At 67.1% G+C, this 111564-nt stretch carries 120 protein-coding genes (2 of these 120 cut by a window edge); 51 read left to right on the forward strand and 69 right to left on the reverse strand.

Annotation, left to right across the window (positions count from 1 at the left end; translation table 11 throughout):
• The 3 genes from HWD99_RS13785 to HWD99_RS13795 all read left to right on the forward strand — a co-directional run.
• Window positions 1-590: the final stretch of an NACHT domain-containing NTPase gene (locus HWD99_RS13785; protein WP_241796826.1), read on the forward strand. Its footprint begins 2143 nt before the window's first position; only the last 590 of its 2733 coding nucleotides appear in the window; its start codon lies beyond the left edge, outside the window; its stop codon occupies window positions 588-590.
• A 76-nt stretch (window positions 591-666) separates the two neighbouring features.
• Window positions 667-984: a helix-turn-helix transcriptional regulator gene (locus tag HWD99_RS13790; RefSeq protein WP_061016796.1), complete on the forward strand. Its 318-nt coding sequence runs from the start codon at window positions 667-669 to the stop codon at window positions 982-984.
• Window positions 981-1940: a three-helix bundle dimerization domain-containing protein gene (locus HWD99_RS13795; protein WP_231728787.1), complete on the forward strand. Its 960-nt coding sequence runs from the start codon at window positions 981-983 to the stop codon at window positions 1938-1940. Before HWD99_RS13790 ends, HWD99_RS13795 begins: the two co-directional genes overlap by 4 nt.
• On the opposite strand, the gene HWD99_RS13800 is transcribed toward HWD99_RS13795, so the two are convergent.
• Genes HWD99_RS13800 through HWD99_RS13820 form a run of 5 tightly spaced genes read right to left on the reverse strand, consistent with a single transcriptional unit; the run spans window position 1922 to window position 6324 of the window.
• Complete coding sequence (locus HWD99_RS13800; protein ID WP_241796827.1) at window positions 1922-2611, reverse strand: winged helix-turn-helix domain-containing protein; 690 nt, start codon at window positions 2609-2611, stop codon at window positions 1922-1924. The two genes, HWD99_RS13795 and HWD99_RS13800, sit on opposite strands and share 19 nt — an antisense overlap.
• A complete protein-coding gene (gene pstB / locus HWD99_RS13805; RefSeq protein ID WP_200838810.1) occupies window positions 2608-3471 on the reverse strand; it encodes a phosphate ABC transporter ATP-binding protein PstB in 864 nt (287 codons plus the stop codon). The genes HWD99_RS13800 and pstB overlap by 4 nt, the downstream gene beginning before the upstream one ends.
• A 2-nt stretch (window positions 3472-3473) precedes the next feature.
• On the reverse strand, window positions 3474-4388 hold the full coding sequence (gene pstA / locus HWD99_RS13810; protein ID WP_061016800.1) for a phosphate ABC transporter permease PstA: 915 nt from the start codon (window positions 4386-4388) through the stop codon (window positions 3474-3476).
• On the reverse strand, window positions 4388-5344 hold the full coding sequence (gene pstC, locus HWD99_RS13815) for a phosphate ABC transporter permease subunit PstC (protein WP_017201968.1): 957 nt from the start codon (window positions 5342-5344) through the stop codon (window positions 4388-4390). The genes pstA and pstC overlap by 1 nt, the downstream gene beginning before the upstream one ends.
• 14 nt (window positions 5345-5358) lie before the next feature.
• Entirely contained in the window at window positions 5359-6324 is a 966-nt protein-coding gene (locus tag HWD99_RS13820) for a PstS family phosphate ABC transporter substrate-binding protein (RefSeq protein WP_241796828.1), read from the reverse strand.
• A 252-nt stretch (window positions 6325-6576) separates the two neighbouring features.
• On the opposite strand from HWD99_RS13820, the gene HWD99_RS13825 reads away from it, so the two are divergent.
• Entirely contained in the window at window positions 6577-8046 is a 1470-nt protein-coding gene (locus tag HWD99_RS13825; RefSeq protein ID WP_017201966.1) for an FAD-dependent oxidoreductase, read from the forward strand.
• Here HWD99_RS13825 and HWD99_RS13830 read toward each other — a convergent pair.
• Together HWD99_RS13830 and HWD99_RS13835 are read right to left on the reverse strand one after the other, a co-directional pair.
• Window positions 8020-9192 (reverse strand): MFS transporter, encoded by a 1173-nt coding sequence (locus HWD99_RS13830; RefSeq protein WP_017201965.1) that lies wholly within the window; start codon window positions 9190-9192, stop codon window positions 8020-8022. The genes HWD99_RS13825 and HWD99_RS13830 overlap by 27 nt on opposite strands.
• Entirely contained in the window at window positions 9189-9533 is a 345-nt protein-coding gene (locus HWD99_RS13835) for a helix-turn-helix transcriptional regulator (RefSeq protein ID WP_017201964.1), read from the reverse strand. The genes HWD99_RS13830 and HWD99_RS13835 overlap by 4 nt, the downstream gene beginning before the upstream one ends.
• Window positions 9534-9616: 83 nt before the next feature.
• Here HWD99_RS13835 and HWD99_RS13840 point away from each other — a divergent pair, with 83 nt between their 5' ends.
• Both HWD99_RS13840 and HWD99_RS13845 read left to right on the forward strand, forming a co-directional pair.
• Window positions 9617-10921 (forward strand): FAD-dependent oxidoreductase, encoded by a 1305-nt coding sequence (locus HWD99_RS13840; RefSeq protein ID WP_241796829.1) that lies wholly within the window; start codon window positions 9617-9619, stop codon window positions 10919-10921.
• 61 nt (window positions 10922-10982) lie between these two features.
• On the forward strand, window positions 10983-11141 hold the full coding sequence (locus tag HWD99_RS13845; RefSeq protein WP_017201962.1) for a hypothetical protein: 159 nt from the start codon (window positions 10983-10985) through the stop codon (window positions 11139-11141).
• 96 nt (window positions 11142-11237) lie between these two features.
• On the opposite strand, the gene HWD99_RS18700 is transcribed toward HWD99_RS13845, so the two are convergent.
• From HWD99_RS18700 to HWD99_RS13895, 10 genes are all read right to left on the reverse strand, one after another.
• Window positions 11238-12638: an FGGY-family carbohydrate kinase gene (locus HWD99_RS18700; protein ID WP_241796830.1), complete on the reverse strand. Its 1401-nt coding sequence runs from the start codon at window positions 12636-12638 to the stop codon at window positions 11238-11240.
• Complete coding sequence (locus HWD99_RS13855) at window positions 12635-14134, reverse strand: FAD-binding oxidoreductase (protein ID WP_017201960.1); 1500 nt, start codon at window positions 14132-14134, stop codon at window positions 12635-12637. Before HWD99_RS13855 ends, HWD99_RS18700 begins: the two co-directional genes overlap by 4 nt.
• Window positions 14135-14176: 42 nt before the next feature.
• On the reverse strand, window positions 14177-14953 hold the full coding sequence (locus tag HWD99_RS13860; protein ID WP_017201959.1) for an SDR family oxidoreductase: 777 nt from the start codon (window positions 14951-14953) through the stop codon (window positions 14177-14179).
• A 10-nt stretch (window positions 14954-14963) separates the two neighbouring features.
• Window positions 14964-16448 (reverse strand): NAD-dependent succinate-semialdehyde dehydrogenase, encoded by a 1485-nt coding sequence (locus tag HWD99_RS13865; RefSeq protein ID WP_017201958.1) that lies wholly within the window; start codon window positions 16446-16448, stop codon window positions 14964-14966.
• A complete protein-coding gene (locus HWD99_RS13870; RefSeq protein WP_017201957.1) occupies window positions 16445-17398 on the reverse strand; it encodes an NAD(P)-dependent oxidoreductase in 954 nt (317 codons plus the stop codon). Before HWD99_RS13870 ends, HWD99_RS13865 begins: the two co-directional genes overlap by 4 nt.
• A gap of 23 nt (window positions 17399-17421) precedes the next feature.
• Window positions 17422-17940, reverse strand: a complete 519-nt coding sequence (gene fae / locus HWD99_RS13875) for a formaldehyde-activating enzyme (protein ID WP_017201956.1) — start codon at window positions 17938-17940, stop codon at window positions 17422-17424.
• On the reverse strand, window positions 17940-18881 hold the full coding sequence (locus HWD99_RS13880) for a glycine betaine ABC transporter substrate-binding protein (protein ID WP_017201955.1): 942 nt from the start codon (window positions 18879-18881) through the stop codon (window positions 17940-17942). The genes fae and HWD99_RS13880 overlap by 1 nt, the downstream gene beginning before the upstream one ends.
• A gap of 62 nt (window positions 18882-18943) precedes the next feature.
• Window positions 18944-19741 carry an ABC transporter permease gene (locus HWD99_RS13885; RefSeq protein ID WP_017201954.1) on the reverse strand — a complete coding sequence of 266 codons (798 nt, stop codon included), beginning with the start codon at window positions 19739-19741 and terminating at the stop codon, window positions 18944-18946.
• On the reverse strand, window positions 19738-20775 hold the full coding sequence (locus HWD99_RS13890; RefSeq protein WP_017201953.1) for an ABC transporter ATP-binding protein: 1038 nt from the start codon (window positions 20773-20775) through the stop codon (window positions 19738-19740). Before HWD99_RS13890 ends, HWD99_RS13885 begins: the two co-directional genes overlap by 4 nt.
• The gene (locus tag HWD99_RS13895; protein WP_017201952.1) at window positions 20768-21481 is read right to left on the reverse strand and encodes an ABC transporter permease; all 714 of its coding nucleotides are present in this window, start codon (window positions 21479-21481) and stop codon (window positions 20768-20770) included. Before HWD99_RS13895 ends, HWD99_RS13890 begins: the two co-directional genes overlap by 8 nt.
• Window positions 21482-21550: 69 nt before the next feature.
• On the opposite strand from HWD99_RS13895, the gene HWD99_RS18705 reads away from it, so the two are divergent.
• A complete protein-coding gene (locus HWD99_RS18705; RefSeq protein WP_017201951.1) occupies window positions 21551-22399 on the forward strand; it encodes an IclR family transcriptional regulator in 849 nt (282 codons plus the stop codon).
• Window positions 22400-22542: 143 nt separating this feature from the next.
• Here the strand turns inward: HWD99_RS18705 and HWD99_RS13905 are convergent, their stop codons facing one another.
• Window positions 22543-22950 carry a low molecular weight phosphatase family protein gene (locus HWD99_RS13905; protein ID WP_061015352.1) on the reverse strand — a complete coding sequence of 136 codons (408 nt, stop codon included), beginning with the start codon at window positions 22948-22950 and terminating at the stop codon, window positions 22543-22545.
• 91 nt (window positions 22951-23041) lie between these two features.
• Here HWD99_RS13905 and trxB point away from each other — a divergent pair, with 91 nt between their 5' ends.
• Genes trxB through HWD99_RS13930 form a run of 5 tightly spaced genes read left to right on the forward strand, consistent with a single transcriptional unit; the run spans window position 23042 to window position 26861 of the window.
• Window positions 23042-24016, forward strand: a complete 975-nt coding sequence (trxB, locus tag HWD99_RS13910) for a thioredoxin-disulfide reductase (protein ID WP_061015351.1) — start codon at window positions 23042-23044, stop codon at window positions 24014-24016.
• Complete coding sequence (gene trxA / locus HWD99_RS13915; RefSeq protein WP_061015350.1) at window positions 24013-24339, forward strand: thioredoxin; 327 nt, start codon at window positions 24013-24015, stop codon at window positions 24337-24339. The genes trxB and trxA overlap by 4 nt, the downstream gene beginning before the upstream one ends.
• Window positions 24336-25427 carry an ACR3 family arsenite efflux transporter gene (gene arsB / locus HWD99_RS13920; RefSeq protein ID WP_026049682.1) on the forward strand — a complete coding sequence of 364 codons (1092 nt, stop codon included), beginning with the start codon at window positions 24336-24338 and terminating at the stop codon, window positions 25425-25427. The genes trxA and arsB overlap by 4 nt, the downstream gene beginning before the upstream one ends.
• A 2-nt stretch (window positions 25428-25429) precedes the next feature.
• Window positions 25430-26425, forward strand: coding sequence for a metalloregulator ArsR/SmtB family transcription factor (locus HWD99_RS13925; RefSeq protein WP_124894638.1), 996 nt, complete (start codon window positions 25430-25432; stop codon window positions 26423-26425).
• Window positions 26426-26453: 28 nt separating this feature from the next.
• Window positions 26454-26861, forward strand: a complete 408-nt coding sequence (locus tag HWD99_RS13930) for an arsenate reductase ArsC (RefSeq protein WP_017201945.1) — start codon at window positions 26454-26456, stop codon at window positions 26859-26861.
• A gap of 194 nt (window positions 26862-27055) precedes the next feature.
• Here the strand turns inward: HWD99_RS13930 and HWD99_RS13935 are convergent, their stop codons facing one another.
• The 11 genes from HWD99_RS13935 to HWD99_RS13985 all read right to left on the reverse strand — a co-directional run bounded on the left by HWD99_RS13935 (window position 27056) and on the right by HWD99_RS13985 (window position 40429).
• Complete coding sequence (locus tag HWD99_RS13935) at window positions 27056-29383, reverse strand: zinc-ribbon domain-containing protein (RefSeq protein ID WP_192576810.1); 2328 nt, start codon at window positions 29381-29383, stop codon at window positions 27056-27058.
• Complete coding sequence (locus HWD99_RS13940; protein ID WP_061016264.1) at window positions 29380-30423, reverse strand: TniB family NTP-binding protein; 1044 nt, start codon at window positions 30421-30423, stop codon at window positions 29380-29382. The genes HWD99_RS13935 and HWD99_RS13940 overlap by 4 nt, the downstream gene beginning before the upstream one ends.
• Window positions 30420-32456, reverse strand: coding sequence for a Mu transposase C-terminal domain-containing protein (locus HWD99_RS18710; RefSeq protein ID WP_061016263.1), 2037 nt, complete (start codon window positions 32454-32456; stop codon window positions 30420-30422). The genes HWD99_RS13940 and HWD99_RS18710 overlap by 4 nt, the downstream gene beginning before the upstream one ends.
• Window positions 32449-33273, reverse strand: coding sequence for a TnsA-like heteromeric transposase endonuclease subunit (locus HWD99_RS13950; RefSeq protein WP_061016260.1), 825 nt, complete (start codon window positions 33271-33273; stop codon window positions 32449-32451). Before HWD99_RS13950 ends, HWD99_RS18710 begins: the two co-directional genes overlap by 8 nt.
• 575 nt (window positions 33274-33848) lie before the next feature.
• Window positions 33849-34055, reverse strand: a complete 207-nt coding sequence (locus HWD99_RS13955; protein WP_241796831.1) for an ABC transporter ATP-binding protein — start codon at window positions 34053-34055, stop codon at window positions 33849-33851.
• 350 nt (window positions 34056-34405) lie between these two features.
• A complete protein-coding gene (locus HWD99_RS13960; RefSeq protein ID WP_061016258.1) occupies window positions 34406-35215 on the reverse strand; it encodes an RNA polymerase sigma factor in 810 nt (269 codons plus the stop codon).
• Window positions 35216-35539: 324 nt separating this feature from the next.
• Window positions 35540-35794: a hypothetical protein gene (locus tag HWD99_RS13965; protein WP_081859903.1), complete on the reverse strand. Its 255-nt coding sequence runs from the start codon at window positions 35792-35794 to the stop codon at window positions 35540-35542.
• Window positions 35795-36214: 420 nt separating this feature from the next.
• Window positions 36215-37060: a F510_1955 family glycosylhydrolase gene (locus HWD99_RS13970; protein ID WP_067120985.1), complete on the reverse strand. Its 846-nt coding sequence runs from the start codon at window positions 37058-37060 to the stop codon at window positions 36215-36217.
• A gap of 143 nt (window positions 37061-37203) precedes the next feature.
• Window positions 37204-37800: a DUF305 domain-containing protein gene (locus tag HWD99_RS13975; protein WP_067120987.1), complete on the reverse strand. Its 597-nt coding sequence runs from the start codon at window positions 37798-37800 to the stop codon at window positions 37204-37206.
• A gap of 85 nt (window positions 37801-37885) precedes the next feature.
• Window positions 37886-38320: a DUF6153 family protein gene (locus HWD99_RS13980; protein WP_067121011.1), complete on the reverse strand. Its 435-nt coding sequence runs from the start codon at window positions 38318-38320 to the stop codon at window positions 37886-37888.
• A 54-nt stretch (window positions 38321-38374) separates the two neighbouring features.
• Window positions 38375-40429 (reverse strand): heavy metal translocating P-type ATPase, encoded by a 2055-nt coding sequence (locus HWD99_RS13985; protein WP_231880358.1) that lies wholly within the window; start codon window positions 40427-40429, stop codon window positions 38375-38377.
• Here HWD99_RS13985 and HWD99_RS13990 point away from each other — a divergent pair.
• The gene (locus HWD99_RS13990) at window positions 40343-40546 is read left to right on the forward strand and encodes a hypothetical protein (RefSeq protein WP_241796998.1); all 204 of its coding nucleotides are present in this window, start codon (window positions 40343-40345) and stop codon (window positions 40544-40546) included. The two genes, HWD99_RS13985 and HWD99_RS13990, sit on opposite strands and share 87 nt — an antisense overlap.
• 22 nt (window positions 40547-40568) lie before the next feature.
• On the opposite strand, the gene HWD99_RS13995 is transcribed toward HWD99_RS13990, so the two are convergent.
• Complete coding sequence (locus HWD99_RS13995; RefSeq protein ID WP_060921756.1) at window positions 40569-40892, reverse strand: heavy-metal-associated domain-containing protein; 324 nt, start codon at window positions 40890-40892, stop codon at window positions 40569-40571.
• Between the two features lie 30 nt (window positions 40893-40922).
• Window positions 40923-41204 carry a metal-sensitive transcriptional regulator gene (locus tag HWD99_RS14000; RefSeq protein WP_053095982.1) on the reverse strand — a complete coding sequence of 94 codons (282 nt, stop codon included), beginning with the start codon at window positions 41202-41204 and terminating at the stop codon, window positions 40923-40925.
• 215 nt (window positions 41205-41419) lie between these two features.
• Between HWD99_RS14000 and HWD99_RS14005 the strand changes: the two genes are divergently transcribed.
• From HWD99_RS14005 to HWD99_RS14030, 6 genes are all read left to right on the forward strand, one after another.
• Complete coding sequence (locus HWD99_RS14005; RefSeq protein ID WP_058631433.1) at window positions 41420-41821, forward strand: hypothetical protein; 402 nt, start codon at window positions 41420-41422, stop codon at window positions 41819-41821.
• The gene (locus HWD99_RS14010) at window positions 41818-42336 is read left to right on the forward strand and encodes a DUF305 domain-containing protein (protein ID WP_200838872.1); all 519 of its coding nucleotides are present in this window, start codon (window positions 41818-41820) and stop codon (window positions 42334-42336) included. The genes HWD99_RS14005 and HWD99_RS14010 overlap by 4 nt, the downstream gene beginning before the upstream one ends.
• A 321-nt stretch (window positions 42337-42657) precedes the next feature.
• Window positions 42658-43017: a helix-turn-helix transcriptional regulator gene (locus tag HWD99_RS14015; protein WP_036275916.1), complete on the forward strand. Its 360-nt coding sequence runs from the start codon at window positions 42658-42660 to the stop codon at window positions 43015-43017.
• Window positions 43014-44939 (forward strand): cation-translocating P-type ATPase, encoded by a 1926-nt coding sequence (locus tag HWD99_RS14020; RefSeq protein WP_241796991.1) that lies wholly within the window; start codon window positions 43014-43016, stop codon window positions 44937-44939. The genes HWD99_RS14015 and HWD99_RS14020 overlap by 4 nt, the downstream gene beginning before the upstream one ends.
• Window positions 44939-45547: a cadmium resistance transporter gene (locus HWD99_RS14025; protein ID WP_036275918.1), complete on the forward strand. Its 609-nt coding sequence runs from the start codon at window positions 44939-44941 to the stop codon at window positions 45545-45547. Before HWD99_RS14020 ends, HWD99_RS14025 begins: the two co-directional genes overlap by 1 nt.
• Window positions 45544-46077 (forward strand): signal peptidase II, encoded by a 534-nt coding sequence (locus tag HWD99_RS14030; protein WP_029264099.1) that lies wholly within the window; start codon window positions 45544-45546, stop codon window positions 46075-46077. Before HWD99_RS14025 ends, HWD99_RS14030 begins: the two co-directional genes overlap by 4 nt.
• Window positions 46078-46305: 228 nt before the next feature.
• On the opposite strand, the gene HWD99_RS14035 is transcribed toward HWD99_RS14030, so the two are convergent.
• The 12 genes from HWD99_RS14035 to HWD99_RS14090 form a co-directional block, all read right to left on the reverse strand.
• Window positions 46306-46617, reverse strand: coding sequence for a hypothetical protein (locus HWD99_RS14035; RefSeq protein ID WP_029153956.1), 312 nt, complete (start codon window positions 46615-46617; stop codon window positions 46306-46308).
• Between the two features lie 136 nt (window positions 46618-46753).
• Window positions 46754-47671, reverse strand: a complete 918-nt coding sequence (locus HWD99_RS14040) for an AAA family ATPase (protein ID WP_153244273.1) — start codon at window positions 47669-47671, stop codon at window positions 46754-46756.
• Complete coding sequence (locus HWD99_RS14045) at window positions 47664-49100, reverse strand: Mu transposase C-terminal domain-containing protein (RefSeq protein WP_153244274.1); 1437 nt, start codon at window positions 49098-49100, stop codon at window positions 47664-47666. Before HWD99_RS14045 ends, HWD99_RS14040 begins: the two co-directional genes overlap by 8 nt.
• 9 nt (window positions 49101-49109) lie before the next feature.
• A complete protein-coding gene (locus HWD99_RS14050; protein WP_047253623.1) occupies window positions 49110-49676 on the reverse strand; it encodes a recombinase family protein in 567 nt (188 codons plus the stop codon).
• Between the two features lie 184 nt (window positions 49677-49860).
• Window positions 49861-50682, reverse strand: a complete 822-nt coding sequence (locus HWD99_RS14055) for a phosphatase PAP2 family protein (RefSeq protein WP_241796832.1) — start codon at window positions 50680-50682, stop codon at window positions 49861-49863.
• A gap of 83 nt (window positions 50683-50765) precedes the next feature.
• Complete coding sequence (locus HWD99_RS14060; protein ID WP_194239249.1) at window positions 50766-51476, reverse strand: ABC transporter permease; 711 nt, start codon at window positions 51474-51476, stop codon at window positions 50766-50768.
• Window positions 51477-51661: 185 nt separating this feature from the next.
• A complete protein-coding gene (gene crcB, locus HWD99_RS14065; protein WP_241796833.1) occupies window positions 51662-52039 on the reverse strand; it encodes a fluoride efflux transporter CrcB in 378 nt (125 codons plus the stop codon).
• On the reverse strand, window positions 52036-52533 hold the full coding sequence (locus tag HWD99_RS14070) for a CrcB family protein (RefSeq protein ID WP_153244277.1): 498 nt from the start codon (window positions 52531-52533) through the stop codon (window positions 52036-52038). The genes crcB and HWD99_RS14070 overlap by 4 nt, the downstream gene beginning before the upstream one ends.
• Window positions 52530-53864, reverse strand: coding sequence for a phosphopyruvate hydratase (gene eno / locus HWD99_RS14075; RefSeq protein ID WP_153244278.1), 1335 nt, complete (start codon window positions 53862-53864; stop codon window positions 52530-52532). The genes HWD99_RS14070 and eno overlap by 4 nt, the downstream gene beginning before the upstream one ends.
• 1 nt (window position 53865) lies before the next feature.
• On the reverse strand, window positions 53866-54612 hold the full coding sequence (locus tag HWD99_RS14080; protein WP_241796835.1) for a 2,3-bisphosphoglycerate-dependent phosphoglycerate mutase: 747 nt from the start codon (window positions 54610-54612) through the stop codon (window positions 53866-53868).
• Entirely contained in the window at window positions 54609-55121 is a 513-nt protein-coding gene (locus HWD99_RS14085) for a universal stress protein (RefSeq protein WP_153244280.1), read from the reverse strand. The genes HWD99_RS14080 and HWD99_RS14085 overlap by 4 nt, the downstream gene beginning before the upstream one ends.
• Window positions 55122-55292: 171 nt before the next feature.
• Window positions 55293-55862 carry a histidine phosphatase family protein gene (locus HWD99_RS14090; RefSeq protein WP_241796836.1) on the reverse strand — a complete coding sequence of 190 codons (570 nt, stop codon included), beginning with the start codon at window positions 55860-55862 and terminating at the stop codon, window positions 55293-55295.
• Between the two features lie 179 nt (window positions 55863-56041).
• On the opposite strand from HWD99_RS14090, the gene HWD99_RS14095 reads away from it, so the two are divergent.
• The 3 genes from HWD99_RS14095 to HWD99_RS18720 are packed head-to-tail and all read left to right on the forward strand — an operon-like array spanning window position 56042 to window position 57656.
• Window positions 56042-56413 carry a metalloregulator ArsR/SmtB family transcription factor gene (locus HWD99_RS14095; RefSeq protein ID WP_153244282.1) on the forward strand — a complete coding sequence of 124 codons (372 nt, stop codon included), beginning with the start codon at window positions 56042-56044 and terminating at the stop codon, window positions 56411-56413.
• A complete protein-coding gene (locus tag HWD99_RS18715; RefSeq protein ID WP_308220734.1) occupies window positions 56413-57069 on the forward strand; it encodes an MFS transporter in 657 nt (218 codons plus the stop codon). The genes HWD99_RS14095 and HWD99_RS18715 overlap by 1 nt, the downstream gene beginning before the upstream one ends.
• Window positions 57069-57656, forward strand: a complete 588-nt coding sequence (locus HWD99_RS18720) for an MFS transporter (RefSeq protein ID WP_308220735.1) — start codon at window positions 57069-57071, stop codon at window positions 57654-57656. The genes HWD99_RS18715 and HWD99_RS18720 overlap by 1 nt, the downstream gene beginning before the upstream one ends.
• A 93-nt stretch (window positions 57657-57749) precedes the next feature.
• On the opposite strand, the gene HWD99_RS14105 is transcribed toward HWD99_RS18720, so the two are convergent.
• Window positions 57750-58169: a YkvA family protein gene (locus HWD99_RS14105; protein ID WP_241796837.1), complete on the reverse strand. Its 420-nt coding sequence runs from the start codon at window positions 58167-58169 to the stop codon at window positions 57750-57752.
• 53 nt (window positions 58170-58222) lie between these two features.
• Window positions 58223-58606, reverse strand: a complete 384-nt coding sequence (locus HWD99_RS14110; RefSeq protein ID WP_194239250.1) for a MerR family transcriptional regulator — start codon at window positions 58604-58606, stop codon at window positions 58223-58225.
• A gap of 162 nt (window positions 58607-58768) precedes the next feature.
• Here HWD99_RS14110 and HWD99_RS14115 point away from each other — a divergent pair, with 162 nt between their 5' ends.
• On the forward strand, window positions 58769-60286 hold the full coding sequence (locus HWD99_RS14115; RefSeq protein WP_153244285.1) for a SulP family inorganic anion transporter: 1518 nt from the start codon (window positions 58769-58771) through the stop codon (window positions 60284-60286).
• 118 nt (window positions 60287-60404) lie between these two features.
• On the forward strand, window positions 60405-61292 hold the full coding sequence (lgt, locus tag HWD99_RS14120; protein ID WP_227991666.1) for a prolipoprotein diacylglyceryl transferase: 888 nt from the start codon (window positions 60405-60407) through the stop codon (window positions 61290-61292).
• Window positions 61293-61491: 199 nt separating this feature from the next.
• Here lgt and HWD99_RS14125 read toward each other — a convergent pair whose 3' ends face one another.
• Window positions 61492-62553: a YeiH family protein gene (locus tag HWD99_RS14125; protein ID WP_196383414.1), complete on the reverse strand. Its 1062-nt coding sequence runs from the start codon at window positions 62551-62553 to the stop codon at window positions 61492-61494.
• 87 nt (window positions 62554-62640) lie between these two features.
• On the opposite strand from HWD99_RS14125, the gene HWD99_RS14130 reads away from it, so the two are divergent.
• Entirely contained in the window at window positions 62641-63546 is a 906-nt protein-coding gene (locus HWD99_RS14130; protein WP_153244287.1) for a LysR family transcriptional regulator, read from the forward strand.
• 119 nt (window positions 63547-63665) lie between these two features.
• On the opposite strand, the gene HWD99_RS14135 is transcribed toward HWD99_RS14130, so the two are convergent.
• From HWD99_RS14135 to HWD99_RS14155, 5 genes are all read right to left on the reverse strand, one after another.
• Window positions 63666-64031, reverse strand: coding sequence for a rhodanese-like domain-containing protein (locus HWD99_RS14135; RefSeq protein WP_241796838.1), 366 nt, complete (start codon window positions 64029-64031; stop codon window positions 63666-63668).
• Window positions 64032-64062: 31 nt separating this feature from the next.
• Window positions 64063-64581, reverse strand: a complete 519-nt coding sequence (locus HWD99_RS14140; RefSeq protein ID WP_153244289.1) for a DUF4395 domain-containing protein — start codon at window positions 64579-64581, stop codon at window positions 64063-64065.
• A 19-nt stretch (window positions 64582-64600) separates the two neighbouring features.
• Window positions 64601-65371, reverse strand: a complete 771-nt coding sequence (locus HWD99_RS14145) for a sulfite exporter TauE/SafE family protein (RefSeq protein ID WP_153244290.1) — start codon at window positions 65369-65371, stop codon at window positions 64601-64603.
• 17 nt (window positions 65372-65388) lie between these two features.
• On the reverse strand, window positions 65389-66798 hold the full coding sequence (locus tag HWD99_RS14150) for an MBL fold metallo-hydrolase (protein WP_241796839.1): 1410 nt from the start codon (window positions 66796-66798) through the stop codon (window positions 65389-65391).
• Window positions 66799-66950: 152 nt separating this feature from the next.
• On the reverse strand, window positions 66951-67319 hold the full coding sequence (locus tag HWD99_RS14155) for a co-chaperone YbbN (RefSeq protein WP_241796840.1): 369 nt from the start codon (window positions 67317-67319) through the stop codon (window positions 66951-66953).
• 292 nt (window positions 67320-67611) lie between these two features.
• Between HWD99_RS14155 and HWD99_RS14165 the strand changes: the two genes are divergently transcribed.
• From HWD99_RS14165 to HWD99_RS14190, 6 genes are all read left to right on the forward strand, one after another.
• Window positions 67612-67905 (forward strand): metal-sensitive transcriptional regulator, encoded by a 294-nt coding sequence (locus tag HWD99_RS14165; protein ID WP_153244293.1) that lies wholly within the window; start codon window positions 67612-67614, stop codon window positions 67903-67905.
• A gap of 199 nt (window positions 67906-68104) precedes the next feature.
• Window positions 68105-68494, forward strand: a complete 390-nt coding sequence (locus HWD99_RS14170) for a hypothetical protein (RefSeq protein WP_194239251.1) — start codon at window positions 68105-68107, stop codon at window positions 68492-68494.
• Window positions 68495-68620: 126 nt separating this feature from the next.
• Window positions 68621-69310 (forward strand): nucleotidyltransferase domain-containing protein, encoded by a 690-nt coding sequence (locus HWD99_RS14175; RefSeq protein ID WP_153244294.1) that lies wholly within the window; start codon window positions 68621-68623, stop codon window positions 69308-69310.
• Window positions 69311-69496: 186 nt separating this feature from the next.
• Complete coding sequence (locus tag HWD99_RS14180; RefSeq protein ID WP_241796841.1) at window positions 69497-69640, forward strand: hypothetical protein; 144 nt, start codon at window positions 69497-69499, stop codon at window positions 69638-69640.
• Window positions 69641-70049: 409 nt separating this feature from the next.
• Entirely contained in the window at window positions 70050-70463 is a 414-nt protein-coding gene (locus HWD99_RS14185) for a helix-turn-helix transcriptional regulator (RefSeq protein ID WP_241796842.1), read from the forward strand.
• A 2-nt stretch (window positions 70464-70465) separates the two neighbouring features.
• Entirely contained in the window at window positions 70466-71443 is a 978-nt protein-coding gene (locus HWD99_RS14190; protein WP_241796843.1) for an SRPBCC family protein, read from the forward strand.
• Window positions 71444-71553: 110 nt separating this feature from the next.
• Here the strand turns inward: HWD99_RS14190 and HWD99_RS14195 are convergent, their stop codons facing one another.
• The 6 genes from HWD99_RS14195 to HWD99_RS14220 form a co-directional block, all read right to left on the reverse strand.
• On the reverse strand, window positions 71554-71973 hold the full coding sequence (locus HWD99_RS14195; protein WP_241796844.1) for a DoxX family membrane protein: 420 nt from the start codon (window positions 71971-71973) through the stop codon (window positions 71554-71556).
• 36 nt (window positions 71974-72009) lie between these two features.
• Window positions 72010-72771 (reverse strand): ribonuclease H, encoded by a 762-nt coding sequence (locus HWD99_RS18725; protein ID WP_308220736.1) that lies wholly within the window; start codon window positions 72769-72771, stop codon window positions 72010-72012.
• A gap of 113 nt (window positions 72772-72884) precedes the next feature.
• On the reverse strand, window positions 72885-73088 hold the full coding sequence (locus HWD99_RS14205) for a hypothetical protein (protein WP_241796845.1): 204 nt from the start codon (window positions 73086-73088) through the stop codon (window positions 72885-72887).
• Window positions 73089-73176: 88 nt separating this feature from the next.
• Window positions 73177-73506, reverse strand: coding sequence for a hypothetical protein (locus HWD99_RS14210; protein ID WP_241796846.1), 330 nt, complete (start codon window positions 73504-73506; stop codon window positions 73177-73179).
• A gap of 52 nt (window positions 73507-73558) precedes the next feature.
• Window positions 73559-73882 carry a protealysin inhibitor emfourin gene (locus HWD99_RS14215; protein WP_241796847.1) on the reverse strand — a complete coding sequence of 108 codons (324 nt, stop codon included), beginning with the start codon at window positions 73880-73882 and terminating at the stop codon, window positions 73559-73561.
• Window positions 73857-74921: a M4 family metallopeptidase gene (locus HWD99_RS14220; RefSeq protein WP_241796848.1), complete on the reverse strand. Its 1065-nt coding sequence runs from the start codon at window positions 74919-74921 to the stop codon at window positions 73857-73859. Before HWD99_RS14220 ends, HWD99_RS14215 begins: the two co-directional genes overlap by 26 nt.
• A gap of 233 nt (window positions 74922-75154) precedes the next feature.
• Between HWD99_RS14220 and HWD99_RS14225 the strand changes: the two genes are divergently transcribed.
• A complete protein-coding gene (locus HWD99_RS14225; RefSeq protein WP_241796849.1) occupies window positions 75155-76675 on the forward strand; it encodes an SDR family NAD(P)-dependent oxidoreductase in 1521 nt (506 codons plus the stop codon).
• A 58-nt stretch (window positions 76676-76733) separates the two neighbouring features.
• Here the strand turns inward: HWD99_RS14225 and HWD99_RS14230 are convergent, their stop codons facing one another.
• Window positions 76734-77072: a helix-turn-helix domain-containing protein gene (locus tag HWD99_RS14230; RefSeq protein WP_241796850.1), complete on the reverse strand. Its 339-nt coding sequence runs from the start codon at window positions 77070-77072 to the stop codon at window positions 76734-76736.
• An 88-nt stretch (window positions 77073-77160) separates the two neighbouring features.
• Between HWD99_RS14230 and HWD99_RS14235 the strand changes: the two genes are divergently transcribed.
• Entirely contained in the window at window positions 77161-77817 is a 657-nt protein-coding gene (locus HWD99_RS14235; protein ID WP_241796851.1) for an FMN-dependent NADH-azoreductase, read from the forward strand.
• A gap of 22 nt (window positions 77818-77839) precedes the next feature.
• Here the strand turns inward: HWD99_RS14235 and HWD99_RS14240 are convergent, their stop codons facing one another.
• The gene (locus HWD99_RS14240; protein WP_308220740.1) at window positions 77840-78928 is read right to left on the reverse strand and encodes a HAMP domain-containing sensor histidine kinase; all 1089 of its coding nucleotides are present in this window, start codon (window positions 78926-78928) and stop codon (window positions 77840-77842) included.
• 28 nt (window positions 78929-78956) lie between these two features.
• The gene (locus HWD99_RS14245) at window positions 78957-79628 is read right to left on the reverse strand and encodes a response regulator transcription factor (RefSeq protein ID WP_241796853.1); all 672 of its coding nucleotides are present in this window, start codon (window positions 79626-79628) and stop codon (window positions 78957-78959) included.
• Window positions 79629-79730: 102 nt separating this feature from the next.
• On the opposite strand from HWD99_RS14245, the gene HWD99_RS14250 reads away from it, so the two are divergent.
• Window positions 79731-80333: a M15 family metallopeptidase gene (locus tag HWD99_RS14250; RefSeq protein WP_241796854.1), complete on the forward strand. Its 603-nt coding sequence runs from the start codon at window positions 79731-79733 to the stop codon at window positions 80331-80333.
• Between the two features lie 18 nt (window positions 80334-80351).
• Here the strand turns inward: HWD99_RS14250 and HWD99_RS14255 are convergent, their stop codons facing one another.
• The 4 genes from HWD99_RS14255 to HWD99_RS14270 form a co-directional block, all read right to left on the reverse strand.
• Window positions 80352-82865, reverse strand: coding sequence for an RNA helicase (locus HWD99_RS14255; protein WP_241796855.1), 2514 nt, complete (start codon window positions 82863-82865; stop codon window positions 80352-80354).
• A gap of 99 nt (window positions 82866-82964) precedes the next feature.
• The gene (gene deoD / locus HWD99_RS14260) at window positions 82965-83678 is read right to left on the reverse strand and encodes a purine-nucleoside phosphorylase (protein ID WP_241796856.1); all 714 of its coding nucleotides are present in this window, start codon (window positions 83676-83678) and stop codon (window positions 82965-82967) included.
• Window positions 83679-83724: 46 nt separating this feature from the next.
• Window positions 83725-84393: a DNA alkylation repair protein gene (locus HWD99_RS14265; protein WP_241796857.1), complete on the reverse strand. Its 669-nt coding sequence runs from the start codon at window positions 84391-84393 to the stop codon at window positions 83725-83727.
• Window positions 84394-84426: 33 nt separating this feature from the next.
• Window positions 84427-85461: an aromatic acid exporter family protein gene (locus tag HWD99_RS14270; protein ID WP_241796858.1), complete on the reverse strand. Its 1035-nt coding sequence runs from the start codon at window positions 85459-85461 to the stop codon at window positions 84427-84429.
• 130 nt (window positions 85462-85591) lie between these two features.
• Between HWD99_RS14270 and HWD99_RS14275 the strand changes: the two genes are divergently transcribed.
• The 9 genes from HWD99_RS14275 (at window position 85592) to HWD99_RS14320 (ending at window position 95091) form a co-directional block, all read left to right on the forward strand.
• Window positions 85592-86047, forward strand: coding sequence for an SRPBCC family protein (locus HWD99_RS14275; RefSeq protein WP_241796859.1), 456 nt, complete (start codon window positions 85592-85594; stop codon window positions 86045-86047).
• A gap of 187 nt (window positions 86048-86234) precedes the next feature.
• Window positions 86235-86516 carry a hypothetical protein gene (locus HWD99_RS14280; RefSeq protein WP_241796860.1) on the forward strand — a complete coding sequence of 94 codons (282 nt, stop codon included), beginning with the start codon at window positions 86235-86237 and terminating at the stop codon, window positions 86514-86516.
• A gap of 149 nt (window positions 86517-86665) precedes the next feature.
• Entirely contained in the window at window positions 86666-89542 is a 2877-nt protein-coding gene (locus HWD99_RS18610) for an AAA family ATPase (protein WP_274618275.1), read from the forward strand.
• A 77-nt stretch (window positions 89543-89619) separates the two neighbouring features.
• Complete coding sequence (locus HWD99_RS14295) at window positions 89620-89823, forward strand: cold-shock protein (protein ID WP_056310329.1); 204 nt, start codon at window positions 89620-89622, stop codon at window positions 89821-89823.
• A 336-nt stretch (window positions 89824-90159) separates the two neighbouring features.
• Window positions 90160-91194 (forward strand): iron-siderophore ABC transporter substrate-binding protein, encoded by a 1035-nt coding sequence (locus HWD99_RS14300; RefSeq protein ID WP_241796861.1) that lies wholly within the window; start codon window positions 90160-90162, stop codon window positions 91192-91194.
• Window positions 91195-91225: 31 nt separating this feature from the next.
• Window positions 91226-92269 carry an iron ABC transporter permease gene (locus tag HWD99_RS14305; protein WP_241796862.1) on the forward strand — a complete coding sequence of 348 codons (1044 nt, stop codon included), beginning with the start codon at window positions 91226-91228 and terminating at the stop codon, window positions 92267-92269.
• A gap of 5 nt (window positions 92270-92274) precedes the next feature.
• Window positions 92275-93348, forward strand: a complete 1074-nt coding sequence (locus HWD99_RS14310) for an iron chelate uptake ABC transporter family permease subunit (protein ID WP_241796992.1) — start codon at window positions 92275-92277, stop codon at window positions 93346-93348.
• Window positions 93345-94145 (forward strand): ABC transporter ATP-binding protein, encoded by an 801-nt coding sequence (locus tag HWD99_RS14315; RefSeq protein ID WP_241796863.1) that lies wholly within the window; start codon window positions 93345-93347, stop codon window positions 94143-94145. The genes HWD99_RS14310 and HWD99_RS14315 overlap by 4 nt, the downstream gene beginning before the upstream one ends.
• Window positions 94135-95091, forward strand: coding sequence for a siderophore-interacting protein (locus HWD99_RS14320; protein WP_241796864.1), 957 nt, complete (start codon window positions 94135-94137; stop codon window positions 95089-95091). The genes HWD99_RS14315 and HWD99_RS14320 overlap by 11 nt, the downstream gene beginning before the upstream one ends.
• On the opposite strand, the gene HWD99_RS14325 is transcribed toward HWD99_RS14320, so the two are convergent.
• Window positions 95051-95596 carry a GNAT family N-acetyltransferase gene (locus tag HWD99_RS14325; RefSeq protein WP_241796865.1) on the reverse strand — a complete coding sequence of 182 codons (546 nt, stop codon included), beginning with the start codon at window positions 95594-95596 and terminating at the stop codon, window positions 95051-95053. The genes HWD99_RS14320 and HWD99_RS14325 overlap by 41 nt on opposite strands.
• A 112-nt stretch (window positions 95597-95708) precedes the next feature.
• On the opposite strand from HWD99_RS14325, the gene HWD99_RS14330 reads away from it, so the two are divergent.
• A complete protein-coding gene (locus tag HWD99_RS14330; protein WP_241796866.1) occupies window positions 95709-96575 on the forward strand; it encodes an alpha/beta fold hydrolase in 867 nt (288 codons plus the stop codon).
• A 54-nt stretch (window positions 96576-96629) separates the two neighbouring features.
• Here HWD99_RS14330 and HWD99_RS14335 read toward each other — a convergent pair whose 3' ends face one another.
• The gene (locus HWD99_RS14335) at window positions 96630-97637 is read right to left on the reverse strand and encodes a LacI family DNA-binding transcriptional regulator (RefSeq protein ID WP_241796867.1); all 1008 of its coding nucleotides are present in this window, start codon (window positions 97635-97637) and stop codon (window positions 96630-96632) included.
• A gap of 214 nt (window positions 97638-97851) precedes the next feature.
• Between HWD99_RS14335 and HWD99_RS14340 the strand changes: the two genes are divergently transcribed.
• The 5 genes from HWD99_RS14340 to HWD99_RS14360 all read left to right on the forward strand — a co-directional run bounded on the left by HWD99_RS14340 (window position 97852) and on the right by HWD99_RS14360 (window position 106571).
• On the forward strand, window positions 97852-99861 hold the full coding sequence (locus HWD99_RS14340; protein WP_241796868.1) for a beta-galactosidase: 2010 nt from the start codon (window positions 97852-97854) through the stop codon (window positions 99859-99861).
• A 107-nt stretch (window positions 99862-99968) separates the two neighbouring features.
• Window positions 99969-101195, forward strand: a complete 1227-nt coding sequence (locus HWD99_RS14345; protein ID WP_241796869.1) for an extracellular solute-binding protein — start codon at window positions 99969-99971, stop codon at window positions 101193-101195.
• 63 nt (window positions 101196-101258) lie between these two features.
• Window positions 101259-102881 (forward strand): ABC transporter permease subunit, encoded by a 1623-nt coding sequence (locus tag HWD99_RS14350; RefSeq protein WP_241796870.1) that lies wholly within the window; start codon window positions 101259-101261, stop codon window positions 102879-102881.
• On the forward strand, window positions 102881-103792 hold the full coding sequence (locus HWD99_RS14355; RefSeq protein ID WP_241796871.1) for a sugar ABC transporter permease: 912 nt from the start codon (window positions 102881-102883) through the stop codon (window positions 103790-103792). The genes HWD99_RS14350 and HWD99_RS14355 overlap by 1 nt, the downstream gene beginning before the upstream one ends.
• 28 nt (window positions 103793-103820) lie before the next feature.
• Window positions 103821-106571, forward strand: a complete 2751-nt coding sequence (locus HWD99_RS14360; protein WP_241796872.1) for a glycosyl hydrolase 53 family protein — start codon at window positions 103821-103823, stop codon at window positions 106569-106571.
• A 57-nt stretch (window positions 106572-106628) separates the two neighbouring features.
• Here HWD99_RS14360 and HWD99_RS14365 read toward each other — a convergent pair whose 3' ends face one another.
• Window positions 106629-107471 (reverse strand): alpha/beta fold hydrolase, encoded by an 843-nt coding sequence (locus HWD99_RS14365; RefSeq protein WP_241796873.1) that lies wholly within the window; start codon window positions 107469-107471, stop codon window positions 106629-106631.
• 95 nt (window positions 107472-107566) lie between these two features.
• Between HWD99_RS14365 and HWD99_RS14370 the strand changes: the two genes are divergently transcribed.
• Window positions 107567-108130, forward strand: coding sequence for a TetR/AcrR family transcriptional regulator (locus HWD99_RS14370; protein ID WP_241796874.1), 564 nt, complete (start codon window positions 107567-107569; stop codon window positions 108128-108130).
• A gap of 127 nt (window positions 108131-108257) precedes the next feature.
• Window positions 108258-109058 carry a tryptophan-rich sensory protein gene (locus HWD99_RS14375; protein WP_241796875.1) on the forward strand — a complete coding sequence of 267 codons (801 nt, stop codon included), beginning with the start codon at window positions 108258-108260 and terminating at the stop codon, window positions 109056-109058.
• A 3-nt stretch (window positions 109059-109061) separates the two neighbouring features.
• Here the strand turns inward: HWD99_RS14375 and HWD99_RS14380 are convergent, their stop codons facing one another.
• Window positions 109062-109733 carry a response regulator gene (locus HWD99_RS14380; RefSeq protein WP_308220737.1) on the reverse strand — a complete coding sequence of 224 codons (672 nt, stop codon included), beginning with the start codon at window positions 109731-109733 and terminating at the stop codon, window positions 109062-109064.
• Window positions 109730-111564 carry the 3' portion of an ATP-binding protein gene (locus tag HWD99_RS14385; RefSeq protein ID WP_241796876.1) on the reverse strand. It continues 700 nt past the right edge of the window, so only the last 1835 of its 2535 coding nucleotides appear in the window; its start codon lies beyond the right edge, outside the window; the stop codon is at window positions 109730-109732. Before HWD99_RS14385 ends, HWD99_RS14380 begins: the two co-directional genes overlap by 4 nt.

Consider the following 111564-nt stretch of genomic DNA (forward strand, 5'->3'; position numbering starts at 1 on the left):
GGATCGAGTTCCCGGCGACACGACGCAAACTCCTCAGCGCCGCTGTGAACCAGTTCGCAGATCTCGCTGATGGCATGCCGGCCGGCGTTGCGAACCTTCTGGCGACTGCGTTGGAACAAAGCGAGCGAGAGCACGCCATCGTGCTTGATGCCCTGCACGAGCTCAGCCGCGAGAACCCGTCCAACCTTGCCACCCGCGCATTGAGCGACAATCGCACCGGTATGTCAGATCTCGCCAAGCAGGCACGAACGACGTTGACCGAGGGTCGGAAGTACATTAGACCCGAACCCGGACCGATCCACGCTGATGCGGCGATCCTCGCACGTGCTCTCGCCCGGGCATCCAACCCAGGCGCGGAGGTCCTACTCCTTGTCGAGCAACTGCAGACGCCTGGTGCTGTCTGGCGGGGACGTTCGCTCGGAGTCTCGGTCGACATGCTGATTGCCCTTGAGAGAGACGCCGCTCGCCCCGCCCTTGCAGCTGCCGCGAAGAGCTTGTCTCAGAGCAGCCCGGCAAGCGCCGCCCTCAGTATCGAGCTCCTCCGGTTGCACGCCGCGTCGAAGCTTCGAGGCGACACGTTCGCAAAGTAGTCACACCGCCGTCGCGCACGACTCAAGCACAAGCACAGCTGAGAAGCACGCAACGTTCGGCAACTAGAATCATGCCGTGACCGCTCAGCCTGCACCGAAGCCTCGGCTCGGAGGTGCGCTCGAGCGCGGTGCGGCCGAGGAACTTGCCCGCACGCTGCGAGCTGTCGCCGACCCGACTCGCCTGCAGATCTTGAGCATCATTCTGGGATCCGCGGACGAACGTGCGACTGTCGGGCAGCTGGCGGACATGCTCGGTTTGCGGCAACCAACGGTGACGCACCACGTCCGGATACTCCTTGATGACGGGTTCGTCACGAGGGTGCAGGATGGCAAGCTCGGATGGATCTCCGTCCATCCCGAGCGTCGTGCCGCGGTCGAAGATTTTCTCCGATGAGCGAGAAGCACACGCACCGTGTCGGGCGACCACTCGACGAGCAGGCGGCTCGGGATCGCGCGGTGCAGGTCGCAGTACTCGGTAACCCCGAGACCCTGCGCACCCTGAGCGCCTTGGCATCCGGTATGCACGAATCTGACCTTGCCGGCGAACTCGGTATCGATTCCACCGGTGTCGATCAAGCGCTCAGGTCATTGCAGATGGCCGGTCTCATCCGGCGCGAGAAGAGCGATGCATGGATGCCAACGATCGACGCGTGGGTGCGTTTCGGACGTCTGCTCAGCAGCGATTCTCTGACAGCGGGATCCCCAGAGAATCCCGTGATGGCGCTTCCTCGTGCGGTTGGCACCGTGGTTGAAGACCTCGCGTATCGCTTCAGTTCTACGTTCAGTCGAGAAACGGTCGCAGGATACGTCGCTCAAAGCTATCGGCTGCTGAGCCAACGGACGCGGGTCCGTGAGCACCTGTTGACGATGACGGCGCGGTACGCCGCGGACCGCCTAGACGCTCTCGCCACGGCCCAAGGCCTGGTACTACGGGACACCCCGGAGGTGCTATTCGTCTGCGTGCAGAACGCTGGGAGGTCGCAGATGGCGGGGGCGTTCTTGCGGCATTTCGCGGGCGGACGTGTTCACGTGCGCACCGCCGGGTCTGCTCCATCGGACACAGCGCATCCTCGCGTGGCTGCGGCGCTGAGCGAAGTCGGGGTTGAGCTGTGGGGCGAGTTCCCCAAACCGCTCACGGATGAAGTCGTGCGTGCGGCGGACTACGTCATCACGATGGGGTGCGGCGACTCGTGCCCGATTTTCCCCGGGCGACGCTACATGGAATGGGATCTCGCCGATCCGCTCGAGCTCGATGATGTCGGTCTTCGCGCCGTGCGTGATGAGGTCCGCTCACGGGTTCTTGACCTTCTTCAGGAACTGGGCATCGAGGCTCAGGAGGCGAGCCGGTAGCCGGCGACGCGGACAGTTTCGATCAGCGCCTGTGCTGGTGCGAAGGCGGCCAGTCGCGAGCGGAGTTTTGTCATTGCTACCCGCACTGAGGCGTGGGGATCTTCGAGGTCGGATCCGAAGGAAAGTGCTAGAGCGCCGATGCTCACACTGTCTGGGTAGGCGCGGATGATCTGATGCAGCAGCTCGAATTCTCGTGCGGGTAGCAGCAGCGCGTGATCTTGCCAGCGCAGGCTTCTGTGCGAGACGTCGAGCGTCAATTCCCCGATACGCAGTGTGCGATCTGGAGCGGCGGATCGTGGATGCAGCCGTGACACTTCGCGCAGTCGGTCCGGGGTGACGGGGAGTCGGACGGTACCGCGCACTCCGGCACTCATCGCCGCTGCGATTGTCGCGGTTTCCGTCGCATCGGAGATACCCAGGAATAGGGCACCGTCGCACACGGGACCCGCGATCTGGATGATCGCGGCGAGCTTCTCGAATGGTTCTCCGCTGCCGAGGACGAGGGATGCGTGATGGTCGTGCGCGAGGTCAGCGAGCGCTTCGACGACTTCTGCGTGGACGGTAACGGGGACTCCCGCATGGCGGAACTCGGCAAAGCTCCCGCGCAGTACGTCGGGTCCGCGTCCGTGGAGCACGAACCGCGGGTTCCCATCCCTGCCGGTGTCGGTCATCCGAATCGTCCGCTGATGTAGTCCTCGGTCCGCTGGTCTTGTGGCTGTTCGAAGATGTTGCGGGTGAGGTCGTATTCGACGAGCACGCCGGTGCGGTCACCGGTGCTCTCGTCGGCGAGGGCGGTGAAGAATGCGGTGCGATCGGCCACGCGCGCTGCCTGCTGCATGTTGTGGGTGACGATGATGATCGTGTAGTCCTTGCGAAGCTCGTGCATGAGGTCTTCGATCCGAGACGTGGCGATCGGGTCAAGGGCGGAGCAGGGCTCGTCCATCAGGATCACGTCGGGTTGTACAGCGATCGTCCGCGCGATGCACAGGCGCTGCTGTTGACCGCCGGAGAGGCCGAACGCGGATTGCTTGAGCTTGTCCTTCACTTCGCCCCAGAGGGCGGAGCGGGTCAGTGCCTCTTCGACGAGGTCGTCCATGTTGTCGACTTTCATCCCGGTGACCCTAGGGCCGTAGGCGATGTTGTCGTAGATCGATTTCGGGAACGGGTTGGGCTTTTGGAACACCATGCCGATCCGCCGACGGACCTCGATCGGATCCACGGCTTTGGCGTAGATGTCCTCGTCTTGGAAGAGGACGGTGCCTTCCACGCGGGCACCGTCGACGAGGTCGTTCATGCGGTTCAGGGAGCGCAGCAGCGTTGATTTTCCGCATCCGGAGGGGCCGATGAGCGCGGTGATCTCGTTACGCCCGAACTCGAGGTTGACGCCGGTCACGGCCCGGAACTCGCCGTAGTACACGTTGACGTCTTCGCAGCGGATCAGGCCACTGGGGGTGGCGGCGAGCCGTCGTGTTTCGGCGGCATGGAAGTTCGTGTGCGTCGCTGTCGCGGCGCTGCCTGTGGGAGTGCTCATGGTTACCACCGTTTCTGGAACTTGTTGCGGATGAAGATCGCGAGCGCGTTCATCAGGATGAGGACGGCGAGCAGCAGGATGCTGGTGGCGCCGGCGAGTTCGTGGAAGCCTTCTTGCGGGCGGCCGGTCCAGTTGAAGATCTGGATCGGCAGCGTGGTGTAGCCGCTGAGGAGCCCGTTCGGGTCGAAGGTGATGTACACCAGCGCGCCGAGCACGAGCAGCGGGGCGGCCTCCCCGAGTGCGCGGGAGAGCGCGAGGATGGAGCCGGTTGCGATCCCGGGAACGGATGCGGGGAGCACTTGTCTCCACGTGGTCTGCCATTGTGTGGCGCCGAGTGCGAGAGATCCGTCGCGAATCTCTCGCGGGACCGCGCGCAGTGCTTCTCTGGTCGCGATGATGATCACCGGCAGGATGAGCAGTGTCAGGGCGAACGCCCCGCCGATGACGATGTTCTTGTTGGTGACGCCGAGCATCGAGAGGAACGCGAGCGCGAGGAGCCCGTACACGATCGAGGGCACTGCGGCGAGGTTCTGCACGTTGAGTTCGATGAACCGGTTGAACCACCGCTTCCGGTCGGCGAACTCTTCCAGGTGCACGGCGGCGGCGATCCCGAGCGGGAGTGTCATCACGGCGGTCGCACCGATCGCCCACACGGATCCGAGGATGGCGGGCCGGGCTCCGGCCTCGTCGGGGTCGGCGGAGGGGAAGTTGAACAGCAGCGCCGTGGAGAGCTTGTTCTGCCCGGTGAGGAAGATCGTGATCAGAAGGGTGATGAGCACCGCGAACGCGACGAACAGGGAGAGCCACAACAGCAGCAGGAACGCCAGTGCGCTCGGGCGCATCTCACCGTTGCGGCCGGTCGCGATGGGGGCCGAAGCGCGCAACGGCTGCGTCGCGGTCGTCGAGGTGGGGGACATCAGTAGGCCTCCCGGAAGCGGCGGACGAAACGGATGCTGATGAAGTTGATCAGCAAGGTGATGAGGAACAGCAGCAGCCCGACCGCGAACAGGGTGTTGTATTCGAGGCTCCCGACCCGGGAGTCGCCGAGCGCGGCGTTGGCGATGAATCCCGTCATCGTCTGCCCCTGATCGAGCGGGTTGGTGACGAGTTGCGCTTGGTTGCCGGCGGCGATGGCGACGATCATGGTTTCGCCGACCGCTCGGGAGATGCCCAGTACGACGGCCGCGACGATCCCGGACAGGGCGGCGGGGAACACGACGCGGAGGGTGGTCTGCATCCGGTTCGCCCCGAGCGCGGCGCTGCCCTGGCGGAGCGCCTGCGGGACAGCGGACATGGCGTCTTCTGCGATCGACGCGATCGTCGGGATGATCATCACACCCATGACGAGGCCCGCCGCGAGAACACTGAACGCCCCGGTTGGAAGGTGAAGCCAGTCCCGCAGGACGGTGCCTTGCACGAACTGCAGGGCGAAGAACCCATACACGACCGTGGGGATGCCCGCGAGGATCTCGAGCAACGGTTTGAGAACCTTGCGGACGCGGGGGCGGGCGTACTCGGCGAGCAGCGTTGCAGCCCCGAGCCCGAACGGCACCGCCACGAGCAGCGCGATGAGCGTGGTCCACAAGGTCGCGGTGACCAGAGGCAGCACGCCGAACGACGCGTCCGCGAAGCGTGGCGCCCACCGGGTGCCGAACAGGAACTCCAGGACCGGGACCTCGGCGAAGAAGCTCAGCGACGGGATAAGCAGCGCGATGAGGATCCCCACCGTCGTCACGACGGTGACGGCTGCAGCCAGGCGCAGGGCGAGCTTGATGAGGAACTCGCCGGGGCGGCGGCGGCCGGCGAAACTGCTGGCGGGGGCAGGGGCCCGGCCAGAAGCCGGACCCCCACGCCGTTCAATGATGGCGGTCATGGAGCGTGCGGTGCTCAGCCGAGCGAGGCGAGCTCGTCGGTGGCGGTGGTGACCTGGTCCTCGGTCAACGGCACGAACAGTGCACGCTCAGCGATCTCCGCGGAGTTGGCGACGTAGAAGTCGATGAACGACTTCACCTGCTCCTTGTCGACGTACGAGGCGTTGTTGACGTAGATGAACAGGGGGCGACCCAGCGGGGTGTAGGTGCCGTCCTGCACGGTCTCGGTGCTCGGCATCACGCCGTCGACGGCGACTGCCTTCACGACACCTTCGTTCTCTTCGACGTAGCTGAGGCCGAGGAACCCGATCGCGCCGACGTCTCCCGCAACGCCCTGGATGGTGATGTTGTCATCTTCGGAGGGGCTGTAGTCGGTGCGGATCGCACCGTCTTCGCCGTTGATCTCCTCGGTGAAGTAGTCGAACGTGCCCGAGTCGGTGCCGGCGCCGAAGAGCGTGATGGCCTGGTCGGGGAAGCTGGGATCGACCTGGTTCCAGTTCGTGATCTTGCCCTCCGCCTCCGGCCCCCAGATCAGGTTGAGCTGCTCAACGGTCAAGTCCTCCGCCCAGTCATTCTCCGGGTTCACGATGACTGACAGGCCGTCGTTGGCGGCGACGATCTCGGTGTACTTGATGCCGGCGGCCTCGCAGTCCGCAGCTTCCTCGTCCTTGATCGGACGCGACGCGTTGGACACATCCGTCTCGCCGGCGCAGAACGTCTTGAAGCCACCACCGGTACCCGACGTCGCGACCGAGACGTTCACGGCGCTCTCCTCATCGCGGAACAGGTCAGCGGCGGCCTCAGTCAGCGGGGCGACGGTCGACGAACCGTCGGTGTTCACCGAACCGGTCAGTCCGCCCCCGCTCGCGCCGGATCCAGAGGTGTCACCACCGGAGGGCTGCCCGCCGCACCCGCTCAGGGCTAGTGCCCCGACCAGGACCAATGCGGTGGACGCGAAGATCTTTGCTGTGGACTTTCGCACGTGTGCTTCCTTCATCTCAGGTATTCGAGGGATGAAGCAGCCGAGTCGCCGCTTCACATAGATGCTTGTCTATCCGACGTAGTTATAGAAGGCTATCTATATGAACGCGGGGTTAACGGGGGCGAAAGGGTTCGTTGATCTTCCCGCCCGGGTGTCGGATCGTGCCGTGATCGACGCGATGATCAGGTGCGCGGACGTCGCGCGCGTCAGTGAGGCTTCGCAGGCGGCGAGGTCTCGACAGAAAGGACTCACATGCACCTGGTCGTGATCGGGGGAAGTGACGCAGGAATCTCCGCGGCGCTCCGTGCCCGAGAGGTGGACGAATCCGCTGATGTGACGGTCGTCGTTGCCGATGCATACCCGAACTTCTCGATCTGTGGCATCCCTTACTACTTCTCGCGGGAGGTGCAACCGTGGCAGTCGCTCGCACATCGCACGCTTGCCGATCTGGAAGCGGCCGGTCTCCAGGTGCGCACCAACACGCTCGCGACGGGCATCAGCGTCAATGCCCGCACACTCACCGTGCGGAACAACGGTGGAGCGGAGTCCGCCATTCCTTACGATGCGCTCGTCGTCGGGACGGGCGCATCCGCCTCGACGGCGGGTATCCACGGGACCGACCGGCTCGGGCCTGCGGACGGGGTGCATACGCTCCACACGATGGGTGACACCTTCGCTCTTGAGAACTACCTCGATGAGCATCAACCGTCGACGGCAATCATCATCGGCGCGGGGTACGTCGGCCTCGAGATGGCCGAAGCGCTCACCATCCGCGGGCTCCAGGTCACGCAGCTGCAACGCGGACCCCAGGTGCTCTCCACCCTCGACACGGAACTCGGAGCGCTCGTGCGCGACGAGCTCGACCGCAACGGCGTCACGGTGGAAACGGGCATGCAGGTGCACGATATCGGCCGCGACAGCGGGCTCCTCGCGGTCCAGGGCACCCGCGACGGTGCCCCGTTCGTGCGTCGCGCCGAGCTGGTCCTCGTCGTGGTGGGTGTGCGCCCCAATGTGGAGCTCCTCACCGGAATCGGGGCACGAACCGGAGCCGGCGGCGCCGTCATCGTGGACGAACGGATGCAGACAGGGATCCCGCAGATCTGGGCGGGCGGGGACGGTGTGATCACCCGTCATCGCCTTCTCGGCGACACGTATCTTCCGCTCGGCACGACCGCGCACAAACAAGGGCGAGTCGCGGGCGCGAACGCGGTCGGCGCCGATGCGCGATTCCACGGCAGCCTGGGAACCCAGGTCGTGAAGGTGTTCGACCTGGTGGCTGCCCGCACGGGCCTTCGAGATCACGAAGCCGAAACCGCGGGGCATCGACCGCACAGCCACACCGTCACTGCCGACGACCACAAGCGCTACTACCCCGGTGCCACCCCCATCCACATCCGCGTGACCGGAGACTTCGAATCGGGGCGTCTCCTCGGCGCGCAACTGCTCGGATCGCGCAGCGCCGAGATATCCAAGCGCGTCGATACGTTCGCGACAGCACTGCACCACAGCATGTCCGTAGACGCGATCAGCGACCTCGACCTGTCCTATACCCCGCCGCTCGGCTCCCCCTGGGATGCGGTGCAGATCGCTACCCAAGCGTGGAGCACGTCAACCCGCGCAGCGGGATCAACGACCCCTGTCCACGCCGGTGCGTCTCGCAGCTCGGAGGCGGGCGGCATTGACCGGGCGGCGAGATCAGGTGAAGCGGGCGAAAATGAGTGAAAGCCCGGCGAACCCGACAGCAACCCATGCCATGGCGGAGTACGACCCCGTCGCCACCGCGATGAGCGGGCCGAGTGCGGGACCGACCGCACCGATCGCCGTGATCGGTGCGGCGAAGACACCATTGATCGAGCCGTAGTTCCGCGTGCCCCACCGGTCAGCGACGGCAGAGCCCTGCACGAGCGTCTGTGCACCGCGCACGGCTCCGACCCCCACGCCGATACTGATGAGCAGCCACGGCGGCCCAGGCACGATCGCGAGCAGAGCAAGCCCGATGACGCTCAGCCCCGCCGTCGCCGCCAACGCCACCCAGGGTGCGGCGGCGTGTGGGATGGCGACATACAGCAGTCGGCCGATCACCTGGCCGGCGCCGAGCAGCCCCAGCGCCCAAGCGGCGACCTCGTACGTCATCCCCTTCTCAGTGAACAGAGGAATGATCGCGAGTGTGACGCTGAACAGCGCCGCCGCCAAGGTGAGCATCGACGCCTCAAGCATCCAGAAGCGCCGCGTGCGCACCACGCTCGCCACCGTATGGTGATCGGCCGACGCATCATGGACGACGGGCGGCCAGGACGACTCGAGAAAGAACCAGTGCAGCGGTGTGGTCGTCACCACGAGGACGACGGCGAGGACAAGAAACACCGACCGCCAATCCATCACCGTCAGCAACACGGCGACGATAGGAGCGAAGACGGTCGACGCCAATCCTCCCGCGAGGGTGAGGATCGTCATCGCACCCCGGCGGCGGTCTCCATACCGGCGAGCGATCACCGTGAACGCGGCCTGGTACAACACCGCGGCCTGCGCGGTCCCCGCCACGATCCACCCCGCCGTGAACACGACAAGATTCGGTGCGGCCGCGACGATGACCAGCCCACCCGCACCGACAATGCTTCCCACGGTCATGATCATCCGAGGCCCACGCTCGTCGAGCCAGCGCCCGACAACGACGCCCGCGATCGCCGACGCAGCGAGTCCACCCGAGAACGACAACGTCACCAGCGCCACGGGCCACCCTGTCGCGTCCGCGATCGCGGGCGAGGCGACGATCAACGCATAGAACAGAACCCCCCAGCTGATGACCTGCCCCAGCGACAGCGCGACAAGCCGCCCCCCGAACCGGGAGCCCGGGGCCCGGGCCGTCACACCGAACGCAGGGTGTCCGCGGCGGCGTCCAGCGCCCCGTCGGTGATCGCGAAGTATGCCCACTTCCCTCGCTGCTCGCGGGTGACAAGCCCCGCGTCGGCGAGCAACTTCATGTGGTGCGACACCGTGCCCTGCGACAGTCCGACCGGCGCGGTGAGGTCGCAGATGCACGCCTCCCCACCGTCACCGGCGGCAATCAGCGACAACAGGCGCACCCGTGTCGGATCCCCGAGCGCTTTGAACACCCGTGCGACGCGCTCCGCGTCCTCGACCGTGATCGCTGCTGTCACCCGAGGGGCGCAGCAGGACGTCGAGGTGTCGAGGGTGGCAGGAAGACTCATGACACCAGTATCGCACGCATTGACAAACTTCGATAGGAGGAGCAGGCTATTCATATTGAAGTTTTTCGATTTGAGGAGATGTGATGAACGAGCTTCCCGTCGTAGTCATCGGCGCCGGCCCCCAAGGGCTTGCTGCGGCCGCCCACCTGACGGAGCGTGGCATCGCCGTGACGGTCGTTGAGCGAGGCGATGGGCCAGCTGCTGCGGTGTCCGAGTGGGGGCATGTGCGCCTGTTCTCCAGCTGGCCGGAACTCACCGACACGGCCGCCCGGCGTCTGCTGGAGCCGACCGGGTGGACCGCACCGCACTCGGGCTACCCCACGGGAGCCGAATGGGTCGCCGGCTACCTGGACCCGCTCGCCCGCGTCTTCGGTGACCGCGTCGTCTACTCGACGACCGTCACCGGTGTCGCCCGCAAGGGCCGCGATCTGATGGTCGACAGCGGCCGTAAGGGGCAGCCGTTCATCGTGCATACCCGGGACACGCAGGGGGCAGAAGGGCGGATCTCCGCGCGCGCCGTCATCGACGCCAGCGGCACATGGACGCTCCCGAACCCTGCCGGGGCGGACGGGCTGCCCGCGCTCGGCGAGCGGGCCGCGGTCGCGGCCTCACGGATCTCGTACCGCATCCCGGAGGATGTCTCCGCGTGTGCGGGGCAACACCTGGTCGTGATCGGTGCCGGGCACTCCGCAGTGCATGCCGTCCTCCGGCTGAGCGAGCTGGCGCGCAGAACCCCAGGCACCCGGGTGACGTGGCTGCTGCGTCGCGGTACGACGGGCAACGTCTTGGGTGGTGGAGCGGGCGATGAACTGCCCGAGCGTGCAGCTCTGGGCACCCGAGCGCGCAAGGTGATCGAAGCCGGTGTTGTCGAGGTGGTGACGGGCTTCCGCGTCGCCGAGTTCCACGACGAGGCGGCGGGGCTGCGCATCGTCGCGGAGAACGGCAAGGAGGTCGACGGGGTGTCCCGCGTGTTCGCGCTGACCGGATTCCGCCCCGATGTGAGCATCCTGTCGGAGATGCGCATCGACCTGGATGCGTCCTTGGAGGCGGTCGCCGGGATCGCGGAAGAGATCAACCCGAACGTCCACTCCTGCGGATCGATCGGCGCCACCGGGGCCCGCGACCTCACCCAGCCCGAGCCGGACTTCTTCATCGTCGGCGCGAAAAGCTACGGGCGCGCCCCCACCTTCCTCGCTCTCACCGGGTTCGAGCAGGTTCGCAGCGTCGCCGCCCACCTCGCGGGCGACCATGCAGGCGCCGAGCGCAATGAGCTCGTCCTTCCCGACACCGGCGTCTGCGGCGGATCCGGAGACTTCGACGGGGCCGGCAGCAGCTGCTGCGCAGCGCCCGTCATCCAGCTCGAGCCCACCCGCGTCGCCGTCGGCTGACCGGCCGCTCGAACCACCACCCAGCGCCCCGCGGGGCGCAATCAACCCAAGGAGTACTCACATGGCCAACCAGCTGATCGAGAAGAACGTCACGATCGAAGACCCCCGCGACGGCACCCCGCTCGCCGTCACCATCCAGCTCGAGCTGGATCTGTCCGACTGTGCATGCACGCCGCGCACGCCCTCCCTGGGCAACCCAGTTGGATACGGCTCCAAGTAGACCTGGACGTCGAACCTCGGCCCCGCGAAGGGGAGCTCTTCCACCTCGGGCGAGCTCCCCTTCTGCATGTATCGCGGGACATCTGCCGTGAGTGGCTTATGGGGAGAACAGCGTCCGCACGCGGGGAATCACTCGTCTGTACGTCTGACGGACTTCCCCGTACGCGCTGACGAGTTCGAGGTCGGGCTGAATTTCTTGTCCTGTCCCCACCATGGCAGTGATGGCGTCAGCCCAGGTGGGGTGCAGCCCCGTCCCGACGGCCGCGCAGATCGCTGCCCCCATACCAGCTGCGTCACGTACACGGGGTGTGCGCACGGGTACCCCATATACGGCAGCCAGGATGCGCAGCATGAGATCCGATTCGCTTCCACCGCCGGTGACGATGAGGGAACGACGGTCTCGCCCGAGCGCGCGGCGCGCACGGGCGTCAGCGCTCTCGGTCTCGATCGCGAGCGCCTCGAGGATCGCCCGATAGATGTGGAACCGTCCCTGCGTGCCGTCGAAGCCGACCAGCGCCCCGCGCCGCCACGGCTCATCCGCGGGCGCGAGCCAGTCCAGAGCAGCGACGAGGCCGCCCGCGCCAGCCGGGACGTTGTCGGCACCGCGGTTGAGGTCATCTTCCGACGTTGCCTCGATGGACCCGGATACGACGTCGCGGAACCAGCTGACCGTCCACATGCCGCGTCGCACTCCGGCGCTTTCGTAGAGGTATCCGCCGGGCTGTGACGAGAAGTTCGTCCACACGTCTGGATGCGGTGGCAGCGGACGATGCCCTGGCGTCATGGTCGCGACGTACGTGCCCAGGGACAACAATGCGTCCCCCTCGTCCTGGAGCCCTGCACCCAGGGCTTCGACGGCCTTGTCGTTCGACGTCGCGATCACGGGGATTCCCGCGGGCAGACCGAGCAGCAGTGCTACCTCGGAGGCGAGAGTGCCGAGTGCCTCGCCTGGAGCGACCAGGTCGAACAACATCTCCCGTCCCAGACCCACACGCTCATACTCGGCGGCATCCATGCTCCAGGCCCAGTGTGCAGTGTCGATAGGCCAGCTGCCCTGTACGTTGCCCGCGGCATCCTGGCGCTCTCCGGTGAGCTTGTGAGTGATGTACCCCGACGAAGTTGTGACGTACACCGCCTCGTCGGTTTCACGCTCGTACGCGCGCGGCAGACGCTCGTCCATCCAGCTCATGACCGGCTGGGCGAGCGATCCGTCAGCGCGCAGCACGGCCCGGCAGAAGCGGATCGTGCACAGGCCGATGCCGCGGATCTCGGCCGGATCCCCCGCGAAGTCGGCGACCGCGGCGCGCGTCGCGGCGACGATCGAGTCCCACAGGTCGTCGTCCGGATGCTCCCATCGACCCGGCGCGGGCGACGAATACGGCCGCAGCGCGACACGGGCGCTCGCGTGCACGGTCCCGTCGCCGTCGACGATCAGGACCTTCGTGCTCTGCGAGCCGTTGTCGATCGCGACGACGTACCCCGCCGCCGACGCGCTCACGCCCGCGTCGCCATCTCGGCCTCGGGCGTGGCGACGTCGTCCAGGGGATAGATGGTCCCGCGGTTCATGATCCCGCGCGGGTCGAGCCCGTCCTTGAGGGTGCGCAGCAGCCGGTAGGCGCTGCCGTGCTCCTCATGTGTCCACGGCGTGCGGTACTTGCCGATGCCGTGGTGGTGCACCATGGAGCCGCCGAGGCGCAGTGCCTCCTCCACGACGATCGCGTTGAGGGGCTCGTGGTACTCGGTGATCTCTTCGCGCGGCTCGCAGGCGATGTCGTAGTCGTAGACGAAGTACAAGTTGGTGCCGGTCTGGTAGCTGTGCGAGGAGTGCGCGCCGAGCATCCGCAGGTCCGCCGCGCGCGGGAACTCGGTGCGTGCGCGGCGCATGACGGACTCGAACAGTTCCTCGACGCCTGACCAGTCGATCGATACCTCGGTCGTGTAGCCGAGGCGCGCCTTCTCGAGCATCTCGCGCTTCTCGGCGTCGATCTTGTCCTGCCCCCAATTGAGGTTGTCGAACCAGTTCTCGATCAGTGCGGGGTCGACCTTCTCGTGCGGGATGCTGGCGAAGATTTCCTCGACGCCGGCGGCTGTGGCGTCGGCCACGCCCTTCGGTCCTTCGGCGACGACCACGACCACGGCCTTGCCGTCGGCGAAGTGCGAGAAGTGCTGCGCGGCGTCCTCCTCGGAGTACGCGCGTGCCACCGACGGGCGGTAGCCGGCGACGATGATCTCGCGGAGACCTGCCACGCCCGCCGGGAGCGAGTCGACGAGGTACCCGAGGAAACGATTGTTCTCCGGCTGGTAGGTGAACACCTTGACGGTGACCTCGGTGATGACGGCAAGCGCGCCCTCGTTGCCGATCATGATGTGGCGGATGTCGGGTCCGGCGGCGCGTCGCGGCACGTTCTTGATGCGTACGACCTCGCCGTCGGGCAGCACGGCTTCGAGCCCGATCACCATGTCCTCGATCCCGCCGTACAGCGTGGAGAACTGGCCGATGGACCGGGTCGCGACCAGTCCACCCATCTGCGCGAGCGGCTTCGACTGCGGTGAGTGCCCCGTCGTGAGGCCCTGCGCCCGAAGGGTGTCTTCGAGCAGCTGCAGCGGAACGCCGCACTGGGCCGTGACCATCATGTCGACGGGGTCGATGTCGAGGATCGCGTCCATTCGCGAGCCGTCGAGCACGATCGAATCCTCGACGATCGTCTCGAGTCCGCCCTCGGTCGCGGTGCGGCCGGTGCGGGGCACGACGTTGACGAGGTTCTCGTCCGCGAACGCGAGGATCGCCGACACGTCGGCGGTGGACCGCGCGTAGGCGATCGCGGAGGGGATCGGACCGTCGAAGATGCCGTGCACGGATGTGTACTTCTTGAAGCGGTCGACGCTCGCCTCGCGCAGCGCCTGCGCCTCGGTCTCGACCTGGTCGGTGCCGAGGATCTCCTGCAGTCGGGTGACGATCTCCTCACGTGAGAGAGCGGATCGTGAAGTGACCATGGGGAAGGTGTCCTGTTCGTTGAGGGTGTGGGGGCGCCGCGGTCAGCGCACCAGGTAACCGCCGTCGACGGACAGCACGTGCCCGTTGACGAAGTCGGAGGCGGGGCTCGCGAGGAAGACGGTCGCGCCCATGAGATCGGCGACGTCCCCCCACCTCCCCGCCGGCGTGTGGTCGACGATGCGCCGGTTCGCCTCCGCGTCCCCACGCGTCTCGGAGGTAATCGGGGTGGCGAAGTATCCCGGGGCGATCGCGTTGACCTGGATGCCGTGTCCGCCGAGCTCGTCGGCGTACGCCTTCGTGAGCCCGGCGATGCCGTGCTTGGTCGCGGCGTACGCGGGAGATCCGAGTCCCCCGAGGAACGAGAACAGCGAGGCGATGTTGATGATCTTGCCCGAGCCCTGCGGGATCATCCGCTTCGCGGCCTCGTGCGACATTTCGAACGCGGCGGTGAGGTTCACCGCGACCATGGGGTCCCACTGCACGCGCCCGAACTCGGTGACGTCGGCGATGCGGCTGATCCCGGCCGAGTTGACCAGAACGTCCACGCCCCCGAACGCCTCGACGCATGCGTCGATCACGCGCGCGGGTGCGCCCTCCGCCGTGATGTCGACGCGGAGTTCCCGGTAGCCGACACCCGCCTCGGCGAGGAGAGCTGCGGTCTCGCCGCCGTCGTCGAACAGCGTCGGAACGAACATGTCGGCACCCGCTTTGGCGAGAGCGAGGGTGAACGCCTGGCCGAGACCGGTGTTGCCCCCGGTGACGATCGCCCGCTTGCCCCGGAGGGAGAAGTGGTCGAGGGAGAAGTCGGTGATGTGCACGGATGATCCTTCAGGAGTGGGTGCCGACGAAGGGATCGGCGATGCCGATGTAGGTCGTCTCGAGGTACTCGTCGATGCCCTCGAAGCCGCCCTCGCGACCGATGCCGGACTGCTTGACGCCACCGAACGGCGCAGCCGGGTTCGACACGAGTCCGGTGTTGAGGCCGAACATGCCGGTCTCCAGACGCTCGGCGAGGCGCAGCGCCCGGTTCAGGTCGCGGGTGTACGCGAAGCACACCAGCCCGTACTCGCTCGCGTTGGCGAGGCGCACGGCCTCGTCCTCGTCGCGGAACACGGTGATGGGCGCGACGGGTCCGAAGATCTCCTCCTGGAGGATGCGGGCGTCCTGCGGCACGTCCACGAGCACGGTCGCCGGGTAGAAGTAGCCGCGCCCCTGGGGGATGCTGCCGCCGAGTGCGATGCTCGCTCCGTCCTCCAGCGCGCCGGACACGAGGTCGGCGACCTTCTTGCGGGTCGACTCGTCCACGAGCGGCCCGAGGGTCGACTCCGGGTCGGTGCCGCGGGCGTTGACGTACCCTGCCATGCGTTCAACGAGCCGCGAGGTGAATTCCTCCGCCACGCTCTCGTGCACGAGGAAGCGGTTCGCGGCGACGCAGGCCTCGCCGCCGTTGCGGAGCTTTGCGAGCAGGGCACCCTCGACCGCGGCGTCCACGTCAGCGTCGTCGAACACGAGGAAGGGGGCGTTGCCTCCGAGTTCCATCGAGACGCGGAGCACCTGGTGCGCGGCGTCCGCGATGAGGCGGCGCCCCACTTCGGTTGATCCGGTGAACGAGAGTTTGCGCAGTCGCGGGTCGGTGATGAGCGGGCCCGTGACCGCGCCGGCGCGGGTCGTGGGGATGACGTTCACGACGCCGTCCGGCACTCCGGCCTCGCGGAGCACCTCGGCGAACAGGAGTGCGGTGAGCGGTGTGAGCGCGGCGGGCTTGAGCACCGAGGTGCAGCCGGCCGCGAGTGCCGGCGCGATCTTGCGCGTGGCCATCGCGAGCGGGAAGTTCCACGGGGTGATGAGCAGGCTCGGACCGACCGGTCGCTTCGCGACGAGCAGTCGGTTGCGGCCGTCGGGAGCGGTGGCGTATCGCCCGGAGATGCGGGGTGCTTCTTCCGAGAACCAGCGCAGGAACTCGGCGCCGTACGCGACCTCGGCGCGCGATTCGGCGAGAGGCTTGCCCATCTCGAGCGTCATGACGAGTGCGAAGTCCTCGGCGCGGGCCGTGACGAGCTCGAACGCCCGGCGCAGGATCTCCCCGCGCTGTCGCGGAGCAGTGGCGGCCCAGGCGGTCTGCGCCGCAGCAGCAGCGTCGAGTGCGGCCATGCCGTCCTCGGGCGTCGCATCGGCGACATGGGCGAGCACCTCACCCGTCGACGGGTCGTGCACCTCGAAGGTGTGGCCGGAGGTCGCTTCCCGCCACTGACCGCCGATCAGCAGGCCGGTGGGGACGGAGGCGATGACCTCGGCCTCGCGTGCCGCGGTCATGCGGGCATCTCCCGACGGAGGTCGCGGCCGAGTAGTTCCTCGTAGAGACGCACGGGCGTCATCTCCCCGGCGCGGTCGCCGTAGCTCGCGCGGGCTCGACGGAAGATCTGCTCGACGAGGGAGGACAGCTCGACCGGCATCCCGACCGAGCGGGCCAGATCGACGGAGAGACCGAGGTCCTTGCAGGCGAGGGCGATCGCGAAGCCCTCGTCGTAGTCGCCGTGGTCGAGGATCGACAACACGTCGCGTGAGACGAAGGTGCTGTTCGCGGGGCTCGCGATGAGCGCGTCCCGCAGCACGCCAAGGTCGACCCCCGCGGCGACGCCGACCGACAGCACCTCCGCCGTCGCGACCAGGTGGGAGAACCACAGCTGGTTGATCATGAGCTTCACGGCGTAGCCTGCGCCGGGCCCGCCGACGTGCAGGATCCGCTCCGGGTCCCCCATCGCCTCGAACACGGGACGCAGCCGCTGCACATCGTCGGCGTCACCACCGACGAAGATCTGCAGCATCCCGTTCGCGGCGCCCACTGACATCCCACTGACGGGGGCGTCGAGCAGGTGCAGTCCGCGGCCGGCGGTCGCGGCGCGCACACCGTCCAGCACGTCCGGCACCGAGGTCGACATGTCGATCCAGGTACCGCCGTCCGGCAGCCCCACCACGAGGCCGTCAGGCCCCGAGGCGACGGCCTCGACGTGCTTGGGCGTCGGCAGCATCGTGATGATGAGGTCACTGGCGGCGGCGACCTCGCGAGGGGTCTCAGCCCACCGGGCACCGCCCTCGATCAGGTCGGACGCCGACTCGCGGCGCAGATCGGTCACGACCAGCGGGAAGCCCGCGGCCTGCAGGTTGCGGGTCATTCCTGACCCCATGTTGCCGAGTCCGATGAACCCGACGGTGGGTCGGGTCCCGACCGGCGTTGGGTCGAGGACGGGGGTGGGAGAGCTCATGGGTGATGCGTGTCCTTTGTGGATCAGGCGGATGCGGTGGAAGGGGTGTAGAACGGATTGGTCGGCGCGTGCCGGGCTTCCAGCACGGCGTCGAGCTTGGGCAGGCCCGCCGCGCCGTTCGCGAGCGCGGTGCGTGTCGCCTCGCGGTTGTTGCGGTAGACCGTGTCGGCGTCGTCGGCCGCCGGATTGACCCACACTGCGGCGATGAGGGCGTGCGTGTCGGCAGCCTCGCGCGGGATCACACCGTCGGCGACGGCGTCGGCCACGCCCGCAGCGACTCCGGCCTGCGCCGGGCCCCAGATGAGGAGGCCGTGCTCGTCACCCGCCGGTGCGGCCTTCGTGACGAACAGCGTCAGGGGCTTCACCGGGAGGGAGGGGCGGAGCACCGCCACGAAGGGCACGTGCCCCTGGCTGGGGCTGGCGAGGGCAGTGGCCCACGCCGTCCCCGCAGGTCCCTCGCGGTGGCCGAGCACGGTGTTGATGTGTGCGGCGTTGACGCCGTCGCCGACGAAGCTCTCGCCGAGCTGGATGGTCGAGGTCATCAGATGAGTCCCTGCTCCTCGAGCCAGTCGATCGCGATGTCCTCGGGGTCCTCACCGTCGACATCGGCCTTGGCGTTGAGCTCCTGCATGACCTCGGTGGTCAGCAGCGGGCTCAGCTCGGCCAGCACGTCGGCGATCGCCGGGTACTCGTCGAGGGTGCTCTGCTTGAGCGTGAAGCCGCCCTGGTAGCTGGGGAAGAACTCCTTGTCGTCTTCCATCACCACGAGGTCGAGGGCGGGGATGCGGCCGTCGGTCTGGAAGACCTCGCCGAAGTTGCAGTCGTCGCCCTTCTGGGTCGCCGTGTAGATGACGCCGGTGTCGAGCATCGTGACGTTCGAGTCCGGGGCATCGAAGCCGTAGGCGGCCTTGAGACCCGGCCAGCCATCGTCGCGCGTCGAGAACTCGCTCTCGATGCAGAACGTCTGATCGGCGCTCGGCAGGGCTGCGACATCACTCAGCGTCTTCACGCCCAGCTCGTCAGCCTCCTTCTTACGGATCGCGAAGGCGTAGGTGTTGTTGAACGGCGCGGGGTCGAGCCACGCGATGCCGTTCTCGGCGTCCGCTCCCTTGACGGCATCGAACTGCGCCTCGGCGCCCTGCACCGGCGTCGTATTGCCGTTGTACGTGATCCACGACGTGCCGGTGTACTCCCAGTAGCCGAGGAACTGGTCATTCTCGAGCGCCTGACGCACGTTGGCGGAGCCGACGAGCTTCGTGTTGGCCTCGACGTCGGCACCGTGCGCATTGAGCAGTTCCGCCGTCATGTAGGCGAGGATGTACTGCTCCGAAAAGTCCTTCGAGCCGATCTCGCCAGTGAGACCTTCCAGCTCGTCGCCTTGGGCTCCGGAGCCTCCGCCGGCACCGGACGAGCAGCCGGTGAGGAGCAGAGCGCCGGCGGCGATGGCGGCGAACGAGGCGGTGGCGATGGTGCGTGTGTTCATTGCAAGTTCCTTTCGGGAAGGGAGTGTGCTGTGCATGTGAATTAGTGGTGGAGTGGTGGTGCTCAGAGGCCCTTGGGTCGAACGATGTCCTCCACGACGCCGGCGGCCCAGTCGATGAGCACGGCGATCGAGGCGACGAGGATCGCTCCGACGACGAGAACGGGATAGCGCTGCAGCTTCAGGCCGTTGATGATCATGTCGCCGAGACCGCCGGCGTTGATGAAGGTCGCGACCGTGGCCACACCGACCGCGAAGACGAGCGCGGTGCGGAGTCCCGCGAGGATCACGGGCGAGGCGAGCGGCAGCTCCACTCGGCGCAGAACCTGTGACGGGGTCATGCCCATGCCCCGGGCCGACTCGCGGATGCTGGGATCGACCTGGGCGAGGCCCGCGATCGTGTTCTGCAGCACGGGCAGGAAGGAGTAGATCACGAGTGCGAGCAGTGCCGTCGTGAATCCCGTCTGCCAGACGATTGCGAGCAGGATCACGACGCCGATCGCCGGCGTCGCCTGACCGATGTTCGCGATGCCGATCACGACGCCGCGGAACACCTTCGATCGGGAGCGGCTCACCGCGATGCCGGCGGGGATCGCCAGCACAGCCACGAGCACGGAGGCGATGATCGACAGCACGAGGTGCTCGCCGATGCGGGCCGTGATGTAGTCGGCGTTGAGCGTGCGCTGCTCGATCGAGTCGAGGTCGAGGCTCGACACCCACACGTAGGTGAGCACCAGCACGACCGCGACGACGATGAGCGGCATCAGGCGGCGCAGCAGCACGGGCATGCCGCGTCGGGGCGCGGACTGCGTGCGCAGCATCGTGGTCGCGGAGGGCACGACCTGGGGGCCGGTCACGGTCACGCCTCCTCGGCGCGACGCGCGGGGCCTTCGGAGCCCAGCGCTGCCGAGATGGCCGCCTGGTCGATCGAGCCGACGACCGCCCCGGCGCGGGTGACGTTGACGCGCGCGGCGCCGGTCAGCACCAGGGTGTCGAGGGCCTCGCGCAGCGAGGAGTGCTCGTCGACCGTGACGGCCGGGGCTGCGGCATCCGCGGATCCGATTCGCGCGTCCGTCACCGGGATCAGAGCGAGACGCTTCAGGGCGGCCCCCTCGCCGATGAACGATCGTACATAGTCGTTGGCAGGCTCGGCGAGGATGCGCGCCGGAGTGTCGAACTGCTCGATCTGGCTGCGATCGCTCAGCACTGCGATGCGGTCGCCCATGCGGATCGCCTCTTCGAAATCGTGCGTCACGAAGATGATGGTCTTGCCGATGTCGGCCTGAATGCGCAGGAACTCCGCCTGCAGCTTCTCCCGCGTGATCGGGTCGGTCGCACCGAAGGGCTCGTCCATGAGCATGACGGGCGGATCGGCAGCCAGTGCCCGGGCCACTCCGACACGCTGCTGCTGCCCGCCGGAAAGCTGACGGGGGTATCGCTGTGCGAACGTGCCCGGGTCGAGCTGCACGGTGCGCAGGAGCTCGTCCACGCGCTCGGCGATACGGGCTTTGGACCAGCCGAGCAGCTTCGGCACGATCGCGATGTTCTCGGCGATCGTGAAGTGCGGGAACAGGCCGATCTGCTGGATGACGTAGCCGATGTGCCGACGCAGCTCGTTGCCGTCGAGCGACAGCACGTCATCGCCGTTGATCCGGATCGACCCGGAGGTCGGCTCGATGATGCGGTTGATCATCTTCATCGTCGTGGTCTTGCCGCAGCCGCTGGGGCCGACGAACATGATCAGCTCGCCGGGCTCGACACGCATCGAGAAGTCCTCGACGGCGGGCCTCTGCTGACCCGGGTACTGCTTGGTGATGTGGTCGAGGACGATGTCGACGCCGCCCTGCTGCGCCGCGAGGGAGGTGAGAACGCCGGTGTTCGTTGTGATGTCAGGCACGGAGACCCCTTGAGGTGGTGAGGCGGGCGACGAGCACGAGGATGCCGTCGAGGACGAGCGCGAGGATGATCACGGCGACGGTGCCCGTGAGCGCGTAGTTGAGGGCGTTCTTCGAACCGAGCGAGCTCAGGCCCTTGAAGATGTACTCGCCGAGCCCGGGGCCGGCGACGTAGGCGGCGATCGCCGCGATCCCGACCGTGAGTTGGGCGGCGACACGGATGCCGGTCATGATGACCGGCCAGGCGATCGGCAGCTGCACCGTGAAGAGGATGCGGGTGGGGCCGAGGCCCATGCCCCGCGCCGACTCGAGCACCGAGACCGGTACTTCGCGGAGTCCCACGACGGTGTTCCGCACCACCGGGAGCAGCGAGTAGAAAACGAGGGCGACGACGGTCGGCAGCCACCCGAGGCCGAGGACGGGGCTCAGGAGGGCAAGGAGGGCGAGTGACGGGATGGTGATCGCGACAGCGGCGGCCGTGAGCACGGTGGTGCGGGCGATGCGACGGTTGCGGACCAGGATGCCGAGGCCGATGCCGATAATCGCCGCGAGGACGACTGAGACGACGACGACGACGAGGTGATCGCGGGTGAGCTCAAGAATGTCGTCCGCGCGACGCGTGAGGAAGGCCATGAGGTCTTCCCAGTTGAATCCGGTCAAGAGGGCTCCTGTCTCGTCGTTGAGGCCGGTACCGGGGATGAGACTCACGGTAGCCTTTGTGGCCATTTCGTCAAAGAGCGTTGTGTATATGGCAACCGCTGACGCTACACTCTTACCGTGACCACCACCTCCGGCGGCCCTCGCCGCAATTCCTCCGGCCTCGGACGCGACATCGAGATCCTCGAGCTGCTCGGCGGCGACGAGGCGTTGCGCTCCGGCGGACTCGGCGTCTCGCAGGTGGCACAGCTCACCGGGCGGGACAAGGCGGTCGTGTCACGCACACTCGCGACGCTCGCCGAGACCGGACTCGTCGAACGCGATGAGGAGTCGCTGCGCTACCTGCTCGGGCCGCGGCTATACGCCCTGGCGGCGCACACGGCCACGTCGACGCTCGTGCACGCCTCGCGCAGCATCCTGCGACGACTTGTGCAGTCCACGCGCGAGACGAGTCACCTGTGCGTGCTGCGCGGCGGCAACGTGCTTACGCTGCTTAGCGAGCTGAGCCCGCACGACGTGCGCACGACCGGCTGGGCGGGCACCACCACGGCCGCGTGGCGCACTCCCTCGGGTCGTGCGCTGCTGAGCGACTGGGACGAGGAGTCCCTCGCACGCTGGTATGACGACCACGGGCAGGATCAGCCCCTCGTCGGCCGTTTCGACCAGGCTGACCCCTCCGGATTCCCGGTTCTGGACTCTCCCCCGCCGGGCAACTCTCCGGTGACGGATCTCGCGAGCCTGCACACCGAACTCGGCCGTATCCGCGAGCAGGGCTACGCGCTATCGGACGAGGAGCTCGAGTTCGGGGTGGTGGCAGCCTCGGCGCCGATCATCGACTTCACGGGACGTATCGTCGCAGCCGTGAACGTAAGCGCCCCGAAGGCGCGAATCGGGCACCGCCTTGAGGCGCTTGGCGCGCTCGTCTCGCGAGCTGCGCGCGAGCTGTCGACGCGTCTAGGTATGGTCTGAACTCGCCGAAGGCGACGGCCGCGACGGCCAGAGGTATTGAGGTCGATGCAAGCCTGCCATGCTCTGAGGTGTACCGCCCAGGCGGGAGTGGTGATGAAGGTTGAGCGTGCCTGCGCTGCGAGGATCTTCCTTGAGGGGCCTGGCTACTCCAACAGTCGGGCTGCCAGTGCCCGCACCTTGAGATCGACCGAATCGCGCAGGTCACGAACCGAGTCGCTGTCCACGGACCAGTCCGCAGGGTCGGGGAACTCCCACTGCACGAGCTCGCCGGAGACCGGCCCGGGTAGTTCCAAGCCCGGCTTCATCAGCACCACCACATCAGCGTTCGCGAGGTCGTCCGGGGTGACGGCGCGCGGTACTGCCGCTGATGTGTCGATGCCGAGGTCGTCGAGGGTCGCGGCGACCGCGGGGTTGATCGCGGCAGCGGGGTGTACGCCGGCGCTGTCTGCGATCAGTCGATCGCCAGCATGCCGGGCCAGCAGGTGCGCGCCCAGCTGCGAGCGTCCCGCGTTGTGCGTACAGATGAACAGCACGGTCTGAGGGTCTGTCACGTCATCCTTCTCTCCTCCGGCGAGACACTCGCCGGATCGTTGGTATGACACCAGGCTTGCACGTTGCATTGATAAGTGTCAATATAGACGCATGTCGATTCAAGAGGTTGAGCTGATCATCATTGGATCCGGGCCCGCCGGGTATACGGCTGCGGTGTATGCGGCGCGGGCGGGCCTTGCCCCTGTCGTGCTTGCCGGTTCCGTCACCGCCGGCGGTGCGCTCATGACGACCACCGAGGTGGAGAACTTCCCCGGTTTCGTCGATGGTGTCCAGGGTCCGGAGTTGATGGAGTCGATGCGCGCGCAGGCTGAGCGCTTCGGTGCCCGCATCCTTCTCGACGACGCTGTCGCGGTCGACCTGGCAGGGCCGGTGAAGACGGTGCGCACCGGATCGGGTGACACGTACCTGGCGCGTGCGGTGATCCTCGCCATGGGGTCCGCGTACCGCAAGATCGGACTGGCCGACGAAGAGCGTCTCACCGGCCACGGGGTCTCCTGGTGTGCGACCTGCGACGGCTTCTTCTTCCGCGACCAGGAGATCGTCGTGGTCGGCGGTGGCGATTCGGCGATGGAGGAAGCTCTGTTCCTCACCCGGTTCGCGTCGAAGGTCACCGTGGTGCACCGCCGCGACACGTTCCGCGCCTCACAGATCATGGCGCAGCGGGTGCTCGAGCACCCGAAGATCGACGTCGCCTGGAACAGCGAAGTGGCCGGCATCCTCGGGACGGACAAGGTCGAGGCGGTCACGCTGCGCGACACGGTCTCCGGGGCGGAACGCGAACTCTCCGTGACAGGGGTCTTCGTCGCCATCGGGCACGACCCGCGCTCCGAGCTCGTCGCGGGCTCCGTCGACACCGACGCCGACGGGTATGTGCGGGTCGTCCACCCGTCCACCCGCACCACCCTCGACGGCGTCTTCGCCGCCGGCGACCTGGTCGATCACACCTACCGGCAGGCCATCACCGCAGCCGGTACGGGCTGCGCGGCCGCCCAGGACGCCCAGCACTACCTCGCGGCCCTCACGGACACCGCGCCCGCATTCGATGCCCAGGAGGTCCTCGCATGAGTGTCCCGATCGTGGTCACCGACGCCACATTCCACAACGAAGTCACCGACTCCGAGATCCCCGTCGTGGTGGACATCTGGGCCACCTGGTGCGGTCCGTGTAAGCAGATCGCACCGCTTCTGAACCAGCTCGCCGTCGAGTACGACGGGCGGGTCAAGATCGTGAAGCTCGACGCCGACCAGAACCCGGCCACGGTGACCGCCATCGGCGTCACCTCGATCCCCACGCTGGTCTTCTACAACCAGGGTGCGCGCGTTGACATGCTCATCGGCGCCCACGCCAAGCCCGTAATCGCAGAGAAGATGGAGGCGCTCCTCGCATGAGCACCGCAACCGCACCCACCCCCACAACGACGACCCGCCGCCTGTCGACCCTTGACCGATGGTTGCCGCTGTGGATCGGACTGGCTATGGTCGCCGGAATCCTCGTCGGCCGCTTCATCCCTGGCGTCTCCGACCTCCTCGCACACATTGAGGTTGGCGGCATCTCTGTGCCGATCGCTCTCGGCCTGCTGGTGATGATGTACCCGGTCCTCGCGAAGGTCCGCTACGACAAAGTCGCCGCTGTCACCGGCGACAAGAAGCTACTCATCTCCTCACTCGCTCTGAACTGGGTCGTCGGACCGGCACTGATGTTCGCCCTCGCCTGGGCGTTCCTTCCGGATCTCCCCGAGTACCGCACCGGCCTCATCATCGTGGGCCTGGCCCGCTGCATCGCGATGGTCGTCATCTGGAACGATCTCGCCTGCGGCGATCGGGAAGCCGCCGCCGTCCTTGTCGCCATCAACTCCGTGTTCCAGGTCATCGCCTTCTCCCTGCTCGGTTGGTTCTACCTCACCGTGCTCCCCGGATGGCTCGGACTGGACTCGCAGGGACTGGAGATCTCGGTCTGGCAGATCGCCCTCAATGTCCTCGTCTTCCTCGGCATCCCCCTGATCGCCGGCTTCGCCTCCCGCCTGATCGGGGAGCGTGCGAAGGGCCGCGACTGGTACGAAGAGAAGTTCCTTCCCAAGATCGGACCGTGGGCGCTGTACGGCCTGCTGTTCACGATTGTGTTGCTGTTCGCCCTGCAGGGCGAGCAGGTCACCAACCGGCCGTGGGATGTGGCCCGTATCGCCCTCCCGCTGTTGGCGTACTTCGCCGTGATGTGGTTCATCGGACTGTTCACCGGGAAGGCGCTCGGGCTCGGATACGCCCGATCCTCCACGCTGGCGTTCACGGCCGCGGGCAACAACTTCGAACTCGCCATCGCCGTCGCCATCGGCACCTTCGGGGCCACCTCCGGTCAGGCCCTCGCCGGCGTCGTCGGCCCACTGATCGAGGTCCCCGTGCTCGTCGGACTCGTTTACGTCTCCCTGTGGGCGGCCCGACGCTGGTTCCACACCAACCCGTACACCGCTGAAAGGATGTAGCCATGAACGTCACACTGACGACCACCGGCGACACCTGCAGTCCCGTCGCCACCCACGCGATCGGCATCGACGCTGCCACCTCGGTCGCAGCGACGCTAAAAGCGCTGTCCGACCCGCTCAGGCTGCGCATGCTGTCGGCCATCGCCTCCGATCCCCGCGGAGAATCGTGCGTGTGCGACCTGGCCGAACTGGCCGACGTCTCCCAGCCCACCGTGTCGCACCACCTGAAAGTCCTCAAAGACGTGGATGTCCTCGTCTCCGAGCGGCGTGGCACCTGGGTCTGGTACCGCATCAACCCGAACCGCCGAGGCGCGGTCACCGCTCTCCTGGACTCGTTCGCACCTGCGACCGTGAGTGAGCCGTGGAGCGTTGAGCGCACGGATGCGAGCACTCGACCCGACTTCGACGCGCGCGTGACTCATCTTGCCGATGAGCTCGCCGCCGAGATTCCGGAGGTTGACGCGGACGTGGTGCTCACCATCGTCCGCGAGTCGTACACGTCCCTTGCCCGCACTGCTCGCGTCACCTCTGCATTGATCCCCTTGACCGAGAGGTTCGCCCGGCAGCGCCTCGCTGACCTCACCAGAGACCGCGTCTCTTCCGTCCCGCAGGTGCTGTTTGTGTGCGTCGCGAACGCCGGACGCTCCCAGCTCGCCGCAGCACTCGTGAATCAGATCAGCGGCGGCAAGGTCGTTGCGCGCTCCGCAGGGTCGAATCCCGCGGACGTCATCCACCCCCATGTGCGATCATTGCTCACGGACATCGAAGGTGACATTGCCGCCGATCGGTATCCCAAGCCGCTCACCGACGACGCGGTGCGCGCGGCAGATGTGGTCGTCACGATGGGCTGCGGGGACGTTTGCCCGATCATCCCCGGCGTTCGGTACGACGACTGGGCGGTGGGTGACCCCGCTCTCGCGTCTCGCGAAGGCGTCGAAGCGATCCGTGACGATATCGCCGCACGCGTCCATGTTCTCGTCGACGACCTTCTCCGCTAACCCCTCTACCGCCCATTCAGGAGCAAACATGACTGACACCACCGTCAAGCCGTCCGTCCTCTTCGTCTGCGTTCACAATGCCGGACGGTCGCAGATGGCGGCCGGGTTCCTCCGCGAGATCGCTGGCGACCGTATCGAAGTGCGCTCGGCCGGGTCCATGCCTGCGGATCAGATCAACCCCACCGCCGTCGACGCGATGCAGGAACTTGGTATCGACATCACCGCCGAGCAGCCCAAGGTCCTCACCACCGAGGCGGTGCAGGCCTCTGACGTCGTGATCACCATGGGTTGTGGCGACGCCTGCCCGTTCTTCCCCGGAAAGCGCTACGAAGACTGGAAGCTCGACGACCCCGCTGGCCAGGGCATCGACGCCGTACGGCCCATCCGCGACGATATCCGTGGTCGCATCGAACAGCTGGTGAGCGAGCTCCTCTGAGAAGCGCACGCGCTCGACAATCCGCGACGCTGACGTGAACGGCGAGTCGGCAGTGCGACCTTGGTCAGGCCTTCAGCGCTTCTCGACTCGCTCGCGTTTGGGCGAGCAGCGAACACGTGAGCCTTTGTCCTTCGTGCTCGAGGGGGTCAGCATTGCCAAGTGCGAGCTCGATGGCGTTGGAACCTGGAGTGTCGCTATTTGCGGCATTCGGGGCAGCGGGCGTGAGGCCTGCGGGTTCTGGTCTGAACTCTCGATGGCCATGTATACCCGCAGGCACAGTGCCAGGTGACTTTTCTCCCCGATCCCACGGTGACCTCGGTGGGCGAGAGGGCGTTAGAGGAGTCCCACTGCGCTGCGAGATCGGGTCGCAGGGTTGCAAGGTCGGTCTCCCCTGGGATGGGTAGCTTTCCTGTGCAGTAAGGGCAGCCGCAGCCGGACGTCCGGTTTTTGACTGTCGCGGGCCACGAGTGATTGCGGTGGCAGATCCACGACACTTTCACGTGGGAGGAGACCGTGACCTGATTCGGTGAGCAGTCGTTGCTGGGATCCCATTGCGCGGCAATATCGGGTCTGCGTGTCGCGAGGTCAGTGGCTCCCGGGATAGCGACCCGGCCGGAGCATGACGGGCAGCCTGAGCCTGCGTGTCGGTTGGCGACGGTCGCTGGCCAGGTGTGGTTTTCTGCGCACCGCCATTGGGCTTCATAGGAACTACTGACGGTCACTTCGGACGGTGTCCGGTCGTTCGCTCCTGGGGTGCGGTCCCATTCCGAAGCCAAATGAGGATCGAGAGTCCCCAAGTCATTGAACCCCGCGAGGACGACGCGATTCGCACACACGGGGCATCCCGTCTTGTCCTTCGTGCGGCCCCAGACGGGGAGCTCCCATGTGTGACTCAGCGCGCAGCGCCATACTGCGGGGTAATCCGAGCCCGCGGTGACCTCACAAGCGGACTTGGAGTTGACGCGGTCCCATTGTTCGGCGAGATGAGGGTGAGTGGTGGCGAGGTCATTGAAACCGGCGAGGGTGCGTTGATTGGAGCAGTACGGGCACCCGTGTCCTGAGCAACGGTCACCGACAGCCGCGTCCCAGCTGTGGTCGCAGTGGCCGTGCCACCAGACGACACGGTCCGATCCGGGGGTGACTGTCTCCGGAGTGATGGAGCTGTCGTTGAGTTCGTGATCCCACTCTGCTGCGAGGCCGGGGTGAAGAGTGGCTAAATCTGTTTCACCCGGTATCGCCCGGCTACCGCTGCAATAGGGGCATTTGCTTTCTTGCGTGGTGCGGGAGCGCACCTGGGCGGGCCAGGTGTGCTCGTGAGCAGTACACCTCCAGTTGATTTTCCGGGCGGAGGTGGCGCTCACGTGATGGGGGTCCCCCCGGTTGGCTCCTGGGGTAGTGTCCCATTCCGCGGCGATGTCTGGCCGCAGGGTGCCGAGATCGGTGTGTCCCGGCCAGAAGTCCATGCCGATGCAATATTCGCAGTTGGTCTCGGCAGAGCCTCGCACGTGGGGGCTTGCTTCCCAGGAGTGCCCCTCCTCGCACAACCACCACGCTTTGTGAGAGACATCGACTCCGGACCAGGGGTCGCGGGTGGGCGGGTTGCGATCCCAGTCCCATTCGGAGATGGCTTTCGGGTGGCGGAGGATCCACAGCGGGTAGTTGGCGGTGGTGTCGAGGATGCGGGGGACGTCGACGGTGTCGAGGGCGGCTTCCAGGGGGCGGAATTTCGTGGGGATGGTGTGGCGGCGGAGGGGGCGGAGCCAGAGAATCACGCGTTCGACGAGGATGTCGCTGTTGGTGAGGCCCAACGTTGCGGTGATGTCGAGTCGTAGATCTGCCGCCGACTGAGTGCGCCATCGTGCGCAGTGTGCACGATTGGACAAGATCTGCAGAACGCGCACCGTCGCGCGGTACAGATGTGCGCGGCGATCGATCTCGCGTACCGCGCTCATCAAGCACGGATTCTGCCCGGTCTCTGCGTTCTGGGCGGAGAGCGTTTCGTTGTCGCGCACCATGGCCCACACTTGACCGTGCAGTTGTGTGGTGACCCGACCAGTGGCGACGAGTCGACGGAAGGAGAGTTCCGCGTTCCGAAGCGTGGGATCGAAGGGAACGATCACCTGGGTATCGGGTTCGGTTCCGGGACCGACCCACACCATCTGCCTCGGGTGTCGGAGACAGAAGTTTTCCCGATCGTGGGGAATTTGCTCGATCGTCTCCCCGGCACTGCATAGGCGGCACAGGAAGCGCTGCGGGTAGGCCCGTGTGGAGTCCGGTTGCGCTAGACGCTTCATGCGGAGGTAATGACCGGCTGGGCGCCCTGCCGTCGCCTCGACCGTCCGAGCGGCCGCTTCGTCGTCGATCCAGACGCGGTGGATGTTCGGTTGCGCTCGGCTGGTCAGTGCCCTCTCGGCGAAGTCGAACGGTACTCCTGCGGCGCGGCATTGCCGCTGCGCGTAGGAGCGTGGCGTCTCAAGATGATGCCACTTGGGTCGTTTCGCCCACGCCTGCGTGCTGATCATGCGGCGTCCACCAGGTCGTCCAGGGTGACGTTGTGTGTGTTGAGCGTGGTGCGCCGGAGAGTATCGAGAACCCCGAAGAGTCGCTCGCGGGTTACGGTCTCCGAGGTGCGCGATTCGTCGCGCAAGATGGAGGCGACGAGGCGGTCCACGATCATCGCGAGAACGGCGAGTTTCCCGTCGGTGGCGTGGACTAGCGTGCCGGCGTTGCGGGTGAGAAGGCCGTGGGCGTGCCCGCAGAGCGGTAGGAAGCTGTCGAAGGTGGCGACCCATTTGATCCATTGTTCGAAGTCCTCTTGGACGGCGGGGTCGATCTTGTCGAGTGTGACGAAGTCGCAGCGTGCGCTGACTTGCAGGCCGTCGCCCGTCTTGAATGCTTGGTCGAGATTGATTCCAACCAGGACGACGGTCGCACAGGACTCGTTCTGGAGGGCTTTGATGACACTGGAGGGTTCAGTCCCGCCGAGCTTGTGCGCTTCGTCGATCACGAGCAGCTTCGTGCCGTGACGGTGGAGGGCTTCGACGGCAAGCTTCCGCAGCCTGTCGGTGGCGATCTGTTTGGGGAGAACGATGGTGGGGGCGAGAAACTCCACGATCTGGGCAAGGAGAGCTTTCCCGGTCGAGTGTTCGGTCATCTCCACCCAGACGACCGGTGCGTCTCCGTCTCTGAGGTAGTCGGGGTGTTGGGCTGCGTGTCTTCGTTCTACGGATCGAGCCAACAGGAGAGCGAGCTCTGTCTTGCCGGAGAACATCGGCGCGGATATCATCAGCCCGCGCCGCGAGTTCTTCAGCCGAGGGTTGATCCGGATGAGGTCCTCCAGAATGCGAGCGCAGACCGTTTGCTCGCGTGTCTTCACCCTCAGCGTCAGTCGGAGAAAGTCTTCGCGAGCTTGGTCGTATAGCTCTCGTGCTTCACTGTCCAGATCTGTGTACTGACGGAAGGTGATCTTCGGCGGGGATGCGGGCTCGGCGTCGAATGCTTCTCGAAGCCCTGCAAGGCTGGTCTTGCGGTCATGGTGGAGGACGAGTGGGGTGATCTTCATGAATCAAGCTCCTCTGCTTGGGCGAGATGTATGTCGGGGGATGCCCAATCGATGGTGCTGATGTCGATGGGTTTGGCCCATTGCCGTAGTGGGATCGGTGTCGTTGTCGCGGGGCCTGGTTCACGTTGCGCTTCGACCTTGAGGCGCTGTTGCTCTCGCTTGTGCTGGGTGCGTTTCCGTTTGTCTCCTCGTTCGCGACTTTCGACGCGGTCGATCCACTCGCGGCGGCGGTCTGGATCGTCGACTGCGGCGTCGGGGTATCGCGCAAGGAGTTTCATGTCGATCTCGGCGACCATCGGTGCTGTCTTCTCCCGTAGAGCGATGTCCCAGCACTCGATCCACACACCGGTTTCTGGGTGACGCACCCAGACGGCATTGGCGTTGTAAGGGTCGAAGCTCACTGGGAATTTCCTGGCTTTCGCGGATCCCGGTTCAGCGCCCGTGAGGGAGCGATTGCGGAGATCTTCCAGGTGGGGTGAGTCATAGCGGCGATTGTGGAGTTCGATCCCTGCGCGACCGATCATGCGCCGTTCCGTGGGCAAGAGCGCGAGGTACTCCTCAACTCCGAAGGGCACGGGGACGCCGGGTCCTACAGCGAACAGTTCGGTGTACATCTGATTCGGGGTGAAGATGCGCCCTGGGGAGCTCGTCGACTTCAAGCCACGGTGGGGCCTGTTCAGGTAGATGTTCGTTATCCAGCTGTCGAGGATGAGGCGAAGCGAATCCAGGGTGAGGGTGGGGTCGTCTTTGGCGGCCCGATGGGCGACGGAGTTCCCCACGAAACCGGCCAGCCATGCGGCGAAGTCTGTCGAGAGGGTGCCGAAGTTGCGTTCAACGTGTGGTTTTACCGTCGGTGTTCTGGAGGGGGCAAGTTCCCTGTGGATTCCGTACGCACTGCAGGCATCTCTGAACGTGCGGGACCGAAAATCTGCTCCACCATCGATAGTGATCGATCGCGGGAAGATCCATGGGACGGCCAGAGAATCGTCGGTGAGGAAGGGGTTCACCTGCTTCATCAGGTCGGACGGCAACGTGGCTGACCCTGCGAGGGTGGCTGCTCCTGAACCAGGTACGGCTTTGCGACCGATGACAGCCCGGGCGAGCAGGAGCGCATGGTCGAATCCGCCGGGGCTGTCCGCGTGAATCGCCCAAGCGAGCGGTACCCGGCTTGCGACATCGAGAAGCACGGTGAGTGTCGGCCGGAACTCGCTGTTCTCATCCCAGACGAGAACGTCGAGTTTCGTTGAATCGATCTCGCATCGCTCCCCAAGTTGATAGGCAGCCCCGGAGTAGTACTGACGCTTGGGGCTGTTGTCGGTGTTTCGCCGGGTGGTCGCTTTGTCGAAGCTGTAACGGCCGGCAGCCCGCTCGTTGATGTAGCCCTGGAGGGTGCGAGCCTTGATCTCACATAAAGGATCGCCGGGGTAGGTGGTCTCGAGCGCTCGCCTCACCAAGACAGCGCACCGGCGTTTGCTGCTCGTCGACTTGTCCGTCTGACGATCGAGGAATCGATCGATGATCGTCACCAGCCGTGGATCTGCCCGGCTGATGGCGAGTCGCTGCTCGCCCTTGCGATGCATGCGGGCATTCAGTCCGGCTGCACCGCCTTGCTGGTACGTCTTCCACAGGAGGTGAAAGGTGCTGCGCGCTCGCCCAAGTGAAGTGCCTTTTAGCTCGAGCAGCTTCGCGTCAACACGTGCGTTCTGAGTTGTCAGTGCAGGGTCATATTGTGCCCGAGGAGCGGAGGCCAACGGATCCATCGGCTTGCCAGTGAACGCCTCAAGGAGATGGGCTTCCATATCGCATACGTCGGTCGGCCATGCATCCCCGTCCGGCCGAAGAGATACGATGCGATCCCGTTGGGCTGTTCCGGCCTGGAGCAGGAACTCGTCTACGGACATGATCAGGTGTCGATCGGGTGCGCTCTCAGATCGGAGCTTCACCTCTAGGCCAGGGATGATGTGGACCCAGACCCAGCTCTCGCCGTCAATGTCGAAAGTGTCTCCGAGCTTCAGCTTCTTCTCGTCAGACACCGATCGCGTCCGTTCTCTCCCGATGGGCGGTAGTCAGTAGCGTGTTGCTGTTGAAGACCGCCGACAGATCGAGCTCGAGCAGCCTGCGCCAGGCGAGGTTGTCAATCCAAGCGCAAGCAAGAGGTGGGCAATCTGGTGATGCCAGCTCGCATAACTCCCGGCGAGTCTTGCCGAGAGTTGCCGCCTCGAGGATCCGGTCCTTGACGGCAGCAGGCGGCCTGCAGCGGTCATGACGCGACGCCGACAACCATTCGACCACGCGGGTCGCATGAAGGCTGTGGCCGGAAAGCACCTGATATTGCCAGCCGAGCGTTGCCGACACTCGCGCCGTCTCATCGAACTGCAGTTGCGCATACTCGTCGATGAGTTCCTCTGGCCTCACGTCCCGAACGGCATAAGAGCCGTCCGACATCTGCAACAGGAAATCCGGCACATGCCAATGACCGGCCATCGGCGAGCGGACGCCGAACACCACGCCAAACGGCTGCGACCACACCCTTTCGGCCTGTCCGCCATAATCGAGCCACATCAACTCGTCGCGCTCGAACTGAGACTCACACCACACGTGGCTGCGGGTGCGACTCCAGAAGTACTCAGATCCTGTGAAGAAGTGGCTGGCGCCCTTCGATACTCGAACCTTCATGGGGTCGATGACAGACCAATCCAAACGGCCGAGACTTCGGTCGACCGGTGCGAACGAGGTGTTGTTCGCATAGCCAGTCTCCGAACGATGATCACGCGGCACCCAGTGCAGCTCCGACTCTTTCGAGAACCGTCGACGAGCGATCATCCGTGCGATCTCAGCTGGCTTCATCATCACTCCCGGAGGGAGGCGGAGTGCCGGTAGGCACATCTTCGTCGCCTGCGCCCAGGATCAGCCCGGTCGGCTTCGACGGGCTTCCGACACACCGGCGCGGACCGGATATCGTTCGATCTGATCTCGAGTGGCCCGACGTGAAGCGAGAACCGCATCGTTGGTCGCCCGATGTCACTCGGGACTCCACCGGCTTCCGTCGCAAGGTCTAGGCAACGCAAGGCCAGACTTGAACGAACGAGGGGAAAGCTCCCCCACTAGCCTTCGGGTGAACAGTACTCGCCGCCGGCTTCCGGTGAACATTGCCGGCTCCGGCGCTGCGGCAGACATTGAGATGCCGGTCGGCGTTGCCGTCCCGGGCGCTCACGCCTTGGCGTCCGCGGAGACCGTTGCGGACCCCGACCTCGTGAGACTGACCATCCCGCTCCCCCAGTGCAGGACCCGTCCCGCACGAGATGCTCGACGGGAACCTCGTCATCGACAAGGTGAACTACTGACCGCCACCGACGGGGTTCTGGAGGCCCTCGACTTACACAACGAGGGCCTGCACGTGTGCACGTGCAGGCCCTCAGGTTCGATTAGACGCGCTGGCTGATCGTGCCGCACGGGTTGCGGTTGGCGGTCGATTCGGTGACGAACCGGCCCGACGACGCGGAGCGGTGCACCGTGGTCGAGTTGCTCGTGCCGGAACCGACACGTTCGGTGGTGGTCTTTCCGGGCCAGCGGGCCGCAGCGGCCTTGGAGACGAAACGACCGGTGGATGCAGAGCGACGAACGGTTCCCATGGGAACTCCTTCACTGATTGGTGCCGGGGTGCCATGAGATGGAGCGCCGCTAGTCTGCGGCTGCCAACTCCGGTACAGTCAGTGCTCTGGATGAGACCTGACCTTCTCAGGGCTTGTGAGCCGTCCCGTTACCGCGGGGCGGCTCTTTTCCGTTGTGATCCCGACATCTCGGTATATGTCCGCCGCTGGTCACTTCCCCTCGCGGCCTCTCAACTGCTTCGATTGAGTCTTGCCCGTCATCGATCGCGAGACGAGCGACTGCGCTTTGTTGGCGGAAACGGTTCGGCGTGCCGCCTTCGCGTTCTGGGTCCCGAAGGACGAGCGCTCGATCTTGCCTCGAAATTCACTGCTCATGCGGACTCCCGGTTCTGTCGTACTTGCTGACGTGCGCGCGCGATCGCCGACTCCACCGCTTTCGCGGTCATGCCAAGCTTCTCGCCGATCTCCGCGTGCGTGAAGCCATGCGTCACGTTCAGATAAAAGGCTGAGCGGACACGCTCGTCCTTGATGCTCCCGAATGCACGACGCAGCTCGTCCTTGATGTGCGCCGCCTCGCTCGCGTCGGGAGCAGCCGACGTCGACGGACCCTCCTCGAAGTCGTCGGCCCAGGCCGCTGCGGGCGGCGGAGCCTGCGGCTCCGCATATGAACGCAGCTCTTCTCGACGCCAACGCTTGTAGACGTTGCTGAACTGCAGAAGGCACTGGCCCACGAAGAACGTGCGCAGGGAAGCTCCCTTGGCGGGGTCCCACTTGCCCGGGACGAGCACCTTGTCTCGGAACGCGGTGAGGGCGAGCACGATCGTCTCATCCGCCAGGCTCTCGGCCTCTTCGATCATCGAGCCCGGGCGGGGCTCAGGCTCCAGTGCGCCGAAGCCTTTTCGCTTCACCTCGCCACGAATCTGCCCTTTGTAGATCCACCCGCGGATGACAGCCCACCCGTACTTCGCGATCTCATTCGCGAACAGATCGTAGTTCCGGCCACGGTATCCGCTGGCCTGGAGTGCGGTCGCGAGTTCGCGGTCTCCAGCGAGCCGGTCGAAACGTTCCTCGGCGCGATCGCGGTCTGCCTCGGCCAGCCAGGCCTGATCCGTTGCCCACGCGATGAGAGTAGGAACGCGATCGGGGGACGAATGCCCTTCGGGCTCGTCGTTACCGGTCATAGCGTTCCCTCACGATCCTGGTCAGCTCATAGTCACCACGATCCCTCATATGTCCGACATTGCAGACTTCCCCTCGCCTCTCGCAAGAAAATGTTGAGCAACCTCACGGTTCGGTGCCGCCCGCCGTACACGATCGTTTGCGGCGTGGTTTCGCATTCGGTTCTACTGGTGGTGCCGCAAGCGAGGCCTCGGACCCATCTCCGCTTTCCAAAATCTCCCGCTGAAGACGCGAGTGAGCACAGCAGGAGGGAGCGTGCAGCAGACGACCCGCCGAAAACGATCGTTTCCGGCGAGTTCGCGTCGCCCGTCATCGTGCGCCCGCCGTTAACGTTCGCCGGTATCTGCTTTCGGCAGACGTTTCCGGCGTTCAGGTAGCGGGTCTCGCTCGTCGTCCGCCGATGCGAGTTGGCGAGGATGGTTTCGTTCCGCGCGGAGTTGTTGCTCGATCTTGGCGTGTGCTTTTCGTTCGTTGCGGTCGGCTCTGATGATGGACCGCAGGACGAACCAGAATGCTGCGACGACGGCGATCGTGGGGATGACGGACCAAAAGGCGTTGGTCCAGTAGTCATTGAGATTCATCCGCGCCTCCCGGGGGTTCACGCAGCACGAGCGCCAGTCCGACGATCGCGAGGATGAACGCTGTTTCGTAGCTTCCGAGCGTGTATGCCCAGAGTGACCGTTGGTCTGGAACGGTTGTGTCGATGAGGAGATGAGTTGCGATCAGTGCGACGGCGGCCAGGAGAAGGAAGGCCCCGATACGTACGAGGCGATCGTGACGCCGCTGTGGGGACATGTGGCTGGTGCGCGTGGGAACGTGTGCTCGTGGACGGTGCCGAGCTGGGTGCAGGTGGCGGGTCATCTGAATATGGCTCCGATGAGGTAGAAGCTCGCAAGGGCGAGAAGCAGGGCGAGGACTGTGGCGCACGCGATGAAGACGGATATGCGTCGGAAGGGATTGCGGCGGGGGACCATGGGTGGCCGTTCTGGTGGTGGCGTTCTCTACCGGGCGGGGGCGAGGATGGTTGTGTCGTCGGCTGTGATCTGGACGATGCCGCGGTCGTCGACAACGATGAAGCGTTCGTCATCGATCGCGGTGAAGGCCTGAGCGGCCCCTTGAAGCGCGTCGAGGCGTTGCCATGTTCCTTCGGTGTTCTGTGACCAGAGGGCGCCATCGGTTCCGACTCCTGCGAGCGAGCCATTGGGTTTGGCGTCGAGTGTGTAGAGCAGCGGGGCGTCGGCGACGGGGGTGAAGGTGGCGCCGTTGTCGGTGCTGAGGAGCAGTCCTTCTTCCGCGGCGGCGTAGAGACCGTCGCCGGTGGCGGCGAGGTCTGCCGCGGCAAGTGTTGCGCCGCGGGTCCATTCGAGACCGTCGTCAGTGCTGATGAGCAGATCGACGCCATCGGAGGCGATCCCGTAGAGAGTGCCGTCTGGTCCGGCGGTGAGGACATGGAAGTCCGTACTGCCAGTGAGGGCGATCGGTGACCACGATTCGCCGAAGTCGTCACTACGAATGACACCTAGGTTCGGGGAGCCGAGCTCTGCGGGTGTCTGTGTGCCCGGGTGACCGGATGCGAAGAGGGCGTCGTCGAGGACGGTGAAGCCCATCGCGTCGAAGTCGTGGCCTCCGATGGGGCCGGTGATCGCACCCTCGGGCGTGAGGGTGAAGAGTCCTCCGTGGGTGGCTATGAAGAGGTCCTCACCGCGGGGGTCAGCGGCAACACCGTGAATGTGTTGGATAACGGGGGGGACCGCGTTGGTGCCGGAGGCCTGCGGCACGGCGCAGCCGGTGAGGGCGACGGCTGCGAGAGCGATCGCGAAAGCGGGTAGGGGCGAGTGGCGGTTCATGAGACTCCGATGTGAAGAAATGCATGCAGGTGCGCGAGCGGTACGCGAATGAGAGTCGCGACATGGCACCAGCGCGGTGGCGTGGGTTACTGCGAGAAGGCCAGTTCGGGGGTGCGGGCGAGCGCCGCACCCCCGAAGGTAGATCAGAGTGTGTCGAGGAGGTCTTTCATCGTGGCGATCTCCGTGGTCTGCGCCTCGATGATCGTCTCGGCCAGAGCGATCGCGTCGCTGTTCTGGCCGTTGTCGACCTCTTCTTGGGCCATCTCGACGGCACCCTCGTGGTGCTGAATCATCTGCTCGAGGAACAGGCGGCTGGCGTCCGCACCGGTGGCGTCCTCGAGAGCCTGCATGTCCTCTTCGGACATCATGCCGCCGCCGTGATCCATTCCCTCCATGTCGGAAGTGTCAGCGCCCCACTCTTCGAGCCACTGGTCCATCTTCTGGATTTCGGGCTCCTGCGCGGCCTTGATCTCTTCCGCAAGGGCGACGACACGTTCGTCGACGCCCTCCTTGCTGAGAAGCATGTCGGACATGTCGATGGCCTGGGCGTGGTGCTCCTTCATCATGCTGGCGAACATGATGTCGGCGTCATTGGCGTCCGCGGAGGCCGGGGCGGAGCTGCTGCTTTCGTGGTTCATACCGGGCATGTCGCCGCCGCCCGAGGTGTTACCGGCGCAGCCGGCGAGTCCAAGCACTGCGGCGAGGGTGAGTGCGGCGGTCGCCGCAAAACGGGTCTTCATGATGGGTTCTCCAAAAGTCGATGAGGGTGCCCAGCGAGAGAGGCTGGGCAAGGGCGTTACCCGCAGAAGGCGGGCGCGCCTGCCGTCACGTGCGACTGATGCAGAGAACGGTGAGAGACGGAGGCCGCAGCGGATGCAGCGCATCCCGGAGGTGTAGGCGGGACACGGGCGTTCCCAGGGAGTGCGCGACGGCTCGCCACCAGGCGGACGGCCGGGCGAGCAGCACGACGACAATGAGGAGCGCGAGAACGCAGGCCATCCACGCCATGCCGTGATCGTCAGAACACGTGGCGCACCCCGCCTCGACCACCGCTGCGGCGTCGCCTGAGGCGTGCGCGGGGTGAGCGTCGGCATGCGCGGGTGCGACGGCGATGGTCTCACTGTGCCCGGAGGGCATGGTGTGCGTGTTCATCGAGTGCATCGCCAGAAGCCCGAAGATCACGGAAAAGGCGACGGCGACGACGGTCAGGAGGGTGCGGGTGAGGGTGCGCTGGTCTTGCACGCGCCGTGCGATCGTCATCAACACTGTCCCACCTCCCTTTCTTCCAGGGTACGTCGCCGCCGCCCCTGACGCCTACTTGTCGACGACGGCGTCCGGGCTGAGGTTCAGCCGTCGCAGCAACTGCGCATTCAGCGCGACAACGATCGTGGACAGTGACATCAGCACCGCACCGACGGACATCGGCAACACGAATCCGACGGGGGCGAGCACACCGGCCGCGAGGGGGACGGAGAGCAGGTTGTACCCGGCGGCCCACCAGAGGTTCTGTTTCATCTTCCGGTAACTCGCCCGCGACAGCTCAATCACGGAGATCACCGATCGAGGGTCGTCGCTGGCGAGGATGACACCCGCTGAGGCAATCGCGACGTCCGTTCCGGCACCGATCGCAATCCCCACGTCCGCCTGGGCGAGGGCGGGGGCGTCGTTCACGCCGTCACCGACCATCGCGACCTTGCGGCCTTCGTGTTGCAGTTCTTTCACCTTGGAGGCCTTGTCCTCCGGACGGACCCCGGCGAAGTACCGGTCGATACCCAGCTCGCCGGCGACGGACGCGGCGACCGCATCGGCGTCACCGGTGATCATCACCACCTGCACGCCCCGTTCGTGGAGCGCATCGACCGCGTGACGCGACTCGGACCGGATCTCATCCGCCAGGCGCAGCGCGCCCGTCACCTGACCGTCAACGAGCACGTGGAGGATGATCGCACCCTCACCGCGCCACTCGTCGGCAACCGGCAGCTCAACGGCGTGTTCTTGCTCGAGCATGTACGGGCCGCCGACCTGCACGACGTGTCCGTCGACACGGGCACGCACCCCCACGGCGGGGGAGGATTCAAAATCGGTCGATCGCGGAACGGTGAGGTTCTTCTCTTTCGCTGCGTTGACGATCGCACGGGCGAGGGGGTGCTCGGAGTCCGCTTCCGCGGCCGCCGCCCACGCGAGCAGCTGATCGGCGTCGGCCCCTGTGACGGGATCGATCGCGGTCACGGCGGGGGTGCCCTTGGTGAGCGTGCCGGTCTTGTCGAACAGGATCGTGTCGACGGTGCGCATGCTCTCCAGGGCGAGACGATCCTTGATCAGCACACCTCCACGGGCGGCGCGTTCGGTCGCTATCGACACGACCAGTGGGATCGCGAGACCCAGCGCGTGCGGGCAGGCGATGACCAGCACGGTGATGGTGCGGATCACGGCTGCCTCGGGCTGGCCGACGAGAGTCCACACAATCGCGGTGATCGCGGCAGCGCCGAGCGCGAACCAGAACAGCCACCCCGCTGCCTTATCCGCGAGTCGTTGCGCCCGCGACGATGAACTCTGCGCCTCCGTGACCAGTTTCTGGATGCCCGCGAGTGCGGTGTCTTCACCAATGGCGGTGATCTCTACCCGCACCCCGGAATCGGTGGCTACGGTTCCAGCGATTACCGGGTCACCATCGCTGCGGCGCACCGGCCGAGACTCTCCGGTGATCATCGACTCGTCCATGCTGGCCGAACCCTGCACGATCCGCCCATCCGCGGGGACCCGCCCGCCCGGACGCACCACCACCACGTCTCCGACCTGCAGATCAGCCGGTGCGACGGTGACAGTGGTGTCTCCGTCGACCTTCTCCGCCTCGTCGGGCAGCAATGCGGCGAGGGAATCCAACGCCGACGTCGTCTGGGCGAGGGAACGCATCTCGATCCAGTGGCCGAGCAGCATGATCACGATCAGCAGCGCCAGCTCCCACCAGAAATCCAGCTCGTGGTGCAGCAGCCCGATGCTCGCCCCCCAGGAGGCGAGGAACGCCACGGTGATCGCGAGGGCGATCAGCAGCATCATCCCCGGTTTGCGGGCACGAAGTTCACCGACCGCACCGGTCAGGAACGGGGCACCGCCCCACACGTACATCACCGTTCCGAGAGCCGGTGACACCCACGCGACCCACGCCGCGTCCGGCAGCGGGTACCCCAGGATCATCGAGAACATCGTCGAGAATCCGACCACCGGCACGGCGAGGAGCAGCATGATCCAGAACAGGCGCCGGAACTGCCCCACATGATCCCCGTGGCCGCCATGCCCGCCGTGACCGGCGTGATCTTCGTGGCCGCCGTGCCCGGTGTCTTCGTGCGGTGCAGCGTGATCGTGGCTCATCGCCCCATGGTCGTGCTCCGTCGTTGCCGCCGCCGTGTGGTTGCGGTGCGCGGTGTGATCGGTGTGTTCGTCGTGCTGGCTCATCGGAGACTCCTTGCTCAGGTGCGCCCGGGGTAAGCCGGACGCCGAAAGATGCAACTCAGGGCTGGCTGGTCGCGAGAGCGTAGCCGGCCTCCTCCACCGCAGCCTTCACAGCGGCGGGGTCAACCGGGGCGGTGCTGCGGATGGTCACCCGGGAGGTGCCACCCGCGTTGAGATCCACGGTGACGGACTCGACACCGTCGACAGCGCCCAGCTCCTCACTGACGCTCGATGCGCAATGCGAGCATGTCATCCCGTCGACGAGCACCTCCGATGTGACCGCAGAATCGTCGTGGACGGCTGTCTCTGTGTTCGATGGGGCAGCGCAGCATGCGCAACCAGCGTTCGCATCCGTCAGTCCCAGCTCGATGCGATCAGTCATGGTGTTCTCCTTTACTAAACAGACGTGTGGTCATGAACGAACCAGGCGGGCGATGGCTTCGTTGGCCTCACGAACCTTCTCCGCTGCGAAGTCGCCACCCTCAGCACTTGCCTGAGCGACGCAGTGACTCAGATGATCGCTCAGCAACGACAACGCCACCGTCTCCAGGGCCTTCGTCGCCGCAGAGACCTGCGTAAGGATGTCGATGCAGTACTTGTCCTCATCAACCATCCGGGAGATCCCCCGCACCTGGCCTTCGACGCGATTCAACCGCTTGCGCAGGTCGTCCTTGCTTCCGTCGTACCCGTTCATGCCTCGAGCATACCCCCTGGGGGTATGTAACTCAATGTTTTCGCTTCTATTCCCGCTAGGCGAACGTGGTCGCCGACTCTGTTCAGCTCACAGGCTGATCTGCGCAGCGCGGCGGCTTATCAATACCGGGTTACCAGACCCCAGCGGGGTATTCAAGGGCCTCAGTGCGCGGGCGATGCGAGCGTACTTTCGTGGCTCACGAAAGGAGTTCTCTCATGACCGTCACCGAAGAAATGCTCAGCACGTATCCGAAAGATCTGGGCGGAATTGATCAGAAGAAGCTCGTCGACTGCATCGACGCGTGTCTCGCGTGCGCGCAAGCCTGCACCGCATGTGCCGACGCTTGCCTCAGCGAGGACATGGTTGCTGACCTAATCAAGTGCATTCGCGCGAACCAGGACTGTGCAGACCTTTGCATAACCACCGCCCGGATCCTCTCCCGTCGCACCGGGCACGACGCCAGCGTCACCCGTGCCGCGCTCGAAGCTTGCCGAGCGGCGTGCTTGAGCTGTGCTAACGAATGTGAACAGCACACCATGCACGAACACTGCACGATCTGCGCTGAGGCATGCCGACGCTGCGAACAGGCGTGCGTTGCACTGCTGGAGTCGCTATGACAAGCCAGCACGCCGACAACGGTTCACGCCCGCCGGCCGGCCACTCCCAGGGGAAGAATCAGGGCGGGATGTCGAGCTACCTTAAGCTCGCCGTCTCGCTATCGCTCAGCTTCGTTGTGATGTACTTCCTCACGTTTGCGATGATCAACGTCCTGGACGATCTCTTCCTCAACATCAGCAACCTCTACATGGCACTGATGATGGTCTTCCCCATGGGCATCATCATGGTCATCGTCATGTGGAAGATGTTCCCGAACAAGGCCGCGAACATCAGCTTGCTCGTAGGTTTCGCCGCGCTTTTCCTTGTCGCCTTCTTCATGGGACGCTCGGAAGCGTTCGTCGGTAACGACCAGTTCCTCCGTTCCATGATCCCGCATCACTCTCGAGCGATTCTGGTGTGTGAGCAATCAGACATCAGCGACCCGGAGATCCAAGATCTCTGTGAGCAGATCATCTCGTCACAGCAGGAAGAGATCGACCAGATGAATGAGATTCTCGACCGTCTCGACGATTAGTGGGGCGTCGGCACCACCCTTGCGACGAGTGGACCGGCTACCGCGCTCATGACGAGCGGACCGGATCACCGCCGTCGACAGGGTCCGGGTCGACCAGGCAACCTTACGCCTCAGCCTTACGCGAGAGCTGCCGAAAACGATCGTTTGCGGCGCGGTGAGTGAAGGCACACCAGATCGAATGCCAGAAACGTGCGCCGTAAGCGGGTTTCGGTAGGCGTATTCGGTGGGGTGTGAGCCGGATGTACTTACACCCAGGCCCCAGAGATGTCGCCTGGGGTGAAGCCGTTCCAATAGGTCATCAATCACTGTATAGTTCAGTGTGTGCTGACTATTTCCTCACGCCTCGATGTCATGAACCGGCTCGGCCGGGCCATGGCCGATCCCACGCGTTCCCGAATCCTAATGTCTCTGCTCGGTGGACCGAGCTACCCGGCTGTGCTCTCTCGTGAGCTGGAGCTGACGCGTTCGAACGTGTCGAACCATCTCACCTGCCTGCGTGACTGCGGGATTGTCGTTGCCGAGCCGGAGGGTCGCCAGACTCGTTACGAGATCGCCGACCCGCATCTTACGGCTGCGCTCGTCGCGCTCGTGGACGTGACGCTGGCGGTCGATGAGCACGCGCCGTGCGTGGACTCTGCGTGCACGGTGGCTGGCTGCTGTGGGACGGGGGCGGACGCGTGAGCGCGGCGTGTGGCTGCGAGCACGAGCCTGCCCAGCCTGCCACTGCGGCGGAGGATGAGACCGAAGAGGTTGTGCGGCCCTGGTGGAGGGACCGTGGGATTATGGTGCCGGTCTTCTCCGGTGTCGCATTCCTGGCCGGTCTGATCCTTGAATGGTCCGGCCTCGAGATCCCGGCGCTGGTGTTGTTCTGGGCCGGTCTGCTCCTCGGTGCGTCGACGTTCACGCCCGGCGCGATCCGGAAACTGTTCAAGGGCAAGCTCGGTATCGGGCTGCTGATGACGATCAGCGTGATCGGCGCGGTCATCCTCGGCTACGTGGAGGAGGCTGCGGCTCTGGCGTTCTTGTACTCGATTGCTGAGGCGCTCGAGGACAAGGCGATGGACCGTGCCCGGGGCGGGCTGAGGGCGCTGCTGAAGCTCGTGCCGGAGACAGCGACCGTGCTGCAGAACGGCGTCTCTGCGCAGGTGCCCGCGAGAGAGCTGACGGTCGGCCAGGTCATGGTGGTCCGTCCCGGCGAGCGGATCGCAACCGACGGGATCGTCCGTTCTGGCCGCTCCAGCCTGGACACCTCGGCGATCACCGGGGAGTCGATCCCCGTCGAGGTCGAGCCCGGCGATGCGGTGTCGGCCGGTGCGATCAACAGCGCCGGCGCGCTGGAGGTCGAAACGACCGCTGCGGGCACCGACAACTCGCTCACCACGATCGTGGAGCTGGTCGAGAAGGCGCAGACCGAGAAGGGCGAGCGTGCACGTCTCGCGGACAGGATCGCCCGCCCGCTCGTACCCGGCGTTCTGATCCTCGCAGCGCTCGTCGCGATCATCGGGTCGCTGCTGGGCGATCCAGAGGTGTGGATCACCCGCGCGCTTGTCGTGCTGGTCGCCGCTTCTCCGTGTGCGCTGGCGATCTCGGTGCCGCTGACGGTCGTCGCCGCGATCGGCGCAGCAAGCAAGTTCGGCGTGATCATCAAGTCCGGCGCCGTCTTCGAGCGCTTCGGCACGGTCCGCCACGTCGCGGTCGACAAGACCGGCACCCTCACCCGCAACGAACCTGCGGTCACCGCGGTGCTCACTGCGAACGGCGTGACCGAGACACAGGCGCTGGCCTGGGCGGCCGCACTGGAGCAGCACAGCACGCATCCCCTTGCCTCTGCGATCACCGCCGCGGCCCCGGGCACACCGGCAGCTGCAGATGTGACCGAGCAGGCCGGGCACGGCATCGACGGCACTGTCGGCGGATCGAGAATCACCGTCGGCAGTCCTCGCTGGCTGGACGCGGGCGACCTCGGGAAGCAGGTCGCGGAGTTGGAGGAGCAGGGCATGACCGTCGTGATCGTCCACCGCGATGGAACCCCCGTCGCCGCGATCGGCGTCCGCGACGAACTGCGCCCTGAAGTCCCCGAGGTAGTCCGGACGCTCACCAACCAAGGCGTCGGCGTGACGATGCTCACCGGAGACAACGCCCGCACCGCTCGTGCACTGGCCGCGCAGGCCGGGATCAGCAACGTGCGCGCGGAACTGCGTCCCGAGGATAAGGCAACCGCGATCGGCGAGCTGTCAAAGGCGGGGCCGGTCGCGATGATCGGCGACGGAATCAACGACGCACCGGCCCTCGCTGGCGCAGACATCGGTATCGCGATGGGCGCCACCGGCTCCGACGCGGCAATCGAATCCGCCGACGTGGCCTTCACCGGCCATGATCTGCGCCTCATCCCGCGAGCGTTCGATCACGCCCGCCGCGGTCGACGGATCATCAACCAGAACATCATCCTGTCGCTGCTGATCATCACTGCACTGCTCCCGCTCGCGCTCTTCGGCGTCCTGGGGCTCGCGGCCGTCGTCCTGGTCCACGAGGTCGCGGAGGTCATCGTGATCCTCAACGGTCTGCGCGCCGCACGCACCCGCACGCCACGACTGGAAAGCTGATGCTCGCAACTATCGGTTCAGCGATCGGCCTGTTCGCGGCAACCAACATCGACGACATTGTCGTGCTCACCGTGCTGTTCCTGGCTTCCAGTCGAGGGAAGCCCCGGCCGTGGCAGATCGTCGCGGGCCAGTATCTCGGGTTCATCACCCTCGTCGTGATCAGCGTGATCGCCGCTCTCGGTCTCACCATCGTTCCGGACGAATGGGTCGGTTTCCTGGGTCTGATCCCGCTCGGCATCGGCATCTGGACGCTCATTCGCGGCCTGCGCCGTAACAGCGATGACGATGATGACGACTCCAAGATCACCGCGGTCGGACTATGGGGCGTCGCAGGGATCACGATCGCCAACGGGGCCGACAACATCTCCCTCTACACGCCGATCTTCCGCACCAGCGCCCCCAGCGACGTCGCGATCATGATCGTCGTATTCCTGATCCTCGTCGCGGTCTGGTGCGCGGCCGGCCGGCTGATCGGCACCAACAAGGCTGTTACCGAGGGGCTGGAGCGCGTCGAGCACTGGCTCGTACCGGCCGTGTTCATCGGCCTGGGCCTGTTCATCCTGATCGAATCTGGGGTCATCGTCCGTCTGATCGAGGTGCTCGCATGACCTCCTCCCAGTCAGAGGCTCATCCGCCCGCTGCGCGCAAGCTGTCGTCGACCCGGCGGCGGCAGCTCACTGGTGGAGCGCTCTTGATCGCCGTGGTCGTCGTGCTGATCGATCAGGGAACCAAGGTGTGGGCCGAAGCGACCCTCACCGACCGTGAGCGCATCCCGCTGATCGGTGACCTGCTGGGTTTGCAGCTCGCCTATAACCCCGGAGCGGCATTCTCCTTCGGGGAAGGCTTCACCTGGGTGTTCGCGCTGCTCGCTGTCGCCGCCACGGTCACAGCGATCGTGTTCGCGTTCCGAGTGCAACGCGTGAGATGGGCGATCGTCATCGGCGCGCTCGGCGGCGCTTCCGCCTCACACGCAGGCGACCGCCTTTTCCGGGACCCCGGATTCGCCCGTGGTCACGTCGTGGACTTCCTCGCCTACGGAAACTGGTTCATCGGCAACATCGCCGACATCGTAATCTTCGCCGCAGCGATCACCGGAGCAGTTTTCATGATCCGCGCCGGGGATGAGAGCACCGAGTGAGATCCGTTGTGCGGTGGTGGGACACCCATCAACTCGCCCTCTACATCGGCGCGATCGCCGTGGGCAGCCGTTGAGTGAGTTCACGCTTAGGCAGGCGGGCGGTCGCGATGTAGGCGCAGAGCCACCCACCAGCCGCATCGTCGACAGATGAAAGCGCGATCGTCTCCGAGTGCGTGCAGCTTCTTGCGTGGCAGATGTCGCCCGCAGCACGTGCACGCAACGTCCTCGTCAGTCGCCATGAGCGGAGAGCGCCTCTCGAATCTGTTCAACCGTTGGCATCCCGGCCAGCCCAGCAGGGGTGCTGTAAATACGGCAGGCGAGGTCATTGCTTCGCCCCGACCCCGGAAAGAGATCGTTGCCATCCAGGGTGATCGTGGGGGAGCCCGCGAACGAGACTGCGCCCGCGTCCTCCTCCGTCCGGATGAGTCGGTAGTGAACCTCCGATTCGTCGTGGCCTGTTTCTCGTAGCGCCTCAGAAACACGACGGCCAGCCTCAACCCAGCTGGGGCAACCGGCGATATAAAGCAGCTCAATCTCCACGACTCAATCATCCTCGACTTCGCTGTTGATGTCGTGCCCGGGCTACCACCGAAAACGATCGTTTGCGGCCGGGCACCCGTGGTGGTGCTGGGGAAGTTGTGACTTGCGCCAGAAAATGTCGTGTTTACCGCGTCGCTTATCGTCCGATGAGGAGCGCTTCTTGGGCAGCGTCGACGGCCTCAGGGATGAGGTGCGTCTGCCTATTGATGTCGAGTATGCGGTTGATCTGGGTGACGAGCCTGTCGGCGAGGCGGAAGTTTCCGTTGGTGGCCCGGACTATTGCGGCGAGAGCTGCGGTGTGTGCGAGACCGGAGTCGTCTGGGTCGGGGTCCGGGAGGCGCTGCGCGACGACGGCCGTGAGCTCGTCACTGCGTAGCGCCCGGTACTCGTGAGCGAACCCGATGCGGCTGTATAGCTGGGGGTAGCGGGCGAGCCGTTTTTCGATGCCGGGCATGCCGATGAGGATGACGCCCATCCGGTGGCGGTCGTAGAAGTCGCGGACTTGTTCGAGGCCGGCGGTTTTGAGTCGGTCGGCTTCGTCGATGATGAGCAGTTCGGTGTTCCCGCTGTGTTGGGACTCGGCGTGCACGAAAGGATCAACGTGCCCGTGCTGGGCGTAGTCGATGGCCCAGGAGATGTGCTGGCATGCCCGGGGCAGGCCTTGATCAATCTGTTTGATGGACGCGGCGACGGTGGGTGTGAAGAACGCCGTGCGGCTTCGTTGTACCGCTTCGGGCACGGGTGGCAGTGCGCCTTTGCTGCGGGAGAGCGGGTACCACTGCTCCCATTCGTCGGTGCCGGCGTAGTTGCGTGCGGAGCGTGTCTTGCCGACGCCGGGTGGTCCGTAGCAGAGTCCGATGTAGCGGTGGGATCGGACGGTGTCTGCGAACTCGGCGAAGCGTCGGTGCTCACGTGTGGTCACGAATGTGGGCAAGGTATCTGCGCGGGGCGGGGGTGCATCGGTGAACTCGTCGAAATGACCGTTGAGGAATCGGCGTCCGTCATCGTCAGGCGTGAAGAGAAGAGACTGGGGCTTAGCGTCTGGATCAGTCACTGGCGTAGGTCCTTAATCCGTGTCGCGTGGGAGGTGTCGCGAGATGGTCAGGTGTGCTGTCGAGCATCGTTGCGATCAAGGGTTGGTGGCGCGTGTCTTCGGGAAGGGAACCCGCATGAGCGGTGAGCTCGCGGAGTTGCTGCTTCAGGGCGCGACGCCGCGCGTTCCTCGCGGTTTGCAGATCAGCAAAAGAGACGGTTTCCGAGGAGCGCTCGGGGGCAATTGCGCGGCAGAGGAATGCGTTGTCGTGGAAGATTCGTATCTCTCCGAGGTCGCGGGGGTCGTATCGCACCGTGACGTCTTCGCCGACGTATGCGGCGAGGACTGGTGAGATGTATCGGGTGGATGCGAAACGGATCCCGTCGCGTTGCACACGGCGGGTTGTCGCTGCGGTGAGTAGAAGCAGATTGATGTCTTCCGGGCGGGCGGGTGTTCGAGGGATGAAACTGTCGCTGCGCCATCGCTCGTGCGGGGCAGCGCCCGTCGATGAGTGGATGCGTTCGTTGTATTCGTCGACGATGAATCGCTCGAGAACGTCGTCGAGCTGGTGCAAGGTCAACCTGGGTTCGGTGATGGGCGATCCACCGGTGCCGTGCGGGATGAAGCCGGGTAGGTGCGGCAGCAGCTCGGTCGTGATCGTTCGGTAGAACCGTTCGATCTTGCCGCGTCCCTGCGGGACGCCGATCCGTGAATGAATCAAGCGCACGTGCACGTCGAGGCACACGTGTTCGATCCTGGTCGAGGTGAAGTCGGACCCGTGATCGCTGTAGAGGATGTCCGGGAGGCCCGACACCACCCACTTCGGGTTTCGTTTCCGAGTAATGGCCTGGTGGAACGCCAATGCGGAATGCTCGGCCGTGGGTGCTGAGACGCTGACCGCGTAGCCCGCGATCGCTCGTGAGTAGTCGTCGAGCACGATCGTGAGCCAGGGGCGGACGGCCTGCTGCCGGTCATCGAGAATCATCACATCGAGCAGAGTGTGGTCCATCTGCCACTGTTCATTCGGCGCAGAGGTTGTGCGGCGGTAGACCAGCTCGAACTTGTCTCGATAGGCCGCGTCCCCGCCGTCCGCGAGAGCAGTCAGGCCCGGGTCGAGCGCGTGCACGATTTCGCGGACCGTGGTGTACCCCGGGACGGATAGTCCTCGGCCCCTGGTGATATCACCGATGCGGCGGTGGATATACGCGATCGTCGGCGCGGGTCGCCGCACAGCAAGCGCCTCAATCGCCTTCACCAGCTCGGCGTCGATGCGCCTCGAACCCTTATCGCTGCGAGGTGCCCGTGAGAGCTGTCCCGTTTCCATCCGAGCGGCCCATCGTTGCAAGGTCCGCACCGCGACACCGGAGTGCGCCGCGAGCAGCGTCCAGGGCACCCCGTCCTGGTGTTGGCGCACAAGCTCGGCTTTCTGCCGGTCGCTGAGGTGCGCCATGATTCCTCGTTAGGCCCGCTCGACGTGCTCGGCCAGGTGCCGGTAGATCGTGGGCCGGGACACTCCGAACGTGTCGGCAATCTCTTGGACGGTGTGGCCGCCCTCGTCGTACATCGCCCGGGCCTGCCGGATCTTCGTTGGCGTCATCTTGAACTTCGGGCCGCCCTTTCGGCCCCGGGCGCGGGCGGCCGCGAGGCCGTCGTGGGTGCGTTCGACGATGAGGTCGTGTTCGAACTCCGCGATCGCAGCGAGCATGTGGAAGAACAGGCGACCTCCCGGCGTCGTCGTGTCGATGCCCTGCGAGAGTGCCTTCAAACCGACCCCGCGCTGTTGCAATTCGTCCGCGACCTGTTTGAGGTTTCTCACCGACCGGCCGAGCCGGTCAAGTTTCGTCACGACGAGCGAGTCTCCCTCGCGCAGATATCCGAGGGCTTCCGTCAGTGCCGGCCGTTTCGCCAGGGTGCCGGATGCGTGCTCGACGAAAATCTTGTCGCAGCCCGCCGCATTGAGCGCATCCGTTTGGCCGTCGGGATTCTGGTCTCGGGTTGAGACTCGGGCGTAACCGATCGTGGCCATGCCTCAGTGTAACGTGAACGCCGCTTGTTTTACATAGATTGCTGACACGGGTCGTGAGACACGACTCGCCGAACTGGCCGACCAAAATTCCGGATGACTCATGAACGGTCGTTTGAGAGTCACCGCAGCGGCAGACGGGATTCAGCTTCGCCCCTGTTGACGATCCCGGCGGTTGGGTCGGGACTTATCTGCTGAGGGGTGTGTCGGGTGCGTGAGCCTCGCGGCGTCGACGGACCGTGAGGTACAGCTGGTGCGCGGTGATGACCAAAGCGAGCCAGGCAGCACCGAGCGCCCATGCTCCGAGGACGTCGGTTGCCCAGTGGTGCCCGAGGTAGATCCGATCGAGGCCTGTGGTGAGGGCGAACAGCGCGGCAGCGCCGATGATTACGGCTTGGTGTTTCGTTTGCCGCAGGATGATCAGATAAGCGATCACCCCCACGACAGCGACTGCGTTCAGAGTGTGCCCACTCGGGAAGGATGCGGAATATTCATAGGGTGGAACAGCATCCGAGAGCGGTGGTCGATCCCGCCCGAACAAGTTCTTCCCGACAACCGTCATCAGAAGTGACCCGCTACCGGCAGCGACGATCAGAATGACCGGGGTCCAGGATCGGCGACGAAGACCAAGGACTAGGGCTGCAGCGATGGCAATGATGGGCATGCCAAGCGGGCCGGCGATCTCGGTGTAGCCGGTGAGGATGATGTCGAGCCAGGGTGATCGGAGTGTCATCGCGAAATCGAGCAGGGGCCGGTCGATCCCCGCGACTCCATCGGCGTCGACGATGTTGTCGTACACCTGCGCGGCGGCGAAGCTTAGAGCGACAACGAGAACCAGCCCGAACGCCAGGATCAGGATCAGCGCCCCGTTGGGGCCGAGCCGTTCGCTAAGCGCATGCGCACCCTGCGTGAGGCGACTCCACAGCGGCGTACTACGCCGGGGAAGGCTCTGACTATCTTGCGTCAGCTCCCCGGGGACCCCCTCATCAGGTTCATTGGTGTGAGGCATGTATGGATCCAATCGTGGTGTTCGTATTCACCGTATAGCGCCGACTCGGCGTCTCTTCCGTTCGCAGCGAGGAGCGGTCGATGTCAGCCGCGAATGGACGGGAGTTGGGTGGGCGCACCAAAGAATGCTGTGACTAGAGTGGCGGCGATCGCGGCTGCGGTGAGGATGGCGGCGAGTACGAGAAGTTGAAACTGTGCAGCGTCCAGTGGGGAGGCGCCAGCAAAAACGGCTCCGACGAATGCGCCGGGAAGAGTGACTATCCCAGTGGTTCGAGCCTGATCGGTCGAGGGGATGAGCGCCGTTGCTGCTGCGGTTCTGATGGAGTGGTGCGTGGCCCGGCGGGGTGTCGCGCCCAATGCGAGCCATCCCTCGATTTCGTCGTGATCCGTGACCAGCGCATGCTGCACGTTCCGCCCCATCAAAGTCGTGACTGTCATCGTGTTTCCGATCACGATGCCAGTAAGGGCCAGGGCGTACCGGGTCGTGAAATCGACGGCAGTGGTAGAGAAAATGATCGCGATTGGGACCAAGGCGGCGACGGTGATCGTCAAGGCGATGGCGGGGATGCGCCGCCATCCGACGCGGAGCCGACCCGCTACCACACCGGTAGCGGCACCGGCCATGACAACAAGGAACACCCCCACCCACAATGGCTCGGTGATGATGACGTTGAGCAGAAGGCTGAGGATGCCGAGCTGCACGCAGGCGCGGACGATCGCCCACGGCTGCAACCAGGGTTGCGGGATATTCAACCGTCCGACGATCACGAATGTCACGGCGGTGAGCAGCAGCACGGTGAGCCCGGTTGTAAGGAGCGACATGGGTCACGTTAGAGAGAGAACGCCGGTTGCCGGAGGTGCGGCGACGAAAAATCCGAGCGCGATGCGGTACCAGATGAACACGGTGATCGGATGTCGGGCAACCAAGCGAAGCAACCAAGCGATCCGCGAATGGTCGATGTAGGAGTTGGCTTGATCTCTCACAGAACCGCGCCGAGTGTGTATCCGACGGCGGCCGCGCCGACGGTGAGGACGAGTGTGCCAATCCCGTTGGTCGCGGCCGCGATGGTGCGTTTGTCCTGGGCGAGGCGGATGGTTTCGAAGCTCGCTGTGCTGAAGGTGGTGTATCCGCCGAGGAGACCGGTCCCTACCAGCAACCGCAGGTCCTCGGGAAGGGCTGCGGTTGCGGCCAATCCGGTCACCAGACCGAGAAAGAAGGATCCGGTCACGTTGGTCAACATTGTGCCGAACGGGTACGAGCCGATGGTGCGGGTGCGGATGAGCCCGTCGATGAGGAATCTCAGTGCCGCGCCGATGCCGCCCGATGCGGCGATGGCGAGGAACAGCCAGGGCGTCATCGTGCGCCCTTTCGTCGGATCGCTCCCGCGCTGATGATCCCGCCTGCGGTCGCTGCACCGCCGATCAGTAAGGTGCCGACCGCGTAGGCGAGCCCGACAGCGGGGGTGTCTTGGAGGAGGAGGACTGTGTCGGTGGCAAGCGCACTATAGGTGGTGAATCCACCGAGTATCCCGGTGCCTGCGAACAACCGGAGAACTCGTCGACGGCCGGCATCTTCGCCGCGGTGCGCGAGCGTCTCGAGGAGGAACCCGAGCACAAACGCACCGACGATGTTGATCGCTGCTGTGGTGAAGGGGATGCCTGCCACGGGAGGGATCGCGAGGCTGAGCGCCTCGCGCAATCCGGTGCCGATCATTCCGCCGAGCGCGACGAGCCCAAGATAGCGCCAGTGGAGATGGACCGGGCGGGGCGCGGGTGTGCGTGCGTCGTCGACCTCGATGTCGCTGTCCAGCGGCAACGGAGACGTATCTGGCGTCTGTGCACCGGCGGTCATCGCAGTCCGAACGACAGATGGGCGTTGGAGGCCTCGATCTGAGCGAGGCGATTGTACTTTGCGAGTCTCTCGCCGCGAGCGGGGGCACCGGATTTGATCTGGCCGACCCCGGTACCGACGGCCAGGTCGGCGATGAAGGTGTCGAGGGTCTCACCGGAGCGGTGGGACACCATGCAGGCCATGGCGGCTTCTCGGGCGGCACTGATCGCGGCGAGTGTGTCGGTGACGGTGCCGATCTGATTGGGTTTGATCAGCGCAGCATTCGAGTAGTGGTGCTCTGCACCGTCGCGGATGCGGGCCGGGTCGGTGACGTACAGGTCGTCGCCGACGAGCTGGATCCTGTCTGCGAGGCGCTCGAACAGTAGGGCCCAGCCGGGGTGATCGTTTTCTGCGAATCCGTCTTCGATGCTGCGGATGGGGTACGTGTTGACGAGTCCTGTGTAGTAGTCGCCGAGTTGTTCACTGTTCATTGTGCGGGAGCCGATGCGGTAGGCGCCGTCCACCGCGAAACCGTTCGCCGCCGGGTCCATCGCGATCGCGACCTGGTCGAGCCCGGGCGTGTATCCGGCGGCGGCGATCGCATCCATCAGCAGGTCGAGGGCCTGTTCAGGATCGTCGATGGGCGGCGCGAATCCGCCCTCGTCACCCAACCCGGCCATTCCGAAACGACTACGCACGAGTCCCGCGAGGGCGTGATAGATCTCCGCCCCCATCTGCAGGGCATGCTCCTCGTTCGCGGCACCCACCGGGGCGATCATGAACTCCTGGAACGGTAGACCGCCGGGAGCATGAGCGCCGCCGTTGATCACGTTGAAGTGTGGCACGGGGAGCCGCTCTTCCGCGCCGGAAAGGTGGCTGAGGTAGCGGTGCAGCGGAACGCTTGCAGCATGTGCGAACGCGCGGGTAGCCGCCATCGACACGGCGATCACCGCGTTCGCTCCGAGCCTCGATAGCGAGCCAGTGCCGTCCAGCTGACGCAGGGCCGCGTCCAGGTCGCGCAGGGAGGTCCACCCGTGGGCGGTGAGCAAGGGCGCGATCTCCTCGTCGACGTTCGCGACGGCTCGACGCACTCCACGCCCCGAGAACGCATGGCCGCCGTCCCGCACCTCGACCGCCTCATGCTCCCCCGTGGAAGCGCCCGCCGGGGCTGATGCTTCGACAGTGTCCCCATCGGTCAACGTCAGGGTGACCTGGACCGTCGGGTATCCGCGGGAATCCAGAATCTGAGAAGCGGCGACCATCTCGAACCCTACGGGCCGATCGCCGTGGTGAGTGATGTAGTCCCCGCCGCCGGCAAGCGTGTGCGGGTGGGCACCGGTGTAGTCGTTCATGTCACGTTCCTCCTTGTCGGGCCACGGTGGCGGCTGCCTGCCGTGCGGTGATCGGATCGAGGTATTCGCCGCCGCGCACCCGTGGGGCGCCGTCAGCGGTCAGCCGGTAGACGAGGGGCTGGCCGGTAGGGAGGTTCAGGTCCTCGAGTTCTGGTTCGGTGAGGTCATCGAGAACCGCGCAGTAGGCGCGCAACGAGTTCCCATGGGCGACGACCAGCACGTTCACACCCACCTGCAGTCGCGGTCGTGCTCGTTCCCCGTGGAACTGCCGAACACGGGCGATCACGTCAAAGAGGGACTCGGTGGCCGTGAGGGCCGCAGCGGGAAGGTGGCGGAACGGCTCCTTCCGGCGCAGGATCTCGATCTGTCGGGCGGTCAATGGTGGTGGAGCCGCGTGAACAGACCTCCGCCACTCGCGAAACAGGGCTGGGCCATGCTCGGCGAGGATCTCCGTTTTGCTTCGCCCCGTCAGAGCGCCGTAGTTGCGCTCATTGAGTTGCCAGTCCCGCAACGCAACATCCGGCCCCACACCCTCCTGAGCGAGGATCGCGGCGGTGTCTGTGGCGCGGGTCAGCTCAGAGGCGAACGTTGCGCCGACGGTCATCCCCGTTGCGCGCAGCAAGCGGGCCGCCTGTGCAGCCTCGCGACGCCCCCTCGCCGTCAGGGGAGCATCCGAGACGCCTGTGAAAGTCTCCGCGGCGTTGGCAGTGCTCTCTCCATGACGCAGCAACACGATTGTCCCGCTCATGTCGACTCCCACGGCAGCGCGCCATCACGCACCGGGGCCTGCGGTACCACAAGGACCGGGCGGTGCTGCTGGTGAGCGAGATGCGCCGCCACCGATCCGTCGAAGAACTCTGCCATCGCCCCACGGATCCCGGGACGGCGAGTCCCGACCACGATCATCATCGCGCTCTCGCGCTCTGCGAGATGGGAGAGAGCGGTCGCCGGATTGCCCGCCAGCTCACACCTGTCCCATTCCACACCGGCACGTGCGAACCGATCTCTCAGGTGCTCTGCGAGCGTGTAGGGAAACGGAGAGGGATCGTCATCGTACGCGTCCGAATCAACCGGCCTTGATGTGGTGGACCCGTCGGGGTGTTCGTCCACGACGAAACGGGTCGTGTCGACATGCGCACACACAACACGGGCACGAAGCGCAAGAGCAACGCTGATCGCGGCATCGATGACGGCCGGAGCCTGCATCGGAATCACGCCGATGACGAGAACGGGGGCTGAAGCGCCGGCCTGGTCCACGAGGGTCTCCTATCTCCGCGCACGTAAAAGTGCTGAGATAGGGACTGTTGTCGGGATATCCGAGGTTTGGGTCGGCGAGCCCCACCGCCGAAACGCTCTCGCGTTCTCGCCACGATAGCACCGCTACGCACGATTGTCATCAGCATCCGACCACACGATGGCGCGAATGAACTAGCGCTCCCGTCTAGGTGCGACCTGATCCACGTCGACGACTTCCCAGCCCGATGTCCCCGCCACCATGACGCACCATGACGCGGTCGGCACCGACAATTGCCGCCCCCGATCAAGATGATCGATCACGGGTCGAATGATCGCGTCGTGAGTGACGATGACGGCACTGCTCGAAGACGTCCACAACTCCTGCAGCACCGGCAGGACCCGCGATAAGACGGCTTCGGATGACTCCACTCCCGGCGCTGCGTCGACGCTCCCCCACTCCTCGACAACGTCCACCTTCAGGTGCCCGGTCCACGGGCCGTAGTCACGATCGTTGAGCCGCTCGTCGATCCGATGTGGGACGCCAGCAGCCAGCGCAATGTGCTGCGCCGTGGTTACCGCGCGCACCAATGGGCTCGACAACACCACGAAGAAGCGGGCTGGCGCGAGCGCATCCGCCAGGCCTTCCGCCTCACGGACACCCACCTCATCCAGCGGGGGATCGGCAAGTCCCCGCAACCGTCCCTCGGCGTTCAACGCAGTACGACCATGACGAGCTAGCAACAACCGAGCGGGAGAAGTCATGAACAACTCATACTCCTTTCCGAGTAGCGCCCCAAGCCTCGCTGCATGCGCCGCCCAGCGCTGCTCACGCAAGAATTGCCTCGCAGCTCGCTTCACCCGGAAAAGCGAACCGTTGAGGACTGCGCTCTCGGCACGCCTGCGCATCGCCCGCCCCGTCGCCTGTATGCAATAATCTGCGTATGAATGCAGATACGAAGTGTTCGCTGTCGTCGGAGAGTGAGTACGTCGAGCTCGCGGTCGAGGTGTTCTCGATGCTTGCTGATGCCAGTCGCGTGCGGATCATCCTCGCGTTGCGCGATGCGGAGCTCTCGGTCAACCATCTCGCGGACATTGTTGACAAGTCACCCGCTGCTGTCTCTCAGCATCTTGCGAAGCTGCGCCTGGCTCGGATTGTGTTGGCCCGTCAGGAGGGCACGAAGGTGTTCTACCGGCTCGCGAACGAACATGCCAGGCAGTTGGTGGCTGACGCGATCTTCCAGGCACAGCACTCGTTGAGCAATGATCCGGCCCATCATCGCGGCGAGCACCCCGCGCCGGAGGACACCCGCTGATGCTGCGGGTTCTCCGCAACCCCACCTACGCGAAGTTGTTCTCCGCGCAGGTGATCGCGCTATTGGGCACGGGTCTTCTCACCGTCGCGTTGGGGTTGCTCGCGTTCGATATCGCCGGCGACGCCGCTGGCTCGGTGCTCGGTACAGCCTTGACGATCAAGATGGTCGCCTACGTCGGTGTCGCTCCCTTGATCGCGGCGGTCGTCGATCGGCTGCCGAAGAAAGCAGTGCTGATCACCGCGGACGTCGTGCGTCTGGCGATCGCGCTGCTGCTTCCGTTCGTGACCGAGGCCTGGCAGATCTACGTGCTGGTGTTCGTTCTGCAATCCGCGTCGGCGACGTTCACCCCCGCGTTTCAATCGCTGATCCCTGCGGTGTTGCCCGAGGCGGCGGACTACACCCGCGCGCTGTCCCTGTCTCGTCTGGCGTACGACCTGGAGGCGCTCCTGAGTCCCACGATCGCTGCGGCGCTGCTCGTAGTGATCAGTTACAACAACTTGTTCGTAGGGACCTCCGTGGGGTTCGCGTGCTCAGCAATTCTCGTGCTGCTGTCGCGGCTACCCGCCCCGACTGCGGAGGGGCCGACGATGACGTTCTGGCAGCGCCACCCCTGGGTGCGAAAGTCTTCGTTCGCTCGCCGACCCTGCGCTTCCTGATGCTCACGAACATCTTGGTCGCGGCCGGCACGGCGATCGTCCTCGTGAACTCCGTTGTCTATGCCCGCGGCGTCTTCCATCTGGGTGATGCCGCGCTCGCACTCGCGCTGGCTTGTTACGGCGTCGGCTCGCTCATCGTCGCGGTGAACATCCCCTGGGTAGTCGACAAGATCGGCGTGATCCGCACCATGGTCGTCGGAGCCACGGTGATCATGATCGGCCTCGTCGCAGCCGTCACGGTGACGATGATCGCGACGAACACCGGAGCCGGGTGGATCCCGCTGCTCGGCGTCTGGGTGCTGTTGGGCATGGGGACGTCGCTCGTGAATACGCCGTCGTCGCGGCTGCTCGCCGACGCATCGACGCCCGCAAACCGAAACCTCGTCTATACGGCACAGTTCGCGCTCTCCCACGCCTGCTTCCTGCTCACCTACCCGATCGCGGGGTGGCTGGGAGCGGTGAACCTCACCGGCGCAGCAGTCGCCCTGACTCTGGTGGCCGTCGTCGCCCTGATCAGCGTCATCCTTCAAGCTCGAGCTGTCGACACCACTGGGGCGGTTCGCCCTCATGCCACGAAAAGCCTCTAGACGCGGCCGGGGAAGATCCGCTGTCGAATGTCCGTAGCCTCCCGATTCGAGTCACCAGCTCTGCGGCCGAACGGGCTGCTGCGGCCCCCTCGCTCACGCGTCTGCGAGACCGACAAGCACAAGGACGCTGCGCAGCCCTGCCGGCGTACCCGGCCAGTTCCTCTCGATCGCGACGAGTCCTGCGTGCCGCACGGCGTACCGGAGTGCCACGGCGACGATGATCGCGTCGTCGGCGTACCCGATCACGGGGATGAAACCCGGGATGAGGTCGATCGGAAGCACGAGATAGATCATCAATGCGACCAGCCACGCGCGGGTGCCGCGCGGCACGCGGGTATCGGTGGCGAGGCGCTTGATGAGCCGCACGATATCGGGGGCGAGTCGAGCGATGTCGCGCCAGTCGACATCGTTGCCGGCACGGCGCTGCTGGACCAACAGGAACACCACGAGGGCCACCCACAGAAGCACCAGGCCGCCGATGACGCCGGCCACGCCTACGAGCCAGTCAGGCATGAGCCCCGTTCCGTTCGATCGACATCAGCCTGAGTGCAGGGTGCTAGTCGTTGCTACAGCTGGCCGAGCAGCTGAACGAACTCATCGGCCATGGCGAGCTGTTCAGTGAGCTTCTGCCGGCGCAGATCGGCGCTCTCGCGGATGTCGTCAAGGCGAGCGCGCAACGCAGCGTCCGTGGGTTCGACGGTGAGGGCGTCGACGACGTCGAGAAGTTCGCGCATCTCATCGAGGGTGTATCCCAGCGGCTTCATTCTGCGGATGATGAGGATGCGTTCGACGTCTTTCTCGGTGTAGAGCCGGAACCCGCCCTCCGTGCGCGCGGACGGCTGCACGAGCCCCACGTCGTCCCAGTGTCGAAGCGAGCGGAATGAGAGCGCCGTGCGCTCGGCGACCTCGCCGATCCGCATCGTCTCGACGGTCACGTGTTCGTCTTCCATTGCTTTCCCCACAACACTCACGTTACGTTAGAGTCTAGATCGGCGCGGCTCTCGCGCCCGCTCCCTATATCTTCCCGTGTCGGCCTGACCGACGCCTGCGCGCCGCTGCGCTCCCGTTCGTTTCCCGCGCTCTCACGAGAGAGCCCAACACCCGGAGGGCACATGACTGCCGTCACCCCCACCCGCGACTCCGCGTCGCGTTACCGCATCGAACCCACCGTCATGCAGGCTCTGCGCAGCCCGCGACTGCTCACCCGCGAAGTCCTCGCTGGCCTCGTCGTCGCACTTGCCCTGATCCCGGAGGCGATCGCGTTCTCGATCATCGCCGGCGTCGACCCCCGGGTCGGGCTGTTCTCGTCCTTCATCATGGCCGTCGCGATCGCGTTCCTCGGAGGACGGCCTGCCATGATCACCGCGGCCACCGGAGCGATCGCGCTCGTCATCGCACCCGTCGCTCGTGAGTACGGCATGGACTACTTCATCGCCACGGTCCTGCTCGGCGGACTCATCCAGATCGTCCTCGCATTGCTCGGTGTCGCCAAGCTCATGCGGTTCATTCCGCGCTCGGTGATGGTTGGCTTCGTGAACGCCCTGGCGATCTTGATCTTCACTTCGCAGTTCCCGCAGCTCATCGGCGTTCCCTGGTTGGTCTACCCGCTCGTCGCGGTCGGCCTGCTGGTGATGTATCTGATGCCGCGGATCACGAAGGTCATCCCGGCGCCACTCGTCGCGATCGTGCTGCTCACCGCGGCAGTCGTCGTTTTCGCCTGGAACGTGCCGAACGTGGGCGACCAGGGAGAACTCCCCGAGAGCCTGCCGGAGCTGTTCATTCCGAATGTGCCGCTCACCTTCGAGACGCTGCAGATCATCGCCCCCTACGCGCTGGCGATGGCCGTGGTCGGCCTGCTCGAGTCGCTGATGACCGCGAAGCTCGTCGACGACATCACCGATACCCACTCCCGCAAGACCCGCGAGGCACTCGGCCAGGGCGCCGCGAACGTCCTGTCCGGCGCGTTCGGTGGCATGGGAGGCTGCGCGATGATCGGCCAGACGATGATCAACGTCAAAGCCTCTGGCGCCCGCACCAGGATCTCGACCTTCCTTGCCGGTGTCTTCCTGCTGGTCCTCGTGCTCGCGCTCGGTGACGTGGTGTCGATCATCCCCATGGCAGCCCTCGTCGCCGTGATGATCCTCGTCTCGATCGCGACCTTTGACTGGCACAGCATCCGCCTGAGCACTCTCAAGCGCATGCCGAAGAGCGAGACCGCCGTCATGCTCATCACCGTCATCGCGACCGTCTGGACGCACAACCTCGCCGTCGGCGTCATCCTCGGGGTCATCGCCGCGATGATCATGTTCGCTCGACGGGTCGCCCACTTCGTCAGTGTCACCCGCACCCTCAGCGACAACGGCGCCACAGCGCATTACGCCGTCGATGGAGAGCTGTTCTTCGCGTCCAGCAACGACCTCACCACCCAGTTCGAGTACGCCGACGACCCCGACACGGTGGTCATCGACATGAGCCGGTCCCACGTCTGGGATGCATCCACCGTTGCAGCCCTCGACGCGATCGTCACCAAGTACGAAAACCACGGAACGAACGTCACCATCGAAGGACTCAACGACACCGCAGCAGCCTTCCACGGCCGCCTCGCCGGCAACCTCGGCGCCGGTCACTGAGTCAGCCACGACCACGTAAGAGGAGAACCCTTCCGGTAGGTGCGGTCCCGGCGAGCCTGGACCTAGACGATGATGTATGAGGGCATTCGAACCGATGCCAGATGAGGAGCGGTACGCAGTGCTTCCAACCAGTCTTCCCAGCCCGCCTTCATCCTGGGCACAGTTCACTCTCGGGCCCCTGACGATCCACACTTACGCGCTGTGCATCATCGCCGGGATCATCGCCGCCGTCATCATCACCCAACGACGCCTGTCAGCACGCGGCGCGGAGGACGGCGTGGTTATCGACATCGTCATCTGGGCGGTCCCGATCGGCATCATCGGAGCCCGGTTCTACCACGTGTTCACCCACGTCGGAGACTACTTCTATCCCGGCGCGAACCTCGGAAACATCTTCGCCATCTGGGACGGCGGCAACGCCCTCTACGGGTCCCTCCTGGGCGGCGCTGTCGGCGCGTACATCGGCTGCCGACGAACCGGCATCCGGCTTTGGTCCTTCGCCGACGCTCTCGCGCCCGCGATGCTCATCGCGCAGTCCATGGGTCGGATCGGCAACTACTTCAACCACGAACTCTTCGGGCTCCCCACCACCCTTCCCTGGGGGCTCGAGATCCTGCCGACAGACACCATGTTCCCGGACGGCCTCCCGGACGGAACACTGTTCCACCCGCTGTTCCTGTACGAGATCATCTGGAACTTGATCGGCGTCGCGATCATCCTCCTCCTCGAGCGCAAATACCGATTCCGGTGGGGACGCACCTTCGCCCTCTACCTCATCTGGTACGGCCTCGGACGCAGCTGGCTCGAGGCCATCAGAATCGACCCCACCAGCGACGCCCTCATCGGCATCCCCGCGAACGTCTGGGCATCCTTCGTCGTCGTCGCCCTCGGCATCGTCCTATTCATCGTCCAGGGGCGACGACACCCCGAACCGGAACCCTCCGTGTACCAAGAAGGACGCGCGCCAGCGGTGGAACATCAGCCCAGCAGCGCAGACGCAAACTGAACGCCACCCACACCTCCAGCTGTCAGCTAGTTCTGTCTGAGCGATCACCGACACAAGGCCTTTTGACGTGGTGCGCCGAAGTTCCCTGCCGAAAGGGGATTCCGGAGATCGTTTGCGGCGCCTCATAAGGAGCCACCGGGCCAGTAACGCCAAAAACGATCGTTTGCGGCGCGTAGTGACGCCCTGGTGCCAGCCATGTTCAGCCGGCGAGGGTGACTCCGCAATAGGCGATGGTGGCGACGAGGAGGGTGGAGAGCGCGGCCAGGGCGAAGGGCTTGAGGCCCACCTTGATGAGGTTCCGAATCTTGACGCCGCAGCCGAGTCCGAACATCGCTGCAGCCAGCAACCCTGTCTGCAGCAGCCCGCCGGTCGTCAGCACGAAGTCCGGCAGAGGGATAAAGGAACGCAGGAGCACCATGGCGATGAACCCGATGATGAACAGCGGGACGATGGGCGGCAGCTTCGAACTCGACCTCTGTTGACTGGGTTCGCCTGCCGTACGGCTGAGACGGCGCTGCCGGATGCTAAGGATGGCCACGACAGGGGCGAGCAGCAGCACTCGGGCGAGTTTGACGATGACCGCGACCGTGAGCGCTCCGCCACCGATGATGCCTCCAGCGGCGACGACTTGCGCGATTTCATGGATGGAACCCCCTGCCCACATCCCGGCCGTCTCGGAGCCCAGGCCAAGCAGGTCCGTGATCAGTGGGACGAGGGGAATCATCAGCGTTCCGAAGATCACCACGAGGGCGACCGCGGTGATGGTGTCTTCCTCGGCCTCGTCGTCCGGATCGGTGACCCCTGCCGCGCCCGCCACGGCTGCCGCGCCGCAGATGGAGAATCCGCAGGCGATTAGCAGCGAGAGCCCGGATGGAACCCGTAGCAGCTTCCCCAGGAGAACGGTGCCGAACAGTCCGCCGGCGACAATGCACACGATGACGACCAGCATCGGGGCTCCGAGTTCGAGGATGTCTGTCAGTACCAGTTGGAGTCCGAGGAAGACGATGCCGGCGCGCAGGAGCTTTTTCGCGGAGAAGTCTATGCCGTCGGAGGCTGCCGCTGGCAGCCGGACGACGTTGGCCAGGAGTACGCCAAGCACGATCGCGATAATGAGCGGGCTGACTCCCGGCAGCAGCAGGCTGACCCCGTACGATGCTCCGGCCGCGGCGAGGCAGAGGACAAGCCCGGGCAGCAGCGCGCGGACTCGGGCAAGCAGCGTGTGTTCCGGTCGGGCAGTCGCAACGTCCTGGGCATGGGTCATGCATCCATCATTTCCTCGGACCGCTCGTGCGAGTAGAGGCAGATACCGTCCGCCATACAAGTTATGCTTGTGCTTGGGAGGCGGAAGATGCGCCACGAGCCGGACTTGGAGGCACTGCGAGCCTTGGCGCTCGTCGCGAAGGAAAGCAGCATGTCGGCGGCAAGCACGCAGTTGGGCGTGAGTCAGCAGGCGGTGTCTCTGCGCATCCGGAAACTGGAAAAAGATTTGCGCGTGCGACTCCTGGTGCGTTCTGCACGGGGTTCGCGATTGACTCCGGCGGGCGAGCTGATTGTCGGCTGGGGAACAACGCTGCTGACGGCGGCCGATGAGTTCTCGGATGCTGTCAACTCGCTCCGCACGGATCGCGGGAAGATGATGCGCATCGCCGCGAGCCTCACGATCGCAGAACACCTCCTACCGGAATGGATCGCCCGGTGGCGCATCTCTCACGGCAATGACGGCCCGGTCGTTCAACTCACAGCCGCCAACAGCAGCACGGTCGTCGAGGCCATACGCGAGGGAACCGCAGACCTCGGGCTCATCGAGACCCCTGTCGTTCCCGCCGGCCTCCGGTCAGTCACCGTCGCTTACGACACCATCGAAGTCGTTGTGCAGCACGGTCACCGATGGGCGAAGACCCGCCAGGTGTCCGTCCGTGAACTGGCGGGCACTGGGTTGGTGCTCCGCGAGACCGGCAGCGGCACCCGACAAGCGCTCGAGAACGCCCTCACCGAGGCGGGCTTTCCCCTCGCAGCCGAGCCCGCAGCCGTGCTGACGACCACGCTCGGCGTTCGCAGCGCGATTATGGCCGGCATAGCCCCCGGCGCGTTGAGCTCCCTCGCCGTGTCCGAGGACGCCCGCGCCGGCCGACTCGTGCGAGTTCGGATCAACAATCTCCAGATCACCCGCCCGCTCACCGCCATCTGGGCCGGGACGACTCCGCCCCCTCACATACGGGACTTCCTGGACGTCATCGCGCGAACTGACCGGTAACGATCGTTTTCGGCACCTGTGGGAGCGTAGGTTGTGCATCGCGAGACCAGCTCGAGCGATGCGGTGTGCGCGCGAGGCGCGCAGGGGTGCGCGCTCGTGGGGGGACGAGCGCGCACGTCTTAGGGCTGGACGATGGGGAGTCCCGTTGCACTGGCTGCGTCCTCGAGCGATCCGAGGTTGCGGAGGTCGGTGAAGCCGGCCTCCTTCATGAGGTCGATGGCGGCTCTGGCCCGGTTGCCTGACCGGCAGTAGACGAGGTAGGCGGCTTCGGGGTCGAGGTCGGGCAGTGCGGGTTGCAGTTCGCCTGCGGTGACGTCGAGCAGGAGGGCACCGTCAAGGTGTCCGGTGGCGTGCTCGGCGGGGGTGCGCACGTCGATGATGACCGCGTTGGGGTCGAGGTCGGCCTGCGGTGCGGGTGTGGCGGCGCAGGAGGTGAGGGTGATTGCGGCGATGACGGTGAGGGTGGTGAGGGCGAGGCGGCGCATGAGAGCGTCCTTTCGAGCTTTGGGTGGGGGTTTATCTGTCGCAGGCGCCGTTGGTGCAGTGGCGGGTGGGTTGCCGGGTGAGGCGTTGGTGCAGGGCGCATCCCGCGCACCACCCGAAGACGGCTTCCAGAAAGAGGAGAGTGAAGCAGATCCCGCAGAGACCGAGTGTCACGGTGAGGGGGACGATTCCGGCGCTCATCGTTACGCATGACACGGCGGCAATGCCAAGCGCCAGCCACCATGCGAAGACCTTTTGCGGCGCGCCGACCCAGAGCGGGCGACAGCGACGCCTCAGCGCCCGGGCGAGGGCGAGGGTGAGAGACAGCCGGTCGCTGATCAGGATGCGGGTTGTCATGTCGACGAGGAAGAACAGGCCGAATGTTTGCAGCGGCCGGATGCTGCCCGAGACGAGGGTGAGGGCGAGGGCGGTGATGCCGGCGGCGAGGAGGATGCCGGCGGCGATGCGGATGGCGTGCTCGTCGAGGACGGGCACCTCGTATCCGTCGACGTGTTCCCCGGTGCGGGGCGCGGTGTCGGTCGCGTTGGGCATGAAGGGCTTTCTGCGGTGGTCAGGCGGAGAGGGCCTGGATGATGAGGGTGGTGAGCATGGTCAGCCCCACGGCCAGCACCAGGACCCCGAACCCGGTGCGGATGCTGGCTGCGGGGAGGCGGTGCGAAAGGGCCAGCCCGATGAAGGAACCGGCGACGGCGAGGGCGGTGAAGGTGAGGACGGTGGGCCAGTGGATAGCCGCGGTGCTGATCTGCGTGAGGAACCCAGCGGACGAGTTCACGGCGATGACCAGGAGCGACGTCCCCACGGCTGCGGCGATGGGGAGGCCGAGAAAGGTAAGGGCGGGGACGATGAGGAACCCGCCGCCAGCTCCCAGAGCTCCCGTGAGAACTCCGACCCCGAGGCCCGTGGCTGCCGTTCGAATCCCGCGGACAACGGGCGGCGTCTGACGAGGTTCAGCGTGCTCATGTCGGGGCCGCATCATCGCGATCGCGGTGAGGATCATGATCGTCGCGAACAAGATGGTGAGGACAGGTTCCGGAAGGAATTGGCCGACCACCCCGCCAGCTACGCCCCCGACCAGCCCGGTCGCGGCGAAGATCGCTGCGACCTTCCACCGCACCTCGCGTCGACCGATCCGGAACGCGGTGGAGACCGCGCTGGTGGTGGCGACGACGAAGAGGGAGGAGACGATCGCTTCTCTCGTTCCGGTGCCGAGGACGAGAGTGAAGATGGGGACGGTGAGGATGGAGCCCCCGCCGCCGAGGAGCCCGAGTGCGACACCGACCAGGACCGCGAGGGTCATGGCGATGACGATGGACGTACTCACTCGAGCTCCTTGTCGGGTCAGGCGGCGGTGGTCTGGGGTGCGGTGGCGGCGACCCAGGCGTTGTAGCTGCCTTCGATTTCGATGACGTCGTGCCCGGCGCGGCGGAGGGCGCTGGCGACGACGCTGTTGCGGACCCCGCTCTGGCAGTAGGTCAGTATTTTGCCGGCGGGCAGTTCGTCGGTGTGCCAGAGGGCACGGCCGCCGGAGAGCTGCTTGGCGCCGGGGATGTGGCCCGCGGTGTACTCGGTGCGGTTGCGGACGTCGAGGAGGAGCGCCGCGTCGACCTGGTCGAGGTCGGTCGGGGCGATCGTCTTAGGCTGCACCGTGGGAAGACCGTCGAGGGTGGTGGTAAACCCGTCGACCTGGTCGATACCGACGCGCAGCAGGTGGTCCCGGAACTGGGCTGCGGTGTTCGAGGAGTCGATGAGCAGCACGAGCGGACGGGTTTCGGTGTCGGGGTCGTAGACCCATGCGCCGTAGCTGGCTGCCTTCGCGACCCCGGGGACGTTCAGCGCGCCCGGCACGGTGCCCTCGTGGACGAGGGAGTGGTGGCGGGTGTCGACCACGATGACTCGGTCGCCCTCGATGTCCTCGTGAAGCTCGGACGCCGAGTACTCGGTCAGCGGGCTGAGCTGGCCGCGCAGGGCCGGCCCGACGCGGTTCTGCCGCTTCATGCGCGCGAAGTACGCGTGCGCGTCGGGCTGATCGTTCAGCAGCGTGTCGATGAACCCTTGCTCGTCGCCGGCCGCGAGGTACGGTGCCCACCACGCGAAGCGCCGTTCGTAGCCGACGGTCGAGCTGGGGACGGCGCCGAGCGCTTTGCCGCATGCGGATCCCGACCCGTGAGCGGGGAGCACCTGCACGTAGTCGGGCAGGGTGAGGAAACGGTCGCGGAGGCTGGCGAACAGGTCGCGAGCACCGTCGAAGCGGGTGTCGACACCGCCGGCGGCCTCATCGAGCAAGTCTGGTCGCCCGACGTCACCGACGAACACGAAGTCACCGGTCAGGACGTATCCCGGCTCGGAGGAGGCGGCGCCGTCGGTGACCAGGAACGACAGGTGCTCGGGGGTGTGCCCGGGGGTGTGGACCGCGTCAACGGTGATGTTCCCGATGGTTATGCGGTGTCCGTGCATCATCCGGGTGGCGTCCTGGAACCCCGAACCGTACTGCCAGTCGGGACCGCCCTCAGTGGAGACGTACATCGTCGCTCCGGTGCGGGCGGCGAGCTCGCGGGTGCCGGAGAGGTAGTCCGCGTGGATGTGGGTTTCGGTGACGGCGGTGATGGTCATGCCGTTCTTCACGGCGAGGTCGAGGTAGACCTGCACGTCGCGGCGCGGGTCGACCACGATCGCTTCGCCGGTGCGCTGGCAGCCGATGACATAGCTGGCGTGGGCGAGGTCGTCGTCATAGAGGCGTTCGAGGAGCATGGTTCGGCTTTCGTGTCGCTGTCAGTGAGCGCAGCTGCAGCGCTCGTCACGGGGAATGCCCGCGAGGGCTTGTTCGATGTGCTGTCCGCAGCCGGCCCAGGTGGGCTTGCCGCAGGTTGAGCAGGTGATCTGTGCACACATAGGGGGTCCTTTCAGGCCGCGGTGGGCGATTCGGCGATCTGCCAGCGCACGTCGTCCATGTCGAGTTCGCGGGCCTTGCTGATCAGAAGCTCGAGCTGGGGTTCGGGGAGCGCGCCGGGCTGCTTGTAGACCAGGACACCGTCACGGATGACCATGAGCGTGGGGATGGAAGTGATGCGGTTCGCCGTGGCGAGACCGACTTCCGCTTCGGTGTCGACCTTCGCGAAGACGACGTCGGGGTGACGTTCGGACGCGGCCTCGAACACGGGAGCGAACGCGCGGCACGGGCCGCACCACGCCGCCCAGAAGTCGACGAGGGCGATGCCCTCCCCCGCGACCGTGCCGCCGAAGCTCTCACCGGTCAGATCGATCGTGGCCATGCGCGTCACTTCCCGAACAGGCGGGAGAGGAACCCGCCACGCTGCGACTGCGCGGCCTGGACCTCACCGCGGGTGTGTTGGCCGTTGCACCAATCCGACGCCGGCACGCCCTTGCGCACGGACGCGACGTGCTGCCCGCAGCCAGTCCACGTGGTCTTCCCGCAGGTTCGGCACTTCGTTGCTCTGCACATGTGAATCCTCAATCTGTAATACCCCTGGGGGTATTGGGTTGGAGTGGACTCAGCATACCCCAGGGGGTATCGTGATTGTCAACTCCCCGGAAGGAACGAAGATGAGCGCAATCGAAACCCCCATCGCAGAGTTCGCCCACGACGCTGAGGCCAAGCGGAAGGTCGTCAACCGGCTCAAGCGCGCTCAAGGGCAGCTCGCCGCCGTCATCACGGCCGTGGAAAGCGACGCACACTGCCGCGACGTCGTCCAGCAGCTCGCGGCCGTCTCGAAGGCTCTCGACCGGGCAGGGTTCCTCGTCATCTCCACCGCGCTGCGCGACTGCATGACCGATCCCGACGCCGATGGCACCAGCACCCCGGACGAGTTGGAGAAGCTCTTCCTCTCCCTCGCATGAGTGACGCGCACCCGTTCGACCCGAACGCGACGCAGCCTCTATCCATCCCTGCGCGGCCGGAGACGGCGAGCTCAGCGACGCGCCACTACTGGCAGGACGACGTCTCGGAGCAGAAGGCCCTCGCCCGACAAACCCTCGAGACGTTGCGCACCTACCGGGCAGCAGAGGTCGCCATGCGACGCCGCACCCGCTCATCGTCGTGGGGCTGCTCGCCGCCGTGGCACTCACCGGGCTACTCACCGCCACCACAGCCGGCTGGCCCGCGTCTCTTCTCACCTGGATACTGCTCGGCATGGGCACCTCCCTGGTGAACACGCCGTCGTCCCGGTTGCTGGCCGAAGCCTCGACACCGCAGAACCGGAACCTCGTCTACACGGCACAGTTCGCGCTCTCCCACGCCTGCTTCCTGATCACCTACCCGATCGCCGGATGGCTCGGAGGCGCAAGTCTGCTAGCAGCAGCCGTAACCCTCTCTGCCATCGCCATTGGATCTCTCACGGCCGCAACACTCCAAGCGCGCAAAGCCCGCCCTGAACCCACGGGCCAACCCATCGTCACCGACCGCACCGCAAACGTCCGTCGAAACTAAGTATCGGCGGACGTTTCTGACCCCGCTTTTCGCGGAGCAAGCGCTGGCACGTCACAAACGATCGTTTCCGGCGGAAGCCTAAGCGGTGTGACGCGGCTTTGAGCCCAGCTCCTATGCTCTTATCTCATGAGTTATCTCGCTATCGTCGAACGCTTCGTCTCGCACCACTTTCCGCACGCGAGTGTCGCGCTGCTCGCGGGAAGCACGGCTCGCGGAACGAGGACCTCGACCAGCGACATCGACCTTCTCCTTCTCGGTGAAGAGATCTTCGCCGACGACCGCACGAGTCTGGCGGCGGCGTACCGCTTCGAGGACGAGATCTTTGAGGTCTTCGCGTATACCGAAGCGGGCTTCACGGTCTGGGCGAACCGCGGGTTCGAACAGCATCGACCAGTGATTGTCCAGATGCTTATTGATGGGATCGCTGTCCGTGGCGCAACCGAACACGAGAGGTACAAACACGAGTGGTCTTGCAAATACGAGGCTGGGCCGACCCTTGACCCTACGGAAGCAACGTTCCGTCGCTACGTCATAACGGACTTGCTGGATGACTATCGAGACGCAACCGACCCGGTTGAACGTCACATACTTGCGGCCCTCCTCTACGAGAAAACGGCTGAACTCATACTGCTCTCGAACTCGCGTTGGATCGGCGCGGGCAAGTACCTCCCGCGACGGCTCACAGAGTTCGATCCAGATCGCGCTTCCGCTTTGTCCATTCCCCTAACGGAGAGTCAGCACGATCGTTTTGCGACTCAGATCGAGATCGAACTCGACCGTGCTGGAGGTCGCGTTCAGGAGGGCTTCCAGCGATAGCTCATCGCGCTGCTGCCGCGCCGACGCCGAACGCGCTTTCGTGGCCCGGTATCCGCGGGCGGTGAGGAACCCCACCTCGGCCTGCCGCAACACACGGCACACGAGCTCGACCCCGAAACGACCACGCATCTTGTCGACGAACGCGATCATCTCTACGAGGGGCGGCCGAGCTCGGTCGCGAAAAACATGCTCGTTGACCGGAGGATCTCGTTCACCTTCTCCAACTCGGCGATCTGCTTCTTCAACCGCATACTCGACATCAACAAGCAGACGCACCTCATCCCCGAGGCCGTCGACGCCGCCCAAGAAGCACTCCTCATCGGACGATAATCGACGCGGGAACCACGACACTTATCGCCGCAAGTCACAGGGGAAGTGCGACACGCCGAGCGTCGCCCCGCCGTAACCCCCTGCCGAAACGTTAGGGCGCCGAAACGGGTGGTGTATGGGTTTCGGCGCAGGTTCTGCCGACCGCCAACCATCCGTATTCGGGGTCTGGATGTGCGCGCGTTTTGACCGTCGTCCTGCATGAGTCGGCCTGACGATCTGACTTTCCTCGCGACCGCAGCTGGCTTCATTGCCACTCCGAAGGGAGGCGGCCCCCAGCACTCTGCTTTAGATCGGACTCAGTCCGGCTCAGCCTCGGGTAGTCCGATGTAAAGCATCTAGTCCGATCTAAAGCCGCAAGTCACAAGATCGGGGTTGACATCCCCTTCCCTCAGGCATAACGTACAACCAAATGGTTGCACAAAGAGAACTGAGCGAAGCGGAGGTCGACCGTGTGTTCCACGCATTGGCGACGTCGACCCGACGCGACATCCTGCGTCGGACGATCGAGCGGGAGCAGTCCGTCTCGACCCTCGCCTCCGAATACGACATGTCGTTCGCCGCGGTGCAGAAGCACGTGGCCGTGCTCGAAGCGGCGGATCTCATCGTCAAGCGCGCCGAGGGACGCGAGCGGCTCGTCCGCGCGAACCCCGAGATGATCGCCCGCGCCAGGGCGCTCCTCGCCCGATACGAAGAGCTGTGGCGGTCGCGCATCGCCCGCCTCGACGAGCTGCTGGCCGAGCCGCCGGCACCCCGCAGCGACACGACCGGCAACAGCACCGCAAGCACCGACACAGAAGATCCACGAACCGAAGAAGGAGTCTGACAATGCCTGTCACCGACGTCACCACCGACGAAGAGAACCTGACGATGACCGTCGTCGCCGATCTGGCGGCACCCGTCGAGCGCGTCTGGGACGCGTACTCCGACCCGCGCCAGCTCGAGCGCTTCTGGGGTCCTCCCGGATGGCCCGCGACCTTCACCGCCTGGGATCACACGGTCGGAGGCAAGGCGAACTACACGATGAACGGCCCCCGGGGCGAGAAGGCCTCGGGCACGTGGGAGTTCCTGCGCATCGACGCTCCGCACAGCTTCGAGGTGCTCGACGCGTTCGCCGACGAAGACGGCACGCCCGACGCCGACCTGCCCTCCATGCGCATGGTCTTCACGTTCGAGTCGACGGCCGACGGCACGCGCATGGTCAACACGAGCTACTTCGCCTCCGCTGAGGCGCTCGAGCAGGTCGTGGCGATGGGCGCCGTCGAGGGCACGACGCTCGCGATGAGCCAGCTCGACGCGGTGCTGCAGGACCTCCGTGACTACGCGCAGGGCAAGGGCACCCGGGTGGAGCTGCTCGACGACGTGCACGTGCGCATCACGCGTCTGGTCGAAGGGCCCCGAGACCTGGTCTGGCGCGCCCACAACGAGCCCGAGCTCATGAAGAAGTGGCTGCTCGGACCCGACGGGTGGGAGATGACCGAGTGCGTCGTCGCGACCGAGGTCGGCCAGACCTATCGCAACTCGTGGGCGCCGGTGGGAGACACCGAGGGGCAGCCGTTCGGCTTCGAAGGCGAGGCGCTGCTGATCGACGCCCCCCGGCGGTCGGTGCAGACCGAGAGGATGATCGGGATGCCGGTCGAGACGCTGAACGATCTGAACCTCTACGAGGAAGACGGCGCGACCCTCATCACCCTCTACATCGAGTACCCCGACAAGGAGACGCGAGACATGATCCTCGCCACCGGCATGGCCGACGGCATGGAGGCCTCGTACGACCGACTCGAGCGGGAGCTGCTCACGGTCTGACGGTCACGACTCCGCTCAGCAGGGGAGGCGGTTCTCTCGAGAATCGCCTCCTCTTCCGCTGTACTGCCTGCATCCGTGCGGAGTCGTGGACGACGACCGAGGCGTCCGGTTCAGGATGCGGACGAATCGGAACCCGTGCGGCGGGTAGCGCGGGTCGACCAGATCGCCAGGGCGATGAGCACCGGCTGGAAGAACAGCCGCACGAAGCGCTTCGTGTCGGTGTCGAGGCCGAACGCGTCGCGATGCTCCACCCACTGGGCGATGTTGCCCGGGAAGACCGCGACGAAGAACAGCGCGGCGAGCACGCCGACCAACCCGCGCCGCTTACGAGCCACCAGCAGGGCCGCACCGAGGCCGACCTCGACGACACCCGAGGCGAGCACCGTCACGTCGGGGTCCAGCGGCACCCAGTCGGGCACCTGCGCCTGGAACTCCTCGCGCGCGAACGTCAGGTGAGAGACGCCGGCGAAGAGGAGGAAGGAGCCGAGGAAGATCCGGCCGATGGTGCGTGCGACATTCTTCTTCGACATGGTGCGAGTGTACGCGGGCGGAGTCGACGCGCCGCCTCAGATCAGGCGGCGCAGGGCCTCTTCGAGCGAGATGCCCTGCGCTTCAGCGCTGTCGCGCAGGCGGGCGTGCTCATCGGCGGTGAGCGCCAGACGCACCACGATCGGGTCGTCGACGGGGGCGTCGAGGCCGTCGAGCAGGTCGGATGCCTCGGCCCAGAGGGGCTCGGCGACCGCCGTCGCGGTGGCGGCCGTCTTCGCGGGAGACGAAGGGGCCGCGGCCGCCGTCTTCGACGCGGGGGTCGACGCCGACGCGGCGATCGGTGCGGATGCCGCGGCCGCAGCGCCCGCATCCATCGCCATCGTGAATCCGGGTCCGCGGCGCGGCTCCTGCTTCGCCTGGTAGGCCTTGGCCGCGGCGTTCGCACGCTCGTCGGCGGCCTCGTTGAGCGGGTGACCGGCGTGGCCCTTGACCCAGGAGAACTCGACATCGCGGCCGCGGATCGCCTCGTCGATGCCCTCGAGCAGGTCGCGGTTGAGCACGGGGCCGCCGTCGGACTTGCGCCAGCCCTTGCGCTTCCACCCCGGCATCCACTTGGTCACGGAGTCGATCACGTAGCGGCTGTCGCACTCGATCAGCAGCTTCTCGGAGATGCCTGCGGTCGCCTGCAGCAGCTCGAGCACGGCGCGCAGCTCACCCTGGTTGTTGGTGCCGTGCGGTGATCCGCCGGCGGCCCAGTTCGCGTCGTCGATGTACCAGGCCCAGCCGTTGGGGCCGGGGTTGCCCAGGGCGGAGCCGTCTGCGGCGGCGGTGATCGTCATCCCTCAACCGTAGCCGCGACCGACGACACTTCCCGGCCGGCCCCGTCTCTGTCGCATCGCTGAGACGACTCCGCCGAACCGGTGTGCGCGGTCATCGGGGCGCTGTGGACGGGTCAGTCGTCTTCGGCGGGGGGCGCGGGAGTGACGGGGAAGACGATCGAGGTCACCGAGCCGCCGGATTCGAGACCGATGCCGAGCGACAGCGGATCGACGGTGGGTGTCGTGGGGAGCACCTCGGCCTCGGAGCGTTCGAGCGGCTCCGAGGGCAGGGCCCACTCGTTCTCTTGCTCTTCGGGGCGCTGCTGGAAAAGACCCATGCGCACCATTCTGACCCCGATGGCCTCTCGATGACCGCCCGGCAGGTCGGATTCACACCGGATTGCCCGATTCGGGCGGATGCGGCGATCAGGCCGCGCGACGGAACGTGAAGTACCCCGCCACGGCTCCGTGATTGACCACACCCGTGCCGGTGCTCAGCATGCGCGCCGAGGTCGTCGCACCCGATTCGACGAAGGTGTAGCCGGTGTGCTCGAGACGCCAGCCGACGCCCTCGACCTCGCCGAGGAAGTACCCGACGCTCTCGTTGCTCGTGAACTGGTTGTCGGCCGACCCCCACGACGATGCCTCGCCGGTGAGTCGGCTCACCTCGACCTGCAGGTGCAGCAGAACGTCGCCGCGCGTGTGCGCGTCGCGGGCGACGGTGAGCAGCCGAGCCGCTTCGTCGGATGTCAGCATGATGCCTCCCTCGCGCCGACGCGGTGGTGTCGGCCCGATCTCAGGGTAGACGTCAGTCCGTCGCGGCGGCAGCCTTCGCCGTGGCGCGCACCGCGTCGACCAGTTCGCGCCAGGGACCCTCGAGCGCGGAATCGGGGAGCTCGCGCTCGCGCTTCTCCGACGGTGTGCGCACGCGGATCAGCCAGACGAACCGATCGGCGCCGGTCGACGGGTCGCCGTCGGCATCCCACGGGCAGCTGTCGATCATCGTGAGCCACTCGGGGGCGTCGGCCGGGTCGGGTTCGACCCGCCACTGGCGACGGATGCCGGCGATTCCGCCGGTGCGCACCACCGCGATGACGACCTGGCGGTCAGTCGGTGCGGGGGACTCGCTCATCTTCATAGACTCCCACGGTCGACCACGCGCGTCGAGCGGCTGTCGCGGTGGCGTCGTCGATGGCGGATGCCGCAGCGACCGTCGCATCGGCGAACTCGGTGAAGTTCGCGGTGCTCGACAGTCCGCCGGTGAGCGCCCGGTACCAGACCGTGCCCGCGGTCTCCCAGGCGTTGCCGCCGAGGTCGATCGCGAACAGCGCGAAGGCGCGGTTCGGGATGCCGGAGTTGATGTGCACGCCGCCGTTGTCTTCGGTCGTGCGCACGAAGTCGCTCATGTGGGCAGGCTGCGGATCTTTGCCGAGCTCGTCGTCGTCGTATGCCGTGCCCGGCTCGATCATCGACCGGAGGGCCTTGCCCTGCACCGCATCCGTGAAGATCTCCGCCCCGATGAGCCAGGTCGCGTCGGTCGCGGCCTGCCCGAGCAGATACTGCTCGGTGAGTGCGCCGAAGACGTCGGCGATCGACTCGTTCAGGGCGCCCGGCTGCCCCTGGTACTCGAGGTTGGCGGTGTACTGCACGACGCCGTGCGCGAGCTCGTGCCCGATGACCGTGGTCGATGAGGTGAAGCCGACGAAGACCTCGCCGTCGCCGTCGCCGAACACCATGCGCTCTCCGTCCCAGAACGCGTTGTCGTAGTCGACCCCGTAGTGCACGGTCGCGTCGAGCGGGGCGCCGGCATCGTCGAGGGAGTTGCGACCGAACGCCGTGAGCAACATCTCGAAGGTCGCCCCGAGGCCGTCGAAGGCCTGGTTCACCGAGTCGTCGGCGACGGGCTCGTCGTCTTCGCCGCGCACGACGACGCCCGGGAGGTTCTGCGTGTTGCCCGCGTCGCTGATCGTGCGGTTGGGGGCGTCGGAGAGTTCTGCGACCAGATCGCCGTTCTCGTCGATGGAGAGGTCGATCCGCGCGCGGAACGGCGGTCGCCCCGCCGTCAGGGTCTGCCGGGCGGCGGCCGCGGCACCCGGGTAGCGGCCCGACTCGGCCAGTCGCGCGAGCAGGTAGGAAGGGACGATTCCGCGGTGTTCGATGTGGCTGCTCATGTTCCGACCATACGCCGGGGGTCCGACGTTGAGGAGGGGGCGATCCGGGGCGTCGTCACGGGAGGATCTCTCCGCGTCGGGCGGAGGAAGGCTCGGTATTCGGCCTCCCGACGGCGTGAAGGCCGCCCGTCGCGGAGGTTCGGCGCGCCACCCGCCCGGCACCCGCGCGCCACCCGCACGGAGGTCACGCGGCGAGCGGCGACATCCCAGAATCCTCGCGTAAAATCAGCCCAATGACCGATGCTTCCTCCGACGCTGCACCCGACCTCGGACCCGGCATCGACCCCGACGACCTGGCGACCACGCTGCGCGTTCTCTCCGAGCTGCACCAGATCGACAACGAGCACCCCGACTTCGTCGCCGTGCGTCATGCGACCGCCGCGATGTTCAAGGCCGTCAAGCGCGTGCGCCGCAAGGAGATCCGCGATGCGATCGCCGAGGCCGACAAGGCCGTCGTCGCCCGCACCGCCACGGGCGCCCCCGACCGCATCGACGATGAGACCCGCGGCCAGGACCTGGCGACCAGCGTCGTCGACGCCCCGATCGCCGGCGAGCTGCTCAAGCCCCGCAACTGCTACATCTGCAAGCAGCCGTACACGGTGGTCGACGCCTTCTACCACCAGCTCTGCCCCGACTGCGCCCGCTTCAGCCACGGCAAGCGCAACGCCCGCACCGACCTCACCGGCAAGCGCGCGCTGCTCACCGGAGGGCGCGCGAAGATCGGCATGCACATCGCCCTGCGGCTGCTGCGCGACGGCGCCCACACGACGATCACCACGCGATTCCCCCGCGACGCGGTGCGCCGGTTCTCGGCGCTGCCCGACTCGGCCGACTGGCTGCACCGCCTGCGCGTGGTCGGCATCGACCTGCGTGACCCCGCTCAGGTGATCGGGCTCGCCGACTCCGTCGCGGCGCAGGGCCCGCTCGACATCCTCATCAACAACGCGGCGCAGACCGTGCGCCGCTCGCCGGGGGCGTACTCGCTGCTGGCGGATGCCGAGCTGCAGCCGCTTCCCGACGGGCCCCTGCCCGAGATGGAGACCTTCGGACACACCGCCGACCCGCATCCGCAGGCGCTGCAGGCATCGGTCGATGCCCACCCGCTGCTGTCGGTCGCGGCTCTCGGCGGCACGGTCGCCGAGCAGGGCGGCCAGGCGCTGACCGCCGAAGACCTCGCGCGGCTCGCGATGGCTCCCGGGTCGTCGTCACTCGAGAAGCACGCCGACGGCACCGCGATCGACGCCGGGGGACTGGTGCCCGACGTCAACCGCGTCAACAGCTGGGTGCAGTCGATCGATCAGGTCGATCCCCTCGAGATGCTCGAGGTGCAGCTCGCGAACACCACCGCGCCGTTCCTGCTGATCAGCCGCCTGCGCGCCTCGATGGCCGCATCGTCGTCGCGCCGCAAGTACGTGGTCAACGTCTCGGCCATGGAGGGGCAGTTCTCACGCCGCTACAAGGGGCCGGGGCACCCGCACACGAACATGGCGAAGGCCGCGCTGAACATGCTGACGCGCACGAGCGCGGGCGAGATGCTCGAGACCGACGGCATCCTGATGACCGCGGTCGACACGGGCTGGATCACCGACGAGCGTCCGCACTACACGAAGGTGCGCCTGGCGGAAGAGGGCTTCCATGCCCCGCTCGACCTCGTCGACGGAGCCGCCCGCGTGTACGACCCGATCGTCCGCGGCGAGGCGGGCGAAGACGTGCAGGGTGTGTTCCTGAAGGACTACGAGCCCAGCCCCTGGTGAGCCGTCGCGGCTGAACATCCCGCTGACGATCCTTCGGGCGGCTGGCTGAACGGGGGCGTCAGCGTGCGCGGATCTCGAGGTTCTCTGACGCCCAGGTGCCGAGCTGATCGAGGATCGGGAGCAGACCGCGGCCGCTGTCGGTGAGCGAGTACGCGACCGTGACGGGCGGGCCGGCGTCGACGGCACGAGCCACGAGACCTGCGTCGCCGAGCTCGGCGAGCCGGTCGGAGAGCACGGTGTCGCTGATGCCGACGACCGCGCGGCGCAGGGCGACGAACGTCGAGGGGCCGCCGCCGAGCGACGAGACGATCATGCCGTTCCAGCGTTTGCCGAGCACGCTGAAGGCCAGTGTGACGGCGGCGTCGCACACATGACGTTCTTCGTCGATCTCGGACATGACTCCAGTGTACCTGTGCTACGTTAACCCCAGCCGCTAAGAAAAACAGAGCGACTAGGAAAAAAACCCCAGACCGAAAGGTACGGTCATGTCCCTGTTCCGCCTGGATGCCAGCATCCTCCCCGCGTCGTCCGCCAGCCGCTCGCTCGCCGACCTGGTCGAAGCCGAGTGGACCGCATCCCACCCGGACTCGACCGTGATCCGCCGCGACCTCGCCGCCGACCCTGTGCCCGCGACGGCCTGGGCGGATGCCGTGACCGGCGGCTTCGTCGACGAGGCGCAGCGCACCGACGCCCAGCGCGACGCGCGTGCCCTCGGCGCCACCTTCGCCGACGAGCTCATCGGCGCCGACGCGCTGCTGTTCGCCGTGCCGCTGTACAACTACGGCGTCTCGCAGCACTTCAAGACCTGGTTCGACCTGGCCTACACCGACCCGCGCATCGACCCGCAGGGCACCGCGCTGCGTGGCAAGCCCGCGACTCTCGTCACCGTGCTCGGCGGCAACTACGCCCCCGGAACGCCGAAGGAGGGCTGGGACCACTCCACCGCCTGGCTGCGCCGCGTGCTCGAAGACGTCTGGGGCCTCGACCTGCGCATCGTCGAGCGTCCGTTCACCCTCGTGGGCGTGAACCCGGCTCTCGACGCCTTCGCCGACACCGCCCGCGAGCTCAAGGAGAACGCCGAGCAGTCGGCGCGCACCTACGGCCGCGAGCTCGCCGCGCTGCGAGGCGACCGGGTCGCCTGAACCCGGTCGGACCCCGCTCGACTCACACGCCGCCCGGCGGGCGGGGGTGCGGATGCGGCAACCACACCGTCACGTTCAGCCCGCCCCCCTGGCGCGCAGTGAGCACGAGCGATCCGTCGTGCGCCAGGGCGATGCGCTGCGCGATCGCCAGGCCCAGGCCGACACCGGCGTGATCGTCGCCGCGCGTGCGCTCGGACCCGCGCTGGAAGGGCTCCGCGAGCACGGCCACCCGGTCAGTCGGCAGCACGCTCCCGGTGTTCTCGACCACGAGGGCGACGGCCTCGGGCCGAGAGTGCGTGCGCACGACCACGGTGCCGCCCTCAGGGCGGTTGTGCACGATCGCGTTGTGCACGAGGTTGGTGATCAGCTGCTGCAGAAGCGCCGACGACCCGAGCACCACGGCCTCGCTCCCGCCGACGTCGATCGAGACACCACGGCGCTCGGCCAGAGGCAGCAGCGTCTCGGCAGATTCCTCGGTGAGCAGCGACACGTCGACCGGCTGCTTCGTGAAGGCACGGCGGTCGGCGCGACTGAGCATGAGCAGCGCCTCGGTCAGCTCGATCGCCCGGGCGTTGACCTCGTGCAGCCGGTCGATCAGCGCGTCGACGTCGCGGTCGGGGTCGTTGCGGGCGACCTCGAGCAGGGTCTGCGAGATCGCCAGCGGCGTGCGCAGCTCGTGCGAGGCGTTGGCCGCGAACCGCTGCTGCTCGGCGATGTGCGCCTCGAGCTGTTCGAGCATCGAGTCGAAGACGTCGGCCAGATCGCGGAACTCGTCTCGCGGCCCCTCGAGCGCGACCCGGTGCGACAGCGACCCCTGAGCGGCGAGCTGCGCGGCGCGGCCGATGCGGTCCAGCGGCGCCAGCATGCGTCCGGCGATGATCCACCCGCCGGCCAGGCCGAGCGCGAGCAGCACGAGCATCGCCGCGGCGGCGGCCGGGATGAACGCACGGATCAGGTCGGACCGGTTCGGCACGAACAGGCCGCTCTCGGTGGAGAACTGCACATCGGGCACATACCGCAGCAGGTAGAAGGCGACCGCGACGAGCAGTCCGATCCCGGTCACGACGACCACGGCCGCATAGCTCAGGGTGAGCTTGCCGCGGGCGCTCATGCCGCGCCGTCGGGGCGGACGGGTCGGGTCAGCCATCGGCATCCGCTCCGATGCGGTACCCGACACCCGGCACCGTGAGGATGAGTCCGGGTTCTCCCAGCCGCTTGCGCAGCGATGAGACCGTGATGCGCACGGCGTTCGTGAACGGGTCGGCGTTCTCGTCCCACGCGCGCTCGAGCAGCTCCTCGGCGCTGACCACTCCGCCGTCGGCGTCGATGAGAACCTCGAGCACCGCGAACTGCTTGCGCGTGAGGGCGACATACCGTCCGTCGCGGAAGACCTCGCGGCGGAACGGATCGAGCCGTAGCCCCGCCACCTCGAGCACGGGCGGGCGCGCCCGCTGGCGTCGGCGGTCGAGGGCGCGCAGGCGCAGCACCAGCTCCCGCAGCTCGAACGGCTTGGTCAGGTAGTCGTCCGCGCCGATCTCGAATCCGCTCGCCTTGTCGTCGAGGCGGTCGGCGGCCGTGAGCATGAGGATCGGGATGCCGCTGCCGGACGCCACGATCGACCGGGCCACGTCGTCGCCCGAGGGACCGGGGATGTCGCGGTCGAGCACGGCCAGATCGTAGGAGTTGATGCGGAGCAGCTCGAGAGCCGTGTCGCCGTCGCCGGCGATGTCGGCCGCGATCGCCTCGAGGCGCAGCCCGTCGCGCACGGCCTCCGCCAGGTACGGCTCGTCCTCGACGATCAGCACGCGCACGGCAGGACTCCCATGTGCTCAGAGCTTACGCATCCGCGCATATCGGGAGCGTATGCAAAAGCGCATACGCCCTCGCAACAGGCCCCCTTCTTGACTGGGCACATGAACTCACGCACTGCCTTCACCCGTCCCGGCGTCGTCGCGGCCGTCGCCGTCCTGATGCTCATGGGGCTCATCGTCGGATCCCTCGTGCTGCTCGGGCAGCAGTCGGATGCGGTCGCGGCGCCGCCCGTCACGCGCGAGGCACTCGGCGATGCCGACGGGGTCATCCGCGCCGAGGGGGCCGTGTCGGTGTTCGACGACGTGCCCGCTGTCTCGAACCTCGACTCCGACCTGCTCGCGGCCGTGCGCGCCGCGGCCGACGCCGCCGCGCAGGACGGCGTGCCCATGCACGTCAACAGCGGATGGCGCTCGGCCGCGTACCAGCAGGTGCTGCAGCAGGAGGCGGTGGAGCAGTACGGGTCTGCCGAGGAGGCCGCGCGCTGGGTCGCGACGCCGGAGAACTCCGAGCACGTCTCGGGCGATGCGGTCGATCTCGGCCCGCTCACGGCGCAGGACTGGCTCGCGCAGCGCGGCGCCGAGTTCGGCCTCTGCCAGATCTACGCGAACGAGCGCTGGCACTTCGAGCTGCGACCGGCGGCCGCGGCGAACGGCTGCCCGGTCATGTACGACAACCCGACGACCGACCCGAGGACCCAGCGCTGAGTCCGCGAGAGGCGGTCGTCAGAGCCGGTCGACGCCCGTGACCGTGACGACGGCCGCGCCCTCCTCATCGGAGGCGGCGAGATCGACCGTGGCCGAGATGCCCCAGTCGTGATCTCCCGCGGGGTCGTCGAGGATCTGACGCACGGTCCACTCGGTGGCGCCCTCGGTGAGGAGGAGCAGCTGCGAACTGCGCGCGTTCGCCCCGGTGAGGATCTCGTCGTGGTCGGCGAAGTAGCCGTCGAGCGCGTCGGACCAGGCATCCGCGCCGAAGGACGGATCCAGCTCCGCGAGGGCGGCGACGTCTTCGCGGGCCGCGAGCTGCACCCGACGGAACAGCTCGTTGCGCACGAGCGTGCGGAAGGCGCGCACGTTCGAGGTCAGGCGCTTCGGGGCGGGCGGGACGATCGGCTCGTCGTCGGGGTCCTGCAGCACTCCGTTCACGAGCTCCTCCCACTCGTCGAGCAGGCTCGAGTCGACCTGGCGCACGAGCTCGCCGAGCCACTCGATCAGGTCGCGCAGATCTTCGTCCTTCAGCTCTTCGGGGATCGTCTGCGAGGCCGCGCGATAGGCGTCGGAGAGGTAGCGCAGCACCACCCCCTCGGAGCGCGCGATCTTGTAGAACGCGACGTATTCCCCGAACGACATGGCCCGCTCGTACATGTCGCGCACGACCGATTTCGGATGCAGTTCGAAGTCGCGGATCCACGGCTGCGCGGCGCTGAACGTCTCGAACGCGGCCGTCAGCAGCTCGTCGAGCGGCTTCGGATACGTGATCTCCTCGAGCAGCTCCATGCGCTCGTCGTACTCGATGCCCTCGCGCTTCATGGCGGCGACGGCCTCGCCGCGCGCCTGGAACTCCTGCTGGCCGAGGATGGCTCGCGGGTCGTCGAGCGTCGATTCGACGATCGAGATCATGTCGAGGGCGTACGAGCCGGTTCCCGTGCCCGCGGCCGGGTCGGGGTCGAGCAGCTCGAATGCCGCGAGGGCGAACGGCGACAGCGGCTGGTTCAGGGCGAAGTTCGGCTGCAGATCGACCGTGAGGCGGATCTCCCCGTCATCCGTCTGCTCGACGACGCCCGATTCGAGCAGCGTGCGGTAGATGCCGATCGCGCGCAGCGCGAGCTCGCGCTGCCTCTTGCGCGGCTCTTGGTTGTCATATACCAGCGCACGCATATTTCCGAAGACGTCGCCGCCCCGGCCGATCACGTTGAGCATCATCGCGCTCGTGATCTGCATGTGCGAGGTCAGCGTCTCGGGCTCGGCGTCGATCAGCTTGCGGAACGACGGCTCGCCCCACGACACGAACCCGTCCGGCGCCTTCTTGCGGATGATCTTGCGCTTCTTCTTCGGGTCGTCGCCCGCCTTCTTGACGGCCGCGATGTTCTCGCTCTCGTGCTCCGGCGCCTGCGCGACGACGGTGCCGGCGGTGTCGAAGCCCGCTCGCCCCGCGCGGCCCGCGATCTGGTGGAACTCGCGGGCGCTGAGCTGTCGCATCCGGGTGCCGTCGAACTTGGTGAGAGCGGTGAAGAGCACGGTGCGGATGGGCACGTTGATGCCGACGCCGAGGGTGTCGGTGCCGCAGATCACGCGCAGCAGGCCCCGCTGGGCGAGCTGCTCGACGAGGCGCCGGTACTTCGGCAGCATCCCCGCGTGGTGCACGCCGATGCCCGCGCGGAGGAACCGCGAGAGGGTCTTGCCGAACGCGGTGGTGAAGCGGAATCCGCCGATCAGCGCCGCGATCTCGTCGCGCTGCTCGCGGGTGGCGACCTTCGTGCTCGACAGCGCCTGTGCCCGCTCCATCGCGGCCGCCTGCGAGAAGTGCACGACGTAGACCGGCGCCTGGCCGGTCGCGAGCAGGTCGTCGATCGTCTCGTGGATCGGCGTCGTCTCATAGAAGAAGTGCAGGGGCACCGGACGCTCGACGCCCGTGACGGATGCCGTGTCGCGGCCGGTTCTGCGCGTCAGATCGCTCGAGAGCTGCGACACGTCGCCGAGCGTCGCCGACATGAGGATGAACTGCGCCTGCGGCAGCTCGAGCAGCGGCACCTGCCACGCCCACCCGCGGTCGGGGTCGGCGTAGAAGTGGAACTCGTCCATCACGACCTGGTGCACCGCGGCCTCCGTGCCCTGGCGCAGGGCGAGGTTCGCGAGGATCTCGGCGGTGCAGCAGATGATCGGAGCATCCGGGTTGACCGAGGAGTCGCCCGTGATCATGCCGACGTTCGCGGCGCCGAACACGTCGACGAGAGAGAAGAACTTCTCGCTCACGAGCGCCTTGATGGGGGCCGTGTAATACGAGCGGCGGCCCTCGACCAGGGCGGCGAAGTGGGCGCCCACCGCGACGAGCGACTTGCCGGTGCCGGTGGGGGTCGACAGGATCAGGTTGTTGCCCGAGACGATCTCGATGACCGCCTCGTCCTGCGCCGGGTAGAGGCTGATTCCCGTCGACTCCGCCCATTCCACGAACGCCGTGTACACGGCATCCGCATCGGATCCGTCGGTCAGCGTGGTCGGGTCGAGGATCGCAGGCATGGTCTGTCGATCATCCCACCTCGTTCCGCGTTCGAATCGCGCGAATGACCCGATGTGCCGTGAAGATGCGGTCAGTTGCGTGATTCGAAAGGCCGAGACTCAGACCGAGGTCGCGGCGCGCAGCGCGATGCGGATCATGTCGCCGAAGGTCTGCTCGCGCTCCTGCGCGGTCGTCTCCTCGCTCGTGACGATGTGGTCGGACACGGTGCAGATCGCGAGGGCGCGGCGTCCGTGGAACGCGGCGAGGGTGTACAGGCCCGCCGCCTCCATCTCGACCCCGAGCGCGCCGTGCTTCACGAACGGCTCGGTGAGCTCGGGGCGGGTGCTGTAGAACTGGTCGCTCGAGAAGAGCAGCCCGACGTGCACGGCCGAGTCCAGCGGCTCGGCCTCGCTCGCCTCGACGGCCGCACGCAGCAGCCCGAAGTCGGCGACGGGGGCGTAGTCGAGACCGTGGAAGCGCACCCGGTTGATGCCCGAATCCGTGCAGGCGCCGTTCGCGATGATGATGTCTCGGACCTTCAGCTTCTCGGTCAGCGCACCGCAGGACCCGACGCGCACGATGGTCTGCACGCCATACTCCTCGAACAGCTCGCTGGCATAGATCGCCATCGAGGGCTGGCCCATCCCCGACCCCTGCACCGAGATGCGGTGGCCCTCCCACGTGCCGGTGTAGCCGAGCATGCCGCGGGTCTCGGAGTACAGCTCGGCGTCGTCGAGGAAGGTCTCGGCGATCCACTTCGCTCGCAGCGGGTCGCCGGGGAACAGGACGATGGGGGCGATCTGACCGGGCGCTGCGGCGATGTGCGTGCTCATGCACTCAGCGTACTGACGCCGCCGATGGGGGAACCGAGGAGGATGCTCAGCCCTCGCGACGCCGCACGATCTCGCCGATCCACGCGGGCGCGAAGGGCGAGGTGCAGCCGGGCGCGGTGGGGTAGTCGGCCAGCACCTGCAGGCGTTCGCCGATCTCCAGAGCCCTGGCGCGCAGCTCCGGGTGGAAGATGCCGATGTTCGCGAGCGTCTCGTTCATCGACCACTGCAACCGCTTCGGAGCATCCTTCAGGTCGCGTTCGATCAGGTCGAGCAGGTGGTCGAGGTCGAGGCCGTCGGCGTCCTTCGCGACGCGCACGGTCGTGAGCGACCAGGCCGCGGCGGCCACGGTCGGGTCGGCGTCGTCGAACCAGCGCAGACGCAGCTCCTCGGCGAGCGGTGACTTCTTGGCCACGTAGTTCACGAACCAGTCGTTGACCTTGGGAGGGCGGGTCTCTCGCAGCATCGCGTCGAGCTCGTCGGCGGTGAACCCGCGGGGCCTGCAGATCAGCAGCGCGAGAAGGCGCGGGCCGGTCTCGCCCGTCGCCCAGAGCTCCTTCGCGAGGCGCTGATCCGTCTTGATGCGCTTGGCCACCCCGCGGAGACGGCTGAGGTTCATGCCGTGATCGTCGCCGCGCTTCTCGTTCGCGGCGCGCATCTTCGGATCCTCGATCGCGGCCAGCTCGGCCAGGGCTTCGGCGACGGTCATGTCGGACATGTCACCAGGGTAGGCCTCGTCCCGCTCTCGTGCTCAGTCCTCGTCGACGAGCTCGCCGCGGATGCGCCGGAGGTCCTCCATGAGCGATCCGATCAGGATCCAGTGCGTCGATGCCGGGGGTCGGATGACGAGCGGCGCCGTGAGCGCGGGGATCACGGAGGTGAGCGTGTCGGGTTCCGGCGCCACGTCGGCGATCTGCACGGCCAGCCGTACGTCATGACCCGCTCGGCGCAGCTGCTCGGCGATCGCCGCGACGGCCGGCTCCTGTCCGATCGAGTCGTCGTAGTGGTCGAAGTATGCGCGGGTCATGCCGATCGTCTGCGTCACGATCGGCGAGAGGCGTTCGAGCAGCGCACGCATCTCGACGAGCTCCTCGCGATGCGTGGACCGTCTCGGGTTCAGGGTGAGCGACTCCTCGCCCGCGTCGATCGAGGCCTCGGCGGCATCCTTCATGGGTCTCAACAGCCGCGCCTCGAGCATCATCTCCTGCAGCCTGGCCGGCGTCTGCGGTTCGGGCAGGGCGTCGGCCAGCCGGTCGAGGCTCGCGGCGAGCTCCTTGCCGAGCAGTCCGAGATCGCGGCGGGCGGGAGCGACGAGCACCGGTGGCACGATCAGCGCGTTCACCACGATGCCGATGGCCACCCCGATCAGGGTCTCGACGATGCGCGCGAGAGCGTAGTCGGGTGTCGACCCCAGAGCGAGCACGAGCATCGCCGAGATCGCGACCTGGTTGCCGGTGCCGGGAGTGGCGCGGAGCGCCCAGGCGACGAGCATCGCCACCACGATCGCGAGCAGCACGATCCAGCTCGGCGACCCCAGCAGCAACCCGAGCAGCACGGCGATCACGACGCCGACGATCACCCCGATGCTGCGCTCGAGCGCCTTCGACAGCGACTGGTTGACGCTGGGCTGCACGACGAGGAGTGCGGCGATCGCCGCGAACACGGGCAGCTGCCCCGGCACGACCCATCCGGCGAGCAGCCACGCGGCGATCGTCGCCGCGGCGGACTTCACCACCTGCAGCAGGGATGAGCGCTTCGAGGCGCGGATCGCGGCATGGATGCGCATGCCGACAACGCTACTCGCGAAGCGCTGTCGGGAAGCGCCCCTGCTCGGTCGAGAAGTCAACCCCATCGCCAACGTCCTCGGGCGGGCGCTGAATGGGATGACACGAACGACGAGCAGTGAGGAGCATCACATGGTGCAGATCATCGAGACCATCGACGTCCACGTTCCCATCGACGTCGCCTACAACCAGTGGACCCAGTTCGAGAGCTTCCCCCAGTTCCTCGACGAGGTCGAGTCGATCGTCCAGATCGACGACACGCACAACCGGTGGACCGTGAAGGTCGGCGGCGCGACGCGCGAGTTCGACGCCGAGATCACCGAGCAGCACCCCGACGAGCGCATCGCCTGGCACAGCCTCGGCGGCGACACTGAGCACGCGGGCGTCGTGACATTCCACAAGATCGAAGACCTCACCACGCGAGTGACCGTGCAGATCGACTGGGAGCCCGAGGGGCTCCTCGAGAAGGTCGGCGCACTCGTGGGTGCGGGTTCGCACGCGGTGAAGAAGGACCTCAAGAACTTCAAGGTGTTCATCGAGAAGCACGGCGCCGAGACCGGCGCCTGGCGCGGTGACGTGAAGGCCTGACACTCGTCAGGCGAGAGGTCCGAACGGCGGTCGTCCCCGTCGCCGTTCGGGCCTCGTTCTCTGTGTGCAGGGCGGCGCGCATCGGCCGGGGGCTAGGGCGGTGGGGCGCGCGAAGATAGGGCATCCTCCCGATGTCGACGGCGTACCTCAGAGCGGAGTGTGGAGACATCCCAACCGAGGAGATGTCATGTACGAGCACCCCTACCTCGCCTACACGGTGAGCGAGCACGACCAGGAGCAGATCCGGCGGGCCGCCGATCGCCGGTTCTTCCTCGAGGAGCACGCCGATCAGATCGTGCCGCGCGCCGCGGGGCGGGTCCGCCTGCTCGGTCGACGGATGCTGCGCGCCCTCACCGGCTCGCCCGCCCGTGCGCTCGCCGAGACTCCGTCCGATGGGAGGACGGCGGATGCGTCGCCCTCGGCCGCGAGGGGCCTGCCCGCCGGGTGCGAGCCGGCCCCGGCACGGTGAGTCCCGCGCCGCCGGCCACAGGCGCGCAGAGAGTCTCCGACGTCAGAGGGGCGCAGAGAGTCTCCGACGTCAGAGGGGCGCAGCGCGTCTCCGATCGCAGAGGGTCGCAGAGCGTCCGTGATGTCGGAGGGGAGTGGGACGATGAGGGTATGCCCCCGTCCGCCCCGAGTGCTGCGATGGTCGGCCGCGAGGCCGAGCTCGCCGTCGTGCGCGGACTCTTCGAGCGGGCGGTCGACGGCACTCCCGCCGCGGTTCTCGTCGAGGGTGAGGCGGGCATCGGCAAGTCCCGGCTGCTGCGCGAGTTCGGCGACGAGATCGCGACCCGCGCCGACGTGCATGTCGGGTGGTGTCTCGACCTCGGCGCCTCGCGCACGCCCTTCGGACCCCTCACCGGCATCCTGCGCTCGATCGTCGCGCGCCTGGGCGCCGACCGTGTGCGCGACGAGCTGGGCGTCGGGGTCGAGGGGCTGGGCATGCTCCTTCCGGAGCTCAACCCGACCGACCGGTCCCAGACCAGTCCCGATCGGCTGCGCGATGCGATCGCTGCGCTCATCGACGCCGCAGCCGCGCATGCGCCTCAGGTGCTCGTCGTCGAAGATCTGCATTGGGCCGACGAGTCGACGCTCGCGCTGCTCTCCTACCTCCTGCGCGCGCTGGCTCGCGGCCGCATCCTGCTCGTGCTCACGTGCCGCAGCGACGATGTGCGCCGCGGCGATGCGGTGAGCCGCTTCATCGGCGAGTCCACCCGCGCCCGTCTGCTCGAGCGGGTCGCGGTCGAGCGTCTCGAGGCGTCGGCCGTGCGGCAGCTCGCCGAAGCGATCACGGGCGAGCCGCTCAGCGACGCCGCGCTCGACCGCATCCACGAGCGGGCAGAGGGCGTGCCGTTCTTCGTCGAGGAGCTCGCCGGATGCTCGGCCGGACCGCTGCCCGGTTCTCTGCGCGACCTGCTGCTCGCTCGGTTCGATCGACTGGGAGACGACGCGCGGCGGGTCGTGCAGGTCGTGTCGGGAGCCGAGCGTCCCCTGACCCACCGCCTCGTCACGCGGCTCGCGGGGCTGCCCGAGGACCGGCTCGACGAGGGCATCCGCGAGGCGACGCTGAGCGGCATCCTGGTGGTGATCGACGAGGACTATCGCTTCCGTCATGCGCTGCTGCGCGAGGCGGTGCACGACGATCTTCTGCCCGGCGAGAGGGCGCGCCTGCACCGGGCCTACGCCGAGGCCCTCGAGGCCGACGACTCCGGCGGCGCGGATCCCGCCGCGCTCGCGTACCACTGGCAGCTCGCACAGGACGACCGTCGGGCGCTCGCCGCGGCCGTGACGGCGATGCTCGATGCCAAGTCGCGCTTCGCCTTCGCCAGCGCGGCGCGCTTCGGCGAGCTCGCGCTCGACCTGTGGATCCAGGTGCCCGACGCGGCGAGCGTCGTCGGCGTCGAGCGGCTCGAGCTGCTGCGCACCCTCGGTTCGGTGCTGCGCAACGCCGGAGACGGAGAGCGAGCGCTCGCCGTGGTCACTCTCGCGCTCGACGAGGTCGACCCCGAGACGGTCGACCCGCGCATGCACGCACGGCTGCTGCGTGACAGGGCCTACTACCTGATGAACCTCGGCCGAGCCGGGTCGATCCCCGTGCTCGAGCGGGCGCTGGCCACTCTCGAGGGGCGGGTCGACGACGACCGCCTGCGCGCGTCGATCCTCAATCAGCTCGCGAGCAGGCACATGATCGCGGGACGCCTCGTCGAGGCGATCGCCCTGGCCACAGAGGCGGGGGAGCGCGCTCGACGCGCCGGATCCGACGACGAGCAGTCGATCGCCGCGAACGTCCGCGGCGGTGCCCTGGCCCATCTCGGCGATCTCGACGCCGGGCACCGGGAGTACGCGCTGGCGCTCCGGCTGGCGAAGGGCACGAACGCCGAGATGCGGTATCGGGTCAACTACTCCGACCTGCTCGGGCTGCTGGGGCGGTACACAGACGCGATCCGCGTCGCCGAAGACGGCCTGGCTCCCGCCAGAGCCTTCGGCGTCGAACGCACGACGGGTGCGCTGATGACGCAGAACATGGCGGTGCCGCTGCTCGAGCGTGGCGAGGTCGAGCAGGTCGAGGAGATCCTCGCGCGCGAACTCGCGCAGCGCACCCTGCGCATCTCGCACATGTACTCGACGATGACGCGCGTCCGGGTGCTCTCCTGGCGGGGCAGACACGACGAGGCGGCCGAGATCCTGCGCGAGTGGCATCCGTCGTTCGAAGAGACCGGCCGGGTCGAGCGCCAGATCTGGTACGACGAGGTCATGATGCGCGTGGCGGTCGCCGAGGGCGGTGGCGACTTCGCCCGTGCGCTCGACGAGATCAGGCGGATGCTCGCCGACGACGGGCCGGTGTTCCTGCATCAGCGACGGCTCCTGCTCGAGGCGGGGTGGATGATCGCCGAGCTCCGCGCCTCGGGGGCCGACGTGGGCGACGCGGTCGACGAGGTGCGCGCCGCCTGGGTCGGCCAGCCGACCCAGCTGCTCGACGACGCCTGGGGGAGGATCCTGGATGCCTTCCTCTCGCCGTCGATCTCGACGATGCGGGCCGCGGTCGACCTCGCCGATCACGACGATGTTCCCGTGACCTTCCGTGTGTCCACGCGCCTCGCGCTCGCGCGGCTGCTCGTCGACGCCGGGGACCGCACGGCCGCAGCCCCCGTGCTCGCCGATGCGCTGCGCGAGGCCGAACGCCTCGGTCACGTGCCGCTCACTCGGATCGTCGGTGCCTTCTCTGCGGCGTCCGGCCTCGCGGCGGTCTCCGCGACCGTGCATTCCGCCGACTCCGACCCGCTCACGGCGCGCGAGGGGCAGGTCCTGGCGCTGATCGCCGAGGGTCTCAGCAACCGCCAGATCGGCGAGCGCCTCTTCATCAGCGCCAAGACCGTGAGCGTGCACGTGTCCGCCGTGCTGCGCAAACTCGGTGTCAGCACGCGCACAGAAGCGGCCGTTATCAAGAAGAAGTCCGAGTTCATGGCCAGCGGTCAGCATGCCGTGCTACGTTGAGAGAGCGCGTATGTCGGACGTTCCGACACGGCGTGGGCCGCGCAAGCGGCCGTTTGAAAACAGAAAGTAGAAAACACATGGCCACTGGCACTGTGAAATGGTTCAACGCGGAAAAGGGCTTCGGCTTCATCGCTCCCGATGACGGCACGGACGATCTTTTCGCCCACTACTCGGCAATCGCCGGCTCCGGTTTCAAGGAGCTCCGCGAGAACCAGAAGGTCGAATTCGACGCTGAGCGTGGCCCCAAGGGCATGCAGGCGGCGAACATCCGCGCTCTCTGAGCGCGCGCTGACTTCCTGAAGCCGGCCGGATCCTCACGGATCCGGCCGGCTTTCTGTGTACCCGGGGTCGAAAGCGCACCGCGCCGGGATGTGGGGTCGAAAGCGCACCGGAATCGCGGTTCTCCGGTGCTTTTCCGACCCCGCACGCGCGGCGGGTGCGGGTGCGGTGCGCTTCTGACCCCGCACGCTCCGCCGAGGGGGACGAACGGCGGTCGGAGCTCGGGGCCTGGATCTCGAGATGAGGCATGCCTAACTTTCTGTTAGATTAGGCCAGGCTTACCAAAGCCTTGGCGCCTCCCCGCGCCGCACCCCCACCCGAACCCGAAGGGACCGCCTGTGCGCACTTCCCGTCTTCTCGCCGCCGTCGGCACGGCTGCCGCGCTCGCCCTGAGCCTCGCAGCCTGCGCGACGCCCGCCGCCGACACCGGCTCCGACTCCGCCGCGGGCAACCCGGCCGACGACAGCGCCTTCCCCGTCACGATCGAGCACGTGTACGGCGAGACCACGATCGAGGAGAAGCCCGAGCGCGTCGCGACCCTCGCGTGGGCCAACCACGAGGTCCCGCTGGCCCTCGGCATCGTGCCGGTCGGCATGAGCAAGGCCACGTGGGGTGACGACGACGACAACGGCATCCTGCCCTGGGTCGAGGAGAAGCTCGAGGAGCTCGGCGGCGAGGAGCCCGTGCTGTTCGACGACGGCGACAGCATCGACTACGAGGCCGTGGCCGACACCGCGCCCGACGTGATCCTCGCGTCGTACTCGGGCCTGACGCAGGAGCAGTACGACCAGCTCTCGAAGATCGCTCCCGTCGTCGCGTACCCCGGCGTCGCGTGGGGAACGACCGTCGACGAGATGGTCGAGATGAACGCGAAGGCGCTGGGCCTCGAGGCTGAGGGCGAGGCTCTGATCGAGGAGCTGAAGACCGAGGGCGAGGCCGCACTCGAGGAGAACAGCATCCTCAAGGACAAGAAGGTCCTGTTCGCCTACGTCGACCCGACCGACCTGAGCCAGATCGGCTACTACACGGCCGCGGACACGCGCCCCGGCTACCTGCACGACAACCTGGGGCTCCCGCTCCCGGAGATCGTCGAGGAGAACGCCGACAGCGAGGAGTTCTACCTCTCCGTCAGCTCCGAGCAGGCCGACAAGTTCGCCGACGTCGACGTGTTCGTGACCTACGGAGACGAGTCGCTCATCGCGACCCTGCAGGCCGACCCGCTGCTGTCGAAGATCCCGGCGATCGCCGAGGGCCGCATCGCGATCCTTCCCGACGCCACCCCGATCGCGGCCTCGGCGAACCCGTCGCCGCTGTCGATCCCGTGGGGTCTCAGTGACTACCTCGCCCTTCTGGCAGCACCGCTCGCGCAGTGATCCCAGGCGTCACCGCCTGATCTGACCACTCGTGACCGCTGTCACCGTCCCCACGCCGGGCACCGCAGACCTGCGGCGCCCGGCGTGGGCGCGCACCCTCTGGCTCCTCGCAGGAGTCGGGGTGCTGCTCGTGCTCTGCATCCTGTCGGTCTGCTTCGGCGTGCGCGCCGTGAGCATCGACGACATCTTCGCCGCCCTCGCGGGGCAGGATGACACGCTGGCCCAGGCCGCGATCATCAAGCGCCTCCCGCGCACGGTGCTCGCGCTCCTGATCGGCGCCGCACTCGCGCTCTCCGGGGCGACGATGCAGGCCGTCACGCGCAACCCGATCGCCGACCCCGGCATCCTCGGCGTCTCGAACGGCGCCTCGCTCGCCGTGGTGCTCGGACTCGCCTTCGTCGGCCTGACGAACCCCTACGGGCAGATGGCGCTCGCGATCGCCGGTGCCGCCGTCGCCGCGACCTTCGTCTACACCGTCGGATCGCTCGGGCGCGGCGGTGCGACCCCCCTCAAACTCGCCCTGGCGGGAGCCGCGACCTCCGCCGCCTTCGCCTCACTGATCAGTGCCATCATGCTGCCCCGTGTCGACCTGCTGCAGGCCTTCCAGTCGTGGCAGATCGGCGGCGTGGGCGGAGCCGAATGGCCGCGCATCGCCATCACCGCTCCCGTGCTCGCCCTCGGGGCGCTCATCTGCGTCGCGAGCGCCCGCGGCATGAACTCGCTCGCGCTGGGCGACGACATGGCCAAGGGGCTCGGCGAGCACGTGTTCCGCACCCGCCTGATGTCGGCGCTCGGTGCCGTGATCCTCGCGGGTGCCGCCACCGCCATCGCCGGTCCGATCGGATTCGTCGGACTCGTCATCCCGCACGTCTGCCGGATGCTCATCGGCACCGACCACCGCTGGCTGCTGCCGTTCTCGGCGCTGGCGGGAGCCGCGCTGCTGCTCGCGAGCGACATCATCGGCCGCGTCATCGCGCCCTCGTCGGAGGAGATCCAGGTGGGGATCATCACCGCGATCATCGGCGCCCCGTTCTTCATCTGGATCGTGCGTCGCACGAAGGTGCGTGAACTGTGAGCATCATGAACCGTCTCGCCCGCTCGCAGACGACGCCGCCGGCCGCCGGCAGCGCCCAGGTCGCCGCCGTCATCGCCGGTCGTCGCGCCCGCCATCGCCGGCACGCGACGGCGACGATCGTGCTCGGTGCGCTGCTGCTCGGCCTGTTCACGGTGGCGCTCATGATCGGCAACACGTTCTACTCGATCGACGAGGTCGTCCGCGTGCTCCTCGGTCAGACCGTGCCCGGCGCCTCGTTCACGGTCGGCGAGCTTCGTCTGCCGCGCGCGATGCTCGCGATCCTCACCGGCCTCGCGTTCGGCATGGCCGGCGTGACGTTCCAGACGCTGCTGCGCAATCCGCTCGCGTCGCCCGACATCATCGGCCTGTCGAACGGCGCGGGCGCCGCGGCCGTCGTCGGCATCGTCGTGCTCTCGCTCAACGGTCCGGTCGTCTCGCTGTTCGCACTCGGCGGCGCGCTCGTGACCGCAGCGGTCATCTACCTGCTGTCGATCAAGAACGGCTTCGCCGGCACCAGGCTCATCCTGATCGGAATCGGCATCGCGGCGATGCTGCAGAGCGTGACGTCGTACATCCTGTCGCGAGCCGCGAGCTGGGACATCCAGACGGCGATGCAGTGGCTGACCGGCAGCCTGAACAACGCCTCCTGGGAGCGCGTCGCACCGCTCGCGATCGCCGCGGCCGTCATCGTGCCGCTCATGCTCTCGCAGGGACGTGCTCTCGGGGCGATGCAGCTCGGCGACGACTCGGCATCGGGGCTCGGGGTGCGCGTCACCGCCACGCGCCTGCTGTTCATCCTCGGAGCTGTCGGGCTGCTCGCCTTCGCGACCGCCGCCACCGGCCCGATCGCGTTCGTCGCGTTCATGGCCGGGCCGGTCGCCGCGCGCATCACCGGACCGGGGGCCAATCTCCTGGTGCCGAGCGCGTTCGTCGGCGCCGTGCTCGTGCTGGCGAGCGACCTGATCGGACAGTTCGCCCTCGGCGCGCGGTACCCGGTCGGCGTGATCACGGGCGTGCTCGGTGCCCCGTACCTCATCTATCTGCTCATCCGCACCAACCGCTCGGGAGGCTCCCTGTGACCGAGGCGCACACCCTGACCGCTGAATCGGTCACGCTCGCCTACGGCGACCGCACCATCATCGAGAACCTCGACCTCCGGGTCGCGCCGGGCAGGATCACGACGATCGTCGGCGCGAACGGATGCGGCAAGTCGACGCTGCTGCGCTCGCTGGCGCGCCTGCTCTCGCCCACCGCCGGGCAGGTCGTGCTCGACGGCAAGTCCGTGCATTCGCGCCCGACCAAGGAGGTCGCCCGCGTGCTGGGCCTGCTGCCGCAGTCGCCGATCGCGCCCGAGGGCATCGCCGTCGCGGATCTGGTGGGTCGCGGTCGGCATCCGCATCAGAAGGTCCTGTCGCGCTGGAGCGCCCACGACTACGAGGTCGTGGCGGATGCTCTGGCGGCCACCGGCACCACCGAGCTCGCCGACCGCAGCGTCGACGAGCTCTCGGGCGGCCAGCGCCAGCGTGTGTGGATCGCGATGGCGCTCGCGCAGGAGACCGACATCCTGCTGCTCGACGAGCCCACGACGTTCCTCGACGTCGCGCACCAGGTCGAGGTGCTCGACCTGCTCACCGACCTGAGCGAATCGCGCGGCACGACGATCGTCATGGTGCTGCACGACCTCAACCTCGCCGCGCGCTACTCCGACGAGCTCGTCGCCATGAAGGACGGCCGCGTGCACGTGGCCGGCGCTCCGCACGACGTCGTGACCGCGCAGCACGTCGAAGAGGTCTTCGGCCTCGCGAACCAGATCACCATCGACCCCGTCTCGGGCAAGCCGATGGTCACCCCGATCGGAAGGCATCATGTCCGCTGAGACCACCACCGAACGCCCCACCTACGTGCTGGCTCGCGCCGAGGTGCGCGGGGTCGAACGCGTCTCGCCGAACTTCGTGCGCGTCACGTTCGGCGGCGACGACCTGGGCGACTTCGGCACCCCCGGCGACGTGTTCGACTCGCGCATCAAGATCGTCTTCCCGCCGGCATCCGGCATCCTTCCCGACCTCGACCGCTCGACCGGCGACTGGTGGGGGTCGTTCCTCGCCGTGCCCGAGGCGGACCGCGGCTCGATGCGCACGTACTCGGTGCGCGACCTGCGCGCGACCGAGGCGGGCACCGAGCTCGACGTCGACTTCGTGCTGCACCTGGCGCCGGGTCTCAGCGGGCCGGCGTCGCGCTGGGCCGATGCGGCGGCCGTCGGTCAGGAGCTGTTCATCGTCGGACCGCGACGGGGAGTGCCCGCCTCCGCCCACGGTGGCGCCGAGTACGAACCGGGCTCGGCCGCATCAGTCGTGCTGGCCGGCGATGAGACGGCGGCCCCGGCGATCGCCCGCATCCTCGAAGATGCTCCGCGCGACCTGCGCGGCGTGGCCTTCATCGAGGTGCCGTCTCCCGCCGATGTCCTGCGCATCGACGCGCCCGAGGGCGTCGAGGTGCACTGGCTGCCGCGCGATCTCGGCGAGCCCCACGGCGTGCGGCTGATCCCCGCGGTGCTCGGATACCTGGGCGACGCGGATGCCGGCGAGCAGATCGACGTGAAGGACATCGAGTCCGAGGACCTGCTCTGGGAGACGCCCGACTACTCGGGTCTCGGCGAGGAGATCGCGGCGACGGATGCTCCCGCCGAACGGTACTTCTGGATCGCCGGCGAGAGCGGCGTGGTCACCACGCTGCGCCGTCACCTGGTGAAGGACCTCGGCGTCGACCGCGGACAGGTCGCCTTCATGGGCTACTGGCGCCACGGCGTCGCCATGCGCGGCTGAGGCGCGTCTCCTCCGGCGGTCCGGCCAGTGTCTTCGCGAGCTGGTGGTCGGCGTACGGCGATGCGGAGAAGGGCTCCACGGGCTCATAGCCGAGTCGTCGGTAGAGCCGATGTGCGTCGGTGAGATCATCGCGAACGGTCAGCCTCAGCGTCCGGATGCCACGACGGGCGCTGATCGATTCGATCTCGGCGATCACGGCACGGCCGACACCACGACCGCGAACGCCGTCGTCGGTGAACACGCGGGTGACCTCGCCGACTCCCCGCTCGACGACGCGCATGCCTCCGCATCCGACCGCTTCCGCGCCATCCCGAACGATGAGGAGGAAGCCCCCGTCGCCGTCGAGGTCGTCGCTGGGCTCATCGCGCATCGCCTTCTCGACCTCCGCGGTCGTGGCGGGCCGACCCCAGTACCGGCTGACGATGTCGTCGAAGAAGCGGGTCACGATCGCTCTCGCTTCGGTCGATCGCGGGTCCACGAGCGTGATGGTGAGCGAGTCCTGCATCACACCAGTCAAGCAGCATCGAGCCGCCCGCACTCGGAACCGAACCGCTGGCGCACGCAGAGGCCGCGCCGTAGCATCCCAGTGGAATCGTTCGACGGCGAGGAGGCCCCTGATGACGCAGCGCACGCTCGAGCTCCCCGAGGTCGACCTGGTCTACGACGTGCACGGGCCGCTGCCGACGGCGGATGGTCGTCCTCCGCTGATGATGATCGGCCAGCCGATGGATGCGAGCGGATTCCAGGCGCAGGTGACGCTGTTCGGCGACCGCACGGGCGTGACGTACGACCCTCGCGGGCTGGGCCGGAGCACCCGCAAAGACGGGGGAGTCACCAACGACCCCGAGGTCCAGGCGGAAGACGTCCACGCGATCATCGAGGCGCTCGGGGCCGGCCCCGTCGACATGCTCGCGAGCAGCGGGGGCGCGGTGACCGCGCTCGCTCTGGTGACGGCGCACCCGCACGACATCGCGACCCTCGTCGCGCACGAGCCGCCGATCGACAGCGTGCTGCCGGATGCCGACGCGGTGCATCGAGCGCGGGTGGCCTATACCCAGGCCTATCAGGACAAGGGGTGGGGTGCCGGAATGGCGGCCTTCGTCGCGATGACGTCGTGGGAGGGCGAAGTCACCGACGAGTTCCTCTCGCGGCCCGCGCCCGACCCTGCGGTGTTCGGAATGCCGACCGAGGACGACGGCAGAAGGGACGACCCGTTGCTGTCCGACCTCTCGTGGGCGGTGCCGCTCTACACGCCGGACATCGAGGCGCTGAAGGCGTCGCCGACCAGGATCGTCGTCGCGGTCGGCGAGGAGTCGGTGAAGGTCTACACCGGACGCACCTCGCTCGCCCTCGCCCAGGCGCTCGGCCAGCAGGCGACGGTCTTTCCCAGTCACCATGGCGGTTTCATGGGCGGAGAGTTCGGCTACGCCGGCCAGCCCGAGGCGTTCGCCGCCAAGCTCCGCGAGGTGCTCGACCACGCCTGAGGGAAGCTCCGGCGTACGCACCGACGGCGCGAGTGGCCGGACGCAGCCCGAGGCTCAGGCGCTCTCGCGCACCACGAGCTCGGTGTCGAGGATGACCGAGCGGGGGGATGCTCCCGCGATGACCTCGAGCAGCACCGCGACCATCTGCGCACTGATCTGATCCCAGGGCTGGCGCATGGTCGTGATCGGCGGCTCGTGCGTGGCGGCGAGACCGGAGTCGTCGAAGCCGGCGATCGCGATGTCCTCGGGCACGCGGCGCCCCGCACGGCGGGCGGCGGCGATCGCGCCGGCGGCCATGCGGTCGGAGGCCGCGAAGACGGCGTCGACGTCGTGCTCGAGCATCCGGGTCATCGCGGCGACGCCCGACTCGTACGAGTAGTCGCCGACCTCGACCAGCGCCTCGTCGTACAGATCGCCGAGCTCCTCGCGGAAGCCCACCAGGCGGTAGCGACCACCCGGGGTGTCGTCGGGGCCGGTGATCATGCCGATGCGCCGGTGCCCCTGCGCGACGAGGTGCGCGGCCATCGTGCGGGCGGAGGCGACCTCGTCGACCGAGATCGTCGAGAGCTCGCGCTCGTGCCCCAGCGGCAGTCCGCAGCACACGGTCGGGATGCCGACCTCGATCAGCTGGTCGAGCAGCGGGTCGGACTCGTGGGATGAGATGAGCATGACGCCGTCGACGTGACCGGCGCTGAGGAACTGGGCCACGCTGGCGCGCTCGGCGGGGGTGCCGGCCACGAGGAGCACGAGGGTCATCGACCTCTGGGCGAGAGCTTCGGCGGCGCCGCGCAGCAGCAGCGCGAAGGTCGGGTCGTCGAACAGCAGCTGCTGCGGTTCGGTGAGCAGGAACGCGAGCGACCCGGCCCGACCGGTGGCGAGGCTGCGCGCGTGGTGGTTCGCCGTGTACCCGCTGGCGAGGATGGCCTCTTCGACCGCCTGCCTGGCGTCGGGGGAGACCCAGTGGCCGCCGTTGATCACGCGCGACACGGTGCTGCGGGATACTCCCGCCTGCACCGCGATCTGGCGGATCGTCGGCTTGCGCCGCGCGCTGTCGTCACTCATCGCTGTGACTCTACAGACACCATCCCGTCCAGTGGTAGTCGAAACTGGGACCGGTCTCAGTTCGGTAACGGCGGTTGTGATCGCGGCCCGGCGTGGGGTAGAACTGAGACCGGTCCCAGTCCATTTCCTGAGACAACCTGAGACCGGTCCCAGTCGAATGAGCGACAGCCTGTTGGGACACGCACCACGACCGCACCGACCCGATGGAGTGCCGATGACCTCCCCCCACGCCTGGCCCGACCTGCGCGGAATCGCCTATGGCGGCGACTACAACCCCGAGCAGTGGTCTCGCGAGACCTGGCGCGAGGACGTCGCCCTGATGCGTGAGGCCGGCGTCAACCTGGTCAGCGTCGGGATCTTCTCGTGGGCGCTGATCGAGGTCGCCGAGGGCGAGTTCGACTTCGGCTGGCTCGACGAACTGCTCGATCTGCTGCACGAGAACGACATCAAGGTCGACCTCGGCACCCCCACGGCATCGCCGCCCGCCTGGTTCTTCGCGAACCACCCCGAGGCGCGGGTGATCGACCGCGAGGGCCGCACCATGGGCTTCGGATCCCGCGGCATGGCGTCGCACTCGTCGCCGGCCTACCGCGAGGCGATCGTCCGGATCGCGGATGCTCTCGCGGCACGCTACGCGCAGCATCCGTCCGTGGTGCTGTGGCACGTGCACAACGAGTACGGCGTGCCCGTCGGCGAGGACTACTCGCCCGCCGCGGTCGCCGCCTTCCGGCTCTGGCTCCAGGAGAAGTACGGCTCGCTCGAGGCGCTGAACAGCGCGTGGGGCACCGCCTTCTGGGGTCAGCACTACTCGGCATGGGAGCACGTCGGCGCCCCGGCCATCGCTCCCAGCGTCGTGAACCCGGCGCAGCGCCTCGACTTCGCGCGCTTCACCGATCACCAGCTGCGCGCGTGCTTCATCGCCGAGCGCGACGCGATCCGCGCGCATGCCTACCAGCCCGTCACGACCAACTTCATGGCCAACCAGAGCTGGACCACCGACCTGTGGGCCTGGGGCCGCGAGGTCGACATCGTCTCGGACGACCACTACCTGTGGGCGGCGGATGAAGACGCGCACATCGGCCTGGCGATCGCGGCCGACCTCAGCCGCTCGGTCGGCGGCGGCAAGCCGTGGATCCTCATGGAGCACTCGACCTCGGCGGTGAACTGGCAGCCGCGCAACATCGCCAAGCGCCGTGGCGAGATGACGCGCAACTCGCTCACCCACCTCGGTCGCGGGGCCGACGGCATCCTGTTCTTCCAGTGGCGTGCCGGACGTTCGGGCGCCGAGAAGTTCCACTCCGCGATGCTGCCGCACGCCGGCTCCGAGTCGCGGGTCTTCCGTGAGGTCGTCGACCTCGGCGCCGCCCTCGGTCGCCTCGACGAGGTGCAGGGCAGCACGGTGAAGGCCGACGTCGCGATCCTCTGGGACTTCGAGTCGTTCTGGGCGCAGGACCTCGAGTGGCGTCCGTCTGAAGACGTCACGCACGCGGCGCAGGTTCGTCGCTTCTACGAGCAGCTCTGGCGCGACGGCATCACGGTCGACTTCGCCCTCCCCGGACAGGACCTCTCGGGCTATCGCCTCGTCGTCGCCCCGGCGCAGTACCTGCTGAGCACGGCGGATGCCGCGAACCTCACCGCCTACGTGAACGACGGCGGCACGCTGCTGGTGTCGTTCTTCTCGGCCATCGTCGACGAGAACGACGCCGTGCACGCCGGGGGCTTCGTCGCCCCGCTGCGCGACGCGCTCGGCCTCACGGTCGAGGAGTTCCTGCCGCTGCGCGAAGGCGAGAGCCATGGCCTCGACTGGGTCGACCACGAGGGCATCGTCGCCGACGTCTGGCAGGAGGACATCGCGCTCGACGGAGCCGAGGTCGTCGCGAACTTCTCGGGCGGACCCGGCGAGGGCGAGCCCGCGATCACCCGCCACCGGCACGGCGCGGGCACCGGCTGGTACGTCGGCACCCGGCTGGATGCCACCGGCATGCGCGCGCTCCTGCACGAGGTCTATGCGGATGCCGACATCGCACCGTCCGGCCTGGCCGAAGGACTCGAGGTCATCACGCGTCACGGCGCCGATGCGGTCTACCGCATCGCCGTGAACCACCGCGACGAGGACGTCGAGCTCGATGCCTCGGGCGTCGATCTGCTCACCGGCACGGAGCTCTCGGGCTCCCTGACCATCGCGGCGGGCGGCGTGGCCGTCATCCGCACGTCCACCCACTGACAGCACCACCCCGCACGATTCAGCACCACCCGAAGAACTCAGCACCACCACTCACCCGGTCGCGATGACGCGAAGCGCATCGTCGGCCACAACAGATAGGAAAACGCATGCGCAAGCACATCGGAGTCGGCGCACTCGCTCTGTCCGCGGTCGTCCTCCTGGCCGGCTGCTCGGCCGGCGCGCCGGAGGGTGGCGACGACGCCTCGTCCGGCGACGGCGCCGAGCTCGTCATCTGGACGGATGCCGAGCGCGAGGCGGCCATCACCGCCGCCGCCGACGCGTTCGAGGAGGAGACCGGAGCCACGGTCACCCTCGTGCAGAAGAACTTCGAAGACCTCCGCAACGACTTCATCGCGCAGGTCCCGACCGGCGAGGGTCCCGACATCACCGTCGGCGCTCACGACTGGCTCGGCGCGCTCGTCGCCGCCGGTGTCGTCGACACGATCGACCTCGGCGACAAGGCGTCGGAGTTCGAGCAGGTCGCCCTCGACGCCATGACGTACGACGGCCAGCTGTACGCGATGCCCTACTCGCTCGAGACCATCGCCCTCGTGCAGAACGTCGACCTCGTCGGCGCCGAGGCCCCCGCGACGTGGGACGACATGATCGCCAAGGGCGTCGCCGCCGGCACCGAGCGTCCGTTCGTCATCAACACGGCGGGCGAGACCGGCGACGGCTACACGATGTACGGGCTGCAGACCTCGTTCGGGGCTCCCGTGTTCGTGCAGGACGACACCGGCTCCTACACGAGCGAGGTCGGCATGGGAGGGGCTCCCGGTGAGGCGTTCGCGACCTGGCTGGGAGCGAACGGCGCCAGCGGCACCGGTTACATCTCGACCACGATCGACTACGACATCAACAACGAGCTGTTCGCGTCGGGCAAGGCCCCGTACACGATCCAGGGTCCCTGGGCGATCAGCTCGTTCGAGGACATCAACGTCGCGGTGAACCCGATCCCCTCCGCCGGTGGCGAGACCGCTGCGCCGTTCGTGGGCGTGCAGGGCTTCTACCTTTCCAGCAAGAGCAAGAACGCGCTCCTCGCGCAGGAGTTCCTCGTGAACTACCTCGGCACCGAAGACGCGCAGCGTGCGCTGTACGAGGCCGACCCGCGCATCCCCGCCTGGTCGACGCTCGCCGACGAGGTCTCGTCCGACCCGATCACGGCCGGCTTCGTGGCATCCGCCCAGAGCGGCGTGCCGATGCCGTCGATCCCCGAGATGGGATCGGTGTGGGATCTCTGGAACGCCGCGCAGGCGCAGATCATCAACGGCGCCGAGCCCGTCTCGACGTGGAACACCATGGTCGCCGACCTCGAGACGACGCTCGCCGGTTGATCCTGCCGGATGGGGAGGGCCCGAATCCCTCCCCATCCTGCGATCCGCAGACAGGACGCACACATGACGATCCAGGCACCGCCCACCGAGGCCCCCACTCCCGTGGTGAAGCCCTCGCGCGAATCCCATGCCCGCGGCTTCCGCGGTCTCGGCTGGGGATTCCTCATCAAGCTCGCGCTCATGGCGCTGGTCAACGCCTTCGGCATCATGACCGCCATCTCGGCGTGGAGCGCCGAGTCGTGGATCGTCCTCGGCGTCGTCGTGCTGCTGGTCGTGATCGCCGACTGGGTGTACTTCACCCGGCGGGCGCTGCCGCTGAAGTACCTGCTGCCCGGGCTCGTCTTCCTGCTCGTGTTCCAGGTCTTCATCTTCGGATACACGGCCTACATCGCCTTCACGAACTACGGCACCGGCCACGTCGGCACGCAGGAGCAGGCGGTCGAGGCCGCGCTGATCCAGGGTGAGCGGCGCATCGAGGGGTCGTCCGACTACCCGCTCTCCATCGTCGAGCGCGGCGGCGAGCTGGGCTTCGCGATCGTCGATGACGACGGCGACGTGCAGGTCGGATCCGCGACCGAGCCGCTGACCGACGCATCCGGAGCCGAGATCGGGTCGACCGGCGCTCCGAGCGAGGTTCCGGGCTGGACCGTGATCCCGCGGGCGACCGTGCTCACGGATCCCTCGCTGGGTGCGACGATCAAGGACCTCCGCGTCCCCGTCTCCGACGACCCGAACGACGGATCGATCCGCACCCGCGAGGGGTCGACCGGCTCGGTCTACGAACCCACTCTGGTGTGGGATGCCGAGGCGCAGACCATCACTGACACCCAGTCGGGCACGGTCTACACGGCCACGGAACTCGGTGCGTTCGTCGCCGAAGACGGCACGGCGCTGCCGACCGGGTGGTCGGTGAACGTCGGCTTCGCCAACTTCATCAAGCTGTTCACCGACGCGAACCTCGCCGGCACCCTGCTGAGCGTCACGGCGTGGACGTTCGCGTTCGCGATCCTCTCGGTCGTGCTGAGCTTCGCCGTCGGACTCGGCCTCGCGATCGTCTACAACGACCCCCGCGTCAAGGGGCGCCGGTTCCTGCGGGCACTGTTCATCCTCCCCTACGCGTTCCCGGCGTTCATGGCCGCGCTGCTGTTCCGCGGCATGTTCAACGCCGAGTTCGGCGTGATCAACGACCTGCTCTTCTTCGGGGCGCAGATCAACTGGTTGGGCGACCCCTGGCTGACCCGAGCCGCGGTGATCTTCGTGAACGTCTGGCTCAGCTACCCGTACTGGTTCCTCGTGTGCACCGGTGCCCTCCAGTCGCTTCCGGGCGAGACGCTCGAGGCGGCCGAGATCGACGGTGCCAACAAGCTGCAGCGGTTCCGCTCGATCGTGCTGCCGCTGCTGCTCGTGTCGACCGCGCCCCTGCTGATCGCCTCGTTCGCGGTGGCGTTCAACAACTTCACCGTGATCTACACCTTCAACAACGGAGGGCCCGCCATCGCCGGCGCTCCGTACGCTCTGGGCTCGACCGACATCCTCGTCTCGGCCATCTACGACGTCTCGGGCGTCTCGGGTGGTGCGGCCGACTACGGTCTCGCGAGTGCGCTGTCGATCATCGCCTTCATCGTGGTCGGTCTCATCTCAGCGCTGAGCTTCCGGCAGACCCGCAAGCTCGAGGAGTACCAGTGATGAGTGAGACCAGGGTCATCGTGACCGGTTCGTCGAAGGATGCCCAGGCCGCCCGCGCCGGCGCACGACGGCGTCGGTGGTGGGGCGAGGTCGGCTGGAAGTACATCCTGGCCGTCGGCGTGCTGTTCTTCGCCGCGTTCCCCCTCGTCTACGTGCTGTCGGCGTCGCTCAACCCGAACGGCAGCCTCGCGGCATCCAGCGCGCTGTTCAGCGCCTTCGATCCGGCGAACTACATCGCACTCGGAGAATCGCGCTACTGGGTGTGGTTCGGCAACACGCTGCTGATCGGCGGCGTGACCGCGGTCGGCTCGGTGCTCATGGGCGCCTGCGGCGCGTACGCGTTCTCGCGCTTCCGGTTCAGCGGTCGCCGCGCCAGCCTCACGACGCTGCTCGTGCTGCAGATGTTCCCGCAGGCGCTCGCGTTCATCGCGATCTTCCTGATGCTGCAGACCCTCGGTGACGTCGTTCCGGCGCTCGGCATCAACTCGAAGATCGCCCTGATCTGCGTCTACCTCGGTGGTGCGCTCGGTGCGAACACCTTCCTGATGTACGGCTTCTTCAACACGATCCCGGTGGAGATCGACGAATCGGCCAAGATCGACGGCGCCACTCACGCGCAGATCTTCTGGCGGCTCATCATGCCGCTGGTCGTGCCGATCCTCGCGGTCGTGGCGCTGCTCGCGTTCCTCGCGGCCTTCGGCGACTTCATCCTGTCGAAGATCATCCTCACGTCCGAGGACAACTGGACCCTCGCCGTCGGCATGTACCAGTGGGTCTCCAACCAGCTGACCTCGCGCTGGGGGCTGTTCGCCGCCGGTGTGGTCGTCGCCGCCGTGCCCGTGCTCGCGCTGTTCTTCTCGCTGCAGAAGTACATCGTCGGCGGGCTCACCCAGGGATCCGTCAAGGGCTGATCCTCCCGTCCGCACCCGAAAGGCCGTCATGCACCGTCGCACGCGTTCCCTTCTCTCCACCGCCCTGGCAACGGTCACCGCCGTCGCCCTGATCGGCGTCGCGCTGCCGGCGTCCGCCTCGTCCGTGACCGCAGCTGTCGCCGCCCAGCCGGTGGATGCCACGATCACCGTCCCCCGCGTCGAGAACCTGCCCGACGATTTCATCGGCGGCGTCGACGTCTCGTCGGTGCTGTCGCTCGAGGAATCGGGCGTCGTCTTCCGCGACGCCGACGGCACGCCGGGCGATCTGTTCGAGCTCCTCGCCGACGCCGGGGTCACCGACGTGCGCGTACGCGTGTGGAACGACCCGTTCGACGCGAACGGCAACGGCTACGGCGGCGGCGACGTCGACGTCGACCGGGCGATCGAGATCTCGCAGCGCGCGACGGATGCCGGCCTCGGCGTGCTCGTCGACTTCCACTACTCCGACTTCTGGGCCGACCCCGCCAAGCAGCAGGCGCCCAAGGCCTGGGAGGGGATGACGGCCGATCAGGTCGCGGCAGAGGTGGGTGTCTTCACCCGCGATGCCGTGCGGCGCATCGTCGATGCGGGCGTCGACCTGCGCATGGTGCAGGTCGGCAACGAGACCAACGGCGGCGTCGCCGGCGTGCGCGGCTGGGACGACATGGCGAAGGTGTTCTCCGCAGGGTCGGCCGCCGTGCGCGCCGAGGCGCCCGACACGCTCGTCGCCCTGCACTTCACCAACCCCGAGCGGGCGGGCTTCTACGCCGACGTCGCCGCGCAGCTCGATCGTCGCGGTGTCGACTACGACGTGTTCGCCTCGTCGTACTACCCGTTCTGGCACGGCACCCCCGAGAACCTCACGGCCGTGCTCTCGCACGTCGCCGAGACCTACGGCAAGAAGGTCATGGTCGCCGAGACCTCGTGGGCGTTCACTCTCGACGACGGAGACGGACACGGCAACGTGATCGATCTGCCCGCCGAGGCGACGCAGTACCCGGTCAGCGTGCAGGGGCAGGCTGACGCCGTTCGCGCGGTCGTGCAGGCCGTCGCCGACGTGGGCGAGGCCGGCATCGGCGTGTATTACTGGGAGCCCGCGTGGCTGCCGGTCGGGCCGCCGTCGCAGCGCGAGCAGAACGCGGTGCTGTGGGAGCGCGACGGGTCGGGGTGGGCGTCGAGCTTCGCCGGCGAGTACGAGCCCGAAGACGCCGGGCACTGGTTCGGCGGATCCGCGTGGGACAACCAGGCGCTGTTCGGCTTCGACGGCACGGCATCCGATGCGCTGAACATCTTCTCGTACGTGCGCACCGGTGCTCAGGCCCCCCGCGCGGTCGAGTCGGTGCAGCCCGTCTCGCTGCCGCTGGTCGAGGGTGACGCCGTCGAGCTGCCGGGCGAGGTCACCGTGCTCTACAACGACGGGTCGTCGGAGCCGCAGGCGGTGACCTGGTCGGGCGCTGAGCGCTTCATCGAGGGCGTCGGCGAGTACACGATCTCGGGCGTGACGGATGCGGGCCTCGCGGCCAGCGCCACCGTGACGGTCTCGGCGCGCAACTTCCTGCGCAACCCCGGATTCGAGGATGCGGACACGGCCATGTGGACTGCGACGGGATCCGGCCTGACTCTCCGTGCGTGGGACGACCCGCGCAGCGGCACCCACTCGGCGCACTTCTACTCGGCATCCGCATACTCGTTCGAGCTGTCGCAGACCGTGACGGGGCTGCCCGCCGGGTCGTATGTCGCGCGGGCGTCGCTGCAGGGTGACGGGGAAGGTGCTGACGGCACGGTCGCGCTGTCTCTGTCTTCTTCGGTGGCCGGTGCGGGCGCGGCCTTCGGGCTCGACGGATGGCGGGTGTGGTCGACCCCGACCACCGAGGCGTTGACGGTCGGTGCCGACGGCACGGCAGTGGTGCGAGTCGCGGCTGCTCTGCCCGCGGGGGCGTGGGGCACGCTCGACGACTTCGAGCTCGTGCGCCAACCTGCGGTCGGTGCCGACACCTCGGCGCTGCGCGAGCGGAGGGATGCTGCCGCAGCCCTCGACCTGGCGGCCTATGCCGAGACGTCGACGGCTGCGGTGCCCGCGGCGATCGGCCGCGCTGACATCGTGTTGTCCGCGGCGAGCCCGAGTGCGTCCGCTGTCGATGGTTCACTGGCCGCGCTGGATGCCGCCGTCGATGCTCTCGTGCTGCGTGATGCCGCCACGGCTGCGCCGGCTCGCGGCGTGCTGTCGCACGACAACGGCCATGACACCGGGCTGCTCGACGGCGACTTCACGCTCACCATGAACCTGTGGTGGGGGTCGAACGCCACGAAGCTCCGGGTGTTCGAGAACGGCACGCTGATCAAGACGGTGCCGCTGACTTTCGGCGGGACAGCCGCGCAGACCGGCCAGGTCGTTGTGACCGGCAAGGAGAACGGCACGTACGTGTACACCGGTGAGCTCGTGAACTCGCGAGGCGTCACCGCGGTACAGCCCGTCACGGTGAAGGTGAAGGATGCTGCTCCGGGCACGCCCGTGCTCTCGGCCGACAATGGCGACGGCGACGGCTCGTATACGGTCACGGCCGACATGTGGTGGGGCACGAATGCGACCTCGTACCGCCTCTACGAAGACGGGGTGCTGCTGAAGGAGGGTGTGTTGGTCGCGAGCAGCCCCGCCGCCCAGCGGGCCACGGTCGCGGTCGAGGGGCGCTCAGCCGGGAAGCACACCTACCGAGTCGAGTTCGTGAACGCAGCCGGAAGCACCGAGAGCAAGGCGCTGACGGTCACCGTCACGCGCTGACGGCGCGAGAGCCCGGCATCCTGTGGTGGATGCCGGGCTCTCGCGCCGGGCTCTCGATTACTTGCCGAGGAAGTCCTTCAGGGCGGCGTTGACCTCGTCGGCGTGCGTCCAGAGCAGGCCGTGCGGGGCGCCTTCGACCTCGACGTAGGTGGCCTCGGGCACTGCCTGATGGAAGCGGCGGGCCGTGGCATCGATCGGCAGGATGTTGTCCTTGGTGCCGTGCAGGATCAGGGTCGGCTTCGCCGCGTCGCGGACGGCCTCGACGTCACCGCGGAAGTCCTCGATCCACGACGAGACGACCGCGTAGGCGGCGACGGGTGCGCTCCCGATCGCGACGTTCCAGCTGCCGGTGACGGCCTCCTGGCTGATGCGCGAGCCGAGGTTCTCGTCGAGGTTGTAGAAGTCGTTGTAGAACTGCGTGAACCAGGCGAACCGGTCGCCCTTGGCGGCGGACTCGATGCCGTCGAAGACGTCCTGCGGCACACCCTCGGGGTTGTCGTCACGCTGCACGAGGAAGGGCTCGAGGGATGCGAGGAAGGCGAGCTTCGCGACGCGCTCGTGGCCGTACTTCGCGACGTACCGGGCGAGCTCGCCGGTGCCCATCGAGAATCCGACGAGCACGACGTCACGCAGGTCGAGGGTCTCGAGCACCGTGTGGAGGTCGGCGGCGAAGGTGTCGTAGTCGTAGCCGGCGTTCACCTTCGACGACTGGCCGAAGCCGCGGCGGTCGTACGTGATGACGCGGTAGCCCTGAGCGAGGAGTTCGCGGGTCTGGCGCTCCCAGCTGTGGCCGTCGAGAGGATAACCGTGGATCAGGACGACGGGCTGACCCGATCCCTGGTCTTCGTAGTAGAGCTCGATCGGGGCGCTGTTCTCGTTTCCGACGGTGATGTAACCCATGATCCTGATCCTTTCGGTTCGGTGAGAACGATCGTTCTCACCCGATGTGTCCCACACTAGAGAACGCTCGTTCTCATGTCAAGTACACTGGGATCATGACGGACGGAACAGTGCGTGAACAGATCCTTGCGGCAGCCGACGAGCTGTATTACCGCAAGGGCTACGCGGCTGTCGGCATGGACGAGCTGCGGGCGGCGGCTGGCGTGTCGCTGCGCCGTCTCTATGCGCTCTTCCCGTCGAAGACCGACATCGTCACGGCCGTGCTCGCGCGCAAGCATGCCGAATGGGAGTCCGGCCTGACCGGAGCGGTCGCGGATGCCGGGGTCGATCCGCGCGACCGGCTGCTCGCCGTCTACGGATACCTCGAGGACTGGTTCTGCGCCGACGACTTCCGTGGGTGCGCGTTCATCAATGCGTTCGGAGAGCTCGGGGGAACCAACCCCGAGGTCGCCCAGATCGTGCGCGACCACAAGGCCTCGTTCAGGGATTACATGGCGGGGCTCGTGGTCGACGCCGGTGCCCCGGCATCCCTCGCGGCGCAGCTGTCGATCCTCGCGGAGGGGGCCCAGAGCACCGCCGCCATCGCCGCCGATCCGCAGGTCGCCGTGCAGGCACGCAACGCCGCCGAGGTGTTGATCGACGCGGCCGTCGCCGCCTGAGCCGAGCGCCGCCCGAAGCGATGCGCCGGCAGTGCGCGACGAGCTTTTCCCTAGCCGAGCTAGCTGTAAGCCTCTCTAGTGTCAAGGGTCTGGCACTGACACCGCGAGCGCGCGTAGGTTTTCGAGCATGGAATCCCGGACGCAGGACATCGCCCGCCAGACAGCCGTCATCGCCTCGGCGACCTTCATGCTGATCGCCGCCGCCGTCGGGTCGGGCGCGTTCGGCGGCACCTCGGTGAGCGAGCTGCAGGATGGAGCCCTCTCGGCCCAGGGGTCGTACCTCGCTCCTGCGGGCTCCGCCTTCTCGATCTGGTCACTGATCTACCTCGGGCTCATCGCCTACACGGTGTGGCAGGCGCTGCCGGCGCAGCGCGCGGATGAGCGTCAGCGCGCGGTCGGGGGATGGATCGCCGCGTCGATGGTCCTCAACGGCCTGTGGCTCGTGACCGCACAGTTCCTGTCGCTTCCCCTGACGGTCCTGATGATCGTGGTGCTGCTCGCGACCCTCGCCCGGGTCATGGTGATCCTCGGACGCAGCCGCGCCCGCACCTGGCCCGAGCGCGTCGTGGTCGACGGCGCCAATGGCCTGCACTTCGGCTGGGTCACCATCGCGACGGTCGCCAACACCGCGGCGTGGTTCACGCAGATCGCCCCCGCGAGCTGGGAAGACCAGGCCGAGATCTGGGCCGTCGCCGTGCTCGCCGTGGTCCTCGTGATCGGTGTCGCCAGCGCACTCGTGACCCGGCGACTCGCTCCCGCACTCGCGACGGCGTGGGGCCTCAGCTGGCTCGCCGTCGGTCGCCTCACCGATGAGCCCGAGAGCACGGTCGTCGCGATCGCCGGGATCATCGTCGCCGTCGTGCTCGTCGCTGCCGGCATCGTCGGCGGACTGCGCCGGTCTCGCGCCGTGAACGCCGAGCGCTCCTGAGGGTCAGACCACCAACCGGTACCCCATGCCCGACTCCGTGAGCAGGTGCACCGGGGCGCTGGGCTCGGACTCGAGCTTCTTGCGCAGCTGCGACATGTAGAGGCGCAGGTAGCCGGAGTCCGAGACCTGCTCGCTGCCCCAGATCTCCTTCAGCAGGTCCTGCCGGGTGACGAGGGCTCCGGGATGCCGGGCGAGGTGCTCGAGCATGCGCCACTCGGTCGGCGTCAGGTGCACGCGCGATCCGGCGCGCGTGACGGTCTTGGTCGCGAGATCGACCACGACGTCGCCGAACCCGACGGTCGACTCCCCTCCGGCAGGCGCGGACCGTCGAGACAGCGCGCGCAGCCGGGCGAGCAGCTCGTCGACCTGGAACGGCTTGGTGACGAAGTCGTCTGCCCCGGCATCCAGAGCCTCGACCTTGTCGGCCGAACCGGTGCGGCCCGAGACCACGATGATCGGCACGTTCGTCCATCCGCGCAGCGCCTGGATCACCTCGATGCCGTCGAGCCGCGGCATCCCGAGGTCGAGCATGATCAGATCGGGGTGCGTCTGGGCGGCGGCGGCCACGGCCGCGGCACCGTCCGAGGCGACGACCACCTCGTATCCGTGCGCGGCGAGCGTGATCCGAAGCGCTCGCACCATCTGCGGGTCGTCGTCGGCGATGAGGAGCTTCACTCCGTCTCCTCCTGCATGAGATCGGGGTCCCCCGCCAGCGGCAGGGAGATGACCATGGTGAGTCCACCGCCGGGGGTGTCCTCGGGTGTCAGAGTACCGCCCATGCCCTCGGCGAAGCCGCGCGACAGAGCGAGCCCGAGACCGAGTCCGGTGGTGTTGTCGGTGTCGCCCAGGCGCTGGAACGGCTGGAAGATCTGGTCGCGCTTCTCGGCGGGGACTCCGGCCCCCCGGTCGATCACGCGGATCTCGGCGCGCTCGCCGAGGGCGCTGGTCGACACGATGACGCGCGTATCCGGCGGGGAATGCCGGTGCGCGTTGGCGACGACGTTCACGAGCACGCGCTGCAGCAGCACCGGGTCGGCGGACACGGCGGGCAGGGCGGCGTCGAGCGCCAACTCGACATCGGACGGCCCGAGTCCGAGCTCGTCGACCGCGGCGAGAACGGGCCCTGCGACATCGAGGCGCATGGTCGACACGGCCAGCACCCCGGCCTGCACGCGGCTGACGTCGAGCAGGTCGGTCACGAGCGACGACAGCGTCGCGAGGCTCTCGTCGGCGGTCGCGAGAAGCTCCTCACGATCGGATGCCGACAGCGCGTGCGCCCCGCGCAGCCCGCCGATCGCGGCGACGGCCGAGGCGAGCGGACGACGCAGGTCGTGGCTCACCGCCGAGAGCAGGGCGGTGCGCACCTGGTCGGTCTCGGCGAGTGCCACGACTTCGCGCGCGGTGGCGCGCAGGTCGGTGTGCTCGATCGCGGCGGCCAGCTGCGCGACGATCGCGTCGAGCAGTCGGCGAGCCGGGGTGTCGAGGGGTTCGCCGTGCAGCTCGAGCATCCCGAGCGAGCCGTCGGCGCCGACGGGCACGCGGGTGGCGCGGCCGTCGGCCACGGGTTCTCCGTCGCTCGCGAGCACGTCGCCGTCGGGGGCGAGCAGGCGCACCCCGCTGAGGCCGAACGCCTCGCGCGTGCGACTCACGAGCGCGAGCACGGCGTTGTCTCCGCGCAGCACGTTGCCGGCCACGGCGGCGAGCAGTTCGGCCTCGGCGGCGGCGCGCTGGGCGGTGCGGGCGCGTCGTGCGGCCTGGTCGACGATGATGCTCACGAGCACGGCGATGATCACATACAGCGCCAGGGCGATCACGTGCAGCGGATGCGCGATCGTGATGGTGAAGATCGGGGCGACGAAGAGGAAGTCCAGGGTGATGCCCGACAGCACGGCCGCGAAGACCGCCGGCCGCACCCCGCCCACGAGCGCCACGATCACGACCAGCAGCTGGAAGGCCAGCACCTCGACCGTGATCGACTCGGGGCTGCGGAACGCGAACATCGCCCACGACAGCAGCGGACCGAAGACCAGTGCGACGGCGAAGCCGAGCAGCTGCCGCCGCCAGCCGAGCGCGCCCCCGGTGATGCGGGGCAGAGCCACGCGTCCGCCCGCGGCGGCGTGCGTGACGATGTGCACATCGATGTCGCCTGAGCGGCGGATGACCTCCGAGCCGATGCCGGGGCCGGTCAGGGCGGCGGCCAGTCGACCACGACGGCTCACGCCGATCACGAGCTGCGTCGCGTCGGCCCCCTGCGCGAACTCGACGAGAGTGCCCGGGATGTCGTCGCCGATGATCTGGTGGAAGCTGCCCCCGAGCGATTCGACGAGCGTGCGCTGAGCGGCCAGCGCCCCCGGCGTCTCGTCGCGCAGACCGTCCTGCGCGGCGATGTGCACCGCGAGCAGCTCGCCGCCGGCCGACCGGGCAGCGATCCTGGCCCCGCGACGCAGCAGGGTCTCGCCCTCGGGCCCGCCGGTGAGCGCGACGACCACCCGCTCACGTGCCTGCC

The organism is Microbacterium sp. C5A9 (genome assembly GCF_022627955.1).
Taxonomy (GTDB): Bacteria; Actinomycetota; Actinomycetes; order Actinomycetales; family Microbacteriaceae; genus Microbacterium.

Coding starts and splice junctions, on each gene's coding strand:
- HWD99_RS13795 (WP_231728787.1), top strand. CDS start 981: ATGAGCGAGAAGCACACGCACCGTGTCGGGCGACCACTCGACGAGCAG.
- HWD99_RS13800 (WP_241796827.1), bottom strand. CDS start 2,611: ATGACCGACACCGGCAGGGATGGGAACCCGCGGTTCGTGCTCCACGGA.
- pstB (WP_200838810.1), bottom strand. CDS start 3,471: ATGAGCACTCCCACAGGCAGCGCCGCGACAGCGACGCACACGAACTTC.
- pstA (WP_061016800.1), bottom strand. CDS start 4,388: ATGTCCCCCACCTCGACGACCGCGACGCAGCCGTTGCGCGCTTCGGCC.
- pstC (WP_017201968.1), bottom strand. CDS start 5,344: ATGACCGCCATCATTGAACGGCGTGGGGGTCCGGCTTCTGGCCGGGCC.
- HWD99_RS13825 (WP_017201966.1), top strand. CDS start 6,577: ATGCACCTGGTCGTGATCGGGGGAAGTGACGCAGGAATCTCCGCGGCG.
- HWD99_RS13835 (WP_017201964.1), bottom strand. CDS start 9,533: ATGAGTCTTCCTGCCACCCTCGACACCTCGACGTCCTGCTGCGCCCCT.
- HWD99_RS13840 (WP_241796829.1), top strand. CDS start 9,617: ATGAACGAGCTTCCCGTCGTAGTCATCGGCGCCGGCCCCCAAGGGCTT.
- HWD99_RS13845 (WP_017201962.1), top strand. CDS start 10,983: ATGGCCAACCAGCTGATCGAGAAGAACGTCACGATCGAAGACCCCCGC.
- HWD99_RS13855 (WP_017201960.1), bottom strand. CDS start 14,134: ATGGTCACTTCACGATCCGCTCTCTCACGTGAGGAGATCGTCACCCGA.
- HWD99_RS13865 (WP_017201958.1), bottom strand. CDS start 16,448: ATGACCGCGGCACGCGAGGCCGAGGTCATCGCCTCCGTCCCCACCGGC.
- HWD99_RS13870 (WP_017201957.1), bottom strand. CDS start 17,398: ATGAGCTCTCCCACCCCCGTCCTCGACCCAACGCCGGTCGGGACCCGA.
- fae (WP_017201956.1), bottom strand. CDS start 17,940: ATGACCTCGACCATCCAGCTCGGCGAGAGCTTCGTCGGCGACGGCGTC.
- HWD99_RS13880 (WP_017201955.1), bottom strand. CDS start 18,881: ATGAACACACGCACCATCGCCACCGCCTCGTTCGCCGCCATCGCCGCC.
- trxB (WP_061015351.1), top strand. CDS start 23,042: ATGTCGATTCAAGAGGTTGAGCTGATCATCATTGGATCCGGGCCCGCC.
- trxA (WP_061015350.1), top strand. CDS start 24,013: ATGAGTGTCCCGATCGTGGTCACCGACGCCACATTCCACAACGAAGTC.
- arsB (WP_026049682.1), top strand. CDS start 24,336: ATGAGCACCGCAACCGCACCCACCCCCACAACGACGACCCGCCGCCTG.
- HWD99_RS13925 (WP_124894638.1), top strand. CDS start 25,430: ATGAACGTCACACTGACGACCACCGGCGACACCTGCAGTCCCGTCGCC.
- HWD99_RS13930 (WP_017201945.1), top strand. CDS start 26,454: ATGACTGACACCACCGTCAAGCCGTCCGTCCTCTTCGTCTGCGTTCAC.
- HWD99_RS13935 (WP_192576810.1), bottom strand. CDS start 29,383: ATGATCAGCACGCAGGCGTGGGCGAAACGACCCAAGTGGCATCATCTT.
- HWD99_RS13940 (WP_061016264.1), bottom strand. CDS start 30,423: ATGAAGATCACCCCACTCGTCCTCCACCATGACCGCAAGACCAGCCTT.
- HWD99_RS13950 (WP_061016260.1), bottom strand. CDS start 33,273: ATGATGAAGCCAGCTGAGATCGCACGGATGATCGCTCGTCGACGGTTC.
- HWD99_RS13955 (WP_241796831.1), bottom strand. CDS start 34,055: ATGGGAACCGTTCGTCGCTCTGCATCCACCGGTCGTTTCGTCTCCAAG.
- HWD99_RS13960 (WP_061016258.1), bottom strand. CDS start 35,215: ATGACCGGTAACGACGAGCCCGAAGGGCATTCGTCCCCCGATCGCGTT.
- HWD99_RS13965 (WP_081859903.1), bottom strand. CDS start 35,794: ATGAATCTCAATGACTACTGGACCAACGCCTTTTGGTCCGTCATCCCC.
- HWD99_RS13970 (WP_067120985.1), bottom strand. CDS start 37,060: ATGAACCGCCACTCGCCCCTACCCGCTTTCGCGATCGCTCTCGCAGCC.
- HWD99_RS13975 (WP_067120987.1), bottom strand. CDS start 37,800: ATGAAGACCCGTTTTGCGGCGACCGCCGCACTCACCCTCGCCGCAGTG.
- HWD99_RS13980 (WP_067121011.1), bottom strand. CDS start 38,320: ATGACGATCGCACGGCGCGTGCAAGACCAGCGCACCCTCACCCGCACC.
- HWD99_RS13985 (WP_231880358.1), bottom strand. CDS start 40,429: ATGAGCCACGATCACGCTGCACCGCACGAAGACACCGGGCACGGCGGC.
- HWD99_RS13995 (WP_060921756.1), bottom strand. CDS start 40,892: ATGACTGATCGCATCGAGCTGGGACTGACGGATGCGAACGCTGGTTGC.
- HWD99_RS14000 (WP_053095982.1), bottom strand. CDS start 41,204: ATGAACGGGTACGACGGAAGCAAGGACGACCTGCGCAAGCGGTTGAAT.
- HWD99_RS14005 (WP_058631433.1), top strand. CDS start 41,420: ATGACCGTCACCGAAGAAATGCTCAGCACGTATCCGAAAGATCTGGGC.
- HWD99_RS14010 (WP_200838872.1), top strand. CDS start 41,818: ATGACAAGCCAGCACGCCGACAACGGTTCACGCCCGCCGGCCGGCCAC.
- HWD99_RS14025 (WP_036275918.1), top strand. CDS start 44,939: ATGCTCGCAACTATCGGTTCAGCGATCGGCCTGTTCGCGGCAACCAAC.
- HWD99_RS14030 (WP_029264099.1), top strand. CDS start 45,544: ATGACCTCCTCCCAGTCAGAGGCTCATCCGCCCGCTGCGCGCAAGCTG.
- HWD99_RS14045 (WP_153244274.1), bottom strand. CDS start 49,100: ATGGCGCACCTCAGCGACCGGCAGAAAGCCGAGCTTGTGCGCCAACAC.
- HWD99_RS14050 (WP_047253623.1), bottom strand. CDS start 49,676: ATGGCCACGATCGGTTACGCCCGAGTCTCAACCCGAGACCAGAATCCC.
- HWD99_RS14055 (WP_241796832.1), bottom strand. CDS start 50,682: ATGCCTCACACCAATGAACCTGATGAGGGGGTCCCCGGGGAGCTGACG.
- crcB (WP_241796833.1), bottom strand. CDS start 52,039: ATGACGCCCTGGCTGTTCCTCGCCATCGCCGCATCGGGCGGCATCGGC.
- HWD99_RS14070 (WP_153244277.1), bottom strand. CDS start 52,533: ATGACCGCCGGTGCACAGACGCCAGATACGTCTCCGTTGCCGCTGGAC.
- eno (WP_153244278.1), bottom strand. CDS start 53,864: ATGAACGACTACACCGGTGCCCACCCGCACACGCTTGCCGGCGGCGGG.
- HWD99_RS14080 (WP_241796835.1), bottom strand. CDS start 54,612: ATGAGCGGGACAATCGTGTTGCTGCGTCATGGAGAGAGCACTGCCAAC.
- HWD99_RS14090 (WP_241796836.1), bottom strand. CDS start 55,862: ATGACTTCTCCCGCTCGGTTGTTGCTAGCTCGTCATGGTCGTACTGCG.
- HWD99_RS14095 (WP_153244282.1), top strand. CDS start 56,042: ATGAATGCAGATACGAAGTGTTCGCTGTCGTCGGAGAGTGAGTACGTC.
- HWD99_RS18715 (WP_308220734.1), top strand. CDS start 56,413: ATGCTGCGGGTTCTCCGCAACCCCACCTACGCGAAGTTGTTCTCCGCG.
- HWD99_RS18720 (WP_308220735.1), top strand. CDS start 57,069: ATGCTCACGAACATCTTGGTCGCGGCCGGCACGGCGATCGTCCTCGTG.
- HWD99_RS14105 (WP_241796837.1), bottom strand. CDS start 58,169: ATGCCTGACTGGCTCGTAGGCGTGGCCGGCGTCATCGGCGGCCTGGTG.
- HWD99_RS14110 (WP_194239250.1), bottom strand. CDS start 58,606: ATGGAAGACGAACACGTGACCGTCGAGACGATGCGGATCGGCGAGGTC.
- HWD99_RS14115 (WP_153244285.1), top strand. CDS start 58,769: ATGACTGCCGTCACCCCCACCCGCGACTCCGCGTCGCGTTACCGCATC.
- HWD99_RS14125 (WP_196383414.1), bottom strand. CDS start 62,553: ATGACCCATGCCCAGGACGTTGCGACTGCCCGACCGGAACACACGCTG.
- HWD99_RS14130 (WP_153244287.1), top strand. CDS start 62,641: ATGCGCCACGAGCCGGACTTGGAGGCACTGCGAGCCTTGGCGCTCGTC.
- HWD99_RS14135 (WP_241796838.1), bottom strand. CDS start 64,031: ATGCGCCGCCTCGCCCTCACCACCCTCACCGTCATCGCCGCAATCACC.
- HWD99_RS14140 (WP_153244289.1), bottom strand. CDS start 64,581: ATGCCCAACGCGACCGACACCGCGCCCCGCACCGGGGAACACGTCGAC.
- HWD99_RS14150 (WP_241796839.1), bottom strand. CDS start 66,798: ATGCTCCTCGAACGCCTCTATGACGACGACCTCGCCCACGCCAGCTAT.
- HWD99_RS14155 (WP_241796840.1), bottom strand. CDS start 67,319: ATGGCCACGATCGATCTGACCGGTGAGAGCTTCGGCGGCACGGTCGCG.
- HWD99_RS14165 (WP_153244293.1), top strand. CDS start 67,612: ATGAGCGCAATCGAAACCCCCATCGCAGAGTTCGCCCACGACGCTGAG.
- HWD99_RS14175 (WP_153244294.1), top strand. CDS start 68,621: ATGAGTTATCTCGCTATCGTCGAACGCTTCGTCTCGCACCACTTTCCG.
- HWD99_RS14180 (WP_241796841.1), top strand. CDS start 69,497: ATGCTCGTTGACCGGAGGATCTCGTTCACCTTCTCCAACTCGGCGATC.
- HWD99_RS14185 (WP_241796842.1), top strand. CDS start 70,050: ATGGTTGCACAAAGAGAACTGAGCGAAGCGGAGGTCGACCGTGTGTTC.
- HWD99_RS14190 (WP_241796843.1), top strand. CDS start 70,466: ATGCCTGTCACCGACGTCACCACCGACGAAGAGAACCTGACGATGACC.
- HWD99_RS14195 (WP_241796844.1), bottom strand. CDS start 71,973: ATGTCGAAGAAGAATGTCGCACGCACCATCGGCCGGATCTTCCTCGGC.
- HWD99_RS18725 (WP_308220736.1), bottom strand. CDS start 72,771: ATGACGATCACCGCCGCCGCAGACGGCTCCGCCCTGGGCAACCCCGGC.
- HWD99_RS14205 (WP_241796845.1), bottom strand. CDS start 73,088: ATGGGTCTTTTCCAGCAGCGCCCCGAAGAGCAAGAGAACGAGTGGGCC.
- HWD99_RS14210 (WP_241796846.1), bottom strand. CDS start 73,506: ATGCTGACATCCGACGAAGCGGCTCGGCTGCTCACCGTCGCCCGCGAC.
- HWD99_RS14215 (WP_241796847.1), bottom strand. CDS start 73,882: ATGAGCGAGTCCCCCGCACCGACTGACCGCCAGGTCGTCATCGCGGTG.
- HWD99_RS14220 (WP_241796848.1), bottom strand. CDS start 74,921: ATGAGCAGCCACATCGAACACCGCGGAATCGTCCCTTCCTACCTGCTC.
- HWD99_RS14225 (WP_241796849.1), top strand. CDS start 75,155: ATGACCGATGCTTCCTCCGACGCTGCACCCGACCTCGGACCCGGCATC.
- HWD99_RS14230 (WP_241796850.1), bottom strand. CDS start 77,072: ATGTCCGAGATCGACGAAGAACGTCATGTGTGCGACGCCGCCGTCACA.
- HWD99_RS14235 (WP_241796851.1), top strand. CDS start 77,161: ATGTCCCTGTTCCGCCTGGATGCCAGCATCCTCCCCGCGTCGTCCGCC.
- HWD99_RS14240 (WP_308220740.1), bottom strand. CDS start 78,928: ATGAGCGCCCGCGGCAAGCTCACCCTGAGCTATGCGGCCGTGGTCGTC.
- HWD99_RS14250 (WP_241796854.1), top strand. CDS start 79,731: ATGAACTCACGCACTGCCTTCACCCGTCCCGGCGTCGTCGCGGCCGTC.
- HWD99_RS14255 (WP_241796855.1), bottom strand. CDS start 82,865: ATGCCTGCGATCCTCGACCCGACCACGCTGACCGACGGATCCGATGCG.
- deoD (WP_241796856.1), bottom strand. CDS start 83,678: ATGAGCACGCACATCGCCGCAGCGCCCGGTCAGATCGCCCCCATCGTC.
- HWD99_RS14265 (WP_241796857.1), bottom strand. CDS start 84,393: ATGTCCGACATGACCGTCGCCGAAGCCCTGGCCGAGCTGGCCGCGATC.
- HWD99_RS14270 (WP_241796858.1), bottom strand. CDS start 85,461: ATGCGCATCCATGCCGCGATCCGCGCCTCGAAGCGCTCATCCCTGCTG.
- HWD99_RS14275 (WP_241796859.1), top strand. CDS start 85,592: ATGGTGCAGATCATCGAGACCATCGACGTCCACGTTCCCATCGACGTC.
- HWD99_RS14280 (WP_241796860.1), top strand. CDS start 86,235: ATGTACGAGCACCCCTACCTCGCCTACACGGTGAGCGAGCACGACCAG.
- HWD99_RS18610 (WP_274618275.1), top strand. CDS start 86,666: ATGCCCCCGTCCGCCCCGAGTGCTGCGATGGTCGGCCGCGAGGCCGAG.
- HWD99_RS14295 (WP_056310329.1), top strand. CDS start 89,620: ATGGCCACTGGCACTGTGAAATGGTTCAACGCGGAAAAGGGCTTCGGC.
- HWD99_RS14310 (WP_241796992.1), top strand. CDS start 92,275: ATGAACCGTCTCGCCCGCTCGCAGACGACGCCGCCGGCCGCCGGCAGC.
- HWD99_RS14320 (WP_241796864.1), top strand. CDS start 94,135: ATGTCCGCTGAGACCACCACCGAACGCCCCACCTACGTGCTGGCTCGC.
- HWD99_RS14325 (WP_241796865.1), bottom strand. CDS start 95,596: ATGCAGGACTCGCTCACCATCACGCTCGTGGACCCGCGATCGACCGAA.
- HWD99_RS14330 (WP_241796866.1), top strand. CDS start 95,709: ATGACGCAGCGCACGCTCGAGCTCCCCGAGGTCGACCTGGTCTACGAC.
- HWD99_RS14335 (WP_241796867.1), bottom strand. CDS start 97,637: ATGAGTGACGACAGCGCGCGGCGCAAGCCGACGATCCGCCAGATCGCG.
- HWD99_RS14340 (WP_241796868.1), top strand. CDS start 97,852: ATGACCTCCCCCCACGCCTGGCCCGACCTGCGCGGAATCGCCTATGGC.
- HWD99_RS14345 (WP_241796869.1), top strand. CDS start 99,969: ATGCGCAAGCACATCGGAGTCGGCGCACTCGCTCTGTCCGCGGTCGTC.
- HWD99_RS14350 (WP_241796870.1), top strand. CDS start 101,259: ATGACGATCCAGGCACCGCCCACCGAGGCCCCCACTCCCGTGGTGAAG.
- HWD99_RS14355 (WP_241796871.1), top strand. CDS start 102,881: ATGAGTGAGACCAGGGTCATCGTGACCGGTTCGTCGAAGGATGCCCAG.
- HWD99_RS14360 (WP_241796872.1), top strand. CDS start 103,821: ATGCACCGTCGCACGCGTTCCCTTCTCTCCACCGCCCTGGCAACGGTC.
- HWD99_RS14365 (WP_241796873.1), bottom strand. CDS start 107,471: ATGGGTTACATCACCGTCGGAAACGAGAACAGCGCCCCGATCGAGCTC.
- HWD99_RS14370 (WP_241796874.1), top strand. CDS start 107,567: ATGACGGACGGAACAGTGCGTGAACAGATCCTTGCGGCAGCCGACGAG.
- HWD99_RS14375 (WP_241796875.1), top strand. CDS start 108,258: ATGGAATCCCGGACGCAGGACATCGCCCGCCAGACAGCCGTCATCGCC.